Source organism: Streptomyces sp. NPDC101191, from assembly GCF_044767915.1.
GTDB lineage: Bacteria > Actinomycetota > Actinomycetes > Streptomycetales > Streptomycetaceae > Streptomyces.
In genome coordinates this window covers 1-111,584 of record NZ_JBIWOU010000015.1, presented here as the reverse complement: position 1 = coordinate 111,584, position 111,584 = coordinate 1, and the positions used below count along the sequence as shown (strand labels likewise).

Genomic DNA, 111,584 nt, shown 5'->3' with positions numbered 1-111,584 from the left:
TACAGCGCGCCGAACAGGAAGCCGGCGAACGCCCCGAGGAACAGCACGCCCCAGCCGTACCAGCCGAGCGCCGCGCCGAGCGGGACCGCGAGCTTCACGTCGCCGAAGCCCATCCCGTTCGGGTGGAGCAGGAACAGGCCCAGATAGCCGCCGCCCAACGCGGCCGCCCCGAGCAGGGAGTGGATCCAGGACCCCGCCGCGTAGGGCAGGCTCGCGGCGACCGCGAGCAGCAGCGGCAGTGCGGCGGCGAGCGGCAGGGTCAGCCCGTCGGGCAGCCGGTGCACCCGCACGTCGACGCAGGCGAGGAGCGTGCCGAAGGGCGCGGCCAGCAGCCACACGAGCAGTTCGGGCCGGGGCCCGCCGGTGGCCGCGGCGAGCGCGGCGCAGGCGAGCGCGGTCACCAGCGGCGCCGTCAGCGGCGCGGAGCTCGTCGCACACCCGGCCCGCCCCGGACCGCCGAGCCAGCCCCGGCCGGGGCCGGCGAACGGATGCCCCGCGGGACAGGCGGCCCGCCACGGCTCCTCGGGGCTGACGGACAGCCGGTACGCGGCACGGGGGACGAGCAGGCCGGCCGCCGCTCCCCACAGGGCGGCGGCGGTGACGAGAATCGGCAACAGGGCGTCCACGGCCCGACCCTAGGGCTAGCGTCTCCCCCATGGGGAGGACTTGGCGAGACGGAACGGGCCTGCTGAAGACCCCCGGCGGGGCGGTGCCGCTCGAGATCGCGGCCTCCTACCGGGCGCGGCGGCGGGGGCTGCTCGGCCGGGACGGGATCGAGGGCGCGCTGCTCATCACCCCGACGAACAGCATCCACACCTTCGGCATGCGCTTCGCCGTCGACGTCGCCTACCTGGACCGCTCGTGGACCGTCCTGGACGTCGTCACCATGCCGCCGGGCCGCCTCGGCATGATCCGGCTCCGCGGCCGGCACGTCCTGGAGGCGGCGGGCGGCGCGATGGCGGACTGGGGGCTGCGGCGCGGCATCTCCGTCACGGTGGACCCGATCCGAGCAGGGTGAAGGCCCCGTAGGCGGCGGACGCGAGCGCGAGGGCCGCGAGCACGGGGACGGCCGTACGGGCCCGGAGCCGGGCCAGCGTCAGCGCCGGCGGCAGCAGCAGGGCGAAGGCGGGCATCATCAGGCGCGGCCGGGACCCGAAGTAGGCGGCGCCGACGAGCGAGATCACGACCACGGCCACCGTGTAGACGAGCAGCGGGAGCGGCTGCCGCTGGCGCACGCACAGCGCCACCAGCCCGCCGAGCAGCCCGAGCGCGGCGCTCAGCCCGAGCGCGGCCGGCCACGGCAGGCCCACGACGAAGCGGGCGAGGGCCGCACCGCCGTCGATGGAGTTGCCCCACGCGGCCTGGACCTCGAAGTAGGCGGTGGCGCTGCCCTGACGCAGACCGACGTAGGCGATGTACGCGAGCCAGCCGAGCGGCGCGAGGAGCGCGCCGGCGACGACGGGGGCGCGCAGCCTCCGCTCGCGTACGACGGTGACCAGGGCGGTGATCCCGATCGCGGCGATCAGCGCGGCGGCGGTCGGCCGGGTGAGACCGGCGAGCGCGCACAGGGTGCCCGCCAGGATCCAGCGTCCGCGCAGCACCGCGAGGACCGACCAGGCGGCGAGGGCCGTGAACAGGGTCTCCGTGTACGCCATCGACTGCACGAACGCCGTCGGGTACACCCCCCACAGGACCGCGAGCACCACGCCGACCCGCGGCCGGCCCGTCACGTGCGTGCCGACCGCGTGGATCCCCCACGCGGCGGCGAGCGAGGCGGCCCAGGAGACGAGCAGCCCGGCGGTCGCGGCGTCGACCGGCAGGACCGCGGACAGGCCGCGTTCGAGGGCCGGGAACAGCGGGAAGAAGGCCAGGTCCGCGTGGACGCCGCCGTCGGGCAGGGTGACCTCGTGGCCGTAGCCGTGCTCGGCGATCCGCGTGTACCAGACCGCGTCCCAGCGCCCCATGAGCCGGTGCAGCCCGTCCTTGCCGGTGGCCGCCGCGGCGGCGGCGAGCACGACGAGGCCGAGGACACGGGTGGCCGCGTAGCCGCCGAGGGCGGCCCAGGGCGGGGCGGCCGGCGGCGGGGCGGCCCGGGTGGGGACGGCCTCTGGCGGAGCGAGGGTGGTGCGGGACATGCGGTCGATTATCAGCCGCCCGGTCGGATGCGCAGGAATCTGGCCGCCAGGACCGGGCCCAGCTGACCCACGATCTCGTACCCGGGCTCGTGCGGGCCGGGCAGGTCATTGAGGAAGGAGGTGACGATCACCTCGTCGACGCCCAGGACGCCCCGGCGGCTCTGCTCCTCCAGGAAGTCGAGGGTGCACCGCCAGTCGACGCCGTTCCCGTCCTCGCCGAGGAAGGAGCCGACGGTCCCCTGCACGACGTTCCAGAAGAAGACGTGCGGCAGGACACCGCCCTGGTGGAAGACGTGCGTGTCGTACGCGTCACGGAACGCGGGAACACGGGCGACGAGATCGCTGACGAGCTGGACGCTGCTCGGGGCCGTGGTCGTCATGGGCTGCCCACTCCGAAGCACTCTGCACTTGTGCCTCGTCGAGAGGCCTGGAGACCAGGATGCTCCTCCTGAAGTGCCCCGTCCCGTCGCTTTTGCGCTTTCCTGACGACGTCTTATGCCGGGTTTTCCCCGGGTTTTCCACAGGGGATGCGAAGTGTCCCCCGTCCGTGGATCGTTGCGCGTATGTACGAGTTGACGAGACTCGCCAGGGGCGGGGTGCTGCTCACCGCGTGGGCGCTCGCCGCGGGTTGGCCGCGCGGACGGCTGGGCCGGCGGCTGCAGGGGGACGGCTGGCAGCGGATCTGCCGGGGCGCGTGGGCGGTCCCGGGAAAGGAGGTGGACTGGCGGGTGCGGGCCAGGGCGCTCCAGCTGCTCCGCCCGGACCTCGTGTGCAGCCACGGCACGGCGGCGGCGCTGCACCGCATCGAACTGCTCACGGAGCACGGGACCGACGGCCCCGGGGGCGGGCCGGAGGACGGACCGGGGAACGGGGAGGTCCTCGAGTTCACGTCCCACGCGGCGGTCGGACCCCGTGCGCCTCACCAGCGCCGGCCCGCCCCTGGCCGGATATCGCCGCACGTGCGGACCCGGGTCCGGACGACGTCGGTGCTGGCCGACCGGGACTGCTCGCTGCGGCACGGGCTGCGGGTGACGAACCCGGCGCGGACGGCCGGCGACCTGATACGGACGGCCGGCAGCCGGGAGGCCGCCGTGGTCGTGGCGGACTCGGCGCTCTCCCGGCGCCTCGTCGGCGGCCTGCGGCGCGGCCCGCTCGTCCGGTCCGAGGAGCTGGCGGCCGAACTCGCCGTGCCCCGCCGCGCGGGCGGCCCGGCCGCGCGCCGCTGGCTGCCGCTCGCCGTCCCGGGCTCGGGCTCGCCCGCCGAGACGGTCGCACGGCTGCGGATGCGGGACGCGGACCTGCACCCGGAGGTCCAGCCGACCCTGCGCACCCGGGCGGGCCGCCCGCTCCACCCCGACTTCCTCTTCCGCGCCGCCGGACTGGTCGTCGAGATCGAGGGCTTCGCGTACCACGGGACCCGCGAGGCCCACGCTCGCGACGTCCACCGGTTCAACGAGCTCCAGAGCTGCCCGGGCGTCCGTCGCGTGCTGCGCTTCACGGCCCGCGAGGTCTTCGCCCGCCCGGACCGTATGACGGCCACGATCCGGGCGGCGCTGGCCGACTGCTCCGGTCCGGACCCGGCCGGTCCTCACGCCCCGCGGGCGTGACGCCCGCGCGGCCGGGACCGGGCGCGGGAACGGGAACCGGAGAGCCGGGTGGCGAGAAGGGGCCAGGCGGCGAGGGACGCGACGAGGACGGTGCCGGTGGAGATGCCCGCGATGCCCACGGCGCGCAGCACGGGATCCGGGCCGGGGGCGGCGGCGTCACCGCGGGCGGAACGGGAGCCGGGACCGGATCCGGAGGCGGAATCGGATCCGGAGACGGGCCCGGATCCGCGGGCAGGACCGGCATCCTCCTGCCCGGCCCAGGCGGCGGACACCGAGGGCAGGGCCAGGTCGAGGGCGAGGGGAACGGCCGTCGGCGCCTGTCGGTCGAGGCTGACCTGAAGGTAGTAGCTTCCCGCGAAGCGCATCGCGCTGACGGCGTCCGTCGCGCCCTCGCTGCGGTTGGCGTACGCGGCGGGGGCGGTGGCGAGCAAAAGCGTGGCGGGGTCACCGGTGTACAGGCCCTTGCGCTCGTCGACGGCGCCGCGCGCCGGGTTGTACAGCGCGAGTCGCAGGCCGTCCGGGAGCGCCGAACGCCCGGGCGGGGCGGTCGCGTTGCCGAACCGCGCACGGGCGAAGAGCTGCTGCCCCCAGGCAACGGGTACCCGGTAGAACCGGCTCTCCCCCGGCTGCAGCTCGTCCCGCCAGGTCCCCGCGCCGGCCAGCGGCGCGGCGTCGTTGAAGCCGGTGCCGCCGTGCGCCGCCCGGCCGGATCCGGCGGACCCCTCGCCGAACGAGGCCGGCGGTTCGGTGCTCCAGACGGTCGGGGCGGGCGGTGGCCCGTCGCCGGGGCCGGGCGCGGGCTCCACCACGTAGCCGAGTTCCAGGTCCCAGCGCCAGGGCCCCCGCCGCCCGTCGTCACCGCCCCTGCCCACGCCCTCGACGACGAGGTCGTACTCCCCCGCCTCCTGGCAGTCCCGGCCCGCTTCCAGGCGCCGGCTGACGTAGTCGGCGACGGGGCGGGGGGTGTCGCCGTAGAGACGTATGTCGGTGCGCATGCCGCACAGCAGGCCGGAGGCGGTGCGCAGCGACAGCGAGACACCGTCCACGACGTCGACGGCGGAGCCGGGCGCCGGGGCGAGGACGGCGGAGAGGAAGACGTTCGAGGAACCGTCGAGGCGCACCCGGTACGTGCGGGTCTCCCCGCGCGCGATGCTGTCGGTGTACGTACCGGGGCCCGGCAGCACCGCACCCGCCCGGACCGGCCGGGCGTCCGGCGCACTGCGGTACCCCGCCGGCCGAGGGGGCGCGGTGGGAGTGGCGGGGGCGGCGGGGGCGGCGGGGGCGGCAGGCGTGCCGAGGACCCCGAGGACGAGCGCGGCGACCGTGACCCTGCGCATCGCCCCGCTACCCGCCGGAGGTGCGGGGGAAGGAGACCTCGACGCGGCGGTTCTTCTTCCGGCCCTCCTCGGTGGAGTTGTCGGCGATCGGGTAGTCCTCGCTGTAGCCGCGGATGTCGAAGGTGGTCCCCGGGTTCAGGTTCTTCGCCAGCTCCTGCTGCACGGCGTCGGCCCGCTCCTTGGAGAGCTTCAGACCGTGCTCGTAGGTCCCCAGGTCGTCGGTGAACCCGAACACCCGGACACGGCTCGCCCCCTGCTTGTTGACCTCCGCGGCGATGGCGGCGATGCGGGCGGTGGCGGCGGGTCCGAGCTTCGCACTGTCCTTGGGGAACAGCACCTCGGCCTGCAGCGCGAACGTCACGTCGACGTTGGTGTCCTCGCGACGCTGCTCGCCGCCCTCCTCCTCGACGATCTGCTTGATGTCGAGCACCTTGGCGGGGGCGAGGGTGGCGCCGTCGGGGAGCATCAGGGCGGGCGAGGTGGCGTCGATGGCGGGGGGCGGGGAGCCGCTGGAGGTGGAGTTGGGGGGATCGTCGGCGCGCGCGTTGCCGACGGTGCCGCCCAGGAGCAGGGCGGTGACGGTGAGGGCGGCGATGCGGCGAGGTGTCGACGTCGTCTTCATGGCTGCGCCCTCAGGAGAGCTTGATGGTGGCGGGGGTGAAGGTGGGCAGCTGGAGCGAGACCTCGCCTGTGGAGGAGGGCGGGGCGGGGAACTGCATGAACACGTTGGTCTTGGCCCCGGGCGCCAGGCTGGACAGGTCGGTCGTGGTGAGCGGACGGCCGTCCGTGTCGCGGAGGACGTAATAACGCTTCTTGCCGACGGAATCGACAAGGGTGGCACCGCCGAGCGAGTTGCTGTGCTGAATGATCTCCGTCTCGTCTCCGCTGAGGCGGGAGGAGATCGCGACGGCGTCGTCCGAGGTGTTCTTCAGCTGGCCGCTGACCGTGACGAACCCACCGGCGTCGCGCTCGACCGAGGTGACCGTCAGCTCCAGTCCCTGTGGGCCTTTGAGTGAACCGAGAACCTCGGTGGGCTCGGCCGACTGCGAGGCCTTGCCGTCCTGACCGCTCGCCTTGGGGGCTGCCGAGCTCGCGACCGGCTGCTCCCTCTTCGGCTGCTCTTCGCTGCCGCACCCCGTCACGACGAGAGCCAGTCCAGCCGCAAGGGCCACGGCCGCCGCCCCTCTGCGGGCCTTCCTCGCGTACCGAACGTTCATGAATCAAGGTCCTTCGCTCATCAGTCGGCAAGTCGAACAGTGAAGAGGTCCGCGGCGTCTGGCAGCCTCGGGTGATCCGGATCGATGACCCACTCGACGCCGCCGCACACCAGACCGGTGATCGGTTCCGGCTCCGGACTCGGTGTCGGCGTCGGCGTCGGCGTGGACGAGCCCGTCGGCTCGGGAGTGGACGGGGGTGTCGGCTCCGGCGGGTCGACGAAGCAGCGCGGCTCCAGAACGGCCGTCGCGGACGCGACCGCGTGCTGCTTCTCCGTACCCGGGACCAACGATTCACCGACAGCGTCGAGAGTGCGGATCCGGACGCGGAAGCCCTTCTCGCCCTCGCGGAGGGGAGTGCAATCGCCCGCCATGACCTCCGCGTTGTTCTTCGCGGCGTATTCCTCCGCCCGCATACACGCCTGATCGGCGAAGTAGTCGTCGCCCTTCAGATAGCCGTCCCACGCATCGGGGTCCAGGATCACGTCGAGCCACCCGTCCCGCAGCTGCTCCCGGGCGTCCTGGGCAGCGGCGAGAGCGGCGGCGTCGGCCGCCGTCTGGCCTCCGTTACGTGTGACCGCCGCTTGCGCCACGGCGAAGTAGACGAAGCCGAGAAACAGCAGACCCGCGATCACCGTGACATAGACGGGGAAAGCCTGGCCCGCGTCGCCCCGCCGGCGGCCTACCTGCCGCCCCCGGATCCGCCGCCGGTCAGACTGGTGATCTTCTGGCTGATCGCATCCCTGATGCTCTGGCCGATGCTGGTGCCCGAGATCGCGACGACGATCGCCACCACGACCACGATGATCCCCAGGTACTCGACCGCGGTCTGCCCTCGGTCGCCCCTGTTCCTGGACCAACTCCCCGCGTGCACCCTGGCCTTGGTCAGGGCCTTCAGCAGCGCGTCGTTCATCGTGTTCCCCTCCGAGTCCGGCGACTCGGGCAGGGTACGCCCGGAAGGCGGGCTGTTCACAGGGTCCGTAGGCCCAATCACGGTGTGTAGTCGGCTTCATGAGGCGGTCCTCGTGCCGAGCCAGGAGGCGATGGCTTCGCCGCGGGTGGTGCTGTGGAGCTTGGCGAAGATGCGGTTGATGTGGTTCTTGACGGTCTTCTCGGAGATGGAGCAGGTGACGGCGATCCGCTGGTTGGTCATGCCGGACGCGATCAGGTCCATCACCTCCACCTCCCTGGCACTCAATCCGAACCGTTGCACCTGCGAAGCTGGATTTCTGAACCGCAGTATATTGGAGACAGTTGAAGGTCCGCCAGCATGTGCAGTCGCACGCACCGCGCGCAGCAGCTCCGCCTCGTCGTAGGCGCCGTGGACGAGGTGCCCGGCCGCGCCCGTGGCCCGCCCCGGGGTGTGGGTGAGGAGCAGTACGGGGGCCGTGGGGCTCAAGTGCCGTACGGAGTCCGCGTGTCCGTCGAGGACGAAGAGGGCGGGGGTGCCGGCCCGGACCGCCGCGAGGGCCGTGGCCGGGTCCGGCGCGGTCGCCGTCACCTCGACGTCCCCGTGCGCCGCGAGCAGCACCGCCAGGCCCACCCGCACCACGGGGTTCTCCGCCACCACCACGACTCTCAGCATGCGCCGCGTCCTCATTCGCCCGTGATCGAGCCGAAGTCGGTGCCCGTGCCGAGGAACAGGCCCGCGCCCAGCAGGATCATCGTGGCCGGGACCATCAGGGTCGTGATGACCATCGTCGCCTTGGGGACGGCCTTCGCGGCCTTGCGGCGGGCGTTCTGCGCGTCCGTGCGGCGCATGTCGTTGGCGATCTGGATCAGGGTGTCGACGATCGGAGCGCCCAGCTCCTCGCCCTGCTGGAGCGCGGTGACGAACTGGGCGACCTGCTCGGAGTCGTTGCGGCGGCGCAGTTCGTCGAAGGCCTCGCGCCGGCTGACGCCCATGTCCATCTGGCGCAGGGTGATGCGCAGTTCGTCGGCCCACGGCCCCTCGTACTTGTCCGCGACCCGCTCCAGGGCCTGGCGGAAGCCGAGACCGGCCGAGACGACCACGGCCAGGACGTCCAGGAAGTCCGGCAGGGTGCGTTCGATCTGGTCCTTGCGGATGCGGACCGCCGACCAGATTCCGACCTCCGTCCAGACCGCGCCGAAGGCGAACAGCAGCACCGCCACCAGGATCGAGCCCCTGCTCACCATGAGCAGGCCGCCGAAGCCGCCCAGGACGCCGTACACGGCCCGCCGCGCCCCGTACCGGTCGATGGTGAGCCCGCCGGGGTTTCCGGCGAGGTCGATGCGGCGGCGGACGGCGTTGACCCGCTTGGGGCCCATCAGGCGCAGCACGGCCGGCGACCAGCGCATGCCGAGGCGGTCGACGACCGAGTCGACGGCGCCGGTGCGCGTGGAGCCGACCTCCAGGGCGAGCTGGAGGTCGCCGGGCAGTTTGGCGTCGGCGCGGTAGAGGCGGATGCCGTAGAAGATGCCGGCGACGGCGAGGCCGGCGAGCAGGGCGAGCAGCAGGTCCACGGTTCCGGGTCCCTTACACGTCGATCTTCGCGAGGCGGCGGATCACCATGAAGCCGACTCCGTACAGTCCGAAAGCGAGGACGACCGCCAGCTGGCCGAGGCCCGAGCCGGTCATCCGGTCCAGGGCGCCGGGCTGCATGTTGTCGATCAGCAGCAGCGAACCGACGCCGATGACCGGGACGGCGTACGCCGTCATGCTCACCTGCGACAGCTGCGTACGGACCTCGCGCCTGGTCTCCTTGCGTTCCTCCAGCGTCTCGGTGAGGTTGCGCAGTGAGGAGACGACGGTGCCGCCGGCCCGGTTGGCGAGGACCAGGGTCGTGACGAGGACGACGAGTTCGCGGGACGGGAGGCGTTCGGCGAGTTCGCCGAGCGCGTCGTCGAGCGAGGTGCCGACGGCGAGCTGCTGGGCGACCCTCTCCAGCTCGTCGCCGGCCGGGGCCTCCAGTTCGTCGGCGGCGAGCGACAGGGCCATGCGCAGCGCGAGACCGGCCTGGGTGGCGTTGGCGAGGATGCGGGAGAGCTCGGGGAGCTGGTTGATGAACTTCTCGATGCGCTTCTGGCGCTGCCAGTTGAGGAATCCCATCGCGACCCACACCCCGAGGAAGCCGCAGATCGGCCCGAAGAACGGGGACAGCAGCGCCTGCCCGGCGATCCACAGGGCGCCCACCGTGACCGCCATGGAGACGACGAACTCCCCGGGGGTGAGGTCCAGTCCCGTCGCGGAGATACGGAGTTCCAGCCTGCGTCCGAACCTCGTGCGCCGCACCCGCCGGTCGATGCCCCGGAAGGGGCGCCTGCGGCGGCCCGTGCCGTCGCCCCCCTCGCCCGCGGTCTGCGAGAGGCGGGCGATCAGGGCGGACCGCTGCGCGGAGCCGCTCGCGTAGAACTGGATGCCGGTCACGGCCAGGACGCCGGCGATCAGCGCCACGCCCACGGTCAGCAGTGTCGGGTTCACGGTCGTTCCTCCCCCTACTTCGCTTCCCGCGTGGCGAGGTGCTCGTCAGTCGCGGCCACGCCGAAGGCCTGCGGGATGGGCTGGCCCGCCATGTACAGCCGTTCGGCGACCCGGCGCGGCAGCGGGTGGTAGGCGAACTCGCCGTACACCCGCCCGTCGGCGGCGAGCGGCCGGGCGTCGAAGCGGCACACGGTGGCGAGCAGGTAGCGCTCGCGGCCGCTGGAGGCGAGGATCGCGATCTCGGTGACCCGGCGGGTGCCGTCGGGGTGCCGGGTGAGCTGGACGAGGACGTCGACGGCGCTGTTGATCTGGTCGCGCAGGGCATCGAAGGGGACCTTGACCTCCGACATGGAGGCGAGGGTCTGGAGGCGCATGAGCGCGTCCTCGGCGGAGTTGGCGTGGACGGTGGCGAGCGAGCCGTCGTGGCCGGTGGACATCGCCTGGAGCATGTCGAGGGTCTCGCCGCCGCGGACCTCGCCGACGACGATGCGGTCGGGCCGCATCCGCAGGGAGTTGCGGACGAGGTCGCGGATGGAGACCTGGCCGCGGCCCTCGATGTTGGGCGGCCGCGCCTCCAGGCGGATCACGTGGGACTGCTGGAGCTGGAGCTCGGCGGAGTCCTCGATGGTGATGATCCGCTCGCCCTCGGGGATGAGACCGGAGAGGGCGTTGAGGAGCGTCGTCTTCCCGGTGCCGGTGGCGCCGGACACGATGACGTTGAACTTGGCCTGCACGAGCCCGGACAGCAGGAGCAGCATCTGCTCGTCGATCGAGCCGAGGCCGAGCATCTCGTGCAGGGTGTAGGCGCGGGGGAAGCGGCGGATGGTCAGCGTCGCCCCGGTGAGCGACAGCGGCGGGATGATGACGTTGACGCGCTCGCCGGACGGGAGCCGGGCGTCGACCATCGGATTCGACTCGTCGACGCGCCGGTTGACGGTTGACACGATCCGCTCGATGGTCTGCATCAGCTGCTCGTGCGAGGCGAACCGCAGCGGCAGCAGCTCCACCCGACCGGCCCGTTCGATGTAGATCTGGTCGGGTCCGTTCACCATGATCTCGGTGATGGAGGCGTCCTCGAGGAGCGGTTCGAGCACGCCGAGCCCGAGTGCCTCGTCGACCACCCGGCGGATCAGCTGGGCGCGTTCCGCGGTGGAGAGCACCGGGCCCTCGCGGCTGATGATGTGCCCGAGGACGCGCTCCAGGCGGGCCCTGCGCTCGGCGGCGGCGAGCGCGGACATCTCGGTGAGGTCGATCTCCTCCAGGAGCTTGGCGCGGAAGGACGCGACGAGGTGGCCGTCCTCCCGTCCGCCGCCCGCCCGGTTCTCCTCGGGGGTGCTGATGCGGGACCGCAGGCTCATCGCCGGTCCTCCTCGGGCGCGGAATCGGGGACGGGCATGGTGGCGGTCCTCTTCACGTCGTCGAAGGTCCAGAAGGGGATGAGGGAGGGGATCCGCACGGTGACGGTGGCCGTGCCGCCGCCTTCCTCGACGCGGCTGCGGCGCGCGATCCAGTCGCTCATCGCCGCCTTCCCGGCCGCCTCGGGGCCCGGTACGGAGTCGGGGTCGTCCACGCTCGACGCCCGCGCCGCCGCCCGCGCTCCGGTGCCGGCCTGCTGGGCGGCGTATCCGATGATGCCGAGCTGGACGCCGGCGAGGCCGACGAGCAGCAGGATCGGCAGGAAGCCCAGGTACTCGACCGCCACTTGGCCGCGGTCCCGCGCCCGGACGCGGGCCCGGACGCGGGCCCGGGCCCGGATCCCGGTCCGGATGCGGATCCCGGCCCGAATGCGGATCCCGGCCCGGGTCCATGTCCCGGCACGGCTCCGGACACCGGCCCCGCCCCGGATGCCCGCCCTGCTCCGGACCCCCGCCCGCGTCGCGACCCCGACCGGGATCCCAGCCGGGGCCCAAGCCCCCGCCCGGCCCCGGATTCCCGCCCGGCTCCTGACCCCCGCCCGCGTCGCGGCCCCGACCGGGAGTCCGGCCCCCGTCACGGCCCCGGCCCGGGTCCCGGACCCGCTCCGGCCCTCGCGCCCGTTCCCGAATCGCCTCATCGCTCGTCCCCCTCCCACACCGCCGCCGCCTCGCCGTCCACCGTGAAGGGGAAGTTGATCGCCCCCGGGAACAGCACGGGCACGCGGATGCTCACCCGGGCGTACGCCATGCCGTCCGCGCGGCGGCAGTCCGGGGCGGCGCCGGACCGCCAGGCGCCGTCCAGGTTGCGCAGTGCCGCCTCCTGGCAGCTGTCGCCGACGGCGTAGGCGCGGGCGGCCTCGTCCGCCGCGTTGCCGGCGAGGGTGTACGTGTAGCCGATCAGGACGCACTGCCAGAGCAGCACCAGGGTGAGCAGGATGAGCGGCAGCATGCCGACGAACTCGACCGCCACCTGCCCCCGCTCGTCCCGCCACGGCCCGCGCACGTCTATCGCCCTGCCCCGCGCCGCCGCAGCCCGAGGGTGCCCCGGTCCCCGCCGCGTACGAGTTCCCTGCCCGGGGTGTCCGCGGCGGCCTTGACCAGGCCGAGCTCTCCGGCGAGCGCCCACAGGGCCTGCTTGACGGTGGACCGGGCGTCCAGGTCGTGCAGCCGGCCGGCGTCGACGACGGCCGCGAGTTCCTTGAAGTGGGCGGGGACGGAGACGCCGGCGATCCGGGTGCCGGTGATCTTCTGGACGAGCGCCGGCTGGATCTCGGTGGAGCGGTGGTGGCGGTTGACCAGGACGGTGGTCTCCTCCGGCTTGCGGACCTGCAGGCGGTCCCACATGCGGACGACCCGCTTGGCGGCGCGTACGGCGACGACGTCGGGGGTCGTGACGAGCAGCGCGGCGTCCGCCATCTCGACGGCGGCGGCGCCCGCGGCGTCGAGGTGGGTGCCGCAGTCGACGACGACGACCTCGTGGCGGCCGCGCAGGGCGCTGACGATCTGGCGGGCGGAACGGTCGGTGACCTCCTCGCCGCGCTCGCCCTCGCCTGGCGCGAGGAGCAGGGAGAGGCCGGTCTCGTGGACGTAGACGGCGTCCTGCAGCACCCGCGGCGTGATGTCGTTGATGGCGGCGAGGTCGGCGAGCGAGCGGCGGAACTGCACGTCGAGGTAGGAGGCGATGTCGCCGCCCTGGAGGTCCATGTCGACGAGGGCGACGGTGCGGCCGGAGGCACGGGCGGCGAGGGCGAGGTGGACCGCGGTGACGGTGGTGCCGACGCCGCCCTTGGCGCCGCTGACGGTGACGACGGTGCCGCCGGGCCCGGTGGGGGCCTCGGCACCCGCGCCGAGGTGGCGGCGGACGCCGGCGGACCACTGGGCGGCGGCCTGGACGCGGCTGGCGAGTTCCTCGTAGCCCAGCGGGAGGGTGACGAGGCCGCGGGCGCCGGAGTCCATGGCGGCGGAGAACAGCACGGGGCTGGCGTCGGCGGTGATGAGGACGACGCCGACGGCGGGGAAGCGGAGGGCGACCTCACGGACGAGTTCGAGGGCCGGTACGGGGCCGATCCGCTCGTGGACGAGGACGACCTCGGGCAGCTCGTCGAGGGACTCGGCGGCGAGCCGCGCGAGGGTGTCGACGAGCTGCGTGGAGTCGGTGACGGGCCCGGCGGGTTCGGCGTCGGGCAGCTGGCCGATGAGGGTGGTGACGGCGCGGGCCGCGTCCGGGTCGCCGACCGCCGGCAGGATCCTCGTGGTCATTCGGCCTCACTTGTCCTTGTCGAGCGTGTAGGTGCGGTCGCGCGGGTCGGGCGGGGTGGTACTGCCGGGGGCGACGAGGGCGAGGCGCACGTGCTCGGCGAAGGACTCGGCGTAGGCGACGCGCTGGGCGTCGGCCGTGGACAGGGCGAAGGTGATCGGGACGGCCTCGGTGGCGCGGCTGCTGCGCTCCTCGCGGCCGGCGCCGATGGGGGTGAGGGGGCCGACGTCGAGGACGCGGGCGCCGGCGACGATCAGCTTGGACTGGGCGGCCCGGCCGCCGCGTTCGCCGGCGAAGGTGGCGTAGATGTTGACGCTGGAACCGGGGGTGATCTTGCCGGCCACGCCGGTGGCGGCGTCGATCATGATGGCGATCTCCTGCTGTCCGGCGGCGAGCGCGGGCCGGTCGACGATCATGTCCTTCTGCAGGAGCGAACCCTTCTTCAGGGTGGTGACCGCGATCTTGCCCTCCGTCTGGGCGAGGTCGGTGACGGCGGTGGCCGGGAGCCAGCGCTCGGGCATCGTGACCTTCTCGAACTGGTCCGGGCCCAGACCCTTGTAGGGCGCGACGTCCTCCTTGACCCGGTACGCCGTCACCTCGGGCCCGACCTTGGAGTTCACGTCACTGATCACCGAGAGGACGCCGGCGAAGGCGCCGAGGGCGCACAGGACGGAGAGCAGCAGCAGGATGACGCCACGGCGCTGGCGGGAGTTCATGGCCGTACTACCTCGATCGTGGACGGGTGACGCGACGGACGGGGCGGGGCGGTCGGGACGGGGCGGTCGGGACGGAGCGGACGGTCGTGACGGGGGGACGGGCGGGGCGGGCGGGACGGGCAGGACGGGGGGACGGGCCGGACGGTCGGGCCGGGCGGCGCTAGCCGGCCGCGGTGGCGGGCCGGGCCGTGGGCAGGGGCGCGGCACAGAAGCCGCAGCGGTCGCCGATGAGCTCCATCCGGCACCAGTGGCAGGTCTCGCGCCGCACGGAGGCGACCAGTTGGTGCAGGACGGGCAGGTCCGGCAGGTACGCGGCGAACTCGACGAGCCTGCCGGTGCCCCACCAGCGCGCCGACGCCTCGGGCAGGGCGGCCTCCTGGACGGCGCGCACCTGCCAGCGGGGCGCGAGGACGGCGGTCGGCCAGTCGGTCTGGAGCTGGCCGCGGGCGAGCACGAGGTCGGTGCCGAAATCGGGCCCGGCGAGCTCCCCGGACCCGCCGGACCCGCCCGACCCGAGCCGTACGAGCTGGGGCGCGGGTCCCGCGAGCACGGCGAAGTGGGCGCCGGGCAGCCAGCCCTTGACGTGGGAGGTGAGTCCGACCGGGACGTGGTCGAGCCTGGCCACCGAGCCGAGGACGGCCCCGGCGTACACGTAGTGGGTGAGCAGCCGGGCGGCGGAGGCGAGGACTCCGGGGCTGAAGTCGCAGGCGGAGAGCTGGCGCAGCTGCCGGACGAGTACGGCGGCGCCGAGCGGCGGCAGGGCGGTCCTGACGATCGCGATCCGGTCGGACTCGAGCAGGGACCGTACGGCGTGCAGCCGTTGGGCGGTGGCGGGCGGTACGGAGACCGGGCAGACGACGACCAGGTGCCCCTGCTGGTCGAGCAGGCGGCGTACGTCGGCGAGGGCCGCGTCGAGCGGCCGGGCGTCGGGGCCGGGCAGCACGGCGGCGGGGGGCGTCTGCGGGTCGGTCGGCGGCAGCACCAGGTCGGCGCTGGTGACCGCAATCGCTGTCGGCACGTCGGGCTCCCCCGATCCCTCACTGATCACTAGCTGCGTTCGCAGCGTTACCGCGACTGCACCTTATCCAGGCCACTGGAGTGGTGAACACACAATCCTTCAAGCTCCGTCATATTCGTGACGGACCCGGTCGGCTCTGAACTGCGGTTCCTGCCAGAGGCCTTGACAACGCAATTGGTCTGGACCAACTTGTTCCCCCAGCGGTGGCCCCCGCCCTTCCCCCTCCGCATCCCCATCCCCGTACGAAGGCGCACCCCCGTACGAAGGCGTACGGCCTCCCCTTCCCCCACTCCTCCCGGAGGCACCACGTGGACCGCACCACCACCAGAGCCGCGGCCGCCAGGACGGCGCTCGCGCTCGCCCTGAGCACCGGGCTCGCCCTCGTCGGCGGCGCCGGCACCGCCCAGGCCGCCGACGTCAACGTCGCCAAGAACGCGGGCTTCGAGAACGGCCTCGCCAACTGGGCCTGTTCCGCCGGCAGCGGCGCCGTCGTCTCCTCGCCGGTACGCACCGGGGCGGGCGCCCTGCGGGCCACCCCGGCCGGCCTCGACAACGCCAAGTGCGTGCAGACCGTGGCCGTGAAGCCGAGTTCCACCTACACCCTGAGCGCCTGGGTGCAGGGCGGCTACGCGTACCTCGGCGCTAGCGGCACCGGCACCACCGACGTCTCCACCTGGACGCCGGACAGCGCGGGCTGGAAGCAGCTGACGACCACCTTCACCACCGGCGCCGGCACCACCTCCGTGCAGGTCTACACACACGGCTGGTACGGCACGGCCGCGTACTCCGTCGACGACGTGAGCGTCTTCGGCCCCGACGGGGGCGGCGGCACCGACCCGGCCCCGACGGTCCCCGCCGCACCGGCCGGTCTCGCCGCGGGCTCCGTCACCTCGTCCTCGGTCTCCCTCAGCTGGGGCGCGGTCTCCAACGCGACCGGCTACAAGGTCTACCGGGACGGTGCGCTCGCCGCCACGGTCAGCGGCACCTCGGCCACCGTCACCGGGCTCGCCGCGAACACCACCTACCAGTTCCAGGTCGCGGCGACCAACGCCGCCGGCGAGTCCGCCAAGTCGGCGGCCGTCCCCGCGAAGACCTCCGAGGTCACCAACCCGGGCCCCGGCCCGGCCGTGCCCAAGCACGCGCTGACCGGCTACTGGCAGAACTTCGACAACGGGGCCACCGTCCAGAAGCTGCGGGACGTGCAGGCGCAGTACGACATCATCGCCGTCTCCTTCGCGGACGCCACCACCACGCCCGGCCAGATCACCTTCACCCTCGACCCGGCCGTCGGCTACGCCTCCACCGCCGACTTCAAGTCCGACGTCGCGGCCAAGAAGGCGGCCGGCAAGTCCGTGATCCTCTCGGTCGGCGGCGAGAAGGGGAACGTCACGATCAACAGCGACGCCTCCGCCACCGCCTTCGCCGACAGCGCGTACGCCCTGATGCGGGAGTACGGCTTCAACGGCGTGGACATCGACCTGGAGCACGGCATCAACTCCACGTACCTGACCAAGGCGCTGCGTCAGCTCTCCGCCAAGGCCGGTTCGTCGCTGGTGCTCACGATGGCCCCGCAGACCATCGACATGCAGTCCACCGGGACCGAGTACTTCAAGACCGCGCTCGCCGTGAAGGACATCCTCACGGTCGTCAACATGCAGTACTACAACAGCGGTTCCATGCTCGGCTGCGACGGCAAGGTCTACAGCCAGGGTTCCGTGGACTTCCTCACCGCGCTCGCCTGCATCCAGCTCCAGGGCGGCCTCGACGCCTCCCAGATCGGCCTGGGCGTGCCCGCCTCGACGCGCGGAGCCGGCAGCGGCTACGTCGACCCGCAGATCGTGAGGAACGCGCTCGACTGCCTCGCCAAGGGCACCGGCTGCGGCACCTTCAAGCCCGCGCAGACCTACCCGAACATCCGCGGCGCGATGACCTGGTCGACCAACTGGGACGCCACGGCCGGCAACGCCTGGTCCAACGCGGTCGGCCCGCACGTCCACAACCTGCCGTAACTGAGCCCTTCGGGGGAATCCGTCCGCAGCGCCGCCGCTCCCCCGGCGGCGCTGCGCCGTTTCCGGGGAGCGGGGGCGGAAGAATATGGCCGAACTTGCCTGCTTGACCCGTTCATGTCACACCCCCACCATGTCACCACCGTACGACGTCCGACGTCCGCTTTCCGACGAACGACCGTCTGTCGCACTCCCCACACTCCCCACCCAGGAGACAGCATGCGACTTCGTACCCGAGGTACCCCCGGATCCCCGGGATCACCCGCACCGGCCGGACGCCGCGGCTCCCGCGGCCGGAGGTCCGCCGCCCTGGCGGCCCTCCTGGCGCTCGCCCTCGCGGCCCCGGTCACCGCCCTCACCACACCCGCCGGGGCCGACCCGGCGCCGACCGCCGCCGCCGACGAGGTGATCCGGCAGTACGAGATCGCCGGGCCCGCCACCGCCGCCGAACGCTCGGCCCTGACCGCCATCGGCGTCTCCATCGACGAGGTCGACGCCCGTTCGGTGGTCGTCAGCGCCAACGCGACCCAGCTCCAGCACCTCAAGGCGCTCGGGTACAAGGCCGCCGCCCTCCCCGGCCCGCCGCAGCGCAACACCCCCGGCCTCGCCGCCCGCCCGCTCGACTTCCCCTCCGCCGACGCGAAGTACCACAACCACGCGGAGATGAACGCCGAGATCGACCAGCGCCTCGCCGCCTACCCGTCCCTCATGAGCAAGCGGGTCATCGGCAAGACGTACCAGGGCCGCGACATCGTCGCGATCAAGGTCAGCGACAACGTCGGCACCGACGAGAACGAGCCCGAGGTCCTCTTCACCCACCACCAGCACGCCCGCGAGCACCTCACCGTCGAGATGGCGCTCTACCTGCTGCGCGAGCTCGGCGCCGGCTACGGCACGGACTCCCGGATCACCGACATGGTGAACAACCGCGAGATCTGGATCGTGCCGGACCTGAACCCGGACGGCGGCGAGTACGACATCGCCAGCGGCTCGTACCGCAGCTGGCGCAAGAACCGGCAGCCCAACTCCGGTTCCTCGTACGTGGGCACCGACCTCAACCGCAACTGGGACTACAAGTGGGGCTGCTGCGGCGGCTCCTCCGGCTCCAAGAGCTCCGAGACCTACCGCGGCACGGCCGCCGAGTCCGCCCCCGAGGTGAAGGTCGTCGCCGACTTCGTCCGCTCCCGCGTGGTGGGCGGCAAGCAGCAGATCAAGGCGGCGATCGACTTCCACACGTACAGCGAACTGGTCCTGTGGCCCTTCGGCTGGACCAATGCCGACACCGCCCCCGGCATGACCCAGGACGACCGTGACGCCTTCGCCACCATCGGGAAGAAGATGGCCACGAGCAACGGCTACACGCCCGAGCAGTCCAGCGACCTCTACATCACCGACGGGTCGATCGACGACTACCTCTGGGGCAGCCAGAAGATCTTCGCGTACACCTTCGAGATGTACCCGACGTCGTCCTGGAACGGCGGCTTCTACCCGCCCGACGAGGTGATCGAGCGGGAGACCGCCCGCAACCGGGACGCCGTCCTCCAACTCCTGGAGAACGCGGACTGCATGTACCGCTCGATCGGCAAGGCCGCCCAGTACTGCTAGGGGCGCTAGGCGTTCTCGTCGAAGTACGCGTCCAGCACCGCGTCCAGGCCCGACTCCCACTCCTGGACGCGGCCCCTGGCCGGCGCCTCGATCTCGATCGGGTACCAGCGCCGGTCAGGGGTGTGCACGACCACCCTGAACCGCTTGCCGAAACGCGGCGAGGCGATCTCCACCGCGCCGATCTCGTCCCAGCGGAACTCGCAGTTCTCCTCGTCGAGGCTCAGCCGCACCCCCGCCGCGTCGGCCACGATCCGGGCCCGCCGGTCGGCGGCCTCGAAGGCGGGACCGCCGGGGGCCGCGTCCTGGTCGCCGTCCTCCCCGGAGGCGGCGTCCCCGGGTACGGCGTCCTCGGGTACGGCGTCCCCGGGGTCCGCGTCCCCCACGACGGCGTCGACGACGGCCCGTTCGGCCGCCGGGGTCCCGTCGGCCGTGTCGACGACGGCCGCCTCCGGCGCCGCCGACTTCTCCTCCGGTCCGTCAGGAACGGGGCCGGTGATGCCCGGGACGGACGCCGGGTCGGTCGCGACACCGGGCACGGTCTGGATGCTGGGTCCTGTGCGCTGCTCCACACGGCGAGTATGGCCGACGATCCTGTGAGGAGGGCAGCCGCCCCGGCCTTCCGGCACGGCGGCCGCTAGGCCGTTTCTTTCGGATCAGGCCGGATCAGGGAGCGGGGTCTGGTGCGTGCGATCGCAAGGCGGAGGAGGGAGGCAACGCGGAGCGTTGGGACCGACGACAACGCGGCGAGCGTGCGTGCCAGACCCCGCGAGCCCGGCAAGATCCGAAAGAGACGGCCTAGGCCGGACGGTCACACCGCCAGGCTCAGCAGCGCCGCCACCGCGAACCCGGCGAGGGAGAGCACCGACTCCAGCACCGTCCAGGACTTGAGGGTGTCCCGCTCGGAGATGCCGAAGTACTTGCTGACGATCCAGAAGCCTCCGTCGTTGACGTGCGAGGCGAAGATCGAGCCCGCCGAGACGGCCATGATGACGAGCGCCAGGAAGGCCTGGGAGTGCCCGCCGCCCTCGACGAGCGGGAGGACGATGCCGGCCGTGGTGACGATGGCGACCGTCGCCGAGCCCTGGGCGACGCGCAGCACCAGCGAGATCAGGTAGGCGAGCACGATCACCGGCAGACCGACGTCGCGGAAGGTGTCCGAGAGCGCCTGGGCCACGCCGCTCGCCTTGAGGATCGCGCCGAAGACGCCGCCCGCGCCGACCACCAGCAGGATGTTGCCGACCGGCTTGAGGGAGGAGGTGGACACCTGCTCCAGCGAGGTACGGCTCCAGCCGCGGCGGATGCCGAGCAGGTAGTACGCGAGGACGAGGGCGATGGTCAGCGCCACGAACGGGTTGCCGAAGAACTCGATCACCGAGCGCGGGGTGGACTCGTCCAGCCCGATCGAGGAGAAGGTCGCGGCGAGGATGAGGACCAGCGGCGTCCCGATGACGAGCAGGACCGTGCCGAGCCCGACCGGCGCCTCCGAGCCGCCGGCGCGCTCCGCGGCCACCTGGCGCCTGGCGTCCTCGGCCGCCTCCGCCATGTCCTGCGGCACCTCGACGAAGATCCGCCGGCCGATCCAGGCGGCGTACGCCCAGGCGGCGAGCACGGCCGGGAGGCCGACGAGGAGGCCCATGAGGAGGACCCAGCCGAGCGACACGTGCAGCAGACCGGCCGCGGCGACGGGCCCGGGGTGCGGCGGCAGGAAGGCGTGGGTCATCGACAGGCCCGCGAGCAGCGGCATGGCGTAGAGCAGGATCGATTTTCCGGACCGCTTGGCGGCGGCGTAGACGAGCGGCGCGAGGACGAAGATGCCGACGTCGAAGAAGACCGGGATGCCGAAGAGGAGTCCGGTGAGCCCCATCGCGAGCGGGGCGCGCTTCTCCCCGAAGAGCCGCAGCAGCCGGCCGCTGAGCACCTCGGCCCCGCCGGAGACCTCGAGGATCGCGCCGAGCATGGTGCCGAGGCCGATGATGACGGCGACATGGCCGAGGATGCCGCCCATGCCGGTCTCGATGACGGAGGTGGCGGCGGACTTCTGGACGGTGCCGAAGAGTTCGGTGACCGAGAGGCCGGCGGCGAGGCCGACGGCGATGGAGACGGCCAGCAGGGCGACGAAGGGCTGCAGCCTGACCTTGATGATCAGCAGGAGCAGCAGGGCGATGCCGAGCGCCGCGACGGTCAGCAGGCCGGCGGTGCCGGGTATGAGCAGCAGGAGACCGCCGGTGTGGGGAGGCGCGGGCGGAGCTGGTGGGGTGGGGGCGGCCGCGGCGAGGATCACGGAATGCATGACGGGGGACCTCGTTGGGGGTAGGGGGGAGCGCGGCACGGCGTCCGGGGGACGAACGCCGTGCCGTGCGGCGGCAGGTGGTGCGCGGGGATCGGGGTCACTCGGTCCGGGTTCAGCCCAGGACGGCGAGGGCGTCGATCTCGATGAGGAGCCCCTGGGGCAGGCCGACGTAGACCGTCGTACGGGCCGAGGCGGGCGCCTTGAGGCCCTGCTCCTCGAAGTACGCGTTGTAGATCTCGTTCATCTCGGCGAAGTGGGCGACGTCGGTGAGGTAGACGCGCATCATCATCACGTCGTCCCAGGTGGCGCCACCCTCCTCCAGGATCGCCTTGACGTTGGCGAAGGTCTGGAGGGTCTGCTCGCGCAGGGTCGGGCCGGCCGGCGTCGGGGCCTGGCCCTCGACGGCGGGCAGGAAGCCGACCTGGCCGGCGACCTGGAGGATGTTGCCCTTCTTCACGCCGTGGGAGAAGCGCGCGGGCGGGGCGGTGTGGGTGGCGGGGGTGAGGGCGGTCTTCTCGGTCATGTGCGGTCCTGGTCCTTCGTGTTCGTGGGAGTGCCGGCGGAACCGGAGTATTCACGGCTGATGTCGTCGGCCGTGCGACGCACCAGCGGGAGCAGGCCGAGGAGTTCCTCGGCGGAGACGACGACGTTGGGCGCGGACACCGACATGGCGGCGACGACCCGGCCGTCGGCGCCGCGGATGGGCGCGGCGACGCAGTTGATGGACTCCTCGTGGCCGCCGAGGTCGGTGGCCCACCCCTGTTCGCGCACGGTCGCCAGCTCCTTGAGGAAGGCGGCGGCGTTCGGGGTCGAACGGGGCGTGTACATCGGGTAGTCGAGCTTGGCGGCGAGGGTGCGGCGCTCGGACTCGGGCAGGTCGGCGAGCAGCAGCTTGGCGACGGCGGCGACGGTGATCGCGACGGGCTTGCCGATGCGGGAGTACATGCGGACGGGGTAGCGGCTCTCCATCTTGTCGATGTAGAGCACCTCCCCCTCCTCGTGCACGGCGAGGTGGACGGTGTGGCCGATCCGCTCGTTGAGGGCGGCGAGGTGGGGGTGGGCGATCTCGCGGACGTCGAGGTTCTCGACGGCCTCCTGCGCGAGGGCGAAGAGGCGGGCGCCCAGGCGGTAGCGCTGGTCCTGCTGGCGGTAGACGAGACCGTGCTCGTGGAGCGTACGCAGCAGGCGCAGGGCGGTGGACTTGTGCACGCCGAGCCGGTCGGCGACCTGCCCGAGGTCGGCGGGGCCCTGTGCGAGCAGCGGCAGGATGCTGAGCGCACGGTCGACGGTCTGACTCATGGCGTACGTACCTCCTGGTCGTCCCCCGTCCAGCCGGGGCCGAGGTGAAGTGTCCCCCAGGCCTCGTCGTCCAGGGCGACGAGCCGGTCGGCGCGGGCGCGTCCCACCGGCACGGCGAGGTCCCCGGGCACGGTCAGCGCGGCGGCCGCCGTCAGATGCCCGTGCCGCGCCCGCGCCGCGACGCCGAGCCCGCGCAGGGTCCCGGCGAGGAACCCGGCGGCGAAGGCGTCACCGGCACCGACGGCGGCGACGACGTCGACGCGGGGGGCGGGGACGTGCGTGACAGTGTCCCGGGGCGCCAGGCCGCCGCGGGTGGGCGCGACGGTGTCCCGGGGCGCGAGGCCGCCGCGGGCGGGCGCGACGCTGTCCCGAGGCGCGAGGCCGCCGCGGGCGGGCGCGACGGCGCCGCGCGGCACGGGCCCTTCGCCGACCGCGGCACCCGCGTCGTCCGTGCCGTCTCCGCTGCCCGGAGCACCCGTGGCGACCGCGGCACCCGCGCCGGCCGCGCCGCCGCCCGGGCCCGCGATGCCGCGCTCGAAGACCGTCGCGCCCTCGCCGCCCCGCTTCACCACCAGCACCGCCGGCTCCGGCAGGGCCGCCCGGATCGCGTGCGGATCGCCGACCCCCCACGCGGTCTCCGCCTCGTCCGCGCCGACGAAGACGAGGTCCGCGCCCCGGGCGAGCTCCAGCAGGACCTCGCCGCCGGCCGCGGCGTCCGGCCACAGCCCGGGGCGGAAGTTGACGTCGAACGAGACCAGCGGCCGGCCGGCCGGGCCGGGCCATCCGTCCCGCGCGGTGAGGGCGCGCACGAGGGCCAGGCAGGAGTCGGAGAGGGCGGCGGTGATGCCGGACAGATGGAGGACGCGGGCGTCGGCGAGCATCCCGTACGGCACGGTCCCGGGCGACATCGCCGAGGCCGCCGAACCCGCCCGGTAGTACACGACCTCGTGTCCGTCGGCGGCCCGGTCCGCCGCGGTGCGGAAGTAGACGCCGGTCGGCCGCGCCGGGTCGCGGACGACGGCGGACACGTCGACGCCGTGGGCCCCGATCGCCTCCGTCAGATGGTCCCCGAAACCGTCGCACCCGACCCGCCCCACCCACTTCGTCCGGTACCCCGCCGCGGCGAGCGCGCACGCGACGTTGGACTCGGCGCCGCCGATGGCACGGTCGAAGGAGGGGACGTCGGCGAGGCGGCCCGGCCGGGTGGGCAGGAAGGTGACCATGGACTCGCCGAGGCAGACGACGTCCGGCGGGGTACCGGTCACCTTCGGGCTCCTTCGCAGCGTCGCGGTACACGGGTCCATTGACCCGGCGTTGGCCCGGATGTTAGACAGCCGTAAGCGTTATACGCAATGACCGTTGCGCATGTTGCAACAGCTACCCGGAGCTCATTGCGACACCTCGACGAGGAGGAAGCATGTCCGCCGCCCCCGGCACCACCCCCGACCTGGCCCACGAGCGCGTCGACCATCGTTTCAAGGCCCTCCCCCCGGACGCCGAGGGCCTGACCGTCGGCGAGCTCGCCGCCCAGCGCCGCAACCTCTTCACCGGCGGCTTCACCACCCCCGTCCTCGCCCTCTCCGCCGAGTCCGTCGAGCACAACCTCCGGCTCCTGGAGACCTACGCCGAGCGGCACGGCCTCGCCTTCGCCCCGCACGGCAAGACCTCCATGGCCCCGCAGCTCTTCGACCGCCAGATCGAGCACGGCGCCTGGGGCATCACCGCCGCCGTCCCGCATCAGGCCCGCGTCTACCGCGCCCACGGCATCGCCCGGATCTTCCTCGCCAACGAACTCGTCGACGCCGTCGCGCTGCGCTGGCTCGCCGCCGAGCTCGACGCCGACCCGGACTTCCGCTTCGTCTGCTACGTCGACTCCGTCCGCGGCGTCGAGCTCATGGACGCGGCCCTCACCGGGGCCGGCGCCCGCCGGGCGGTCGACGTCGTCGTCGAGCTCGGCGCCGGCGACGGCGCGCGCACCGGGGCCCGTACGGAGGCCGACTGCGCCGCAGTGGCCGACGCCGTCGCCGCCACCCGCACGCTCCGGCTCGTCGGCGTCGCCGGCTACGAGGGCGAGGTCCCGCAGGCGGACGAGGAGAGGGTCCGGGCCTGGCTGCGCCGGCTCACCGCCCTCGCCGCCGAGTTCGACAAGGAGGGCCGCTTCGACCCGGCCGCCGGCGAGATCGTCGTGAGCGCGGGCGGCAGTGCCTGGTTCGACACCGTCGCCGAGGTCTTCGCCGAGATCCCCGAGTTCTCCCTGCCCGTCCTGAAGCTGCTCCGCTCCGGCGCGTACGTGTCCCACGACAGCGGCCACTACCGCACGCTGACGCCCTTCAACCGGATCCCCGAGGAGGGCGCCCTGGAGCCCGCGTTCCGGCTCTGGACGCAGGTCGTCTCCCGCCCCACCGCCGAACAGGCCTTCACCAACGCCGGCAAGCGCGACGCCGCCCACGACCTCCACCTCCCCGAGGCCCAGGTCGTCCGCGACGCCCGCACCGGCGAGATCCGCCCCGCCGACGGGATCCGCGTCACCGGCCTGTCCGACCAGCACGCCTGGGTACGCACCGAGGAGGGCGCCGACCTGGAGGTCGGCGACTGGCTCGGCATGGGCCTGTCCCACCCGTGCACGTCGTTCGACAAGTGGCAGCTGATCCCGCTGGTCGAGGCGGACGGAACGGTCGTCGACTACATCCGCACCTTCTTCTAGAGGCAGGCAGCAGCCATGGACCTGGTCTTCCGCGACGCCGAGGTCGTCGACGGCAGCGGCGGCCCCTCCTACCGGGCCGACGTCGCCGTCGAGGGCGGACGGATCGCCGCGATCGTCAGGGAGGGCGCGGCGGCCGGCTGCCAGCGCCCGACCGCCCGCCGGATCGTGGACGCCGAGGGCCTCGCCCTGTCCCCCGGCTTCATCGACATGCACGCCCACAGCGATCTCGCGCTGCTCCGGGACCCGGACCACAGTGCGAAGGCCGCGCAGGGGGTCACGCTCGAAGTGCTGGGCCAGGACGGCCTGTCGTACGCGCCGGTCGACGACCGCACCCTCGACGAGGTGCGCCGGGCGATCACCGGCTGGAACGGCGACGGCTCCGACCTGGACCTCGACTGGCGGACGGTCGGCGAGTACCTGGACCGCCTGGACGGCGCGCACGGCGGCCGCGGCATCGCGGTCAACGCGGCGTACCTCGTCCCCCAGGGCACCGTCCGGATGTACGCGATGGGCTGGGAGGACCGCCCCGCGACGGAGGCCGAGCTCGACCGTATGCGGCAGCTCGTCGCGGAGGGCCTCGAACAGGGCGCGGTCGGCATGTCGTCGGGCCTGACCTACACCCCCGGGATGTACGCGCACGACGCCGAGCTCACCGAGCTGTGCCGGGTGGTGGCGCGCCACGGCGGCTACTACTGCCCGCACCACCGCTCGTACGGAGCGGGGGCGCTGGAGGCGTACGCGGAGATGGTCGGGCTCACCCGGGACGCGGGCTGCGCGCTGCACCTCGCCCACGCGACGATGAACTTCGGCGTGAACCGGGGAAGGGCGCCGGAGCTCCTGTCCCTGCTGGACGAGGCCCTGGCCGCCGGCTCCGACATCACCCTGGACACCTACCCCTACACCCCCGGGTGCACGACCCTCGCCGCCGTGCTGCCGAGCTGGGCGCACGAGGGCGGCCCGGAGGCGCTGTCGGCCCGGCTGCGGGACGAGGAGACGGCGGAGCGGATCCGGCACCAGCTGGAGGAGCTCGGCTCGGACGGCTGCCACGGGGTGCCGGTCGAGTGGGACACGATCGAGATCTCGGGCGTGACGGATCCGGCGCTCGCGTCCTGGGTGGGCCGCCGTGTCCCCGACTGGCCGGCCGCCCGCCGACTGCTGCTGGAGGACCGGCTGGGGTCGACCATCCTCCAGCACGTCGGACACGAGGAGAACGTCCGCGCGATCATGCGGCACCCGGTCCACACGGGCGGTTCGGACGGCATCCTGCAGGGTGCGAAGCCGCATCCGCGGGCGTACGGGACGTTCCCGGAGTACCTGGGCCGCTACGTCCGCGAGGAGGCCGTCCTGACGCTGGAGGAATGCGTCGCCCACCTCACCTCCCGCCCCGCCCGCCGCCTGCGCCTGCCGGACCGGGGCCTGATCCGCGAGGGCCATGTGGCGGACCTGGTGCTCTTCGACCCGGCGACGGTGGCGTCGGGGGCGACGTACGAGGCTCCGCGCACCCTCCCCGTGGGCATCCCCCACGTCCTGGTCGACGGCCGGTTCGTCATCGAGGACGGCCGGCGCACCCAGGCCCTCCCCGGCCGCTCCGTCCGCCGGATCCCGACCTGACCGTCCGGATCCCGACCTGACCGTCCGGATCCCGACTTGACCGTCCGGGGCGACGCCGCCCGCCCCGCTCCGTGCGGCGGGATCGAGGACCGGCCCCTCAGGCCGTGCGGCGCCCTCGGGCCTCCAGGGGTGGGCGTGCGGCGCCGGGCAGGGCCGGAGCGCCCCGCGGCGGCCAGGACTCGCGGCGCAGCCACAGCGCGCCCGCGCCCAGGGCCACGCCCATCAGGGCGAAGCCGTACCAGGGCGTGTGCCCGGAAGGGGCCGTCTCGTAGGTCAGGGCGGCGCAGAGCACCGCGAGGTACTGGCCCAGGCGCGTGTCCCACGCGACCGCGGCCACCGCACACGTCCCCCACAGCAGGTACCAGGGCTGCACCATCGGCGAGAGCGCCACCAGCGCGAGCAGCGAGAGCCCCAGGGCGAGGACCACGTCCGTGCGCCCCTGCCAGGCCCGCCGGGCCAGCAGCGCGATGAGCGCGAGCGCCGCCAGGAGGCCGAGCTTCTGGACCGCGCCCTTCACGGGCTCCGGGTCGTCCCCCACCAGCAGGCCGAGTCCCAGCCCCAGGTCGCTCGTGAGCGACAGCGCCGTGTGGATGGTCCCCGCCACGCTCTGGGTGCGGAGCCAGCCGAAACCCGTGCCCGCGACGAGCGTCGCGCCCGCCGCGACGGCCGCCGCGACGGCCCCCGGCAGCAGGCCCTTGAGGAGACCGCGGGCCCCGCCCGTACGCCGGGCGACCAGGACGCCGACGAAGAGCAGCGCCACCGCCGCCGGCGACTTGACCATGACCGCGAGGCCGATGAGGACGCTCCCGGCCACCCACCGCCCGCGCACGGCGAGCAGCACGCCCGCGAGCAGCAGGCCGGTCATGAGGCCGTCGTTGTGCATGCCGCCGACGACGTGGACGAGCAGCAGGGGGTTGAGCGCCGCGAGCCACAGCGCCCCGGGCCGCCGGTCGCCGCCGAGGCCGCGTACCGCCCACACGGTCAGCGCGAGCGCGGCGAGCGCGAGCAGGCGCATGCCGAGGACGGCGGGGATCACCGCGCCCCCGGTGAGCTTGACGACCGCCTGGGCCAGGACGAGGAAGGCGGGTCCGTACGGGGCGGGGGTGTGCGTCCAGTGCCCGCCGACGCTCGCGGCCGCGTCGCCCCCGAGGTCGCCGGGGCCGAGGACGGCGGGCCCGGCCCCGTAGACGTCGTGGCCTTCGAGGACCATCGCGCCCTGCGCGATGTAGCTGTAGACGTCGGCGCTGTACAGGGGCGGGGCCAGGACGAGGGGGGCCGCCCACCAGCCGAGCGTGGTCCCGACCCGGTCCGCCGCGCCGGCGGCCAGCAGCCGCCCGTACTGCCACCACGCCGCGATCAGCAGGGTCAGGCCGAGGTACGCGAGCACCGTCCCGGCGACCGTCACGCCCGAGCCGTGCGGCTCCCACAGGCCCCGACCGCCGCGCACGGGCAGGGTCCCGGCGGCCCAGCCGCCGAGGGTGACGGCGAGCGATCCGACCGCGCCGAGCCACCGGCATCCGGCGGTGCTGAAAACCCACATGACGGGACAACCTATCCTGCGGCCCCGCCGCGGCCCCTCGCCGCTTACCTCGGCTTCTTCTTGGCGCCCGGCGCCGATCCCGACTTCCCGGGGTACTGCTGCCGGGTCGGGGTGGTGGTGGGCGCGGGCCCGCCGGACGCGGCGGTCGACGGGGCCGGTGCCGTGGGGACCGGGGCGGTGCTCGCGGCTCCCGAGGGCCGGGCCGGGTGGGCCGGGACCGCCGGCGGGGCGGACTCCGCGTGCCCGTCCGCCGCCCTCTCGTCCCGCTGGATCAGCGACGGCATGCCCGGATGCCCGTCGTCCACGGCGGGGGCCCGCCCGGCCGGTCCGGAGTCGAGGGACGTCACCGCGGCGAGGACGCCGACGACCACCACGGCACCGCTGCCGATCATCCAGAGCGGGCCGGGGCCGCGCCGCTTCGACGCGTGCCGGCGGCGGGATCTCGGAGGCTCGGCGCCCCCCGTGTCGTACTGGCTCACGAACCGTGATTGTAGGGAGCACGACAGCCGGTCGGCGACGTGGGTCACACCCGGCGGGATGCCCGACGTGTCCCAAAACACGAAGCGTCCGGCGCGGCACGGCCGTAAGCTCTCGTCATGCAGGTGATCCAGTCCACGAAGCTCGCCAACGTCTGTTACGAAATCCGGGGTCCGGTGCTCGAGGAGGCGATGCGGCTGGAGGCTGCCGGTCACCGCATCCTCAAGCTCAACACCGGCAACCCGGCCGCCTTCGGCTTCGAGTGTCCGCCGGCCATCCTCGAGGACATGCTGCGCAATCTCGCCGAGGCGCACGGCTACGGCGACGCGAAGGGCCTGCTGTCGGCCCGGCGTGCGGTGATGAGCCACTACGAGACCAAGGGCATCCATCTGTCGGTCGAGGACATCTACCTCGGCAACGGCGTCTCCGAGCTCATCCAGATGGCGATGCAGGCGCTGCTCGACGACGGCGACGAGGTCCTCGTGCCCGCCCCCGACTATCCGCTGTGGACGGCGTCGGTGTCGCTGGCGGGCGGCACGGCCGTGCACTACCGCTGCGACGAGCAGGCGGACTGGATGCCGGACCTGGCCGACATCGAGCGGAAGATCACCGATCGGACCAAGGCGATCGTGATCATCAACCCGAACAACCCGACCGGCGCCGTCTACGACGACGAGATGCTGCGCGGGCTGACGGAGATCGCCCGCCGGCACAATCTGGTGGTCTGCTCGGACGAGATCTACGACAAGATCCTCTACGACGGCGCGACCCACACCCCCACCGCCGCCATCGCCCCCGACCTGCTCGTGCTCACCTTCAACGGGATGAGCAAGAACTACCGGGTCGCCGGCTTCCGCTCCGGCTGGCTGGCCGTCTGCGGTCCGAAGGCGCACGCCTCCTCGTACATCGAGGGCCTCACGATCCTGGCCAACATGCGCCTGTGCGCCAACATGCCGGCCCAGCACGCGGTGGCCGCGGCCCTGCAGGGGCGCCAGTCGATCGAGGACCTGGTGCTCCCGGGAGGCCGGCTCCTGGAGCAGCGGGACGTGGCGTACGACCTGCTGACCCAGATCCCGGGCGTGACCTGCGTGAAGCCGAAGGGGGCGCTGTACCTCTTCCCGCGGCTCGACCCGAGCGTCTACAAGATCAAGGACGACCGGCAGATGGTCCTGGACCTGCTGCGGGCCGAGAAGATCATGGTCGTCCACGGGACGGGCTTCAACTGGCACGAGCCGGACCACTTCCGGATCGTGACCCTGCCCAACGCCCTGGACCTGGCGGAGGCCGTGACCCGGATCGGGAACTTCCTGGACGGCTACAGCCAGCACTGAGGTGGCCGGCCCCCACCCCGGAGGACACGGAGGACCCGTGAGGGCCGCCCTTCGGCGGTCCATGGCCGCGACCCTTCGAACGCATTCTTGACCCGCTCTTTTCAGACGTGGCACAAATTTAGATTGAATCCAAGCTAGGATGCCTCCAGAGCTATCCCAGGAGGCCGTCCCCATGTACGAACCGATCCGCACCAAGTCGGTCCACCGGATGGCCGACGACGTCCGGGACACGTTCCCGCACCGCTCCCGTGAGGAAGAGCTGGACATCCAGCTCGCCGGCCACCTCGCCGCCCTGCTCGCCGTCACCGACGAGCTCGGGGACACCGAGGCCGGCGAGCTCATCGCCGGGCAGGTCGCCCGGCTGCGCGGTGCACCGCCGGCCCGCCACGCGGGACTGAGCGGCTCCTCCGCCGAGGCGCTGCACCAGCGGGCACACGCCCTCGCGGGCCGCGCCCTGGTCGTCGCCGCCTCCCGGGCCGACACGGCCGCCGCGATCCTCGCCGCCGAGCGCATGGACGCACACACGGCGGCCCTCGCCGACGACTCACTGGTCGGCACCCCCTGACGGCCCCGGTCCGCGCGGCCACGACACCGCGCGGACCGGGCGCCACCCACCCTGGCCCCACGGCGCCGCCGTCGCGCGCGGCCCCGTCCCGCGAGCGCGCGCCGCCGGCCCGAACCGGTCGCGGTACCGCCCGCTCCGGTTCCCTACCGGGATCGTCGCTTCACCCTCCGTACACCCGTCTCCCCCTGGAATGTGGGTTTCCGCGAGCACTCTGCCCGCGTGAGACGCATTCTGGGAATCGTCCTCGCCGTCCTGCTCCTGGGCGGCGTGGCCGCCGCCCTGATGGTGGGCGGCGACAAGGACGACAGCGGCACGGCAACGAAGACCGTGCGAGGAGTGATCGGGTCGGAGAAGGCGGAGTTCTTCGCCGATCCCGAGGTCGTGAAGGCCCTGGCAGCCAGGGGCCTCACCGTACGGACGGAGACCTCCGGGTCCTGGGACATGGAGGAACTGCCCCTCAAGGGCTACGACTTCGCGTTCCCGTCCGCCAAGGCGCCCGCCGACGAGCTGAAGGCGAAGACGAAGGTGACGGCCGCCCCGCTGCGGCCCTTCTACTCGCCGCTCGTGGTCGTCGCGCACAGCGCCGCCGCCAAGGTGCTCGCCGACAACGACCTGGCCACGCTCGGCGCCGGCGGCCACACCGGCACCCTGCGCATGGGGGCCTATCTGGCGGCCGCCCGCGACGACCGGACCTGGCAACAGCTCAAGGGCTCGGCGGGCCACGCCGAGCTGAGCGGAACCCTCTTCGTCACCTCGACCGACCCCGTCGCCTCGAACTCCGGCGCGCTCTACCTCGCCGCCGCGAGCTACGTCGCCGACGGCGGCCGGGTCGCCGGCGACCAGGCGGCCGTGGACCGCACCGCACCGCTGCTGCGCAAGCTCATCCAGGTGCAGGGCGCCCAGCAGTCCAGCTCGGACGCCCCCTTCCGGGACTTCGTCAGCGGCGTCGGCAACCCGCTGGTCCTGGTGTACGAGTCGCAGGTGGCGTCCCAGCTCCTCACCGGGCAGTCCTCCGGCTGGACCGGAGACCTGGTGGTCCTCTACCCGGACACCACCGTCAGCAGCGACCACACCCTCGTGCCGCTGACCGAGGCGGGCCGCACCCTCGGCGAACTCCTGTCCTCCGACCCGGAGCTGCGCAGGCTCGCGGTCCGGCACGGCTTCCGCCCGCAGGGCGCCGCGGCCGAGTTCACCGCCGCCACCGCCGGCCAGACCGGCTACCTCAACCAGACGCTCGGCGGGATCCGCCAGGCGCCCGTGCCCACCTCGAAGGTGCTGCACTCCATGGCGCTGAAGGCCCGCGACCAGGGGGGCACCGCATGACCACACCCACCGACGGCACGAGCGGCCAGGACGGCGCGCTCGTCCTGACCCCGCCCGAGCCGGTCGTCCTGACCCCGCCCGAGCCGGTCGTGCCGATCCGCGCGGAGCAGGCCGCCACGCTCGTTCCGCTCGACGAAGCGGTCCGCACGGAGATGTCCCGGCGCGCGGTCGAGTACGTCGGCGCGCTCGCCGGACTCGACGCCCGCTCACCGGAGTTCACCGGGCGGATCGGCGAGATCACCTCGCTCGGCGAGGGCGAGATGCGCACCGCCGCCCAGCAGTCCAACCGGATGCTGGACCGCACCGTCCGCTCGCTCGGAGACGCGGCCGGCGACGCGCCGACCCGGGTCGGCAGCTCGCTCGTCGAGCTGCGCCGCACGGTCGAGGACCTCGACCCGCGCGACACTCCCGCCAAGGGCATGCGCGGCCTGCTGTCGAAGCTGCCGGGCTGCAACAGGCTGCGCGACCACATCGCGAGGTACGCCTCCGCGCAGGACACCGTCAACCGGATCCTCGACTCGCTGCGCGGCGGCCAGGACGAACTGCGCCGCGACAACGCCGCGCTGCAGACCGAGCGGGCCCGGCTGTGGGACACCATGGGCAAGCTCCAGGAGTACGCCGTGCTGGCCGAGGCCCTCGACGCCGCCGTCGAGGAGCGGCTGGCCGGCACCCCTGACCCGGTGCAGGCCGACGCGCTGCGCGCGGACGTGCTCTTCCCGGTCCGGCAGAAGCACCAGGACCTGCTGACCCAGCTCGCCGTGTGCGCACAGGGCTACCTGGCGATGGACGTGGTGCGCCGGAACAACGACGAACTGATCAAGGGCGTCGACCGGGCCGCCACGACCACCGTCACCGCGCTGCGGATCGCGGTGATGCTCGCCTCCGCGCTCGACCACCAGAAGAAGGTCGTCGAGCAGGTCAACGCGCTGCGCGGGACGACCGAGACCCTGATCCAGGGCAACGCGGCCGCTCTCGCCGGCCAGTCCGGGGACATCCAGCGGATCGCCGCGGAGCCCGCGGTGGGCCTGGAGACCGTGCGCACCGCCTTCCGGCAGATCTACACGACGCTCGACGCGATCGACACGTACAAGATCCGCGCGACCGAGTCGATGGCGCAGACCGTCGACTCCCTGACCGCCGAACTGCGCACCGCGGGCACCTACCTGGAGCGCACCCGCGAGGACCGCGGCGGCAGCGGCAGCGGCGGCACGGCCGGACGCGGCATCCTCGAAGGGGGCCGCGGATGAGATCCGCACGCGGCACCCGGTCCGTCCGCGCCCTCCTCGCCACTACCGCCGTCGCCGTGCTGATCGCCCTCACCGGCACGGCCTGCGACGGCTCCGGCGACGGGGGCGGCAGCGGCGGCGAGAGCACGCGGGGCCGGGAGTACCGCCCCGGTACCCTGCGGGTCCTCGCCTCCTCCGAGCTCGCCGACATGGCGCCCGTCCTGGAGGAGGCCCGCAAGGCGACCGGTGTCACCGTGTCGCCGACCTACGCGGGGACCCTGGACGCCGTCGAGCGGATCGCCTCGGGCGAGGCCGACCGGCAGTTCGACGCGGTCTGGCTGTCGTCCAACGACTACCTGCGGCTGCGCCCGGACACCGCCCGGAAGATCACCGGCGAGACCCCGATCATGACCTCGCCGGTCGCGTTCGGCGTCCGGCCCGCCGTCGTGGGCGCGCTGGGCTGGGATCCGAAGAAGGTCACCTGGGCGCAGATCCACCGGGCCGTCGCGTCGAAGCGGCTGACGTACGGGATGACGGACCCGCTGCGCTCCAACTCCGGCTTCTCCGCGCTGGTCTCGGTCGCCTCGGGCCTCTCGGGGGCGCAGTCCGCGCTCACCGACCAGGACGTGCGGGCCGCGACCCCGAAGCTGAAGGAGTTCTTCGCCGGGCAGACGCTGACCTCCGGCTCCTCGGGCTGGCTGGCCACCGCGTTCTCGCGCCGCTCCGAGGTCGACGCGCTCGTCAACTACGAGTCGGTGCTGCTGTCCGTGCCGGGCGAGCTCACCGTGATCCGGCCGGCCGACGGGGTGGTCACCGCGGACTATCCGCTGACCTCGCTGACCGCCGCCCGCCCGGAGGCGAAGGACGCGGCCCGCCGGCTCGCCGCCCATCTGCGCACCCCGGACGCGCAGCGCCGCATCACCGACACGACGCTGCGCCGCCCGGTCGTCCCGGGGGTCGCCCCGGCGGCCCGCCTCGCCACGGACCAGCGGCGCGAACTGCCGTTCCCCGGCAGCCGCTCCGTGGCCGACGGGCTGCTCGACGCGTACGACAACAGCCTGCGCCGTCCGTCCCGCACGGTCTACGTCCTGGACACCTCCGGCTCGATGGGGGGCGAGCGGCTCGACCGGCTGAAGTCGGCCCTGGTCCAGCTGACCGGGGACTTCCGGGACCGCGAGGAGGTGACGCTGATGCCGTTCGGCTCCTCGGTGAAGAGCGGCGAGGTGCGCACCCACACCGTCGACCCGGCTTCGCCGAAGGCCGCGCTGGACGCGATCCGGACCGACGCCGGCCGGCTCTCGGCCTCCGGCGGCACCGCGATCTACTCCAGCCTCGAGGAGGCGTACGCACGCCTCGGTGACGTCACCTCGGACACGGCCTTCACGTCGATCGTCCTGATGACGGACGGCGCGAACACCGACGGCGACCCGGCCTCCGCGTTCGACGCCTTCCACGCGCGGTCGCTGACGCCGGCCCAGCGGCGCGTCCCGGTCTTCCCGATCCTGTTCGGGGACTCCGACCGGGCAGCCCTCGACCACATCGCCCAGCTCACCGGCGGGCGCCTGTTCGACGCGACCCGGGGCTCGCTGGACGGGGCCTTCGAGGAGATCCGTGGCTACCAGTAACCCGGTCCTGGGATACCTCGAGTCCCGCAAGAACCTCGCGGGCTGCGCCTGCGGCCTCGCCGGGGTGGGGCTCACCCTGACCGGCGCCGCGGGCTCCCTGTGGCCGGTCGTCGTCGCGGGGCTGTACGGGGCGGGGGCGCTGATCGCCCCGCCGGAGCGCACCCCGCCCCCGCCCTTCCCGGACCCGGCCGGGCAGCTGGACGCGCTGCGGGCCGACCTGGCGACCCTGCGCGCCTATCTCGCCGAGGTGGAGCTGCCGCCGGCCGCACAGGGCCGGCTGACGGAGCTGGACAGCCTGCTGGAGGCGCTGCTCGAACCGGGCTGGGTGAGCGACCCGGAACAGCTGCGGGTGCTCGCGCGGGCGGTGCGTCAGGACGTCCCGGAGGCGGTCGACGCGTTCGTACGGAGCCGCTGGTGGACCCGTGTGGTGCCGGGCTCGGAGCCGCCGGAACGCCACCTGGAGCGCCAGTTGGCGGCGTTGCACGGGGAGGCGGCGGCGATCGCGGACACGCTGCGGGAGGCCGAGGTGCGCCGCCAGGAGACCCACACCCGCTACCTGGAGGACCGGGGGCGCTGAGGGGGCTCGGAGGCGGCAAAAGGAAGCTCGGACTCCACCACCATGATCAGTTACGTTCCGTCCATGACATCAGACAAGCCCTCCGCCTCCCGTCGCACCGTTCTCACCGCCCTGGCCGCCGCGGCCACGGCCGGCCCGCTGCTCGGCCAGCTCGCCTCCGCGACACCGGCCTTCGCGGAGACGACGGACCCGACGGAGTACCCCTCCAACACGAGGATGTACCAGGAGCTCGCCGGCCAGGAGGGCACCTCCTTCAGCCGCCGCTACCGCCGGCACGAGAAGTTCGACCTCAAGATGAGCGAGAAGTACGACTTCCCGCGCACCGCGATCCTCGCCCTGCACGGCGGTGGCATCGAGATCGGCACCACCGAGCTCTGTCTCGGCATCGCCGGATACAGCCCGGCCGACTCCGACGGGCCCCCTGTGCTGCCGACCACGCACGACTACTTCATGTTCGAGGGCCTGCTGTCCTCCGGCAACCGGGCCCTGCACGTCACCTCGAAGAACTGTGACGACCACGTCGCCCTGTCCCTCGCGGCGAGCCACCTCAACGTCCTGTCCCTGCACGGCTGCCAGTACGACCAGTTGGCGCTGCCGGCCACCGCGGACTACCCGCCGGGCAACGACCGCCGGCTCGCCGTGGTCGGCGGTCTCAACCCGGTCTTCCGCGCCGCGCTGGTGAAGGAGCTGAGGCTGGCCGGCTTCCCCGCGGTCGACTCCCTGTCCCCCGAATACGCCCCCCTGCTCAAGAACTTCAACGGTGACCACGTCGACAACCCCTGCAACCGCACCATGCTCCGCATGGGCGCCCAGCTGGAGCTGACCACGGAGCTGCGCGAGAGCCTCTTCGACAACCCCACCTCCCGGGGCAACCGCGCGACGACCTGGAACGGCGAGTTCGTGAAGTTCCGCGACGCCTGCCGCCGGGCCGTCGCCACCGTCGAGGCGGGGCAGCCGATCCTCTGACACACGGGTCCGGTCCGCGGCCGGACGTGCGCCGGCCCCCGGAGCCGTGAGGGGGCTCCGGGGGCCGGATGCGTCGTGACGGGCCGTCGTGACCCCAGCTGGTCAGGGCGGAAATCGGGGCAACCCGCCACGAGTTCGTGGTGCCGTCAGGGGATCAGCCCAGGCGCTCGACCAGCGCGCGGTACTCGTCCCACAGCTCCTTCGGGGTGTGCTCGCCGAAGGTCTCCAGGTGCGCGGGGACCAGGGCGGCCTCCTCGCGCCAGACGTCCTTGTCGACGGTGAGGAGGAAGTCCAGGTCCGCGTCGGCCAGTTCCAGGCCGTCCGTGTCCAGGGCCTCCTTCTTCGGAAGGACACCGATGGGGGTCTCGACGCCCTCGGCCTTGCCGTCGAGGCGCTCGACGATCCACTTCAGGACGCGGCTGTTCTCGCCGAAGCCGGGCCAGACGAACTTGCCGGCGTCGTTCTTGCGGAACCAGTTCACGTAGTAGATCTTCGGCAGCTTCGCCTGGTCCGCGCCGGCGCCGACCTTGACCCAGTGGGCCATGTAGTCGCCCATGTTGTAGCCGCAGAACGGCAGCATGGCGAACGGGTCGCGGCGCAGCTCGCCGACCTTGCCCTCGGCGGCGGCGGTCTTCTCGGAGGCGACGTTCGCACCGAGGAAGACACCGTGGTTCCAGTCGAAGGACTCGGTGACCAGCGGGACGGCGGAGGCGCGGCGGCCGCCGAAGAGGATCGCGGAGATCGGGACGCCCTTGGGGTCCTCCCACTCGGGGGCGATCGTCGGGCACTGGCCGGCCGGGACGGTGAAGCGGGCGTTCGGGTGGGCGGCCGGGGTCTCGGACTCCGGAGTCCAGTCGTTGCCCTTCCAGTCCGTGAGGTGGGCCGGGGGCTCCTCGGTCATGCCCTCCCACCACACGTCGCCGTCGTCGGTGAGCGCGACGTTGGTGAAGACGGAGTTGCCCCAGAGGGTCTTCATGGCGTTGGCGTTGGTGTGCTCGCCGGTGCCGGGCGCGACGCCGAAGAAGCCGGCCTCGGGGTTGATCGCGTAGAGGCGGCCGTCCTCGCCGAAGCGCATCCAGGCGATGTCGTCGCCGATGGTCTCGACCGTCCAGCCGGAGATCGTGGGCTCCAGCATCGCGAGGTTGGTCTTGCCACAGGCGGACGGGAAGGCGGCGGCGACGTACTTGGCCTCGCCCTGCGGCGGGGTCAGCTTGAGGATGAGCATGTGCTCGGCCAGCCAGCCCTCGTCACGCGCCATGACGGACGCGATGCGCAGGGCGTAGCACTTCTTGCCGAGCAGGGCGTTGCCGCCGTAGCCGGAGCCGTAGGACCAGATCTCGCGGGTCTCGGGGAAGTGCGAGATGTACTTGGTGGAGTTGCACGGCCACGGTACGTCCTCCTCGCCCTCCGCCAGGGGGGCGCCGAGGGTGTGGACGGCCTTGACGAAGAAGCCGTCGGTGCCGAGCTCGTCGAGGACGGCCTGTCCCATGCGGGTCATGGTGCGCATGGAGACGGCGACGTACGCGGAGTCGGTGATCTCGACGCCGATGGCGGAGAGGGGGGAGCCGACCGGGCCCATGCAGAAGGGCACCACGTACATGGTGCGGCCCTTCATGGAGCCGCGGAAGATGCCCTTCTCGCCGGCGAAGATCTCCTTCATCTCCGCGGGGGCCTTCCAGTGGTTGGTCGGGCCCGCGTCCTCCTCCTTCTCGGAGCAGATGAAGGTCCGGTCCTCGACGCGCGCGACGTCGGTCGGGTCGGAGGCGGCGTAGTACGAGTTCGGGCGCTTGACCGGGTCGAGCTTCTTGAAGGTCCCCTTGGCGACGAGTTCCTCGCTGAGGCGCTCGTATTCGGCCTCGGACCCGTCGCACCACACGATGCTGTCGGGCTGGGTGATCTCGGCGATCTCGTTGACCCAGGACACGAGTTCCTGGTGCTGGGTGGGGACGGTGGAGGGAGCCGCGTTGTCGCGCGCCACGATTGCTCCTTGAAGAGGGGTTTTTAGATGTATGCCCCTTGGGGGCTGCGACCCGGATGCGTCGTAGGCGCTCATCCGGTGCCGACCGCACTCATTTGATCATCCGATGCTACCGCCCATATGTCCAGAGGGCCTCACACGTGAGCATCGCCACTCATATCCGGTGCTTACGATCGGTAGGTAGCATGCGGGTCCATGACTGCAGCCACGCCGGACCTCCCCGCGACGGATCAGCGCCCGACGCTGCCACTCCCCGTGAAGCCCCGGCTCAGAGGCTGGCTGCATGCCGGTATGTTCCCCGCGGTGACGGTCGCGGGGTTCGTTCTGGTCGCGCTCTCGGACACGCCCCGGGCCCGGATCGCCTGCGGGATCTACGTCCTCACCGCCTGCCTGCTCTTCGGCATCAGCGCCCTGTACCACCGCGGCAACTGGGGGCCGCGCGGGGAGGCGGTGCTGCGGCGCCTCGACCACGCCAACATCTTCCTGATCATCGCCGGCACCTACACCCCGCTGACCCTGCTGCTCCTGCCCGACTCCACGGGCCGGCCGCTCATGTGGGCGGTGTGGGTGGCGGCCGCCGCGGGCATCGCCTTCCGGGTCTTCTGGGTCGGCGCCCCTCGCTGGCTGTACACGCCCTGCTACATCGCGATGGGCTGGGCGGCCGTCTTCTTCCTGCCCGACTTCATGCGGGCCGGCGGCGTCGCCGTCCTCGTCCTGGTGATCGTCGGCGGACTGCTCTACAGCGCGGGCGGGGTCATCTACGGCATCAAGCGCCCCAACCCCTCACCCCGCTGGTTCGGCTTCCACGAGGTCTTCCACTCCCTCACCCTCGCCGCCTTCATCGTCCACTACGTCGGCATCTCGATCGTCGCGTACCAGCACGCCTGAGCCTGCCTGACCAGGCACAATGACGGCCATGCCCGTCTCCCCCGAGCGCCCCGGCCTGCGCGAGCGCAAGAAGCTCAAGACACGCGCCGCGATCCGGAAGGCCACCTACCGGCTCGTGGCCGAGCAGGGTTACGACGCGACCACGATCGAGCAGATCGCCGCCGCGGCCGAGGTCTCCCCGTCCACCGTGGTGCGCTACTTCCCGGCCAAGGAGGACATCCTCCTCACCGACGACCAGGACGAGCTCATGCTCGCCCGGCTGCGCGCCCGCCCCGCCGGCGAGGAGCCGCTGGAATCGCTGCGGGCCGTCGTCCTCGACGCGGTCACCGCAGCCCTCGCCCGCGAGCCGGAGGAGACCCGGCTGCGCGCCCGGCTCGTCGTGGAGACCCCCGCCGTCCGGGCCCGGCTCACCGAGACCACGGCGGAGACCGGCCGGCTGCTCTCCGCCGCCGTCGCCGAGCGCACCGGCCGCTCCCCCGACGACCTGGAGGTGCGGGTGTTCACCGCCGCGGTCCTCGGCGCGCTGCGCGAGGCCACCGTGTACTGGGCCGAACACGGCGGCCGCGACGCCGACCTCGTACCGCTCCTCGACCGGACCGTCGACACCCTCAAGACCGGTCTGACGCTCCGCTCCCCCGGCCGAGCGCGCCCCTGACCACCTCGCCCGACAGCGGATTCTCCGCACACCCCCACACCCCGTGCGGGCAGTAGTCGGTGAAGGTCTGGTACACCGGCCGGTGCCGCGCGAACCAGTCCAGCATGCCCCGCACGTACGCCGGGTTGTCCCCGTTGCGGAACAGTCCCCACTCCGGGAACGACACCGGCTTGCCGTGCTCCGCCGCGAACCGGACGTGGAAGGCGAGCCCGTAGTCCTCCGTCAGCTGCTCCTCGAACGAGACGTCGGCCGGCTGGTCGTAGGCGTCCAGGCCGATGATGTCCACCACGTCGTCGCCCGGGTAGCAGCGCGGCCAGGGGACCGCGTCGAGCCCGCGGCTCGGCGTGAAGTCGAAGCGGAAGCGCTGCCCCGGCACCGCCCGCAGCACCGACACCACCCGCCGCCAGTACGTCTTCCAGCTCTCCGGGTCCGGCCCGCAGCGATGGCTGTACGTGGTGCCGTTCATCTCCCAGCCGAGCACCAGGACGGCGTCCGCGAGCCGGTGCTCCACGAGCCGCTCGCCCAGCGTCCGGAAGTGCCGGTCGTACTCCCCGGCCGCCCCGCCGCGCAGTCCCGACCGGACCCGGGCGTCGTCGAGGCCCTCCTCGTTGCGGTCGAGCAGCGGCACGTTCAGGACGAACAGGCGCCCCGGCCGCTCCTCCTTCCACCGCGCCCACGGCTCGAACAGCGCCGGGTGCCCCTCGATGTTCGACCAGCGGTCGCCCGGCAGATAGGTGTGCCCGACGGTCAGCGGCTCCCCGCCGAGCCACTTCTCCACCTCGGCGATCCGCCGCACCCCGGCCTCGTCGGAACCGGTGAAGAACCCCGACGCCACGCCCGGCAGCGGAAAGGGCTCGGGCACGGTCCGCTCCCCGCTCCCCCGGCCGCCCGGCGCGAACCGCTCGTACGCCAGCACGCACACGAGGACGGCCGCGAGCAGCACGGCCAGTGCCACCCGCGGCCAGGTCAGGAAGGAGCGCACGTCAGCTGGTCCAGAACTCCCACCACCGGGTGAGGATCAGCATGCCGATGATCCCGATGTGCAGCACCGGCAGCGCGAACGTGAAGTCGCCGAGGAAGGTCCGCACGCCGGCCGGCGCGGGCAGCAGCCCGTGGCGCACGTTGTGGGCGGTCACGTACCAGAACATCGTGATCGTGGCGCACCAGGCCAGACAGCACCACAGGCACAGCGCGTTGATCTCGTACAGCGACTGCTGCATCAACCAGGTGCAGAAACCCACGCCGAAGAGCATTCCCGCGTTGAGCCCGAGCCAGAACCAGCCGCGGTAGCGCGCTCCGGACAGGATCCCCGCACCCACGGCGACGACGACGGCGTACGTCACGAGACCGAGCATCGGGTTCGGGAAGCCGAACACGGCGGCCTGCTCGCTCTTCATGATGTTGCCGCAGGACACCACCGGGTTGAGGCTGCACCCCGGCTGGAAACCCGGGTCCTCCAGCAGCTTGAACTTGTCGATCGTGATGACCCAGCCGGCCAGCACACCGGCCGCGCCCGTCACGACCAGCATCCAGGCGAAGGCCCGGCTCGCGCCGATCCCCGCTCCGCCCGCACGCCCGTCCTCCTGCTGCCGCTGACCCGGCACTCCGCCCCGTACGTTCACCGTCGCCATGAGGCCACCCCTGCCCGTCAGCCCTGGATCCGGCTCACCGGCACCGCGATGTGGCCCGAGTTCCGCACGACCTCGTCGGCGGAGATGAACGCCTTGAGGCGGTCCTCGGCGACCGGCACGCCCGGCGCCGCGTCCGGCCACGGCACGACCGGGATCTTCACGATGACGTGGCCGGTCTCGTACGCCGCCTGCTGCCACTCCACGGGCACCTGGCACTGCGCGTTCAGGAACGGCAGGGTGAGCACGGCCCGCTCCGCCTCGACGAGCAGGTGCGCGCCGATCCCGCGGTCCTGGCCCGCGTCGACGACGATGCCGCCGATCGGCACGCCCATGCCCTCCAGGGTCTCCCGGAGCTCCGCCTCGCCCGCCTCGGGGCCGTGGAGGCCGTCCCCGATCGAATACACCATCAGGAAGGGCGTGGCAGGCATGTCGTCGGTGGGCCCGAGGGTCCACGAAATGACGGTGAGCGTGCCCATCGAATGCGCGCTGTGCGCCGGTGACGCGACGTTGGAAGTGGTCATGGGTCCGGATGCTAGGGGACGAACACCCGCCGCCCTTCGCCGAATTCACTCATTCGGCCGACATTCCGTCCCGCGGCATTTCCGCCGCAACGAACCGGGGTTTTCCTCGTTGTGCCCAGAGGGCATCAGTCGACCCCAGGAGATCACTCATGATCGTCCCTCGCCGTGCGGCCTTGCGTTCCCTTTTCGCCGCGGTCGTCACCGTCTTCACCGGCGGTGCGCTGACCAGGATCGCGGCCGCGCCGTCGCCCCCGGAGGACCTGCTCGTCTTCGACGAGATGTACGGCGGGCGGCATCTCCGCGGACTGCGCGGACCGGCCGGCGAGCCCGTGGTGCTCGTCGACGGCCGGCCCCTGCACCTGATGCGCTGCGCCGACGGCGGCTGGGTCAGCCCGATCGACCACTACGAGTCCTGTCCGGCGCCGCTGGCGGCCACCCGCGCGGCCGTGGAAGGGCTGGGGCCCGCCCCGCTGAGCCGCTTCGCCGCCGGCCACGGCGTCCACCCGGGAGGGAGCCCGCGTGGCGTACACGCGTAAGAACCAGCGCGATCTGACGAGTGCGGAGCGGAGGCGTTTCGTCTCCGCCGTCCTCGAACTCAAACGGAGGGGCACGTACGACGAGTTCGTCCGCACCCACATCGACTACTACACCGCCGACGGCGAGGGCAAGCTGCGGGTCGCCCACATGTGTCCCGGCTTCCTGCCCTGGCACCGCAAGTTCCTGCTGGAGTTCGAGCGGGCCCTGCGCCGGGTCGACCCGTCGGTGACCGTGCCGTACTGGGACTGGACCCGGGACAACACCCCGGCCGCCTCCCTGTGGGGCGAGGACTTCATGGGCGGCAACGGCCGCCGCGGCGACCTCCAGGTCATGACCGGGCCGTTCGCCTATGCCGGCGGCCGGTGGACCGTGCGCTACGGCATGACCGAACAACGCTTCCTGAGCCGGGACTTCGGCCGCCCGCGCGATCCGATCGGACTGCCGACGGCCGCCCACGTCGACGAGGCGCTGCGGGAACGGGTCTACGACACGGCGCCGTGGAACTCCACCAGCCGCTCCGGCTTCCGCAACCGTCTGGAGGGCTGGGCGCAGGGCCAGGGCAACGCCCGCTTCCAGCTGCACAACCGGGTGCACCGCTGGGTCGGCGGGCTGATGCTCGGCGGCGGCTCGGTCAACGACCCCGTCTTCTGGCTGCACCACGCCTACATCGACCTGCTGTGGTCGCGCTGGCAGGCGCGGAACCCGGGCGCCGGCTACCTCCCCAAGGACCCGCCGCCGCTCGGTGATCCGCAGTACCGCAAGGTCACCGCGCTGCACGAGCGGATGGGCCCCTGGAACCTGACCCCGGCGGAGCTGCTCGACCACGGCGCCGTCTACCGCTACGCATGACAGCGTCCCCCCGGCCCACACGGGCCGGGGGGACGCTCGTACGGCGAGGAGCCGAGGATCAGCCGCCGTAGCCGCCGTCGTCGTGGCCGCCGTCGACGTTCGCGCACTGGTTGCCGAAGGCCGGGTTGATCAGGCCGATGACGTTGACGGTGTTGCCGCAGAGGTTGACCGGCACGTGGACCGGGACCTGCACGACGTTGCCGGAACCGACGCCGGGCGAGTGGGCGGCGACGGCCTCGGCGCCCGAGTCGGCGACGGCCAGGCCGGCTCCGCTGAGGGCAACGGCACCGGTGCCGGCGATGACAGCGGCAGCCTTCGCGATGCGAGACATCAGGAACTCCTTGAACGTGGAAAGCGACCGCGAGAATCACGGCCACATATGTCCTTCAACGGCGCTACGGCCCAGGGGTCACGGCCATTGCGCCGAACGGGACGGAAGAGAGGGAAAATCCGGTGAGATGGCCCGCGGATCACCGTTCCACCCGCCGTCGGATACGACGGAGTGTTCCGGGACCCGCGGGCCGCGGCCATGCGACAAGCCTCCTGTTGCAACGAGCATCGACCCCGCGAGTATGGGGAAGAATCGTGTCTTCACCCGCCGGATCAACAGTCGTACAAAAGGCCGTGCCTTACGGGGCCAGGCCCAGCTGGGGGTCGAGCGCGCCGTTCAGCGCGGGAGTGAGGACACCGACCTCCGGCACGCCCAGCCCGGGAAGACCGAACGTGTCGGCCTGGGGGGTGTGCAGCGCGTTGCCCACGGTGGCGCCCGGGGTGACGGCCTTCATCTCGGAACGCGGGCTGGTGAACTCGGCCGTGCCGGGCTCGCTGCCCTTGAGGAGCTCGGGCAGCGGGGCCGCGATGTCGGTCTCCGACAGCGTGCTGTCGAGCGGGATCCGGGGCAGGGTGAGGTCGGACAGCGCGCCGACGCCCTCGTGGAAGCCGGTGGGCGCGCCGGGGATCGGCGTGGGGACGCCGGTCTCGATCGACGGGGCGTCCATCGGGAGGACCGGCTCGAGACCCTGCAGCGGAACGACCACCGGGGCGTCCGCGGAGGCGACGGGCGCCAGGGCCGCGGAGGCGAGGGCGGCGGCAAGGAGTCCCAGGCCGGCGTGAGATCGCAGATTCATGTCCTGCGAACGAGTTGCGGCCCGGTTTCGTGACGGCATTCCCCTGAGTGCACCAATACGAGGCCCCCACCGGTGAGGGCGGGGGCCTCGGTTGACGGGACGTCGGTGCGGCGCGTCAGTGACGGCCGGCGCGGGCCGCCCTCCCGCAGCGCCGGTACAGCACCGTGCCGCCGGCGAGGAGCGCGGCGCTGAGCGCCGCGGCTCCGACGAGGGTGGCGGGGTCGCCGCCCGTGTCGGGGAGCTGGGGGCGGTCACCCGGGTGGGAGGGCTGCCCGGGCGGGGTCTCCTCGCCCGGCCGGCACGGGTGACCGGAACCGCCCTCCTCGCACCCGGGCCCGCCCGGGTGCGAGGGCGGCGGCTCCTCGCCCGGCCCGCAGTCATGGCCGGGACCACCCTCCGCACAGCCGGGCCCGCCCGGGTGGCCGGGCGGCGGCGTCGGGTGGCCGGGCGGGGTGGTGTGGTCCCCGGGCGGAGTGGTCGGCGGCGTCGGGTGGCCGGGCGGGGTGCTCGGGTGGCCCCCCGGCGGGGTCGTCGGCGGCGTCGAATGACCGGGCGGGCTCGTCGGGTGATCGCCGGGCGGGGTGGTCGGCGGCGTCGAGTGGCCCGGCGGGGTGGTGGGGTGGTCCCCCGGCGGAGTGGTCGGGTGACCGCCCGGCGGGGTCGTCGGGTGCCCTCCCGGCGGAGTGGTCGGGTGCCCGCCCGGCGGGGTCGTCGGGTGCCCGCCCGGCGGGGTCGTCGGGTGCCCGCCCGGCGGGGTTCCGCCCTCGTCGCCGTAACCGCCGGGCTCGTCGTCGCCGTAACCGCCCGGCTGGTCGTCCCCGTATCCGCCGGGCCCGTCCTCCGCGCCGCCGACGGCGGACCGCACCGCGCGGTGGCAGAGGTCGGCGACGGCGACGGCGACGGGGTCCCCGGGCCGCCCCTGGCTCCCGCACACGTTGCCCGGCATCGGCACCTGCCGGTGCTGCGCACCGCCACTTCCGGGCGAACCCCCTGCGGCCGCGACGGAGTTCCCGGTCGCGGCGAAGCCGCCGGTGAGCGACAGGATGCCGGTCGCCGCGGCGGTGGTGAGCACTTTCCTGCTGATGATGGATCGCATACCGCTCTTCCTCTGGGACAGGGAGCGACCGGCGAGGATCCCCCCTCGCTCCGACGACCGGCCCGTTCTCCCCGCACGCCCTTCCGAGTGCGCGGGGATGGCGTGAGCGTAGGGAGACGGACGGGGCGGAGGGCCGGGACAACACGGCAGACAATCCGAAAATCATTCCATCGGACGTTGGTGAAGGGCAGAAGTGTGGCCCTGGCAAAGGGACGATCCACCAGGGCCTGTCACCGCAGGTTGCTTGAGCAGCCGTCAGCCGCCCAGCGGACCGGCCCCGAGCGGGAGGCCTCCGAGGAGCGCGCCCCCCTTGGTGGTCTCGTTCAGCTGGGTCGCGGTGTCGGTGACGGTCTTGACGGGCGAACCGTCGGTGGTGCTGCTGAGCGCTTCCGTCGTCAGCCCGCCGCTGGTGAGCGCGCCGAGTCCACCGTCCAGGCTGGTGGGCAGCATCGATCCGGCGGCCATGGCGGGCGTGGCGACGCCCAGGGCCATCACAGAACCGGCGAGGGCCGCGGCAACCTTGGTGGGCTTCATGAAGAGATTCCTTCCATCGGAGTGCAAGTCACGTGTCATACAGGGGTGTTGGGGATTCCCCGTACGCCGTTCCACTTTCTGTAACGAGACGCGTCCTCCCCGGAAACTCCGGGAGCGGGGATTTCTCGACACTGCACCCGAACGATGAGGACCGGTGCTATTTGCCGATCACCTGCACGGAAGGAGCGCACAGGGGGCGCGAAAGGGGTCGCGCCCGTCCAGGAGTCCTGGACGGGCGCGACCCGTAAGGCGGTCGGCTAGCGGACCGGTGACGACGTCACGGCAGGGCGCCCGCGGAGACGGGCGGTGCGGCCGGGAGGCCGTCCGTCGACGGCAGCGTGACCGGGAGATCCGGCGCGGCCGGCAGCTCCGGCACCGCCGGCGGGTTCGGCACGGCCGGCAGGTCCGGCGTCGCCGGGAGGCCGGAGAGGGAGGGCAGCCCCGGGAGGTCCGGGACCGCCGATCCACTGCCGAGCGCGGTGGCCACGACCTGGTCGACCAGCGAGGTCACGGTCGAGGCGACCTGGGGGACGATGCCGGTCACATTGCCGGAGGAGACGGCGGCGAGCAGATCGGCGACCGCCTTCTGCACGGTGGCGAGCAGGTCGTCTCCTATGTCCGCGGGCGCGGACGCCGGGGACTGGGCGGCCGACGACTGGGCGGCGCCCAGGGTGGCCGCGCCCTTGGCCCCGTCGACGGCGGTCGCGATCTGGGCCTTGAGCGCGGCGGCGGCGTCCTTGAGGGCGGTCGCGTCGGGCAGGGGTGCTCGGGTGCCGGCGTGGGTGGCCGGGCGGGACGGTCGGTGCTCGTCGGCGAAGGCGGTTCCCGCCGTACCGAGGGTGACGGCGGCGGTTATCGCCAGGACGGTGAGGCGGCGTGATGCCAGGGGACGCATACGTGTTCCTTTTCCTTATGCGTCGGACAACTTCTCCGCCACCGTGCCTGCGCTTATAGCGCTCCGCAACCGGAAAACTACCGAGCGCCACGACCCCGTTCGGGTGAATCCTCCCCTCTGACCTGCTCCTCCGAGGGGCGTACGCCGTTGCACGGGACGGCGCACGGGGGTGCGCCCGAACGAGTCAGACAGCGAGCAGACGGCGAAGGCCGGCGCGACGACCCCTGCGGGGCGCCGCGCCGGCCTCGGAAGGACCACGATCCGGCGTGCGAGATCAGGCGTTGACGCAGGTGTTGCCGAAGGTCGGGTTCAGCGCGCCGATGACGCTGACGGTGTTGCCGCAGACGTTGACCGGGACGTGCACCGGCACCTGCACGACGTTGCCGGACAGGACACCGGGGGAGTGCACGGCCGCTCCCTCGGCGCCGGCGTCGGCGGCGGCGACACCGGCGGCACCGGCGACAGTGGCGGCGGCACCGACGGACAGAGCGACGGCCTTGGCGATACGGGACATGGAGAACGTCTCCTCGATCGATTTACTGCGCGGACGGTTTCGTCCGGCTCCTTCAACAACGCCCAGGGATTTCATCGGTTGCTCTCCCGAACGGGTGACGTTCAACCGATCTTTGGGCCATAAGAGGGTCATTCGAGTGACCGGGCCCAGAAAAGCGCAACACGCTCAACGAGGAACCCGCGCCCCGGGCACGGAAGTTAGCGTAGGCGAGCATCTCATGCTTACTATCGCCCGCCGTGGGGGTTATAACGTTCCCGAACGTTGCTTCCGTCCCCGTCGCGCGTTCATCCATTTCGCGCGGACGACTCCTTCCTCGCCCCCGGTCTCCACGGGTCTTCCTCTCCTTCTCTCATCAAAGCGGAGAACCTGTATGCGGAATTCAGCGGTTGATGCCGTTCATGCCGTACGTCGGGGCCTCGTGCGTGCCGTGTCGTGCGCGGCGCCGTCCGCCGGGGCCCGGGCCGTCCGGCCCCGCCTGTACCCGGGCCGGAACCGCCGGCCGGGACTCGTCGCCCACGACGGCGACGGGGGGACTTCCGGGGATTTCCGCGCCGGGGAAACCGGCCCGGCGAAGGGCGGCACGCGCAGCGTGCTCTCCGGTCCGGCGAATTCCGCGGACGACGTGATGAACTCCAGCATCACGGCTGCGGGAGCAAGTCGGATGAAGCGACTGCCCGTTCATCAGAACACCCTGGGGTACTCCGACGTCTTTGATCTGCGGGGGGCGCTGCACCATGGGGCCGATCGATTCCACACACGCCTCGGAAGCGGGAAGGACGCCGTCCGGCCCGGCGCGGTCTTCCTCCGGGCGGACGTCGTCCGACGGGCGGACGCCCAGGGCTGAGGGGCGCCCGGACGTGCTGCACGCGGTCCAGCCGGGTGACGGCGGGGTCGCCCGGGTCGTCACCGACCTGGTCCGCGCACAGCTCGCGGCCGGACTGCGGGTGGCCGTGGCCTGCCCGCCCGACACCGGCCTCGCCTCGGCGGCGAGGGCGGAGGGCGCCGACACGTACGCCTGGCGGGCCGGCCGCGAGCCGGGCCCGCGCCTGTTCCGCGAGACCCGCGAACTCGCCCGGCTGATCCGCTCGGCGGGCCCGGCCCTGGTGCACGCGCACAGCGCCAAGGCCGGGCTCTGCGCCCGTCTCGCGCTGCGCGGCCGGATCCCGACGGTGTACCAGCCGCACGCCTGGTCCTTCGAAGCGGTCGAGGGCACGACGGCCGCCCTCGCCCGCCGGTGGGAGCGCACGGCCGCCCGCTGGACGGCCCGGGTCGTCTGCGTCAGCGAGGCGGAACGGCTCACCGGCGAGCGGGCCGGGGTCCGGGCGCCCTGGTCGGTGATCCACAACGGTGTGGACACGACCCGCTTCACCCCGGTGCCGGGGACGGCCGACGTCCCCGCGCCGGGCGGCGACCCGGCCGGCCCGGAGGCCGTTGCCGGCGCCGCGGGCCCGGCGGCCTCCGCACCTCGCGGCCCCGTCGTCGTCTGCGTCGGGCGGCTCTGCCGGCAGAAGGGGCAGGACGTGCTGCTCGCCGCCTGGCCCGAGGTTCTCGCACGGGTGCCGGGGGCACGGCTCGTCCTCGTCGGGGACGGGCCCGACGCGGAGCGGCTGCGGGCCGTCGGCGGGGGTTCGGTGACGTTCACCGGGGCGGTGGCCGACACCGCGCCCTGGTACCGGGCCGCCGACGTCGTCGTCCTCCCCTCCCGCTGGGAGGGCATGGCGCTCGCGCCGCTGGAGGCGATGGCGAGCGGCCGGCCGGTGGTCGTCGGCGACGTGGACGGGGCGCGCGAGAGCCTCGCGCCCGGCCACGAGGGACTGTGCCTGGTCCCGTCCGGGGACCCGGCCGCACTCGCCGCAGCGCTGGGCCGCCTTCTGGCCCGGCCGGCACTGCGGCACTCGCTGGGCCGGGAGGCCCGCGAGCACGTACTCAGCAGATTCGATGTGCGGCGCACCGGCGCGGCCGTCGCGGAGCTCTACCGCGAACTGGCCGGAGTGCGGTGCACGGAGCACAGAGAGCCGATCGCACAGTGACTACGGAAAGCACCAGCATCCCTCCCGCGCCGGGCCCCTGGCCCGCCGCGGGCCCCCTCCAGGGTCTTGCCTCCCTCACCTCGCCGCGCGGCGACTCCGACCGTCTCGCGCTGCCGCCCCGCCGGCCCGGCCGGCCGCGGCCGACCGCGCTGCCGCTGGTGGTGGCCGACGCGCTCGCCGTACTGCTCGCCTTCGGTCTGCTGGCCGAGGCGCACCGGCGCTGGGAGCCCGCGCTGTTCGTCACGGCCCTCGTCGTGCTGCTCGACGGCCGGGCCGGTCTGTACCGGACCACCGGGGTGCCCGCGGGCGTCCTGGACGAACTGCCCGCGCTCGCCGCCCGCGCCGGCGTCGCCTGGTGCGTGACGGCCGCCGCGGTCGCCGCGGTGGCGCCGGCGCTCGTGATCGGACCACTGCGGCTGAGCCTCGCCTACGCGGCGCACGTCGTCGCGGTGACCGTGCTGCGCGGACTCGTGCACGGGCGGCGGCGCCGCGCCGCGCGGGCGCACCCCCGGTCCGCTCTGGTGGTCGGGCCGCCGGGCCCGGCGCGCCGACTCGCGGCCGCGCTCTCGCAGCGCCCGGAGTACGGCATCCGGCCGGTCGGCGTCGTCGGCGCGCGCCCGGACGGCGAGCCGGGGCTCCCGGTCCTGACCAGCACGGAGGAGATCCACCGGGCGGTCATCCAGAACACGGTGCGCGACGCGATCTTCCTGACCGAGGACGCGGGACTCGTGACCCTCTTTCAGCACTACGGCTGCACGACCTGGCGGATCGGCGGCGAGGCCACCGACGGGCCGATGGGCGATCACCTGTGGGGCTACCGCTGCCGGCGCCTGGTGCCGGTCGGCGAGCGGCGCGGCCTGACCGCGAAGCGGGTGCTCGACGTGGTCCTCTCCGCGCCGGCGCTGGCGTGCGCGCTGCCGGTGCTGCTGCTGTGCGCGCTGGCCGTGCGGATCTCGGACGGCCCCGGGGTGCTCTTCCGGCAGGAGCGCGTGGGGCAGAACGGGCGCCTGTTCACGCTCCTCAAGTTCCGTACGCTCAAGCCGGTCGACGAGACCGAGTCGGCGACCCGGTGGAGCGTCGCCCACGACCACCGGATGAGCGCCGCCGGGCACTTCCTGCGGAAGACGTCGCTGGACGAGCTGCCGCAGTTGTGGAACGTGCTGCGCGGCGACATGAGCCTGGTCGGCCCCCGACCGGAACGCCCCTACTTCGTGGCCCAGTTCAGCCGGGTGCACGCCGGTTACGCGGCGCGGCACCGGATGCCGGTGGGACTCACCGGACTCGCCCAGGTGCACGGCCTGCGCGGTGACACCTCGATCGAGGACCGCTGCCGCTTCGACAACCACTACATCGACCACTGGTCGCTCTGGCAGGACGTCTGCATCCTGCTGCGCACGGCGGCCGGCCTCGTGCGACCGACAGGAAGCTGACGATGGCGACCATGACGACGGCGGTGGCGGCCGTACCGGGCGCCGGCCCGGAGGTGCGGGGACTGGCGCGCAGGGTGGGGGCCCTCTCTCCGGTCCTCGCCGTGATCGCGCTGCTGCTCGTGCCGGGCGGCGGGGGCGGCGCGCAGGGCGGCACGGGCGGCACGGGCACGGTCGCCGACGCCGCGTCAGGCCTGTTGGTCCTGGTCTGCCTGGTGCGGGTGGTACGGAGCGGGGCCCGTCCGCTGACCCGTACGGCGGCGGTCGTGCTGGGCCTGCCGGTGCTCGGTGTCTGCCTGGCCGCCATCACCTCGAACGACCCGGGGGCGAGCCTGCCGGGCGTCGCCCGCTACGTGCAGATCTTCGTGCTCGTCCCGGCGGCGGTGCTCCTGTCGGTCCGCGACCGGCGGGACTTCGCCGTGGTGGCCTGGGCGCTCGTCGGCCTCGGGCTGCTGCAGGGCGCGGTGGGCGTCGTGCAGTACCTGACGGGGACCGGCGCCTCGTACCAGGGTGAGGACGTCCGGGCGGTCGGCACCTTCGGGGCGACCGATGTGATGGGCATGGCGACGGTCGTCGCGTACGGCCTCGTCATCGCGACCGGTCTGGCGCTCGGCGGGACCGCTGGGCGTACCAGGACCGTCGCGCTGGCCTGCGCCGGCGCGCTGTTCGTCCCCCTGGTGCTGTCCTTCAGCCGGGGGGCGTGGATCGCCACGATCCTCACCTGTGCGCTCCAGCTCCTCCTCTCCGGTCTGCGCCGGGCCGGCCGGGTGGCGCTCGTCGCGGCGGCGCTCGGGGTCGTCCTGGTCGGCGGCCTGGGCATCGGCTCGGACATGGTGAAGGAACGCGTCACCAGCATCACGCAGGTCACCGCCGCGCCCGACCAGTCCGTCACGGACCGGTACACGTTGTGGGCGGCGGCGGGCCGCATGTGGCGCGGCGAGCCGCTGACGGGTGTGGGCCTGAAGGGCTTCCCCGCGTACCGCGACTCCCACGCCTCGCTGGCGCTGTCCTCGGGCAGCGACACGGCCGGCGCGGGCGCGGCCTTCGCGCGGCAGCCGCTGCTCTCCCCGCACAACATGTACCTCCTCGTCCTCAGCGAGCAGGGCCTCGTCGGCCTCCTCGCGCTCGCCGGCGGCTGGGCCGCCCTCCTGGTCGCCGCCGTGCGCCGGCGCCGGCTCGGCGCGGACTGCGCACTGGTCGCGATCGGCCTGCTGACCTGGCAGCTCGTCGACTTCTTCTACGCGGACATCGGCGGCCCGTCGACGGTCCTGATGTCCGTCGTCCTCGGCCTGGCGGCCTGGTGGTCGCTGGCGGAGGTGCGGCGTGCGTGACCCCTGGTCCCCCCTCCAGCCCCCGACGGACGCCACCGGTCCGCCGGGGGCGCCGGCCGAACGCGTCGCGGCGCAGGGCGGGCAGCGCGAGGCCGGGACGGACGCCGGTGCCGTCGCGCCTCCGAGCGTGCGCACCGACCACGGGCGGCTCGTCCGTGACGTCCCGCCGGACGGGGGGTGGACGGCCCGGGGCCGCGGCACCCCGCCGCTCGACCCGCCGGTCCCGCACACCCCGTGGGCGCCGTCGTCGCCCTCCCCCGCCGACGGCGCCGTCCCCTTCGCCCCCGGCGGGCCCCCGGCGTCCGGCCGGCGGACGCCTTACGCGCCGTTCCCCGGCACCGACGGAGGGCACGGATTCACCGGCCCGTCGGCGGCGACCCCTCCCGCGGGCCCCGGAGACCCGTGGTCGGCCCTCCCGCCCGCGGACGCCCTCTGCGGCCTTCCGCCGCGGAGCGACCCCCACCCCCTGCCGCCGGGGGAGCCGGCCGACCGCCCGGCGCACGGCGGCGCACCCCACCCGACCGGCCCGGCGGACCCCTGGTCGTCGACACCTCCGGCGGACGCCCTGTGCGGGCTGCCGCCGGCCGGGGCGGGGGCGCGGATCGAGGGGCCCGGGACCGCGCACGCCGCCTCCCTCGCCGCCGACCCCTGGGCGGGCGTCGTCACCGCCGGCGTACGCCACGAAGGACACGGCGGGTTCGGACCCGCCGACGTGCCCGTGGACCTGCTCCTCGCCGATCCGTGGGCGGGCTTCCTGCCGACCGACACGCGGTGCGACGGCGGCGGGCCCGGCGCACGGCGGGCCACGCGGGCGCCCGGCCGGGGCGGCCGCCCGCCCGCCGGCGCCCGGCCCGTGCGGCGGGTCGCGCGCGAACGGGCGGCACGCCTCGACGATCCCGAGACGCGCGCGCTGCTCGACGCGCCCCGGCCGCCGCTGCTCGGCGGCCGGCCGCTGGGGCTGGGCGCCCGGCCCGTCGCGGGCGGTGACCTCCGGCCGCCGCTGCTCGGGACCCGGAGCGCGCCGCAGGGCACGCGGACGCGGACGGCCGGCGACACCGCGGTCGGACGGGGGCGGCACGCCCGCCGCAAGGGGGGACGGTCGCCGTCGGGACGGTTCCTGCTGCGGGCCGCCGTGGTGACGGCGGGGCTGACGGCCGTCGGGGCGGTGCTCGGGCTCGTACGGGACCAGATCCTCGCCGGGTACTTCGGGGCGGGCGCCGAGACCGACGCGTTCCTGGTGGCGTGGACGGTCCCGGAGTTCGCGTCGACGCTGCTGATCGAGGACGCGATGGCGCTGATCCTCGTACCGGCCTTCTCGCGGGCGCTGGCGCGCCGTACCGGGACGCTGTTCGGGGACCCGGTCCGGGCACTCGTGCGGACCACGCTGCCCCGGCTGGTGCTCACGGTCGCCGCCGTCTCCGCGCTGCTCGTCGTCCTCGCGCCGCTCCTGGTGTCCGCGCTCGCGCCCGGCCTGCCCGATCCGCAGCTCGCGGTGGACTGCACCCGGCTCACGGCCACGTGCGTGCTGTCGTTCGCGCTCGCCGGGTACTGCTCGGCGGCGCTGCGCGCGCACGGCTCGTTCCTGCCACCGGCCGCGATCTACGTGGCCTACAACGTCGGCATCATCGGCACGACCCTGGTGCTGCGCGAACCCCTCGGGGTGCGGTCCGCAGCGGCCGGGGTGGCCGTCGGCGGGGTGCTGATGGTGCTCGTCCAAGCACCCTCGCTGTTGCGGGAGTTGCGGACCCGGCCCACCCGGGGGCAGGAGCCGCGGCCCGCGCCGCAGGGCGACGGGCGGCTGCTCGTCCTCGGGATGATCGCACCGGTCGTCGTGTTCGCGCTGTCGCGGCAGTCGCAGATCCTCATCGAGCGCTTCCTCGCCTCGCCGCTGCCGGCGGGCGCCATCTCGCATCTGAACTACGCGCAGAAGGTCGCGCAGATGCCGATGATCCTCTCCCTGATGCTGTGCACCGTCAGCTTCCCGGTCGTCGCCCGCGCGCTGGCGGCCGGCGAGGCGGAGGAGGCCCGCCGCCGGGTGGAGCGGGACCTGCTGCTGGCGGCGGTCGTGGTCCTGATCGGCGCGTCGACGGTGGTCGCCACCGCCCCGCAGATCGTGGAGATCCTCTTCCAGCGCGGCGCGTTCGACCGCTCCGACACCGCCGCGACCGCCGCCGTCATGCGGGTGTACGCGCTCGGGCTGCTCGGCCAGACGATGGTGGGCGCCCTGGTCCGCTGCTACTTCTCCGCCGCCCGCCCGCTCTGGTACCCGGCTGCCGCGATGGGCGCCGGGCTCGCCGCGACCGCCGTCACGGGGGTGGTCGCCGCCCACCTGTGGGGAGCCGCCGGCATCGCGGGCGCCAACGCCTTCGGCATCACCCTGACCGCCGTGATGCTGCTGGCGGGAGCCCACCGCCAGTCCGTCCCGGTCGACGTGCGCCGGCTCGGCGAGGGCCTGCTGCGGCTGGCCCTCGCCGGCGTGTGGGCCGCCGGCGCGGGGTGGCTGTGCGCCGCCGTCACCGGCCCGCCCGTGCTCGCCGTAGCCGTCGCCGCCGCGGTGGTGACCGGCGTGTTCCTGCTGTTCGTCGCGTGCGCCGCCAAGGCGCCCGCGATTCCGCCCCTGCCCCGCTTCCCCCGTGGGAGGACTCCCCATGCCCGCACCGGCCGTGCTGCGTCGTCTGCTGCCGAAGCCTCCCCTGTGGGTGGCGATGTACCACTCGGTCGCGGACGTCGCCGATGACCCGTACAAGGTGACCGTCTCCCCCGTGCGCTTCGCCCGGCAGCTGCACTGGCTGGGCGACCGCGGGCTGCGCGCGGTGTCCGTACGGGAGCTGCTGGCGGCGGCCGCCGCGGGGCGGGAGCGCGGTCTGGTCGGGCTGACCTTCGACGACGGGTACGCCGACTTCCTGGAGTCGGCGGTGCCGCTGCTGCGCCGGCACGGCTTCACGGCCACGGTCTACGTGCTGCCCGGGCGCCTCGGCGGCGCCAACTCCTGGGACCCGCACGGCCCGCGCAAGGAACTCCTCGACGAGGACGGCATCCGCCGGGCCGCCGCCGCCGGCATGGAGATCGGCTCGCACGGCCTGCACCACGTCTCCCTCACCGACGCCGACGACGCCACGCTCGCCACCGAGACCCGGGAGAGCCGGGAGCTGATCGAGGACATCACCGGCGACCCGGTGGACGGCTTCTGCTACCCGTACGGGGCGGTGGACGCGCGGACCGTACGGGCCGTCCGCAAGGCCGGCTACGCGTACGCCTGCGCGATCGACCCGGGCCCGATGTCCGGCACGTACGCGCTGCCCCGCATCCACATCGGCGAGGCGGACACCTCCTGGCGGCTCACCGCGAAGCGGACGCTGCATCCGCTGCGGCGCCGGCACCCCGCCGATCTCGTCCCCGCGCGGAGCGGCCCGGCCCGGTCGGTCCTGTCGTGAAGGTGCTGCACGTCATCACCGGGCTCGGGATCGGCGGCGCCGAGCAGCAGCTGCGGCTGCTGCTGCGGCATCTGCCGGTGCGCAGCGACGTGGTGACCCTGACCAACCCGGGCGCGGTCGCCGACGGCATCGCGGCGGACGGCACCCCGGTCACCCACCTCGGCATGACCGGGAACCGGGACGTGGGCGCGCTGCCCCGGCTCACCCGGCTGATCCGGCAGGGCGGGTACGACCTGGTCCACACCCACCTGTACCGGGCCTGCGTCTACGGCAGGCCCGCCGCCCGGCTCGCCGGCGTGCGGTCCGTCATCGCGACCGAGCACTCCCTCGGCGACGTCCAGATCGAGGGCCGGCCGCTGTCGGCGGGCACCCGGGCGCTGTACCTGGCGACCGAGCGCCTCGGCACCTCCACGGTGGCCGTGTCGCCGAGCGTGGCGCGCCGGCTCGCGGACTGGGGCGTCGCCCCGTCCCGTATCCGGGTGGTGCCGAACGGCATCGAGACGGACCGCTTCGCCTTCGACCCGCGTGCCCGCGCGATGACCCGGGCCGTGCTCGGGCTGCCCGCGGACGCCTTCGTGGTCGGCGGGGTGGGGCGGCTCACGGCCGGGAAGCGCTTCGACCGGCTGGTCCGGGCGGTGGCGTCGGTCCCGGAGGCGCGGCTGCTGCTCGTCGGCGAGGGCGACCGGCGGGCGGAGCTGCTGCGGCTGGCCGAGGAGTGCGGGGCGGCCGGCCGGGTGCTGCTCGCGGGGGCGTTCCCGGACCCGCCGACGGGCCCGGCGGGCGGGCGGCTCGATCTGCCGTCGCTGCTCGCCGCGATGGACGTCTTCGTGTCCACCTCCCCCGACGAGACCTTCGGTCTCGCGGTCGTCGAGGCGCTGGCCGCGGGCCTGCCGGCGCTGTACGTGGCCTGCCCCGCGATCGACGACCTGCCGGCCGGCGCGGCACCGGGCGCGCGGCGCATCGGCCAGGCCGTGCCCGAGCTGGCCGACGCCCTGCGCGCACTGCTCGCGGCGCGCGGCGCCCGCGACGCCGGGAACCCCGCCCCGCCGGACCGGCTGCCGCCGCCCGAGGCCGTCCGCCGCTACGACATCGCGCACAGCGCCCGGCAGTTGCTGACCCTCTACCACCAGGCCGTCCACGGCCCCCACCCTTCCGTGAAGTGAGAGCTGCACCATGAGTCCTTTCCCCCTCGCCCCCGCCCGCTGGATGGTGCTGCCCGCCGCCGTGCTGGCCGGCGCGGCCCTCGGCGGCGGCTACGGCGCCGTGAAGACCCCGCAGTACGCGGCGACCAGCTACGTCATCGTCGTGCCGGCCGAGAAGTCCGACCCGTCGGCCGCGCTCGGCTTCGCCCAGGCTTACGGCCGGGTGGCCACGGACATCGCGGTCACCGGTGACGCCCAGGTGTGGGCCGGGGTCTCGGCGGCCACTCTGCGTTCCGGCGTGCAGGCCGCGACCTCGCCGGACGCGCCGATGATCTCGATCACCGCGCGGTCGGCGAAACCGTCGACGGCCGTGTCGATGGCCGACGCGGTGGCCCGCGCGCTCATCACCGACAGCTCGCACGTCGCCGCGAACACGGGCGTGAAGGTCGTCCAGTTCTCGCGGGCGACCAAGCCGGTCGCCCCGGTCTCGCCCTCGGCGGCCCTGTCGGCGCTGGTCGGCGCGTGCGGCGGCGGGCTGCTCGGCGGGCTCGCGCTGCTCGTCCGGCCGAAGCGGGCCACGCGCGCCGAGGCCCGGCACTCCCGACAGGCGACGGTGCCGGGTCCGTCGACGGCCGTCCAGCCGGCACCGGAGGCGGTGTGACCGGCAAACCGGCGCTCAGCGGAACGGCGCCCGCACTGCGCACCGAGGTGTGCCGGGAGGACGCGGAGTTCGGACGGCTCGGCGCCGAGTGGACGGAGCTGTACGCCCGGTGCACCACGGCGACGCCGTTCCAGTCCCACGCGTGGCTGCACTCGTGGTGGCTGTCGTACGGACGCCCGGGCGCCCTGCGGGTGGTGCTCGTACGGCGGGCGGACGGCACGCTCGTCGCGGCCGCGCCGCTGATGCGGGCCCCCGGCCCGCTGCCGGTGCTGACCCAGCTCGGCGGCGCCATCACCGACTTCACCGACGTGCTGCTCGACGACGCCTGTCCCGGGGCGGCGCCCGCGCTCGCCGCGGCCCTGGCCCGGGCGGCGCGCGGCACGGTGGTCGATCTGCGCGAGGTACGGCCCGGGGCGGCCCTCGAGCGCGTCTACGAGGCCTGGCGCGGCCCGCGGCGGCGGCTCGCGGACTCGCTGTGCCTGGAGCTGCCCGCCGTCCCGATGGAGGCACTGCTCGCCCGCATCCCCTCGGGCAAGGCCCAGCGGGTCCGGGCGAAGCTGCGCAAGCTCGACGCGCTCGGCATCGACGAGCGCGTCGTCACCGGGCCCGAGGTGCCGGCCGCCCTGGAACGCCTGCTCGCGCTCCACCAACTGCAGTGGCGGGGCCGGGGCGTGACCGCCGAGCACACCAGCGAGCGGTTCGCCCAGCACCTGACCCGGGCGGTACGGCCGATGGTCGAGCGCGGCGACGCGATGGTCACCGAGTTCCGCCTGGACGGCGACGTGGTGTGCGCGGACCTCACGCTGATGTCGCCGCGGCTCGCGGGCGGCTACCTCTACGGCGCCGATCCGGCGCTGCGGGCCCGCAAGGTGGACGTGGCGGCGATGCTGCTGCGCCACGGGGCGCGCGAGACCAGCGGGAGCGGCCGGGCCACGCTGAGCATGCTGCGCGGCAGCGAACCGTACAAGCACCACTGGCGGCCCGAGACGGTGCCGAACCAGCGCCTGATGCTCGCGGGACCGGCCACCGCCCCGCTGCTGTGGCTGCGGGCGGGCGCGGCGGAGGGGCGGCGCCTGCTGGCCCGGCAGGCGCGGGAGCGGCCATGGCTGGGCCGGGCGCTCGGCCGGCGGCGGCCGGAGACGCCGAACGGCGGCGGAGGGTGAGTCCCTCCGCCGCCATGGGGGGCCGTCAGGGATGGGTCAGAAGGGCCAGACCCCGTTCAGCGCGCCCTTCCAGTCGAGGTCCGGTACGTCCTGCGGGCTGCCGCCGGGCGTCGCCGTGGCGGGTTCCTTCACCGGCGGCTTCACCGGCAGCTTCACCGGCTCCTTCACGGGTGCCTTGACCGGCCCCGTCACGGGGTCCTTCCAGAATTCCTTCCAGGAGTCGTCCTTGGGGACGCAGATCGGAGCGCCCAGCCAGTTCTCGATCCATGAACCGAGGTTCAGGGCCCAGCAGGCGGGCTCGGGTTCCGGCTTGGGCTCGGGCTTGGGTTCCGGCTTCGGTTCGGGCTTGGGCTCCGGCTTCGGCTCCGGCTTGGGCTCGGGCTTGGGCTCGGGCTTCGGTTCCGGCTTCGGTTCGGGCTTGGGCTCCGGCTCTGGTTCCGGCTTGGGCTCGGGCTTCGGTTCGGGCTTCGGCTCGGGCTTGGGCTCGGGCTTCGGCTCCGGCTTCGGTTCGGGCTTCGGCTCCGGCTTCGGCTCCGGCTTCGGCTCGGGCTTCGGCTCCGGCTTCGGCTCCGGCTTCGGCTCCGGCTTCGGCTCCGGGACCGTCGGGTCCACCGGATCGGTCGGACCGGTCGGGTCCGTCGGATCCGTCGGGTCCACCGGGTCCGTCGGGTCCACCGGGTCCGTCGGGTCCACCGGGTCCGTCGGGACCACCGGGTCGGTCGGGACCTGCGGCTCCGCGCCGTACAGCATCTGGCGGAAGACCTCCGACGACTGCGGGTTGTCGTCGCACTGCCAGACGCCGTGCGGGCAGTAGTCGGTGATCGTGTGGTAGAGCGGCCGGTGCTCCTTCATCCATGCGAGCATCCGCCGCATGTACTCCGGGTTGTCGCCGTTCCGGAAGAGGCCCCATTCCGGATAGGAGATCTGCTTCCTGTGCGCGGAGGCGAAATCGACCTGGGCCTGCAACCCGTACGGCTCGCGTACGTGTTCCTCGAAGCTGGATCCCGGCGGCTGGTCGTACGAATCCATCCCGATGATGTCGACGACGTCGTCCCCGGGATAGCACTCCGTCCACGGAATGGCGTCCCGGCCCCGGCTCGGATTGAAGTCGAAACGGAATTCCTGCCCCGGCACGGACCGCATCGCGGTCACGATGCGCGTCCAGTAGCTCTTCCAGGCCGTCGGGTCCGGCGCACACCGGTGGGTGTACGTCGTGCCGTTCATCTCCCAGCCGAGGTCGATCACCGTGTCGGCGGCGCCCAGGTCGACCAGCCGCTGGGCGAGCCGCTGGAAGTGGTGGTCGTAGTGGCCCGCGGCGCCCAGCCGGAGCTGGCGGCGCACCTCGTGGTCGGAGACACCCGCCTCGTTCCGCTCCAGCATCGGCACGTTCAGGACGAACATGCGGTCGGCGCGCTCGTTCCGCCAGTCCGCCCAGGCGTCCAGGAAGCCGGGCGGGCCCTCGATGTTCGACCAGAGGTCGCCGGGCAGGTACGTGTGACCGACCCGCAGCTCGTGACCGCCGAGCCACCGCTCCAGCTGGCTGATCCGGGCCACCCCGACGGGTCCTGACTCCAGGAAGGCTCCCATGGCGCCCGACAGAGTCGGTTCGGGGTCCCGGGTCGTTACGGATTCCGGTGCGGCAGCGGCGCGAGCGTGAGCGGGGGACGACAACACGACAGAACCTGACGCGAGGAGACCGGCGGTGAACACCCCCAGCCATGCCCTGGAGATTCTTCGCTTTCGGATGACCATGGCAGGTCCTTCTCTCTCTCACGCCACTTGACGGCCCGTCAATCTGATGTTCCGAAAGTATTTCTAATGAGCTGACCGAGAACCCGGCCTGGACCTGATCAATAGTCCATTAGAGGATTTCTTCGCCCAGTTGGGGCACCCGAGACGAAGGACATGCCGTGCCGAGTTTTGACACCCGCGTCCCCGCGGTCCTCGTGCGACTCGACGACAACCCCTGGCACCACGGCACGCTGGGCGCCGTACGGTCCCTCGGGCGGGCGGGCATCGCGGTGCACGCGGTGGGCGAGTCACCCGCAGGCCCCGTCACGCGCTCCCGCTACCTCCACCGCGCCCACCCGCGCCCCACGCCGCCCTCGCCGGCCGAGCTCACCCGGCTGCTGCTGCGGGTCGCCGAGGAGCTGTCCGGCACCACGTCACGTCCCGCGCTGCTCGTGCCCCTCGACGACATCACCGCCGTGTCCCTCGCCGAGTGCCGGCCCGAGCTCGCCGGACGCTTCCTGCTGCCCGACCAGTCCCCCGAGCAGCTCGCGCGCGTCGCCGACAAGGTCCAGCTGGCCCGGACCTGCCGGAGCCTGGGCCTGCCCCACCCCCGTACCGAGGTCCCCACCAGCACCGACGAGGCCGCCGCGATGGCCTGGGCGCTCGGCCTCCCGGTGATCGCCAAGTGGAGCCGCCCCTGGCTGCTCCCGGCCGGCGGCGCGCTGCGCAGCACCGCGATCCTCGGCTCGCTCGCCGAGGTCCGCGCGCTGTACGCCCGCACCCCGCAGGCCGGCAGCCGGCTGCTGCTCCAGGAGCTGCTGCCCGCCGGGCGGGGGCTCGACTGGTTCTTCCACGGGTACGTGGACTCCGCCGGCCGCTGCTCGACCGGGGCCACCGGCCGCAAGGAGCGCTGCTGGCCCGACGGGGCCGGACTCACCGTGGTGGGCCGCTGGGCGGCCAACCCCGCCGTGGACGCACTGGCCCGGGAGCTGCTCGCGGCGCTCGGCTACCGGGGTGCGTGCGACCTGGACTTCCGGCTCGACCGGGCCACCGGCGCCTACCACCTGCTCGACTTCAGCCCCCGCCCCGGCGCCCAGTTCCGGCTCTTCGCCGACCGGAACGGGCTGGACGTGGTCCGGGCCATGCACCTGGACCTCACCGGCCGTCCGGTGCCCGCGTACCGCCCCGCCCACGGACGCCGCTTCGTCGTGGAGAACTACGCGCTCCTGTCGTACCTCTCCTCGCCGCGCCGCCGGTGCGCCGCGGAGCGGGGCGGCGGCGAGACGGCCTGGTTCGCGGTCGACGACCTCGGCCCCGCCCTCGCGATGCTGCGCTTCTGGTGCGCCCACGCCCTGCGCAGAGGACTGCCGGCCCTCCGTCGGGCGCTCCGTGCCTGGCGCGCCTCGCGCCGGCCCGACGGCTCGGCGACGTCACGGGCCGCCCGCACCTCCCGCGACCGCACGACCCGTCGATGAACCCCGGGCCCCGCCGGTCGCCGCCCGCGGCCGGGCCGGGCGCGGCTGCCGGCCGGGGCCTCCAGACATGCCGGAGGCCGGCCCCGGGAAGCGTGGTGGACACCTCCCGGGGCCGGCCCCTTCCGGCGGATGCCGGAGCAGCGCTGCGTCAGGCGTTGACGCAGGTGTTGAACGCCGCCGGGTTGAGCAGACCGATGATGTTCACGCTGTTGCCGCAGACGTTGATCGGGGCGTGGATCGGGACCTGGACCACGTTGCCGGACAGGACGCCCGGAGAGCCGACGGCCACGCCCTCGGCGTACGAGTCGGCCATCGCGGGAGCGGCGGCACCCAGGGCCATGAGCAGACCGGCGACGGCGACCGCAGCCTTCTTGCACTTCATTTCGTCTGGATCCTTTCTGCGGCGGAAGAGAATTCACGGCTTTCGTGATGTGCGGGTACGCAAGCGCCCCCGCCTTCCACTGCACAGTTCACAACGACCCTGCCACGAAAAAGAAACCGCCTGCCGTCGCGAACTGCGTCGTTCACTCCATTGGATTGCCCGATGCCGGTCAATGCGGCCAGATAGGTGTTCTCATCAGCCGCTCCCACTCGCGGTCCGGCATGCCGGGCACGGTCCGACCGGCCAGCATCCACTGGTGCGCCAGCAGGGAATAGACCGGGAACGGTTCCCTGTCGGCGGGCGGCGGGTCGGGCACATATCGGCTCTTCGGAATGAAGGCCATCCGCTCCCATTTCCCGGGATCGGGTGCCATATTCGCTCCTTCCTCTGGGGTTCCGGCATCATGGCACAGCACCAGCAGGAGAGTGATTCGACCTGTCCATGTCGCGTCGCGTACCTGTGTGCGAGATGGCCCGAATTAACGTTCCGGCATGAATTCCCCGCACGCCCGCCCGCGCGTCCGCCGCCGCGGCCGCCGACTGCTGCTCCTGACCACCGCGCTCGTCGCCCTCGGCTCCGGCGCGCTCGCCGCGGCACCCGCTCCGTTGCCGTCCCCCGCGAAGGGCCTCAACATCCTGCTCGTCGGCATCGACTCCCGGGCCGGGGTGACGCCCGGGGAACGTGAGAAGTACCGCCTGGGGGGCAAGGCCTGCGGATGCACGGACGTGATGATGCTGGTGCACGTCTCCGCCGCGTACGACCGGGTCAGCGTGGTGAGTCTGCCCCGTGACTCGCTCAGCGACTTCCCCGAGCACGTCGACCGGCGCACCGGCAAGGTGCACGCCCCGCACCGGGCGAAGCTCAACGCGGCCTGGCGGGAGGGCGGGCCCTCCTTCGCCATCGAGATGGTGCAGGCGAGAACCGGGCTCCGGGTCCACCGCTACCTCGAGGTCGACTTCCGTCGGTTCATGGACGCGGTGAACGTCCTCGACGACGTGCCGATCTGCACGCAGACGCCTCTGAAGGACCCGAGCACCGGGCTCGACCTCGCACCCGGCACCCGACGGGTCCACGGCGGCGAGGCACTCCAGTACGTCCGCTCCCGCAAGGCGGACGGCCAGGCGGACTTCGGGCGGATCAGGAAGCAGCAACGGTTCGTCGTCAACACGCTGCGCGAGCTCCGCACCGACCTCCACCAGGGGACGGACACGCTGCGCAGGTTCGTCGAGACCCTGCGCGGGGCGCCGGAGACCGAGCGGCAGATGAGCACGGTGGAACTGCTGGGGCTCGCGGCACGGCTGCGGAACCTCGCTCCCGGACGAACGGAGTTCGCCACCGTGCCGATCAAGAACATCAATCCGCTCATCCCCGGCATCGGCGCGACGGTCTCCTGGGACGTCGAGTACGCCGACGAGGTGTTCTCGCGGCTGGGCGCGGACAAGGGCCTGCCGAAGGCGCGGCCCGTACCGCAGAGCAGTGCCCGGTGGGGCGAGTACACGCCGTTCGGAGGGGCGTCGGCCCTCTGCCCGTAGCCCCTTCCCGTCCCCGCCGGTCAGCGGCCGAGCTTGCGGGCGAGCAGTTCGGGATCCGTCGTCGGCGCGTCGCACACGAAGTGCCGGCAGACGTAGGCGGTCGCCATGCCGTCGACCAGCGGGCGGTCCCGGAGCAGCGGGAACTCCTCGCCGTCGGGCAGTCCGGCGGCGAGGACCGCGCCGGGGCTGCCGGCCCGCAGGGCGGTACGGCGCAGGGACCGGAAGCCCTCGTCGTCGGGGGCGCCGACCACCGCGATCTCGCGCGGCCCGTCGAGCAGGGCCTCGGCGACCGCGAGGCCCCAGCCGATGAAGCGGGGCGCACGCGGCCCGAGCGCCTTGACGACGCCGAGGGCGGCCTCGGCGGCGTTCCGGTGGGCTTCGGAACCGGTGTGCGCCGCGTAGGAGAGGAGCGCGCCGGCGGCGGCGGTCCAGCCGGAGGGGGTGGCGTTGTCGGTCGGGTCCTGGGGGCGGCGGATCAGCGGCTCGGCGTCGTGGGCGGTGTCGTAGAGCGCGCCGCCCTCGGCCGTGAACTGGTCGAGGACGATGTCGAGGAGGAAGCCGGCGAACTCCAGCCACACCCCTTCGCCGGTGACGGACGCGAGGGCGAGGAGTCCCTCGGCGACGTCGGCGTAGTCCTCCAGGACCCCGGCGTTGGTGCCGGCGTGGCCGTCCTTCGAGGTGCGGGCGAGCCGTGCGGAGTCGTCGAGGTGGATCCGGACGAGCAGGTCGGCGGCCTCGGTGGCGCGGTCGACGAGGTCGGGGCGGTCGAGGAGGGCGCCCGTCTCGGCGAGGGCGGCGATCGCGAGGCCGTTCCAGGCGGCGACGATCTTGTCGTCGCGGCCGGGCCGCGGACGCTCCTCCCGGGCGGCCAGCAGGCGCCGCCGGATCGAGACGATCCGCTCGGCGTCGGCGACCCCGGCGTCCTGCGGCAGCTGGAGCACGGAGGAGCCCTCCTCGAAGGTGCCCTCCTCGGTGACGCCGAAGTACCGGGCGGCGTAGCGGGCGTCGTCCTCGCCGAGGACGGCGGCCAGCTGCCCGGGGGTCCACACGTAGTAGGCGCCCTCGACGTGCCGGCCGCTGCCGTCGTCGCTGTCCGCGTCGAGGGCCGAGGCGAACCCGCCTTCGGGGGTGCGCAGTTCGCGGACCATGAAGTCGGCGGTCTCCAGGGCGACCCGGCGGGCCAGGTCGCTGCCGGTGGCCCGCCACAGGTGCGCGTACACCCGGCACAGCAGCGCGTTGTCGTACAGCATCTTCTCGAAGTGGGGGACGACCCACGCGCGGTCCACGGCGTAGCGGGCGAAGCCGCCGCCGAGCTGGTCGTAGATGCCGCCGCGGGCCATCGCCTCGCAGGTGTCGGCGGCCATCTGGAGCGCGCCCTCCGCCCCCGTACGGGCATGGTGGCGCAGCAGGAACTCCAGCGCCATCGACGGCGGGAACTTGGGCGCGCCGCCGAAGCCGCCGTCGGTGGCGTCGTAGTCGCGGGTGAGGCCGAGCAGGGCCTGGGAGAGCTCGGACTCGCCCGGCACGCCGTCGCCGCCGTACGCGAGGGAGCGGGCCGACAGGTCCTTGACGATCTTCCCGGCGACCTCGCCGACCTCGTCGCGGCGCTCGGTCCAGGCCCGGGAGACCCCGTCGAGGACGTCCGAGAAGGACGGCATGCCGTGCCGCGCCTCGGGCGGGAAGTAGGTGCCGAAGTAGAAGGGTTCGGCGTCCGGGGTGAGGAAGACGGTCATCGGCCAGCCACCCTGGCCGGTCGCGGCCTGCACGGCCTCCATGTACACGGCGTCGACGTCGGGGCGCTCCTCGCGGTCCACCTTGACCGCGACGAAGTGCTCGTTGACCAGGGCGGCGGTGGACTCGTCCTCGAAGGACTCGTGGGCCATCACATGGCACCAGTGGCACGAGCTGTAGCCGACGCTGAGCAGCACCGGGACGTCACGCCGCCGGGCCTCCTCGAACGCCTCGGCCGACCAGGGCCACCAGTCGACCGGGTTGTCGGCGTGCTGGAGGAGGTAGGGGGAGGTCTCATGGGCCAGTCTGTTCGGCATGCCTCCATCCTCGCGCACGCGGGAAGCTCGCGGCCGGGGGAAACACCGCCCGTACGCCACGGGTGGACCGAGCGTGAACGGGGCACGGATACGGGGAAGGCCCCGTTCCTCGCACTGGCTCTGCGAGGAACGGGGCCGCCCGACGGCGCCGCGGAGATCAGCCGCCGACGTTGCCGTTCTGGGAGAGGACCTCGCCCAGGATGTGCGACAGGGCGTCGTCGCCCTTCTGCTGCACGGAGTTCTGGGTGCAGGTCTGGTTCGACATCGGGTTGCCGAGGACGTCCTGGACGGCGATCGGGACACCGATGAGGGCGCCGATCGGAACCTGGGCCTCGACCTTCTGGACGTCGAAGCAGTGCAGGACGCCACCGTTGACGAGACCGAAGTTCGGGCTCATGTAGCCACCGGTGGAGTTGCTGCCGATGGACTGCTTCGACTGGTTGCCGATGATGTTGGCGCTGCCGCCGTCGTTGCCGGCCGCCATCGCCGTGGTCGCGGACATGCCGGCGACGGTGGCCGCAACAGCAGCGGTAGCAAGAACCTTCTTGATCACGAGTCTTCCTTCTTGAGCTCGATGGCCCGGAACTGCTCCGTTGACCGAAGCGTCCTGATCAACTGCCCGGGGAAGGATTGGTTCCGGGGCGTCACCCGGACGCGGTATTCAGCACATGAACGCCATCGGACGGGAGGTCGACGGGCAGTCGTTCGGAGCGTTGCCCGGTCGGGCGGGATCCCTTGGGATCACTGGCCCGTGGTGCCGATCCCTCGCGCCGGCGCGCGTCGCGCAGCACACTTGGGGCCGGACTGTTCGAGCCGGGAGCGAACCCGGGCGCGCCGCGGGCGCGTTGCGGGGGCGGACCGGCGGGCGGAGGGGGAACGCGGATGCGGGACAGCCACCGGGCCGAGGCCGAGCGGCTGTTGGCACGGGCCGTCGAGGAAGAGGTACGGCGCTCGGGGGCGCGGCCGGACGCGGCGGTGCTGCTGTCGCGCGGCCGGGCCGCGCTCGACACGATCGCGGAATCGGCGGCGGAGGAGTACGCGGCCTATCTGCGGGCGGTGGAGGCGGCCGAGGCCGGCCCGGCCGCGCCCGCCGACCTGACGACGCCCGCCGTGGTGACGGCCGTCGCGGCCGCGGCGGCGGTGGGCGGCGACCTGGCCCTCGGTACGGGGGCGGGCACGGCGTTCGGCGCCGGCGCCGTGGTCGCGGTGGCCGGCGCGGCGGCGGCCGCGCTGAAGGCCGGGGCGGGGCGACGGGTGGCCGCGCACCGCAGGGCCGGGGCAGCCGGCCGGCCTGGCGGCGTAGAGCAGTTGCGGCTGCGCTGGCTGACGGCCCTGGAGGTGCGCGGCGTGCGCCCGTTCCTGGAGCAGCAGCGGGTGCTGCTCGGTACGGCGGGGCAGTCGCCGAAGAAGGCGGTGGAGCGGCTGCGGGGCACGGACCGCAGCGCGGCGGCCCGGCGGCGTACGGTCCTGGAGCAGTCCTTCGGGCATCTGCCGGAGCCGGACGGCCCGTTCTCGGGGCGGCGGGCGGAGCTGGCGCAGATCACCCAGTGGGTGCAGGCGGGCCGGGCGGCGACGACGACCCGGCCGACGGTGGTCGTGCTGTCCGGGGCGTCCGGCTCGGGCCGTACGACGCTGGCGGTGCGGGCGGCCCACGCGCTGCGGGACCAGTTCCGCGGGGCCTGTGTGGTGGACCTGCGGGGCGGTGCGACGCGCGGCGAGAAGCCGCTGACGACGCGGGAGGCGCTGCTGCACCTGCTGAACCGGCTGGGCGCGCCGCGCGACCAGCTGCTGTTCCGGGAGCGGGCGTCGGCGGAGCAGCAGGTGCGGCGGCTCGCCGAGCTGTACCACCGGCATCTGACGGGGCTTCCGGTGACGCTGATCCTGGACGACGCGGTGGACGCGGAGCAGGTGCGGACGCTGCTGCCGGAACGTTCCGACAGTCTGGTGCTGGTGACCTGCCGGGAGCCGCTCGACCTGGGCGCGGACGTGCCCGCCTCGGTGCACGTGCTGCCGGTGACGGCGCTGGACGCGGCGGGCGCGGGGGAACTGCTCGGCGCGGGGGGCGGCGAAGGGCCGCCCGGCGACGCGGGGCTCGACCGGGTGCGGGAGCTTTGCGGGGGTCTGCCGCTGGCGCTGCGGGTGGCGGCGGCGGTGCTCGACGGGCGGACCGCGGCGGACGTCGGCGCGTTCCTGGACGCGGCCGGCGCGGAGGCCGGCCCGGTGGAGCGGGCGCTCGCGGTGGGATACGAGCAGGTGCTGGACGAGGACGGGCGGCGGCTGCTGCGCCGGCTCGCCCTCGCCGGGCGGGCCTCGCTGGGCGCGGCCGCGGCGGCGGCGCTGCTCGGCGGCACGGGCGCGGAGGGCGCTCGGCTGTTGGAGGAGCTGGCCCGCGCGGGGCTGCTCGACCATGTGCGCGGACGGCGCTACCGGCTGCACGACGCGGTGCGCGGCTTCGCGGCGGCGCGGCTGGCCGAGGAGGAGGACACGGCCGAGGTCGCCGCGGCGCAGGAGCGCCTGATCCGGAACTACGCGGAGTTGGCGGACGCGGTGATCCGGATGGTCGACGGGAAGATGTCCACCCGCGCCGACCGGTTCGGCGGGCACGGTTTCGGTTCGCTGGAGGCGGCGCTGCGCTGGCTCGACGAGGAGTCGAGCTTCATCACGGCGGCGCTGCGGCACGCGGAGGGCGTGGACCAGCAGACGGTGCTCGATCTGCTGGGCGCGCTCTGCGACTACTGCCTGCTGCGCGGCGACCTCTACCGGCTGGGCGAGATCAACGAGCTGACGGACGCGGTGGGGCAGGGTCTGCTGTCCCGGTCCGTGCAGTGGCGGACGGGTATCGCGGCCCGGCAGCTGGGCGAGCTGGACAAGGCGCGGACGACCCTGACCTCGGTGGTCTCGCTCTACCAGGAGGCCCACCAGGACGCGGGTGCGGCGCTCGCGCTCTGCTCGCTCGGGATCACCCTGCACCACCAGGGAAATCTGGTGGAGGCGGCGGCCCGGTTGCGGGAGGCGCTGGCGCTCCAGGAGCCGGCGTCGCTGGCCGCCGACCGCGGCTGGACCCTGCACGCGCTGGCGGCCGTCGAGCGGGACCGGTCGAATCTGGCGGAGGCCCTCACGCTGCTCGACGGGGCGCTCGCGCTGCACCGGGAGCACGAGTCGCTGCACGGCGAGGCCTGGGCGCACTTCCAGCGGGGCCAGGTGTCGCTGCGCACGGGTGAGGTGGCACGGGCGGAGGAGGACCTGCGGCTGGCGCTCGACCAGTACGGGCGCACGCACGACGGCCGCGGCGAGGCGTGGGCGCTGACCCAGCTGGCCAGGGCCCGGCTGGTCGACGGGGACGCGGCCGCGGCGGTGGACGGGCTGCGCCAGGCGCTGTCCCGGCACCGGGAGCAGGAGGACGCGCGGGGCGAGGCGTGGACCCTGTACTACCTGGGGCACGCCCTGGAGGAGCGGGGCGACCGGGACCAGGCGGTGCGGGAGCTGGAGCGGGCGCGGAGCATGTTCTCGCGGATGCGCGACGTCTACGGCTTGGCATGCGCCCGCCATCATGCGGGCCGGGTCACCCGCGACCAGCGGGCCGCCCGGACCGGCAACCTGCGCAACTCCGGCTTCGCCCGTCAGCTCCTGATGGACGCGCGGGCCGACTTCCGCCGCATCGGGGTGGCCCACGGCGAGGCCTGGACCTGCCTGGAGCTGGCGATCGTCGACGCCGGCAACGGCCGCGGCGCCCAGGCCCTCGCACTCTGTGAGGAGGCGGACCGGCTCTTCGGCTCGTACGGCGACCGCCGGGGCGCCGACTGGGCCCGCTTCCTGCGCTGCACGCTGCTGCCCGACCCGGTCGCCGCCCGTGAGGAGCTCGCGGCCCTGGCCGGGTCGCGGCATCCGGCCCGCGACCCGCGTCTGGAGGACTGCGCCGAGGCCTGGGCCCTGGTTCTGGAGCGCGGGGCCCCGCCGGACGGTGGCTGGCAGGCCTGGTCCCTGGGCATGGTGCCGGGACGGCAGGCCTGGGAGGTGCTGGGCGCTCCGGTGGAGGCGGCGTAGGGCGCCGGTGGAGGCGGCGGCGTAGGGCGTACCCCTTCGACCACCAGGGCGTGACCCCCCTTGGGTGAGCGCGTGCACCCCTGAGGCAGGGCACGCCCCGTGGACCAGGGCGTGTCCTTGGGGCAGGGCGTGTCCCTGGGATCAGAGCGCGCCCCTGGGATCAGAGCGCGCCCCTGGGATCAGGCCGGGCCGCGAGCCCCGCCTGATCCCGAAGCCGCACCCCGGGCGCGGACCGGTCCCGGACAGCGCTCGTACGGGCCCCGGGGGTCCCGGGGCCCGTACGCGTGCCTGCCGCTACTTCTGGGCGCTCTCGGAAGCCGCGCCGGCGGTGGCCGGGTCCGGGGCCTCCGCGAAGTCGATCTTGTGCATGTGGCGGTTCATCGACTTCATCAGGCCCCAGACGGCCAGGGCCAGGACGGCGAAGACGACGAACCCGAGGACGCCGGGGGTCACCTTGTTCTCGTCCAGCTCCTTGGCGGCGAGCGGGGCGAGCTGGGTCAGTGCGAGGTGTGCGCTCATGCTAGGCATTGTCCCGGATGCCCGCGAAGAGGTCGCTCTCGGGGATGCTGCTGGCGACGAGGGACTTGCTGAGCTCGTACTCCTCGGTCGGCCAGACCTCCCTCTGGATGTCCATGGGAACGCGGAACCAGCCGCCGTCGGGGTCGATCTGGGTGCGGTGGGCGATCAGCGCCTTGTCGCGGATCTCGAAGAACTCCGAGCAGGGCACGAAGGTCGTGAGCGTGCGCTCCTTGCGCTCGAACTCGTCCCAGCGCTTCAGCCAGTCCCCGTAGGGGGACTCCAGGCCACGCTCGAGCAGGGCCTGGTGCAGGGCCTCGGTGCGGGGGCGGTTGAAGCCCTGGTTGTAGTAGAGCTTCTGCGGCTGGAAGGCCGGGCCGAACTCGGCCTCCGGGTACTTCTCGGTGTCGGCCGCGCCGTCGAAGGCCACCATCGTGATCTTGTGGGTCATGATGTGGTCGGGGTGCGGATAGCCGCCGTTCTCGTCGTAGGTCGTGACGACCTGGGGACGGAACGCGCGGATCTTGCGGACCAGCTCGCCGGCGGCGGCGTCGACGTCCTCCAGGGCGAAACAGCCCTCGGGAAGCGGCGGCAGCGGGTCGCCCTCGGGCAGGCCCGAGTCGACGAAGCCCAGCCACTCCTGCCGGACGCCGAGGATCTCGCGGGCCTCGTCCATCTCCTTGCGGCGCACCTCGTGGATGTTCGCCTCGATGTACGGGTCGCCCTGGAGCTTCGGGTTGAGGATGGAGCCGCGTTCGCCGCCCGTGCAGGTCACGACCAGGACCTCCACCCCCTCGGACACATACTTGGCCATCGTCGCCGCGCCCTTGCTCGACTCGTCGTCGGGGTGGGCGTGAACGGCCATCAGTCGCAGCTGCTCAGTCAAGACTCATCCTCAGTGATTCGTCGCCTAGGGAGGTCTCTATAGTGACGGAATCGGGGGTGGGAAAATTCCGGCACCCCTGCGGCGAGAGGAACGATCATGAGCGCGGTGCGCGAGGGCCTGCCCGAGGGGCGCTACGGGCGCTCCGCGGACGAGCGCGCGGATCGCACGCTGAAGATCGCCGGTGCCGTGCTCGGCGCGGTCCTCCTCGTCGTGATGGGCTGGTTCGGCTGGTACTACGTGGTCGACAACAAGATCAGCGCCGAGCTGATCAAGTTCGACGTCGTGAGCGCCGGCGAGGTCCAGGTCCATCTGGAGATCCGCAAGGACACCGACGCCAAGGGCGTCTGCACGCTGCGCTCGCGCTCCGAGGACGGGGCCGAGGTGGGCCGCAAGGACGTCCGGATCGACGAGGCGGGCGACCGCCTGGACCGGGTCTACTCGATCCGCACCACGGCGAAGGCCACCAGCGCCGAACTCATCGGGTGTACGGCCCGGTAGCGGTGGGTAGGGAGCCGGGGACGAGCCCCGGCGGGTCACCTCGGTGACCTGGGGTGACGCGAATCCCGTGGTTTATGTCCTCCCGCTTTTCGCCACTCATTGTTAGGCTCGTGGTTTCGCCCGCTCGAAAGGCGCATGCTGAAGAGGCAGCTTTTCGTGCAGGGCGAGCTTTGTATTCCCAGTACCTACGAGGAGCACCTGTGACCCAGACCAGCGACAACGTCACCTGGCTCACCCAGGAGGCGTACAACAAGCTCAAGGACGAGCTTGAGTACCTGTCTGGTCCCGCGCGTACCGAGATCGCCGCCAAGATCGCCGCGGCGCGCGAGGAGGGCGACCTGCGGGAGAACGGCGGGTACCACGCGGCCAAGGAGGAGCAGGGCAAGCAGGAGCTCCGGGTCCGCCAGCTCACGCAGCTCCTGCAGAACGCCAAGGTCGGCGAGGCACCGGCGGACGACGGCGTCGTCGAGCCCGGCATGGTCGTGACGATCGCCTTCGACGGCGACGAGGACGACACGATGACCTTCCTGCTCGCCTCCCGCGAGTACGCGAGCGGTGACATCGAGACCTACTCCCCGCAGTCCCCGCTGGGCGTCGGCGTCAACGGCAAGAAGGCCGGTGACGACGCGGAGTACGAGCTGCCGAACGGCAAGATGGCCATGGTGAAGATCCTCAGCGCCAAGCCGTACACCGGCTGAGCCTCTTCCACAGGTTCTGACGCGAAGGGCCGGACCCCGGAGATGGGGCCGGCCCTTCGTCATGCCCATGCAATGATCTTCGCCATCGGCCGGTGAAGGGGGACGGGGCAGATGCTGGGACCGCTGCGTGAGGGAACGCCACGAAGGATCGGACCCTACGAAGTCCTGGCCCGGCTCGGCGCCGGCGGCATGGGCGAGGTCTACCTGGCCCGGCGGGACGCCTCCGGCGAGTTCTTCGCCGTCAAGACCGTACGGCGCGACGTCGCGGGCGAACCCGCCTTCCGTGACCGCTTCCGCCGCGAGATCAAGATCGCCGGCCTGGTCGACAGCGCCTACGCGGCCGCGCCCGTGGGCGGGGACGCCGACGCCGAGCCGCCCTGGCTGGCCACCGCGTACGTTCCCGGCCCCAGCCTCTCCCAGGCCGTCCGGCGCGGCGGCCCGCTGCCCGTCGCGACGGTCCGGGCGCTCGGCGCGCGCATCGCCCGCGCCCTCGCCGACCTGCACACGGCCGGCGTCCTGCACCGCGACCTCAAGCCCGGCAACGTCATGCTCGCCGCCGACGGACCGCGCCTGATCGACTTCGGCATCGCGCGGGCGAGCGGCGCCACGACGATGACGGCGACCGGCCTCATGGTGGGCACCCCGTCCTTCATGTCACCCGAGCACGTGGCGGGCGCGCGGAAGGTCACCGGCGCGTCGGACGTCTTCTGTCTGGGCTCCCTCCTCTGTTACGCGGCGACCGGCGAGGACCCCTTCGGTGACGGCCCCGTGGCGGCCGTCCTCTACCGCGTCTCGCAGGCGGAGGCGGACCTGGAGCGGGTGCCGGAGGAGCTGCGCCCGGTCGTGTCCGCGTGCCTGTCCCGCGACCCGGACGTCCGCCCCGCCCCGGAAGCCCTGGTGACCCTCCTCGGCGGCACCGACGGGCGCCTCCCGGCCTGGCCGGAGACGGTCCGCGAGCACATCGGCGAGTACGGCCGGGAGCTGGCCCAGCTCGTCGCGGCGGGCGGCCCGCTCCTGGAGGTCCCGGCCGCCTCCGCCCCGGTGGTCACGTCCGGCCCGGCGGGCCTGCACTTCGCCCCGACCCTCGCGCCGGCCGCGCCCCCGGCAGCCGCACCGAGGCGCCGGCGCCGGGCCCTGATCGCCGCGACCGCGGCCCTCGCGGTCCTGGGCGGCGCCCTCGGCGCGTACCTGCTGTGGCCCGGGTCCGCCGCCCCGGAGAAGCCGGTGACGGCCGCCCCGCCCGCCGGCCCCCGCATCCCGGGCGTCGACGACCGCGGCCTCGCCGACGCCTCCGGTGTCGTCCCCCAGAACGCCGCCCAGCGGCCGGCGGGCTGGAAGCCGTGGCAGGCGAAGCTGTCGGCGCCGGCGCTCGGCTGCTCGGCGAACGAGAAGGCGTTGGTGTGCCGGCGGACGGACGGGTGGTACGAGGCGGTCGACCCGGCGAACGGGAAGCGGCTGTGGCAGGCCGGCCTGAAGGGCGGCAAGCCGGGCGGCGAGAGCGCCATCCAGGGTCACGGGCGCCCGTGGATCGTGGACAAGGCCACCCGGCCCACCGTCCACGACACGGTGGTCGTGCTGGCCGGGGAGGAGAAGCTCCAGGTGCGGGACCTCCGCAGCGGAGCGGTCCGCTGGGAGAAGAGCGACGGACCCTGGGGAACCCAGGACCGGCCCTCGCGGCCGATCGTCGCCGACGGCATGGTCTTCGCGGCGACGAAGATCACCGATGACGCGACCATCAACCGCATCGGCATGACCGCCTACGCGCTCGCCGACGGCCGCAAGCTGTGGTCGAAGACGCTCACCGGCAACGACATCCCCCTCTCCGACAGCCGCGGCTTCGAGCCGATCGCCTACGCGAAGGGGCTGGTGTACGCGCTCGGCGACGGCGGGATCGTCGCGTACGACGCGAAGACCGGAGCCCTTCGGGGGCAGGTGGACCGGGAGGCGCGCGACTGCGAGACGATCAAGGTGCTCGGCGCCTCGGCGTACTGCGCGACCGTCCCGCACACGAACGACGTACGGCCACGGCTGCAGGTCCTGGACGCGACCACCCTCGCGTCGAAGGGCAGCCTGACCGTACCGGCCGGCACGCTCGCCCCCGACGTGATCACCCCGAAAGCGGTCATCGGCTTCGGGGAGGGGCAGGCCGCCACGCCGGCGAGCGGCGGGGCGGCCGACGGCGCCGTTCCCACGCTGAAGGTCAGCGACCCCGACGACGGGCACGAGCTGGCCTCGTACCCGTCGAAGGCCACGCCGTCCGGCCTGGTGCAGAAGTGGTCGACCCCGCTGCTCGCCGGCGACCAGGTGCTGTACGCCGACTTCGCGTCCCTCTACACCGTGCGGCTCGGTGCCGACGGCAGGCCCGGCGGCCTGAAGGTGACGCCGGTCCCGGGCGCGCCGGGTCCGCGGGTCGCCGAGGACGCCTCGGATCCGGACGCCTGGGGGATCATCGTCTCCAAGCTGGTGCGTGAGCCGGAGGTGCTGCCGGTCGGCGGCATCGCGTACCTCGTCTACGACAAGGGTGCCGTCGTCTCCGTAGAGCTGCCGAAGTAGCCCTCCCAGAAAGGCGCAACGACCGTGCTGGAAGCTCTGCCCGCCGGGCCCCCGCGGCTCGTCGGTCCCTACCGGCTGCTCGCCCGGCTCGGCGCGGGCGGCATGGGCGAGGTCCATCTGGCCTGCCGGGCGGACGCGCCGACGGCGGATCCGTACCGGATGGTCGCCGTGAAGACCGTGCGCGAGGACCTGGAGGTCGACGGGGACTTCCGGACCCGCTTCCGGCGCGAGATCACGGCGGCCCGCGCGGTCCGCAGCCCCTATGCGGCGGAGCTCGTCGACGCGGACGCCGACGCGGTGTCGCCGTGGCTGGCGACCGAGTACGTGCCGGGTCCGTCCCTGGCCGAGGCGGTCGTACGGGCCGGGGCGCTGCCGGTCGGGGCGGTGCGGGCCCTCGGGGCCACGCTGGCACGCGCGTTGGAGGCGGTGCACCGGGCGGAGGTGCTCCACCGGGACCTGAAGCCGGCGAACGTGCTGCTGGGCGCGGACGGGCCGAAGCTGATCGACTTCGGCATCGCGCAGGCCTTCGAGGCTACGGCCCTGACCTCGACGGGGCTGGTGGTCGGCTCGCCCGGCTTCATGTCGCCGGAGCACCTGGCCGGCAGCCGGGCGGTCGTGCCGGCCTCCGACGTCTTCTGTCTGGGCGCGGTGCTCGCGTTCGCGGCGAGCGGGCAGGGGCCGTTCCACGACGACGAGATGGCGGCGGTGATCTACCGGATCAGTCGCGCCGAGGCCGAACTCTCCGGTGTGCCTGTGGAGTTGCGGGCGGTGGTCGAGCGGTGCCTGCGGCTCGACCCGGCGGAGCGGCCGTCCGCGGCGGAGCTGGTGGAGCTGCTGGGTGACGGCGAGGAGCCGGCGGCCTTCCCCTGGCCGGGGGGCGTGCTGTCACTGCTCGCCGGATACGGGGAGGCGGCGCGCCGGATCGGTGAGGCGGCGGCGTCGGGCGCGGGTGTGGCGGATCTGCCGACGCTCGCGCCGGTGGTGCCGTACTCCCCCACGGCGGCGGGCTACCGGCCCGCCGAGCCCTCGGCGCCCGGTCCGCGGCGCCGCCCGTGGGGGCGGGTCGTCGCCGCCGTCGCGGCGGTGGCGGTCGTGGCGACGGTGGGCGTGGTGGTGCTCGACCGGCAGGACGGGCAGGGCGGTTCGACGGGACAGGGTCCGTCGCGCGGCCCTTCCGCCTCGTCGTCCGGACCGGCCGCTCCGAAGACGCTGAGCCAGGTCGTCCTGCCGTACGGCGGCGAGGGCCATTCCGGCGACTTCGGGAAGGCGGGCACGGACCGCACCTCCCGTCCGGCGGGCTGGTCGCCCTGGACGACGAGGATCGCGAAGGGCATGGAGGCCTGTTCGCTCGCCCCCACCGTGCTCGTGTGCGCAGGGAGCGGGGGCGCGGCGGTGGGCCTGAAGGCGGCGGACGGCACGCAGCTGTGGTCGGTGCCGGGCCGGGAGGCGGCCGGGGGCTTCGGCGTGCTCTCGTCCGCCGGGCACCCGGCCGTCGTCGGCGACACCGCGTACGTCACCGGTCCTGCGGGGGTCACCGCGTACGGGATCGAGGACGGCAGGCAGCGCGGGAAGATCCCCGCGCCGGGTGGCGACTGGGCGGTGAAGGGGTCCGACCTGCGGGGCGACGTCCTCTACTCCACCTACGTCAACCTGCTGGACGACGCCAAGGGGCTCGTCACCGCGGTCGAGCTCGACGGCAGGGGCGGGGGCCGGCAGCTGTGGAGGAGCGAACTCGGCGGCATCCCCGAACAGCCGGTCGCCGCCGGCGGCCGGGTGTACGTCCCGATCGGCGTGGCCACCCCGGTCGCGCTCGACGCCGCGACGGGCGAGGAGACCGCACGGGGGCCGGCCGGCCTCGTGTGCGGCGACATGGTGGTGCACGGCGGTTCCGTGCTCTGCTCGGCCTCCCAGGACAGCGGCGTTCCCGTGCTCGACGCCCGGACCCTGAAGCGGAAGCGCACCCTGGGCGCGGGTCTGTGGATCACGGGCGGCCCGGCGGTGAGCGCGGACGGGACCGTGGCCGTGGTGGGGGGCCGGCCCGCCCGTGAGGTGGTCACCTACGACCTGGAGAGCGGGCGGGAACGCTGGCGGACGCAGGTCATGTTCCACCGCAACGAGCTGAGCCGGGCCTACTTCGCCGGCGACCGGGTGGTGGTCGGCGGCCGGTACGAGGTGAGCACCGTTCCCGTGGCGGGGCCGCCGGACCGCGCGCAGGACATCGAGGTGCTCCAGGCCGACCTGCCCGAAGGCGTCGACGCCGGCTCGCTGACCGCGTCCGAGGCACTGGCCGCCGGAGGCGCGGTGTTCCTGCCCTTCTCCGACGGCCTGGTGGTATCCGGCTACCTGCCCTGAGCCGTCACCCCGCCGCCCGGCGGTACTTCCGCACCGACAGCGTCCGGAAGATGACGACGATCAGGATCGAGTAGATCAGCGACGCCCACACCGGATACCGCATCGGCCAGGCGTCGGACGGGGACAGGCCCGGGTCGCCGAAGAGTTTGCGACAGGCCTGCACGGTGGCACTGAACGGGTTCCACTCGGCGACGGGCTGGAGCCAGCCGGGCAGGTTGCTGGAGTCCACGAACGCGTTCGAGATGAACGTGACCGGGAACAGCCAGATCAGTCCGCCCGAGGTGGCCGCCTCCGGGGTGCGCACGGACAGGCCGATGAGCGCACCGATCCAGGTGAAGGCGTAGCCGAGGAGGAGGAGCAGACCGAAGCCGGCCATGATCTTGGCGAAGTTGGTCGGCGCCGCGTAGCCGGGACGCCAGCCGACGAGCAGCGCGACGAGCGCGAGGACGGTCAGCGTCAGCGCGGTCTGCACGAGGTCGGCGAGGGTGCGCCCGGTCAGGACCGCGCCGCGGGCCATGGGGAGCGAGCGGAAGCGGTCGATGAGGCCCTTGTGCATGTCGTCGGCGATGCCCGCACCCGCGCCGGCCGTGGCGAAGGTGACCGTCTGGGCGAAGATGCCGGCCATCAGGAAGTTCTTGTAGACGTCCGGGTCGGTGGAGTCGCCGATCTGCATGGACCCGCCGAAGACGTACGTGAAGAGGATCACGAACATCACCGGCTGGATGAGCCCGAAGATGACCATCTCCGGGATGCGGGTCATCCGGATGAGGTTGCGCTTGGTGACGACCAGCGAGTCGGCGATCGACTGGGCGATGGCGCCGCGCCTCCGGGGTTGCGGGGCGGCGTCGGTCAGGGTGGTCACTTCGCCGCCTCCTTGGCCTGCTCCTGCTCCTGGGACCGCGCCGGATCCGGGGTGTCCTGCCCCTTCGCCCTGGCGCGCCTGCCGCGCGGGCCCTGTGCGCCCTCGCCGTTCTCGCCGTTCTCGTCCTCGGCCCGCTCGGCCGTGTGGCCCGTGAGCGAGAGGAAGACGTCGTCGAGGGTCGGGCGGCGCAGGCCGATGTCGTCGATCTCGACGCCCACGGCGTCCAGGTCGCGGATGACCTCGGCGAGGAGCTTGGCGCCTCCGGTGACCGGGACGGTCAGCTTGCGGGTGTGGTCCTCGACGGTGATCTCGCCCTGGCCGGGCATTCCGTAGCGCTGCAGGACCTCACGGGCGGGCGGGATCATCTCGCGCGCGTGGACGACGACTTCGACGCGCTCGCCGCCGGTCTGGGCCTTGAGCTGGTCGGAGGTGCCGCGGGCGATGACCTTGCCGTGGTCGATGACGCAGATGTCGTGCGCCAGGTGGTCGGCCTCCTCCAGGTACTGCGTGGTGAGGAGGAGGGTGGTGCCGCGGGCGACGAGTTCCTGGATGACCTCCCACAGGGCCTGGCGGTTGCGGGGGTCGAGGCCGGTGGTCGGCTCGTCCATGAACATGACCGGCGGCGAGACCACGAGGGCCGCGGCGAGGTCGAGGCGGCGGCGCATGCCGCCGGAGTAGGTCTTGGCCGTGCGGTCGGCGGCGTCCGCCAGGCCGAACCGCTCCAGGAGCTCGCTCGCGCGGGCCTTCGCGGAGCGGGCGTCCATCTGGTAGAGCCGGCCGACCATCTGCAGGTTCTCGCGGCCGGTCAGATACTCGTCGACGGCGGCGAACTGGCCGGACAGACCGATGGACCGGCGCACCTCGTCGGGGTGCGCGAGCACGTCCACCCCCGCCACCGTGGCGCGGCCGCTGTCGGGTGTGAGGAGGGTGGTGAGCACGCGGACCGCGGTGGTCTTCCCGGCGCCGTTCGGGCCGAGGAGGCCCAGGACGGTGCCCTCGGGAACGTCGAGGTCCACGCCGTCCAGAGCTCGTACGTCGCCGAAGGTCTTCACCAGACCCTCGGCGTGGATCGCGCCTGGCATGTGGGTTCTCCCAGCAGGTTCGGGCGTTTCCTGACAAGTCACACAAGTCTAGGGACGCCGGGCGCACCTCGCCCGGCGTTCTGTGACTCCGGCCACACGCTAACGCGATACATCGCGTCTCGCCATCGTTGTGCGCCGCCCGACGCCGGCGACTTTCAGCCCAGCACCGTGTACCCCGCGTCCCGCAGTGCCTCGGCGACCTCCTCGCAGTGCTCCGGGCCCTTCGTCTCCAGGTGCAGCTCGACCTCCGCCTCCGTCAGGCCCAGCCGCGGGTCGGTCCGCACGTGGCTCACGTCGAGCACGTTCGCGTCCACCACCGTCAGCACCGCGAGCAGCGTCGCGAGCGTGCCCGGCCGGTCCGTGACCTTCAGCCGCAGGCTCAGGTAGCGCCCGGCGGCCGCCATGCCGTGCCGCAGGACCCGCTGCATCAGGAGCGGGTCGACGTTCCCGCCGGACAGCACCGCCACCACGGGCCCCCGGCCTCGGAACGCCTCCGGGTCCGAGAGCAGGGCGGCGACGGGACTCGCGCCGGCCGGCTCCACCACCAGCTTCGCCCGCTCCAGGCACAGCAGCAGCGCCGAGGACAGCGCGTCCTCCGAGACGGTGCGGACCTCGTCCACGTACTCCCGGACGATCCCGAACGGCACGTCGCCCGGCCGCCCCACCTTGATCCCGTCCGCCATCGTCACCGGCGAGTCGATCGCCACCGGATGCCCCGCGGCCAGCGAGGGCGGATACGCGGCGGCGCCCTCCGCCTGCACGCCGATCACCCGCACGTCGGGCCGCACCGACTTCACCGCGAGGCCGATCCCCGCGACCAGCCCGCCCCCGCCGACCCCCACCAGGATCGTCCGCACCTCCGGGCACTGTTCCAGGATCTCCAGGCCGACGGTGCCCTGCCCGGCGATGACGTCCAGGTGGTCGAAGGGGTGGATGAACACCGCCCCGGTCTCCCGCGCGTACTCCTCGGCCGCCGCGAGCGTCTCGTCCACGACGTGCCCGTGCAGCCGCACCTCCGCCCCGTACTCGCGGGTCGCCGCGACCTTCGGCAGCGGGGCGCCCACCGGCATGAAGACCGTCGCGTGCACCCCGAGCAGGGCCGAGGCCAGCGCCACGCCCTGCGCGTGGTTGCCCGCCGAGGCCGCGACCACACCGGCCGCGCGCTGCTCGGGCCGCAGCCCCGCGATCCGCACGTACGCGCCGCGCAGCTTGAACGAGCCGGTCCGCTGCAGGTTCTCGCACTTGAGGTGCACCGGCGCCCCCACGAGCGAGGACAGGTGCCGGCTGCCCTCCATCGGGGTCACCCGGGCCACCCCGGCGAGCATCTTCTGCGCTCCGCGCACGTCGTCGAGCATGAGGCGGTGCAAGGGGTCTGGCGTACGGAAGCTCATGACAGCAAGTCTTGCAGCTCACAGGGGCCGCGGCCGCCGGACGCACGGTGCGCGGCCCGGACCGCGCCCCGTCGCTCCCGGGTTCGTACCGGGTTCGCGCAGCGCCGGTACGGACCCGGGCCGGTCCGCGTACTCTGTCCCCCACCAATTGCCCACCGCACGAGAGAGCCACCACAGCCATGCCCACATCTCAGGACATGACGACTGAGCTTGACCCCGGACTCCTCGACGCCCTCCAGCACCAGGTGGCCGTCTTCGCGAGACGGGCCGAGCAGACCCGGCTCGGCGGCACCGGGCAGCTCCGCAACTCCATGGACCGCGCCGCGTACCTGCTGCTCAACCGGCTGGACCAGGAAGGCCCGATGGGCGTGAAGGCGCTCGCCGCCGGCATGGGCATCGACTCCTCCACGGTCACCCGCCAGGTCGCCCCGCTCGTCGACACCGGCCTGGTCAAGCGCACCTCGCACCCCGAGGACGGCCGGGCCGTCGTGCTGCAGCTCTCCCCGCGCGGCCAGGCCCGCCTGGAGGAGGTCCGCGCCTCGCGCCGGCAGCTGATGGCGGAGGTCACCGACGGCTGGACGCCCGCCGAGCGCGAGTCCTTCTGCACCCTGCTCACCCGCTTCAACTCCGCGCTCTCGGCACGCCAGTCGGGGCTTCCCGCGGTCCCGGGCGAGGCCGCGCCCAAGTCGTGACCCGGGGCCTTCGGCACGGGTCTTGACCGGCGGCGCGCACTGTCCTCATATGAGGAGGTGCGCGAGTCGAATCATGGCCACCATGGCGAAAACAACGCTCGCACCCGGGAGTTCCACGCGTTCGCGGCCGGGGCGTCGGGCCGGTTGCTGCATGCGGCGACCCTGCTCACCACCGAGCCCACGCACCGCAACCCGCTCGCCGAGGCCCTGCTGACGGCCGCCCTCGCCCACACCTACGCCCACTGGGACCGGCTGCGCGGCGAGGACCCCTACGAGGTCACCCGCGCGGACCTCGCCACCCGCTTCGCCCGCACCGCCTGGCGCTACCACCGCGGCCGCGGCGGCGTGCTGTCCGCCCTCACCCCGCAGGAGCGGCTCGTCGTCGTCCTCCGGCTCTACGAGGGGGTGGCCGAGGAGCAGACCGGCGCCCTGCTCGGTCTGCCCGAGGAGCGGATCCGGGCCGTCTGCGCCCGCTCGGTGAGCGCCCTGCGAGTGGCCTCGTGAACCGCCACGAGCACAAGGAGGACGAGGTCCGCCGGATGATGGACACCGCCCACCCGCACGTCCCCGGCGACCTCGCCGCACGGGCCGTCGCCCGCGGCACCCGGCTGCTGCACCGGGACCGGGTGGTGCGGCGGATCGGCTGGGCGCTGCTCGCCCTCGCGGTCGCCGCGTTCGTCGTCTGGGCCTCGGTCGCGCGGCCCTGGGAGGTCCCGCCCGCGGGGACGACACCGCCCCTCGAAGGCTGGTGAGCCGGGCCCGCGGAGGCTCGGCGACGCCGCTCGGAAGCCGGTGGGGCCGGGCCCTCGCGAGGAGGACCCGGCCCCGGAGGCCTGACGGCTTGGCGGGTCGGCCGGGCCGGTCGGCCGGCCGGCCCGGCGGACCGGCCGGCCCAGGGGGCTGGCCGGCCCAGGGGGCTGGCCGGCCCGGCGGACCGGCTGGCCCAGGGGCCCAGGGGACCGGCTGGCTCGGCGGCCTGCTAGCCCAGCGCCTCGCGCAGGTCCGCGAGCAGGTCGTCGACGTTCTCGATGCCGACGGAGAGGCGGACCAGGTCGGCCGGGACCTCCAGCAGCGAACCGGCGACGCTCGCGTGCGTCATCCGGCCCGGGTGCTCGATCAGCGACTCGACGCCGCCCAGGGACTCGCCCAGGGTGAAGAGCTTGGCGCGGTTGCAGACCTCGACGGCCGCCTCCTCGCCGCCCTCCACGCGGAACGAGATCATGCCGCCGAAGGAACGCATCTGCTTGGCCGCGATCTCGTGACCCGGGTGCTCCGGCAGGCCCGGGTAGAGGACCTGGGTGACCTTCGGGTGCTGGGTCAGCATCTCGACGATCTTGCCGGCGTTCTCGCTGTGCCGGTCCATGCGGACGGCGAGCGTCTTGATGCCGCGCAGCACGATCCAGGAGTCGAAGGGGCCGGCGACGGCGCCCATCGCGTTCTGGTGGTACGCCAGTTCCTCGCCGAGCTCCGCGTCGGCCGTCACCAGGGCGCCGCCGACGACGTCGGAGTGGCCGCCCATGTACTTGGTGAGCGAGTGCACGACCACGTCCGCGCCGAGCGACAGGGGCTGCTGGAGGTACGGCGAGGCGAAGGTGTTGTCGACGACCAGCTTCACGCCGGCCTGGCGGGCGACGCCCGCGACGGCCTCGATGTCGGTGATGCCGAGCAGCGGGTTCGACGGGGTCTCGACCCAGATCAGCTTGGTGCGGTCGTTGATCGCGCCGCGCACCGACTCGATGTCGGACGTGTCCGCGACGGAGAAGTCCACGCCCCAGCGCTCGACGACCTTCGCGAAGAGCCGGAAGGTGCCGCCGTAGGCGTCGTTGGGGATGACGACGTGGTCGCCGGGGGCCAGGAGGGTGCGCAGCAGGCAGTCCTCGGCGGCGAGGCCGGAGGCGAACGCGAGGCCGCGGCGGCCGCCCTCCAGGGCCGCGAGGTTCTCCTCCAGCGCGGTCCGGGTGGGGTTGGCGCTGCGGCTGTACTCGTAGCCGCCGCGGAGCCCGCCCACGCCGTCCTGCTTGTAGGTGGACACCTGGTAGATGGGCGGGACGACCGCGCCGGTCAGCGGGTCTGCGGTGTTGCCCGCGTGGATGGCGCGGGTCTCGAAGCTCTGGTGGGTGTGCTGGTCGCTCATGAGGCAGGAGCGTAGTCCCGTGGGGGCCCGGTCGCCGCCTCACGTCTCAGCAGGTGTTCGCCGGCGTCCTGGACAATGGACACATGGAGATTCTCTGGTTCCTGATCGCGCTCGGGCTGATCTTCGGCGTCCTGGGCCCCTTCGTGTTCCGCCGGCGCGGCGGCGGCATCCGGCAGGTGGCCCCCGGCGCCCCGGACGCGGCGGACCCCGAGGCCTACGGATTCCTGCGCCAGGAGGAGCAGGACGTGCGGCTCCCGGGGCCGGACCGGGATCTGCTCGACGTGCTCGACGTCGTGCAGGCGACCCAGTACTGGCGGGCCGCCTCGCAGCTGCTGAAGGGCACCGACAAGGAGGGCGAGACCCGCTGGCAGCGGGTCCAGGCCTTCGCGGGCGCCGCCTCCCTGGAACTGGCCGAGCGGCCGGGCGTGGGCGGCGCGTGGCTGCGCGCGTGGAAGGCCGACGCCCCGAAGGACGCGGGCGGCGCGCAGGTGTACGCGGAGTTCCTGGTGCAGCAGGCGTGGCGGTCCTCGACGGCCGGGAGTGACGACTTCCGGGTGATCCTCGAGGAGGCGCGCAAGGCGTGCCAGGAGGCGGCGCTCCTCGCGCCGGGCGACCCCGTGCCGTACATCTCCGAGCTGGCCGTGGCGCGTGGACTCGGTGACGCGCACGAGGAGTTCGACCTGCTGTGGGCGAAGGTGATCGACCGTGCGCCCACGCACATGGGGGCGCACCTGGCGGCCCTGCACTACTGGTGCGGGAAGTGGCACGGCTCGCGCGAGGAGGCCGACCACTTCGCGACGACGGCCGCGGCCCGCGCCCCGCGGGGTTCGCTGCTCGCCGCGCTGCCCCTGTTCGCGGTCTTCGAGAACCGCCCGGAATTCGTCGTCGGCGTGGACTTCCACCGCACGGCCGTCGTCACCAAGGCCGTGTCGGGCGCCCTGTACGCGGTGCACTCGGCGCGGCCCGACGACCCGATGCTCGCGCACGTACGCCATCTGCTGGTGTCCTTCCTGATCGGGGCGGAGCGCTGGAGCGAGGCGATGGCGCTGCTCGTGAAGGTGGACGGCTATGTGGGCGCGCTGCCGTGGACGCTGGACGCGGACCCGGCGGCCGCGTACACGGCGTGCCGGAACATCGCGGTGGCCGGCTACGAGTCGGCCGGCGGCAGCCCGGCGACGCTGCCGCGGTAGGGGAATCCCCGGGGGGCGGGGAGCGTTGTGCCGAGAGCCGACCGTCGAGGAGAGATGCAGCATGTTCCTGTCCCGCACCCCCGTCCTCCCCACTCCCGACCAGGCCCTGCGCGGGCGCCCCGAGCCCGAGTTCGCGGTTCCCGAGCGCCACACGGTGCTCGGCACGCCGCTGCTCGGCCCGTACCCGGAGGGCCTGGAGGTCGCGGACTTCGCCCTGGGCTGTTTCTGGGGCGCCGAGCGCAAGTTCTGGCAGACCGAGGGCGTGTACACGACCCTCGTGGGCTACCAGGGCGGCTTCACGCAGAACCCGCACTACGAGGAGGTCTGCTCGGGCCTCACCGGCCACACGGAGGTCGTCCGCGTGGTCTTCGACCCCTCGAAGGTCTCGTACGAGCGCCTGCTGAAGCTCTTCTGGGAGTCCCACGACCCCACTCAGGGCTTCCGCCAGGGCAACGACGTCGGCACCCAGTACCGCTCGGCCGTCTACACCCACTCCCCCGAGCAGGCCGCGACGGCCGAGACCTCCCGTGAGTCCTACCAGCGGGTCCTGACCGGCTCCGGCTACGGCACGATCACCACCGAGATCCTCCCGGCCGAGGACCGCGTCTTCTACCCGGCCGAGGCCTACCACCAGCAGTACCTGGACAAGAACCCGGCGGGCTACTGCGGCATCGGCGGGACGGGCGTCTCGTGCCCGATCGGCGTGGCGAAGGCGGAGTAGGGCGGCCCGGCAGGGGCGCGGCCCCGCTCACCGCGCGGTCCGCTCCCCGGTGGGGTCCTTCCGGACCGGAAGGCGCCGCTTGCTGTGATCATGGTGGCGGAGGGGCGCGGCCGCTCCGGCGCCGAGGCCAGGTGGGGTCGGGCCGTCGGGCGTGCCGTCCGGCGTGATGGCGGGGATGCGAGGAGGAGCCGGCGTGAGCGGGATCGACATGGGCAGGACCGAGGAGTTCCAGGAGCTGCGGCCGCTGCTGTTCTCGATCGCGTACCGGATCCTCGGCAGCGTCGGGGAGGCCGAGGACGCGGTCCAGGAGAGCTGGCTGCGCTACGCGGCCTCGGCGACCCGCCCGGACTCGCCGAAGGCCTTCCTCTCGACCACCGTCACCCGGATCTCCATCGACGTGCTGCGCTCGGCGCGGGTGCGACGCGAGCAGTACGTCGGGCAGTGGCTGCCCGAGCCGCTGCTCTCCGACCCGTACGAGGACCCGGAGCGCGCGGCGGAGCTGGCGGACTCGGTGTCGACGGCCGCCCTGCTGCTGCTCGAACGCCTCAGCCCGCTGGAGCGCGCCGTGTTCGTGCTGCGGGAGGTGTTCGCGTTCGGCTTCCCCGACGTCGCCGAGGCGGTCGGGCGTTCGGAGGCGGCCTGCCGCCAGCTCGCCGTCCGGGCGCGCAAGCACATGCAGGAGGGCCGCCCCCGCTACGAGGCCGCCCGCGAGGAGCGGGAGGAGCTCGCGGCGCGCTTCTTCCAGGCGCTGCGCGAGGGCGAGGTCGAGGAACTGCGGGCTCTGCTGTCGGCCGACGCCCAGCTGGTCGGGGACGGCGGCGGCAAGGCACCGCAGCTGGCCCGCGTCATCGTCGGCGCCGACCACGTGTCCCGCCTGCTGGCCTCCTACTTCGCCGTGCTCGACAGCGTCGCGGTGACGCTGGAGACCCACGAGGTGAACGGCCGGCCGGGCGCCGTCTTCCGCGACCGCGACGGCCGCGTGCTCACCACCTGGGCGCTCGACATGACCGACGGGCACGTGCGGTCCATCCACAGCGTGGTCAACCCGGAGAAGCTCGGGCACCTGGGGCCGGTGGCGGACGGCTGGGCGATCGCCGAAGAGGTGAAGCGGGCGCGCAGGGCGGCGCGCGGCTGACAGGGCGGCGCGCGGCTGAGAGGGCGGCGCGCGACCGGCCGGGCGCCCGACGGGACGTCACTTCCCGGTCGGGGTCGTCACTGCCGGGCCGCGCGCAGGGCCGCCGCCGTGCCGGCCGCCGTGTATCCCTCGGGGACCCCGTCGATCAGCAGGACGTCGCCGTCCATGTGCCGGGTGCGCAGCGGGATCAGGGCCCGGTAGGCCGCGGAGTCGTACCAGCCGCGGGCGTCCTCGTACGTCGGGAAGCCGATGATCACGAGGGCGCCGGGCCAGGTGCCCTCGCGGACCTCACGGGCGGGGGCGCCGTGGACCAGGAACCGGCCGCCGAAGGGGTCGAGGGTCTCCTGGATGCGCTCCATGTAGTCGAAGACCTCCTCGTCGAGGACGGGCTTCGGGTGCAGGTTTCCGATGGCGTATGCGGTCATGGGAACAGCGTGCCGGGGCATGCCGTGCGGGTCGATTACCCCGCACGTCATGCCCCGGCGGACCTGCCGTCGGCGTCGGCGACCGGCGCCCCCGCATCGGAGCGCGAGCACCGCGCCCCGGCGCGGCCGCGGTCAGATCGTCGACGCGTCGATCACGAAGCGGTAGCGCACGTCGGACGCCTCGACCCGCGCGTAGGCCTCGTTGACCTGGTCGGCGGTGATCAGCTCGATCTCGGCGCCCAGGCCGTGCGCGGCACAGAAGTCCAGCATGTCCTGGGTCTCCTTGATGCCGCCGATCATCGAGCCGGCCAGCGTCTTGCGGCCGCCGATGAGGGAGAACAGGCCGACCTTGACCGGCTCCTCCGGGGCGCCCACGTTCACCAGCGCGCCGTCGGTCTTCACCAGGCTCAGGTAGGCGTCGAAGTCCAGCGGCGCGGAGACCGTGGAGATCACCAGGTCGAAGCTGCCACGGAGGGCCGCGAAGGTCTCCGGGTCGCTGGTGGCGTAGTAGTGGTCGGCGCCCAGCTTGAGGGCGTCCTCCTGCTTCTTCAGGGACTGGCTGAGCACGGTCACCTCGGCGCCGAGCGCGTGGGCGATCTTGACGCCCATGTGGCCGAGGCCGCCGAGGCCGACGATCGCGACCTTCTTGCCCGGGCCGGCCTGCCAGTGGGCGAGCGGCGAGTAGAGGGTGATGCCGGCGCACAGCAGCGGGGCGGCGACGTCGAGCGAGACGCCCTCGGGGATGCGCAGGGTGTAGTTCTCGTCGACGACGATGTGGGTGGAGTAGCCGCCGTAGGTCGGCTCCCCGTTCTTGTCCAGGGCGTTGTAGGTGCCGGTCATGCCCTTGACGCAGTACTGCTCCAGGCCCTGCCGGCAGTACTCGCACTCCCGGCAGGAGTCGACGAAGCAGCCGACGCCGACGCGGTCGCCGACCCGGTGCCTCGTGACACCGGGGCCGACCTCGGTGACGATTCCGGCGATCTCGTGACCGGGGACCATGGGGAAGATGCCCTCGCCCCAGCCGTTGTGGGCCTGGTGGATGTCGGAGTGGCAGATGCCGGCGTACTTGATCTCGATGAGGACGTCGTGCTCGCCGACGGCCCGGCGCGGGATCGTGGTCCGCGCCAGCGGGGCGTCGGGGGCGGGTGCGGCGATGGCGGAAACGGTCGTGGTCATGGCCCCCAGCCTGCCGGACGGATCCGCTCCCACCCAGCCCACTGTTCTGCCTACGACCGCCGTGCCTACCACTGGCAGGGTCAGGAACGTACGTCCGGTACCGCGCCGGACCGGGAATACTGGGGAGGTATGGACCTCAGTGCCGAACTCAGCGAATTCCTGCGCACCCGGCGGGCCCGCCTGAAGCCGCAGGACGTGGGCCTGCCCGAGTTCGGGCGGCACCGCCGGGTGCCGGGGCTGCGCCGTGAGGAGCTCGCGCAGCTGGCCGGCGTTTCCGTGGCGTACTACACGCGGCTCGAACAGGGCAACGGCAAGAACGTGTCCACGGAGGTCCTGGACTCGATCGCGCGGGCGCTGCGGCTCAGCGACACCGAGCGGGCGCATCTGACGCACCTGGCGAAGCCGACCGTGAAGAAGCGGCAGCGGGCGGCGATCAGCCGCCCGCAGAAGGTGCGGCCCGCCCTCGCGCACCTCCTCGACTCCATGGAGGGGGTGCCGGCCTTCGTCCTGGGGCGGCGCGGCGACATCCTGGCCTGGAACCGGATGGCGCGCGCCCTGCTCGGCGACTTCGCCGCCTGGGAGCCGCGGGAGCGGAACATGGCGCGGATGGTCTTCCTCGACCCCAACGCGCGTGATCTGTACGTCGACTGGGAGTGCAAGGCGATCGAGGTCGTGAGCGTGCTGCGGCTGTACGCCGGCATGTACCCGGACGACCAGGAGTTGCTGTCGCTGGTGGGCGAACTGTCGGTCAGGAGCGAGGAGTTCCGCTCGCTGTGGGCGGCGCACACGGTGACCGACAAGGGCCACGGCACGAAGCGGATGCGGCATCCGCTGGTGGGCGAGATGACGCTGGCGTACGAGTCCCTGAAGGTGTCCGGCGACGATCCGGACCTGGTGCTCGTGACCTACCACGCGGAGCCGGGCTCGCCGGCGGCGGACGCGCTGCGCCTGCTCGCGCAGTGGGGCGTGGACGAGCCCGCGGACGTACGGAAGTAGCTGCGCGGACGTATGGAAGCAGCCGCACGGTGTACCGAAGCAGAGCTGCACGGCGTACCGAAGCGGCTCCGCGAACACGGGTGCCGGACCCGCCCTCGGTTCCCGTCGTCCGAAGCGAAACGGCCCCCACGCCCTGGGGCGTGGGGGCCGTTTCGCACGGTGCGGGCCGGTCAGACGGCGGAGCCGGCCTTCCACGCCGACCAGCTCATGTTCCAGCCGTTGAGGCCGTTGTCGGGAGCGATCGTCTTGTCCTTGGAGTTCTTGACGATCACGACGTCACCGATGATCGAGTGGTCGTAGAACCAGGCGGCCTGCTGGTTGGGGTCGCCGGCGCCCTTGACGTCGGCGAGGCCCACGCAGCCGTGGCTGGTGTTGACGTTGCCGAAGATGGAGCGCGAGCCCCAGTAGTTGCCGTGGATGAAGGTGCCCGAGGTGGACAGGCGCATGGCGTGCGGCACGTCCTTGATGTCGTACTCGCCCTTGCCGTCGGAGTCGGTGAAGCCGACGGTGGCGCCGTTCATCCGGGTCTCCTTGAACTTCTCGGAGATCACCATCTCGCCGTTGTAGGTGGTGTTGTCCGGGGAGCCCGCCGAGATCGGGATGGTCTTGATCGTGACGCCGTCCTGCTTGACCGTCATGGTCTTGGCGGACGCGTCGACGACGGAGACCTGGTTGCGGCCGATCTTGAAGGTGACCGTCTTCTTCTGGACGCCGAAGACGCCGTTGGCGCCCTCGACCCCGTCCAGGTTCAGCTTCAGGGTGACGGTCGAGCCCTCGGTCCAGTACTTCTCGGGGCGGAAGTCGAGCCGCTGCGAGTTGAACCAGTGGCCGACGACCTCCTGACCGGAGCTGGAGGTGACGGAGATGCCGCCCTGGACGGCCTTCTTGTCGGTGATCGACTTGTTGAAGGTGACCGAGACGGGCATGCCGACGCCGACCGTCGAGCCGTCCTCCGGCGTGTAGTTGCCGATGAAGCTGTTGGCCTTCGAGACGGTGGTGAAGGAGGAGTTCTCGTGCGCCTCCAGGCCGTCGGCGTCCTTCGCGGTCGCTGCGATCTTGTAGACGGTGCCGCGCTTGAGCTGGCCGCCCGGCTTCCAGCTCAGACCGTCCGCCGATATCTCGCCCTTGACGGTGTCGCCCTCGGCGGAGGTCATGGTGACCTCGGTGAGCTTGCCCTCGGCGACGGTGACCTTGGTGCCGTCGTTGATCGAGGCGTTCTGGGAGCCGTTCTTCGGCGAGATGGTGATCTGCGCCTTGGAGGTCTTCTGCGCGGCGGCCTCGTCGACCTGAGCCTGTGACTGCTGCGAGGCGTCGGCGGCGCCGCCCTTGTCGCTGTCGTTGCAGGCCGAGAGCACCAGTACGCCGCCGAGCACCGCCGCGGCCGCGGCCAGGCCCTTACGGCGCTTGCCGTACGTCATCACACGCTTCTCCATCGTCGCCGATTACCTGCCACTTCCCACTGAAACACTCATCAGAACCCGTCCGGTTCCGTAACCGGGGGGTATGTGGGGAACACCACTGATCGACACGCACCGGCGGAACGATCGGTTCCCCAGATCCTCTCCCGGTAGGGGAGAGGGCCCCGGGACGACGCCGTCCCGGGGTCCTCCCGACGCCCTCCCGATGGGGGCTCGTCGGACTCAGGTGCGCTCTACCTCGTCGTCTTCCCGCCCACCATCTTCGTCCTCGAGGTCCCACTCCATCGCATCGGGGTCGTACTCGATCTCCTCGCTGCTCCAGGAGGCCTGCACCATCTCGACGCCGGGGACGGTGGTGACCAGGTCGAAGGGCTCGACGAGGTACGCCAGGGCCTCCGCACTGTCCTCGGCGACCGCGGCGCGCGCGTGCACCCGCTCCTCCTCCGGCATGAACTCGTCGGCGTCGATCCGGCCGACGGCGGCCTCGGCGAGCGCGGCGGGCCCGTCGACCTCCAGGACCAGATCGACCCGAAGGCGTACATAGCGTGATGTCTCGGATGTGCTCATGGGCGGAGCGTAGAGGGCCCGGAGGCTTCGGCTTTGCCATGACCCTCTGCTTTCCCGGACTCGTCCTGAGACACCCCCCGCGGCCCCGTGCGGGAGCACGGTTCCGTGCCGGGACCTGCGGGGACCTCCGGGCGGACGCCTGCCACGCGGCGGAAGACCTCGCGACAGGGCACCGTGAGCCCCCTCGTTCGCACGAGAGGGAAGAAGCCAATAGCATCGCCCCACCTACCAGTTCGCGGTTTCCGCAAGGGGGATCAGAAACACGTGTCCGTCGCCCGACGCCCGCTGCTCACCGCCACCACCGCGGGGACCCTGCTCTTCGCGCTGTGGTTCGTGCCGTCCGCGAACGCCACCGGCGACCAGGGCAGAGCGGATCAATCGCCGTCGATCGTGACGGAGCCCCGGGACGACGGGCGGCTCGCGGAGACCGGCGGTGTCGACACCACGCCGTACCTGCTCGGCGGGACGCTGTTCCTCGGGGTCGGCGCGGGTTTCGTGACCCTGGCGATGCGCCGCGGGGGCCGGGCCTCCTGACGCCCGCGGAACGTACGCGGAAGGGCCGCCCCCGGAGTCCCGGAGCGGCCCTTCGCGGTGCCGGGGTTACGCCAGCGGGCCGGTGACCGGCTCGACGGCCGCGACCAGCCGACCCTCGCGCACGAAGGCGTCGGCGGCCGCCAGGTCGGGAGCGAGGAAACGATCCGGCCCGGGACCCTCGACGCCGGCGGCGCGCAGGGCCGCGATGGCGGCGGCGGAGGCGGGCGCCGGGCTCAGGCCGTGGCGGAGCTCGATGCCGCGGGTGGCGGCGTAGAGCTCGACGGCGATGATCCGGTTGAGGTTGTCGATCGCGGTGCGCAGCTTGCGGGCCGCGGACCAGCCCATGGAGACGTGGTCCTCCTGCATGGCCGAGGACGGGATGGAGTCGGCGGAGGCCGGGACGGCCAGCCGCTTCATCTCGCTGACCAGGGCGGCCTGCGTGTACTGGGCGATCATCAGGCCGGAGTCGACGCCGGCGTCGTCGGCGAGGAACGGCGGGAGGCCGTGCGAGCGGTTCTTGTCGAGGAGCCGGTCGGTGCGGCGCTCGGCGATGGAGCCGAGGTCGGCGGCGGCGATGGCGAGGAAGTCGAGGACGTACGCGACGGGGGCGCCGTGGAAGTTGCCGTTGGAGCGGACCGTGCCGTCGCCGAGGACGACCGGGTTGTCGACGGCGGCGGCGAGCTCGCGCTCGGCGACGGTGCGGGCGTGGGCCATGGTGTCGCGGCCGGCGCCGGCCACCTGCGGGGCACAGCGCACCGAGTAGGCGTCCTGGACGCGCGGGGCCTCGCCGCTCTGGTAGTGGCCGGTGAGCTCGGAGCCCTTGAGGACGGCCAGCATGTTGGCGGCGGAGGCGGCCTGGCCCGGGTGCGGGCGGATGGCGTGCAGCTCGGGCTCCAGGACCTTCTCGGTCCCGAGGAGGGCCTCGAGGGAGAGCGCGGCGGTGACGTCGGCCGACTTGTAGAGGTTGTCGAGGTCGGCGAGCGCCATGATCAGCATGCCGAGCATGCCGTCGGTGCCGTTGAGGAGGGCGAGACCCTCCTTCTCGCGGAGCTCGACGGGCTCGATGCCGGCGGCGGCGAGCAGCTCACCGGCCGGCTTGAGCTCGCCGTCGGGGCCCTCGGCGTCGCCCTCACCCATGAGCGCCAGGGCACAGTGGGAGAGCGGGGCGAGGTCGCCGGAGCAGCCGAGCGAGCCGTACTCGTGGACGACGGGGGTGATCCCCGCGTTGAGCAGGTCGGCCATGGTCTGGGCGACCTCGGGGCGGACACCGGTGTGGCCGGAGCACACGGTCTTGAGCCGCAGGAACATCAGCGCGCGCACGACCTCGCGCTCGACGCGCGGGCCCATGCCGGCGGCGTGCGAGCGCACGATGTTGCGCTGGAGCTGGGCGCGCAGCTCGTGCCCGATGTGCCGGGTGGCGAGGGCGCCGAAGCCGGTGGAGACGCCGTAGACGGGCTCCGGCTTGGCGGCGAGCGCGTCCACGGTGGCGCGGGCGGCCGCCAGCGCCTGGACGGCCTCGGATGACAGCTCGACGCGCGCGCCGTGGCGGGCGACGTCGATGACGTCCTGCGGGGTGGTGCCGGACGTCCCAAGGACGACAGTCTGCATATCCATATTCAGCACCCTACGGACTGAAGAGCGTCATGTCACTAGATGGCCGGAGTGAGGCTCTCGTTCTCAGTCTGCGCGAGCAGCCCGGCCCAGTCCTGGGCGGCGGCCCAGTCGGCGAAGGAGTGCCAGCCGACCTCGGGATACGCGCGGCGCAGCCCGGCGACGTCGACGCCGAGGCCGTGCTCGGCGAAGTACGCGAACATCGCGGCGAGGTCGGTGGAGTGCCGGCGCACCTGGTCGAGCGGCACCTCGGCGTGGGTGACGGGGCGCCCGGCGGCGGCGGTGAGGATCGCGGCCATCTCGGCGGGCGTGCGCTCGTCGGAGGCGATGTCGACCCGGAGACCGGTGAAGTCCGCGGGCCGCCGCAGGGCGAGCGCGGCGAAGGCGCCGATGTCGGTGGCGGGAATCAGGGTGAGCGGCGTGCCGCCCGCCATCGGCCAGGCGAAGGAGCCTTCGCGCAGGCCGTCGAGGGTCCACCCGTCGGCGTAGTTGTCCATGAAGGCGGCGGGACCGATGACGGTCCAGTCGAGCCCGGACGCGTACAGGTGCTGCTCGACGGCCCACTTGCTCTCGTAGTGCGGGACGCCGGTCCCGCGGTCGGCATGGGCGGCGGAGGTGAGCACGACGTGCCCGGTGCGGGCGGCCTTGGCGGCGTCGACGAGGGCCTTGCCCTGGCGGACCTCGGTGTCGGTGTCGGTGCCGAAGGGGGTGGTGACGGCGAAGAGCGAGTCGGCTCCGGCGAGGGCGGCGTCGAGCGAGGCGCGGTCGTCGAAGTCGGCGCGGCGCACGTCGGCGCCGAGCACGGCCAGCGCGCGGGCGGCGGGCGCACCGGGGTCACGGGTGAGCGCGCGTACGTGGTGGCCCGCGGCGAGCAGGGCGCGGGCGGTGGCTCCGCCCTGGGCGCCGGTGGCTCCGGTGACGGCGACGGTGAGCATGGCGACTCCTGAGGGTCGATCGATAACTTCTGCGCGCCGCAATCTTTGCGACACGCAGACAATAACCCGCTTCTCTGCGCCGCGCAGCTTTATTCCTGGGGAACGCCCGGGTCGGCGGGCCCGGGAACGCGAATGTGGGGCCGGGGAACGCGAACGGGGGGCCGGGGAACGCGAACGAGGGCAGGTGAACGCGAACGAGGGCAGGTGAACGCGAACGGGCGCCGGGAACGCGAACGGGGCGGGCGCCGCGCGCCCGCCCCGTCACCCGGCCCCGCTCAGCGGCGGCGGCCGGTCGCCGTCACTGACCGACCCGACCGTCCACGCACTCCCGCAGCAGGTCGGCGTGGCCGCAGTGGCGGGCGTACTCCTCGACGCGGTGCACGAGGAGTTCGCGGATCGCGATCCCGTCCTTGCCCACACGCTCGCCCAGGTCCTCGTAAGCGGCCAGGGCGGCGTCGGTCGCCGCCTGTTCGCGCTCCAGATCGGCGTACGCGCCGTCGACCACGGCCTGTTCGGCGACGGCACCGTGGAAGTCCGTGTCCTTCGGGCCGTACAGCTTGGGCAGCGGGTCGGCGTCGGTGATCCAGTTGCGCCAGTCCCGTTCCACCTCGGCGAGATGGCGCAGCAGGCCGAGCAGGGACATCGTCGACGGCGGGACCGACCGCCGGGCCAGCTGCTCCGGGTCGAGGCCCTCGCACTTCATGAGCAGGGTCCTGCGGTAGTCCGTCAGGAAGTCCACCAGCGTGGCGAGTTCGCCGTCAGGGCTCGCCCCGTCCCGGTTGCGGGGGTCGTCGTCCGGGTCGGCCCACATGTCGGGATAGACGGTCGCCTGGGTCCATCGCGCGGGCTGCTCTTCAGTCATGCGGGCCATCGTCGGCCGCCGGCGAGCCCGTACGCCACCGTAATTCGGCGCCCGCCCGGGCCGGACCCTCCACGCGCCACCCGGCGGGCCCGGATCGGGAACCGGCGGTCCGCCGATCACGAGTCACCCACCAGGGATCGCGGTCCACCCGGCCGACGTCGCACCACGCGCGCCACCCGCCGGACCGGGAGCACGAGCGCCCTCCGCACCTCACACCGGCGGCGCGTCCCGGAAGCGGCGGCGGTCGCGGGCGCCGGGAGGAGCGTCGGCGAGGCGGATGACCGCGCCGTCCCGGCCCGCCACCACGGGCTTGGCGGAGCGGGCGGCCTTGGCCTGGTACTGGGCCGCGTCGGCGAGGCGGAAGAGGCGGCGGGCCGACTTCAGCGTGCCGATCGGGTCACCGGTCGAGGCGACCCCGCACGCGACGCCCTCGCCGAGCTCGAGTTCCGCGGCCCGTACGCACAGCTCCTCCGCGACCGCCACCACCTCGTCGGCGGTGGGACCGACCGAGAGCAGACAGAACTCGTCACCGCCGAGCCGGGCCGCGAGCGCGCCGGGCAGCATCGCCCCGCACCGTGACAGAACGGAGCCGAACCGTTCCAGCAACCGGTCGCCGACCGCGTGGCCATGGGTGTCGTTGACCCGCTTCAGGCCGTTCAGGTCGCACACCATCAGGCTCACCACGGAGCCGTCGACCCGGTAGCGCTCGATCGCCTGGTCGAGCCGGGTGTCGACGGCGCGGCGGTTGGCGAGCCCGGTGAGCGGGTCGGTGAAGGCGAGCTTGCGGACCTCCTCCAGGCGCTCGGCCTGGGCGATGCCCGCGGCGACGACCGCCGCGAGCACGGTGGCGAAGTCGGAGTCGTCCCGGCCGAAGGGCACCGCCCCGGCCGGCCTGGCCACGTAGAGCTCGCCCCAGGCACGCCCGTGCAGCACGATCGGCGCGACCACGCAGCAGCCGCGGCCGCGCCGCCGCAGGCCGGTGACGCGCCCGGTCGGAACCCGGTCGTCGGCGGTCTCCACCCAGGCGTCCGGCTCGCCGCCGCCCGCCCACTGCTCGTGCAGGAACTCGGTGATCTCGGGAAACTGATGGACCGGGTACGTCTCGGAGTCCGGGAACTCCTCCTCCCCCACGGCCCGCTGCCCGGCGTTCACCAGGACCTTGAGCCGGCCGTGGTCCCGCTCCCAGACGGAGAGAGCCGCGAAACTGCCGCCGAGCGCCTCGCAGGCCCCCAGCGCCGCGGCCCGCCAGAACTCGCGCGGGGTGTGCGCCGCCGCCATCCCCTGCGCCAGCGCCACTACGGCCCGCAACCGCACGTCCTCACCCATTCCTCCAGCTTAGGGAGGTTTGATCAGTTTTCCCCTTCGGGACGTCACGGAAAGTTACATATAGTGAGAAACGGTGCAATTCGGATCGGGCGCTCCGTCACTCGCCCGGCCACTCCGGCTTCCGCTTCTCGTTGAACGCCGCCACACCCTCCGCGCGGTCGCCCGAGAAGGCCACCGAACGCCAGGCCGCGTCCTCGACCTCCAGGCCCGCCCGCAGGTCCAGGCCCTGGCCGAGCCGCATGGCCTTCTTGGCGGCGCGCAGGCCGACCGGCGAGTTGGCGGCGATCCGGCCGGCCAGCTCCAGGGCGGCCGTCCGGGCGTCGTCCTCCAGGAGGTCGACCAGACCGAGCTCGCGGGCCTCGACGGCCTCCACCCGGCGGGCCGTGAAGACCAGCTCGGCGGCGCGCGCCGCGCCCACGCGGCGCGGCAGCAGCTGCGTACCGCCGCCGCCGGGGATCACGCCCACGGAGACCTCCGGCAGCCCGACCACGGCGGTCGCGTCGGCCACGATGACGTCACAGGCCAGGGCCAGCTCGAAGCCGCCGCCGAGGGCGAAGCCGTGCACGGCGGCCACAGTCGGCATGGGCAGCTCCAGGACGCCGGTGTACGCGGCGCGGGCGACCGGCCGCTGCCGGACCAGCTCGGCGTCGGTGAAGGAATTGCGCTCCTTGAGGTCGGCACCGACGCAGAAGGCGCGGTCGTGGGAGGAGGTCAGCACCGTGACCCGCACGGAGGGGTCGGCGGCGAGCGCGTCACAGGCGGCACCCAGGGAGCGGGCCATCTCCGAGGAGACCGCGTTCATCGCCTTGGGCCGGTCGAGCACCAGCTCGGCGACATGCCCGGCGCCCTCCTTGCGGACCACCACGAACTCACCAAAACGCTGCTCGGACATGCTGAGGGCCCTCCCGGTCGACGCCTGTTAACGGGTGTTAACGGCTGTTCACCGGAGATCCTAGGGGGTCCCTCGCCGATCGGGCAGGGTCAGGGAGCCGGCGTCCGGTGCGTGCGGCCGCGAGGCGGCGAAGCGTCGTGCGGAGCCATGGCGACCGACGACGAGGCGGCAGGCGCCGTGCGGAGCCATGGCGACCGACGACGGGTCGGCAGCCGCGCGTGCCGGCACCCGACGGACACCCGCCCGTCAGCCGTGTCGACGACGCCGCGGGTCCGTCCGCCTAGGTCGGGCGACGGCTCAGCAGCCAGGGCTCCACGACACCGAGTCCACGGACCGGGCGCTGCCACATCGGCTGGAGCGCGAAGCGGTACGTGGGCGGCTGCTCGCCCTCCTTCTCGGCGCGGGCGGCCTCCTCGGCCGCCTTCGTCTCGGAGACGGGCGCCTCGCCGGTCCTGATGAGCTCCTCGGCGAGGGCGCTGTCGACCAGGACGGCGTCCTTGGGCGCTATCGACGTGAGCCGGCTGGCCAGGTTGACGGTGGTGCCGAAGACATCGCCCATCCGGGTCGTGACGGTGCCGAAGGAGAGGCCGACCCGCAGGGCCGGCATCGTCTCGTCGTGGCTGAGGGTCTCGATGAGGCGCAGACCGATCTCGGCGGCGGTGCCGGCGTCGTCGGCCGCGTACAGGACCTCGTCGCCGAGGGTCTTGATGAGTCGGCCGCCGTGCGCGGCGACCAGGTCGGCGCAGGTGGTCTCGAAGGCCTCGACGAGCTCGCCGAGCTCCTCCTCCTCCAGGCGCCGGGTGAGCCGCGTGAAGCCGACGAGGTCCGCGAAGCCCACCGCGAGGCGCCGGTCGACCATCTCCTCGTCGTCGGCCGCCTGCACGACCCGGCCGGTGGCGGCGGCGAGCTGGCGGCGCCACACGTAGATCAGGAACTCCTCCAGCTCGGGCAGCAGCAGCTCGACCAGGGGATAGGTGACCTCGGTGCGGGTCATGCCGGGCTCGGGCGGCTCGGTGAGGCCCTCCAGGAAGGAGTCGATCTGCCATTCGGCCAGCCGGGCGGTGGTCTGCCCGGTGGAACGGGCGACCTGCACCGCCATCGGCTCGCTGAGCAGTCCGGCCTCGACCAGGCCGGCGAGGCGGCGCAGGGCGAGCACGTCGGCCTCGGTGAGGGCCTTGGCCTGGCCGATGTCGGCGAAGCCCATGGCGCGCCAGAAACGGGAGGCGAGCTCCATGGAGACGCCGGCGGTGCGGGCCGCCTGGAAGGGGGTGTACCGGCGGTCGGCGCCCAGGATGAGCTGTTCGAGGCGGATCGCCAGGGGGTCGTCGGTCGGCTCCGCCGTGTGGTCGACGACATGGTGGGGCGTGGGATAGGTGGGGTTGGCGGCTGGTTCTTCGGCCCCGGCGCCGTTGTTCGCGTCGTCGACGGTCACCGGCCGCCTCCTGCCCGTTCCCTGCCCACTGTCCTGCCGATCTGTCGCGTGGATGACCCTTCACGCGTCGCGCTCCACGAATCGCGCTCCACGATACGACAGGTGTGTGCTGGCTCACGCCCGAACCGGTCGCGCGCGCGACCGGCGACCGGTTCGGACGCTTCCGACCGGATCAGTCCGCCGCCCGCAGGTGGACGATGTCGCCGGCCGCCACGGCCTCGGTGCCACCGCCCTCCGTCGCGACGACGAGCCGTCCGTCACCGTCGATCCCGACGGCGTCCCCTTCGAGCATGCGCTCGCCCGGCAGGTCGGCGCGGACCCGGCGGCCGAGCGTGGCGCAGCCGGCCGCGTAGGCCTCCTGGAGCCCGGACGCGACCGGGTCGCCGTCGGCGCGCACCCAGTCGCCGTACCACTGCTCCAGGGAGCGCAGGACGGCCCGCAGGAGCGTGTCGCGGTCGGTGGAGACGGCGTCGGCGAGCAACAGGGACCCGGCCGCGGGGACCGGGAGCTCCTCCTCGCGGAGGGTGACGTTGATGCCGAGGCCGACCACGACTCCGTCCGCTCCGGCGCGCTCGGCGAGGATGCCGCCGGTCTTGCGCTCCTCGCCGGCGACGCGCACGAGCAGGTCGTTCGGCCATTTGAGGGAGAGGTCGGCGCCCGCGGCCTTGGAGAGCCCGCCGACGGCGGCGACGCCGGTGAGCAGCGGCAGCCAGCCCCAGCGGTGCACGGGCACGGCGGGCTTCAGGAGGACGGAGACGAAGATGCCGGAGCGCGCCGGGGCGGTCCAGGTGCGGTCGAGGCGGCCGCGCCCGGAGCTCTGCTCCTCGGCGACGAGGACCGCTCCTTCGGGGAGTTCGTCGGCGCGGGCGGCGAGGTCGGAGTTGGTGGAGCCGGTGGACTCGACCACGTCGAGGGAGGTCCACAGTCCGTCGGGGAGCACGAGCGCGTGGCGCAGCGCGGGAGCGTTGAGGGGTGGCCGGTCGAGGTCCGACCAGCGTCCCGCTGAGCCTTGGGAGGACGTCATGCAAGCCAGCGTAGGTGTGGCAAACGCCGCACTGCCGAACCGTATCGACGCCGATACGCTACGGGTCAGTAGCCAAGGGCTAGCCCATTCGTAGTCAACGAACCCCCCGTGACCAGGCAGGGAGCCGCATCCCGATGTCCGAGCCGGCAGAGCACAACGAGATCGACATTCACACGACCGCGGGCAAGATCGCGGACCTGCAGCGCCGGATCGGCGAGGCCACGCACGCCGGTTCCGCACGGGCGGTCGAGAAGCAGCATGCCAAGGGCAAGCTGACCGCGCGCGAACGGATCGCACTGCTGCTCGACGAAGGTTCGTTCGTGGAACTGGACGAGTTGGCCCGGCACCGGTCCACCAATTTCGGCCTGGAGAAGAACCGCCCGTACGGGGACGGCGTCGTGACCGGCTACGGCACGGTCGACGGCCGCCCGGTCGCGGTCTTCTCGCAGGACTTCACCGTCTTCGGCGGCGCCCTGGGCGAGGTCTACGGCCAGAAGATCATCAAGGTGATGGACTTCGCCCTGAAGACCGGCTGCCCCGTCGTCGGCATCAACGACTCCGGCGGCGCCCGCATCCAGGAGGGCGTGAGCGCCCTCGGCATGTACGGCGAGATCTTCCGCCGCAACACCCACGCGTCCGGCGTGATCCCGCAGATCTCGCTGGTCGTCGGCCCGTGCGCGGGCGGTGCGGTGTACTCGCCCGCGATCACCGACTTCACGGTGATGGTGGACCAGACCTCGCACATGTTCATCACCGGTCCGGACGTCATCAAGACGGTGACCGGCGAGGACGTCGGGTTCGAGGAGCTCGGCGGCGCCCGCACCCACAACGCGACCTCGGGTGTGGCCCACCACATGGCGGGCGACGAGAAGGACGCGATCGAGTACGTCAAGTCCCTTCTGTCCTACCTTCCTTCGAACAACCTCTCCGAGCCGCCGGCCTTCCCGGAGGTCGCCGATACCGAGGCGACGGACGAGGACCGCGAGCTGGACACGCTGATCCCCGATTCGGCGAACCAGCCGTACGACATGCACACCGTGATCGAGCACGTCCTCGACGACGGCGAATTCCTGGAGACCCAGGCCCTGTTCGCGCCGAACATCCTCACCGGCTTCGGCCGCGTCGAGGGCTTCCCGGTCGGCGTGGTCGCCAACCAGCCCATGCAGTTCGCCGGTTGCCTCGACATCGACGCCTCGGAGAAGGCGGCGCGGTTCGTGCGCACCTGCGACGCGTTCAACATCCCGGTGCTGACCTTCGTCGACGTCCCCGGCTTCCTCCCGGGCGTCGGCCAGGAGCACGAGGGCATCATCCGGCGCGGCGCGAAGCTCATCTACGCGTACGCCGAGGCGACCGTCCCCCTGATCACGGTGATCACCCGCAAGGCCTTCGGCGGCGCGTACGACGTCATGGGCTCCAAGCACCTGGGCGCCGACCTCAACCTGGCCTGGCCGACGGCGCAGATCGCGGTCATGGGCGCGCAGGGCGCGGTCAACATCCTTCACCGCCGGACCATCGCCGAGGCCGAGGCGAACGGCGAGGACCTGGAGGCGGTGCGCGCACGGCTGATCCAGGAGTACGAGGACACGCTGCTCAACCCGTACATCGCCGCCGAGCGCGGCTACATCGACGGGGTGATCCTGCCGTCCGACACGCGCTCGCAGATCGTGAAGGGTCTGCGTCAGCTGCGGACGAAGCGGGAATCCCTGCCTCCGAAGAAGCACGGCAACATCCCGCTCTAGCCCTCGGGAGGGACAGCACGATGATCAAGGTCGTACGAGGGAACCCGACCCCGGAGGAGCTGGCCGCCGCACTGGCGGTGGTCCAGGCCCGGGCCGCGGCGACGGCGGCGGCAGCCGCCGAGAGCGGCGGCCCGGGGGCGCCCGAGGGCTGGTCGGACCCGGCACGCATCGCCCGCAGTGTCCGCCAGCGCCCGGGCCCGCGCTCCTGGGCGCGTTCCTACTGGCCCGTCTAGACACGTCCGGAGACGTCCGTCCGTACGGTGAAGGCCGGATCCCTTGTGCGGGGGATCCGGCCTTTGCTCGTTCCCGGGCCCGCCCGGTCCCGGCACCGCCCGTCCCGGCACCGCCCGGTCCCGGCACCGCCCGTTCCCGGCACCGCTCGTGCCGGGCCCGGTCCCGCCCGTACCCCCTCGGTCCGTCCCCGCCGCGCCGTCCCCCCTCGGTCCCTCCCCGCCGTGCCGTCCCGGCCCTGCCCGACGCGGCCGAAAGACGCCTGGCACCGCGGGAGTCGGGGACCTAGCCTCGGGGAGCCCTGCGGCGACGGAGGTCACGTGAGAATCACCCTTCAGGTCACCGGCTCCGGCGACGCCGCTCTCGACCTCCGGGAGTGGCTGCGCGACGAGCCGGGTCTGCGCGAGCGGGTCGGCCGCGGTCCCTCGCCCGAACCGGAGCCCGGGACGATGGGGTCCCTCGGCGAGATCGTCCCCCTCCTGCTCGAACCGGGCGGCCTGACCGTCACCCTCGCCGCCTCGATCGTCGCCTGGCTCCAGACCCGGCGCGGCACCCAGTCCGTGACCATCACCAAGCCCGACGGCACCCAGGTCGTCGTCACCTCCGAGGGAGTCCGCGGCCTCACCCCGGAGACCACCGGCGACCTGGCCCGGCGCGTGGCCCGGGCTCTCGACGAGCCGAGAACGCCGGATCCGGACGCCGGACCGGTCGGCGAACCGGGCCCCTCCGGACCCGCCGGACCCGGACCCGCAGAGCCGGGCCCCTCCGGACCCGCCGCCCCCGGACCCGCCGCCCCCGGACCCGCAGAGCCGGGCCGAGGGCCGGACGCCCCCGGACCCTCCGGATCCGGACCCGCAGAGCCGGGCCGAGGGCCGGGCCCCTCCGGACCCGCGGAGCCGGGCCGGGGGCCGGACGGCGACACCGGCCCGGGGCCCGGCGGCTGGGAAGGCTGAGCCGTGCCACAGGAGTGGGGGGACCTCGGCGGCGCGGACTGCCATGCCGTCGTGGTCGGGACCGGGCGGCAGGGCACGGCCGGGGACGGGGCGGGGCTGGCCGATCTGCCGGGGGCCGCGCGATCCGCGCGGGAGCTGGCCCGGCTGTTGCGCGAGCGGGCCGGGATGGCCGGGCGGGTCACCGAGGTCATCGACCCGGAGAGCCCGACGGAGGTGCTGGTCGCCCTGCGGACCGCCGTCGACCGCTCGCAGGGCGGCGCGGTGCTGTTCTGCTTCGTCGGCCACGGGCTGCTCGGTCCGCGCCGGCAGCTCTATCTGGCCACGACGAGCACCGCCACGCCCGACGACACCGTCACCGCCGTGCCGTACGCCGAGATCCGCAACCTGCTCGCCGAGGCGCCCGCCCGCACCGTCGTCGTCCTGGACTGCTGTTTCTCCGGCCGGGCGGAGGCCGCGCCGAGCGACGCCCATCGCGACCCGTACGCCTCCGCCCGCCCGGCCGGAAGCTTCCTGCTCGCCTCGGCGACCCACTACGCCGCCTCGTTCGCACCGGTCGGCCAGGACCACACCCTCTTCGCCGGCGAGCTGATCCGGCTCCTCGACGAGGGCGATCCGAGCGGCCCGCAGTGGCTCACCCTCATCGACCTCTACCGGATCCTCGACCACCGTTTCCAGGGCGGCCCGGCCCGCCCGTACGCCGACGGCGTCGGCCGCGCCGGCGATCTGGTCGTCGCCCGCAACGCCGGATATCCCGCCGCGGACCCGGCCGGCCCGGACGACGGCATCACGGGGGAAGCCCCTTCCGGCGGCCCGTGCCCGTACCCCGGCATGCGGCCGTTCCTGCCCGAGCAGCGCCATCTCTTCTTCGGCCGCGAGGAGTTGGCCGGTGCGCTCATGGAGCGGGTCGAGCACGGGCAGGGACCCGTGGTGCTCGTGGGCGCGTCCGGCGCCGGCAAGTCGTCCCTGCTGCGGGCCGGCCTGGTGGCAGGCCTGGAGGAGCGCGGGGCGGGCTCGGTGCTGCTGGTACCGGGGCCGGGCTCCCGGCCGTTCCGGACCCTCGTCGAGCACTGGGCCCGGGCGGTGGGCAGACCGTTCGCGGAGGTCGAACGGGAGCTGGGGGCAGGCCGGTTCGGCGGTGGAGGGCCCGCCGTCCTCGTCGTCGACCAGCTGGAGGAGCTCTTCGCCGACTGCGACGACCCCGAGGAGCGCGAGCTGTTCGTCCGCGCCGTGGCCGACGCGGATCCGGCGACGGCCCCGCGCATGGTGCTCGGACTGCGGGCCGACTTCTACGCCCTGTGCCTGCGCGACCCGCGTCTCGCCCGAATCGTGCAGGCGGGCCAGTTCACCGTGCCGGCGATGTCGGACGAGGAGCTGCGCGCCGCGATCGAGCGGCCGGCCGACCACGCCGGACTGCGCCTGGAGGACGGCCTGGCCGCCCACCTGCTGCACGAGCTGCGCCGGGAGACCGCCGGGGACGCCGAGGCCGGCGCGCTGCCCTTCCTGGCCCATGCCCTGCAGCAGACGTGGACCAGGCGACGTGGCACCCTGCTCACCTTCACCGGCTACGCGTCCTCCGGCGGGATCCGGCGCTCCGTGGCCCGCGTCGCCGACGAGATCCACGACGCCCTCGACCCTGCCGGGCGCGAGCGCCTGCGGGTCCTGCTGCTGCGCATGGTGACCCTGGTGGACGCGGAGGGGCGTGCGGTGCGCCGCCGCGTGCCCGTCCCGGAGGCGGCGGGGGACGCGGACCGGGAGCTGCTCGACCGGCTCGCCGACGCCCGGCTCGTCGTCCTCGACCGGGGCGAGGCGCAGCTGTGCCACGACTCGCTGCTGTACGGATGGCCGCTGCTGCGGGACTGGATCCGCGACGACCGGGTCCGGCTGCTCGTACGGCGTCGGGTCGGCGACGCGGCCGACAGCTGGCACGAGGCCGGGCGCCCGAACAGCGGGCTCTACCGCGGGGACCAGTTGGCGGCCGCCCGCTCCGTCCTGCAGGAACCGTCGTCCGGCGACCTCGCCACGCCCCCGGCGCCCTTACGGCCCGTGGAGCGGGACTTCCTCCGGGCGGGCGCGCGGGCCGAGCTCCTCTCGCGCCGGATCCGCACCGCCGCCGTGGCCGTCGTGGCCGTCCTCGCGGTCCTGGCCGGCACCCTCGCCGTCGTCGCCCGCGGCGCCCAGCGGGACGCCGAGGCCCGCGAGGCCGTCGCCGTGGCCAACCAGCTGGCCGCACAGGCGGACACCATGCGCGAGCGCGACCCGCAGACCGCGCTGCGGCTCAGCCTCGCCGCGTACCGCACCGCCGAGACCAGCGAGACCCGCTCCAGCCTCTACGCCTCGTACCTCTCCCGGGCCCAGGTGGACCTCCCGGGTGACGTGCGCCAGCCCGTCGTCAACCTGGCCTACGGCCCGGGCGGGAAGGTCCTGGCCGTCAGCCGTCGCACGGGCCGGATCCGGCTGTGGGACCTCTCCCGGCCGAACGTGCCCGTCCGGCGCGCCGAGCTCCGCCTGCACGGGACGGCGCCGATCGCCTTCCGCCCGAACGCCCCGCTGCTCGCCGCGCTGAGCACGGACGCCCTGACGCTGTACGACGTGACCGACGCCGCGCACCCGAGGAAGGTCGGGGAGCAGCGGCTCGCCGCCTCGCAGTCGTACAGCCTCGCCTTCAGCCCCGACGGTCGGACGCTCGCGGCGGGCGGGGCGAACGGGCGACTGCGGCTGTGGGACGTGTCCACGCCGTCCCTGCCGCGCCCGCTGCTCGACCGAACCGTCGCCCCCACCGACCTCATGGCGGTGACGTTCAACCGCGACGGGCGCTTCCTGGCCACGGGCAACGGCGTGAGCAAGGACGGCGCCGGGCGGGACCGGCCCGCCGAGGTACGCCTCTGGGACGTCCGCGATCCGGCCCGCACCACCCTGCTGACCACCGCCACCACCACGTCCGTGATGGCGGTGGCGTTCCATCCGGAGCGCGACCTGCTGGTGGCGACCGGCGGGGAGGGCGCGATGGCCTGGTGGACGGTCGCCCAGCAGGGGCGGCGCCTCGCCCGGGTCCCGGCGAAGGACTCCTACCAGGAATCCTGGGGCTACGGCAGCAGCCTGCCGTCCCTGAGCTTCCGCCCCGACGGCGGGATGCTCGCCGCCGCGAAGGCCGGCAGCCCGGGCGGGGCCCTGGTCCGGGCGGTCGACGACGGCGACGGCCCGGACGAGCTGCTGTCCTCCCTCGCCGAGCGCGGCACCGTGCCGAGCGGAGAAGCCGCCCAGACGGTGGCCTACAGCCCCGACGGCGGGTATCTCGCGACGGGCGACGTGGGCGGCAACGTGCGGCTGTGGCCCGACCGCGCCCTCGCCCCGGCCCTGCTGGGCTCCCCGACCCGTGGGACGCCGGGGACGCTGCCGCACAGCCGCGACGGCCGGTTCGTCCTCACCGACGAGAGCGCCGTGTCGTTCCTGGGCGGCGTGGTCCGCGTCTGGGACCTGAGCACGGCGGACACCGGGGAGGGGCGTCCGCCGCGGGTGCGGTTCACGTTGCCCCGCGGGTGGGAGGCGCGGTTCTTCCTCCCCGGCCGCGACCGCCCGATGCTGCTCGCACACCGGTGGACGGAGGCCACCGACGAGCACGTGTTCCGGATGTGGGACCTCGGCGGTGACGGACCGCCCGTGCCCGGCGCCGAGATGCACGTGCGGGCGGCCGACGTGCGGACCGCCGTGTCCCCCGACGGCGAGCTTCTGGTGATCGGCTCGTCCCGGGAGCCCACGGCCGCGGTCTGGGACATCCGCGATCCCCACCGGCCGGTGCGCCGTGCCGTGATCGCGGTGACGCCGTCGATCGAGGACGAGAGCATGTTCTTCATGGGCCCGCGCGGCCTCGCCACCGTGGAGGGCGACGGCAGGAGCCGCGGCCTGAACCTGCGCCTGTGGGACCTCAAGGACCCCGCACGGCCCTTCCGGGTCCCCGAGCCGATGCGGGACGCGGCCCTCAGCCGGGCGCTCTACGTCCACTCCCTGCGGATGCTGCTCGTCGACGGCCCCGACCGGAACGCCAGGCTGTGGGACATGGCGGACATCCGGCACCCGAAGCCCGCCGGCAGGCTCCCGGCGGCCCCGGGCGGCTACCACCCGGTCGGCGGGAACCTGATCGCCACGATGCTCGAGGACGGCACCGTGCGGCTCTTCGACATCCGCCACCCGAAGACCCCCGTACGCACCATGCGCTTCGACCGCGAGATCACCGAGGTCGAACGGGACCCGGACGGCGGCCGGGTCCTGACCGGCTCCCCGTACCGCATCTGGGACGTCGCCCCGGACGGCGGCTGGCGCATGCCCGCGGTCGCCACCCTGGACGACGTCAGGACCGTCGTCCTGCTGCCCAAGGGGGTGCCGTACGTGCTCGCGGTGCCGGAGGGGAGCCTCCACGACGGACCGCAGGTCACCTATCTCCTCGACCGCGACACCGACAAGGTCTACGAGCGGATGTGCGCGACCCATCCGCTCGGCGTCGAGCGCGACCAGTGGAAGGCCCTGTTCCCGCAGCTCGGCTACCGCCCGTCCTGCTGAGGCCCCCTGCGCAGGAACAGCGCCGAGGCGAGGGCGGCGGCGAGGACGAGGGCCGCGTTGACGAGGACGGCGCGGCCGATGCCGCCCGGAAGCGTGGTGGCGGTGACGACCACCGCGCTCATCACCGGGGCGCCCAGCGTGATGCCGACCTGCTGGGTCATGGTGGCGATGCCGGTGGCCATGCCCTGCTCGCTGTCGGGGAGGCCCGAGGTGGCGGTGACCATGAAGCCGACGATGGCGAGCATGTTGCCGACGCCGCCGGCGAAGGTGCCGGCCAGCAGCAGCCCGTACATGCTCCGCTCGTCGCCCAGGGCCGTGAGGGAGAGCGTGGCGACGGCCTGCAGCGCGCCGCCCGCCACGAGGGCGGTACGGGCCGAGAAGCGCCCGATGAAGCGCGGGGCGAACAGTCCGCCGAGGACCGTGCCGGCGCCCAGGACGCCGAAGGAGAGACCGGCGGCGAGCGGGGAGAAGCCGAGCACGTCCTGGAGGTGCAGGGTCATCAGGAAGACCAGCGAGGTCTCGGTGGCGAAGGCCACGAGTCCGGCGAGGTTACCCCAGACGACCGTACGGCGCCGGAGCACCCGGACCGGTACGAGCGGGGCGGACGAGCGGCGCTCGACGAACGGGAAGGCGGTCAGCAGGACCGCGGCCGCGGCGAGGGCCACCAGGACGGCGGGGGCGGTCCAGCCGTCCTCACCGGCCGCGGTGAGGCCGTAGACGAGGGCGAGCAGGCCGCCGGTGACCGTGACGGCTCCGGGCACGTCGAGCCGGGGCCGGACGGCCGGGCGGCTCTCCTTGATGACGGCGGGCGCGACGAGCAGCACGGCGAGGGCGACGGGCACGTTGACGAAGAACGCCCACCGCCAGGAGAGCAGGTCGGTCAGCACCCCGCCAAGCACGGCGCCGGTGGTGAACCCGGCGGACATCAGCGCGCCGTTGAGGCCGAGCGCCCGGTCCCGCAGCGGGCCCTCCGGGAAGGCGGAGGTGAGCAGCGAGAGCCCGGCCGGGGTGACGGCGGCCGTCGCGAGGCCCTGGGCGACCCGGGCGCCCATCAGCATCTCGGGCCCGGTGGCGAGCCCGCCGGCCAGCGAGGCGACGCCGAGGACCGCCATGCCGCCGAGGAAGATCCGGCGGCGGCCGACGAGGTCGGCGACACGCCCGAAGAGCAGGGTGAATCCGGCGGCCGCGAGGGCGAAGGCGGTGCCGATCCACTGGAGGCCGCCGAGGGTGAAGCCGAGTCCCTCGCCGATGACGGGCAGGGCGACGTTCAGGATCGAGAAGTCGACGGCCAGCATGAACTGGGCGACGAGGAGGACGACGAGGACGAGCCGCATGCGTCCGTCCATGCGTCCGTCCTCGCGGGCGTCCTTGCGGGCGGGCCCCGGTGCGGGCTCCGTGCCGGACGGTGCGGGAGAGACATCGAGCGCCACCATGACGGGGCTCCTTAATGGGAGGCTGGTTCCGTTAAGATGTCCGAGACGGTAGCAGACCGAGCAGCGTTAATGGAACAGGAGACCCGTTTGAGTGAGAGCCCGTCGGCCGTGCCCGGCACCGTGCGCCCCGGAGGCCGTACCGCGAAGGTGCGCCGGGCGGTCCTCGACGCCACCGAGGACGCCCTCGCCACGGCCGCCTTCCACACCCTGAACATGGACCAGATCGCCGCGAGCGCGGGCGTCGGCAAGACCACCGTCTACCGCCGCTGGGGCTCGCCCACCGGCCTGGTCGCCGACCTCCTGCACGACATGGCCGAGCAGTCCCTGCCCGCCGCCGACACCGGCAGCCTCCCCGGCGACCTGCGGGCCAACGCCGCCCTGGTCCACCGCACGCTCACCGACCCGCGGATGGGCGCGGTCTTCCGTGCCGTGATCGCCGCGGCGGCCTGCGACGAGGAGTGCGCCCGCGCCCTCAACGGCTTCTACCGCACCCGCCTGGCCGAATGGGCCCCCGTGGTGACCCGGGCGGCGGCCCGCGGCGAGGTGCCCGCCGGCACCGACGCGCTCGAACTGCTGCGCGCGGTCTCGGCGCCGCTCTACTACCGCTTCGCGATCACCCGCGAGGAGCTGACGGAGGCGGACGCGGAACGCGCCGTCACCGCCGCCCTGGCGGCCGCGAGCGCGGGTGCCTTCACAGGGAGGCCCGGCGCGGAATAGTCCCCCGGTACGGGGCGCCTGAGTACCCGTACTCAGGCGCTCACCCCGGTCCGGCCTCCAGCATCGGAACCATGCTGTGGTCCGACCCCGAGAACGAGCCGCCCGAGGAACTGCGCGACATGCAGGCGATGGTGCGGCGGGCGGGCGTCGTGCTCGCGGTGGCCATGGTGGTCCTCATGTTCGTCGTCGGCGCACGCTGACGGGCTGAGGAGCGGAGCCGGGGTCGATACGCTTCCCCCATGACTGCTGATCGCCGCCGTGTCGTGCTCGCCTCCGCCTCCCCCGCCCGGCTCGGACTGCTCCGGCAGGCCGGCCTCGCCCCGGAGGTCATCGTGAGCGGCGTCGACGAGGACAAGATGCACGCCCCGACCCCCGCCGAGCTGGCCCTCGCCCTCGCCGAGGCCAAGGCCGCCCACGTCGCCGCCCGGCCGGAGGCCTTCGGCGCGCTCGTCATCGGCTGCGACTCGGTCCTGGAGCTCGACAAGCAGGCCCTCGGCAAGCCCGCCGACGCCGAGGAGGCCACGGCCCGCTGGAAGGCGATGCGCGGCCGCGTCGGCATCCTGCAGACGGGCCACTGCGTGTACGACACGACCGCCAAGCGCTACGAGTCGGCCACCGCCTCCACCGTCGTGCGCTTCGGCGAGCCGACCGACGCCGAGATCGCCGCCTACGTCGCCAGCGGCGAACCCCTCCACGTGGCGGGCGCGTTCACCCTCGACGGGCGCTCGGCCCCCTTCATCGAGGGCATCGACGGCGACCCGGGCAACGTCATCGGCCTGTCCCTGCCCCTGCTGCGCACCCTGCTCGGCAAGCTCGGGGTCTCGATCACCGACCTCTGGGCCTGACCCCCGGAAGCGGGCGGCCGCCCTGGCCTCCCCGCGATCCCCGGCTCAGGCCGTGGCCGGCGCCTCCGGGCCTGCCGGACTCGGGCGGCGGCCTGGCCCCTGGGGCGTCCCGGGATCAGGCCGTGGCCGGCGCCTCCGGGGCGCCGGCCCGGGTCTCCCCGTACGCCACGAGGGTGAGCACGATCAGCCCGAGGACCACCATCATGAACGCGAAGGCGCCCCAGCCGAGCAGACCGACCGTCACCGCGCCGAGGATGCCGTGGACGACCGCGCAGCCGATCAGCAGCGCCCGACCGGCGCGCCCCGGGCGGCGGTCGCGTATCGCGGCGACGAGCGGGACCAGCCCGCACAGGAGCAGCAGGGCGCCGGAGGCGAGCCCGAGGGCCCAGGTGCCGGTGTACATGGCGTCGGGGTCGAGTCCGTCCAGGGACATCGACTGCGCCTTCACGAACCGGGCCATGACCGCGTTGATCGCGACGATGCCGGGTGCTTCGAGGAAGAGCACCACGGCGGTCGCGAGTGCTATCGGTCTGCGGGCCACCTCGGCCACCCCCTGAATACGGCTGTTACCTCCGGTACGTACGTCAATCCGAAGGCTACTGGCCGGTAAATCTCTGGACAAGGGTTCGGGACGGGAAGGAGAAGCGGCACAGGTCGGCGGCGTGCGGGCAAAGAATCATTGAGCCATTCGTAGGGACTCCACAAAGAAACCCGTTTGGCGACTGGTCGCGCGAACAGAGACCTGCGCCACACCTCGGAGCTACTGTGCCGTAAAGAATCCCTGCGTACCGTGGTGCGACAAGGGATTTCACGGCCCGAGCAAGCCTCGAATCACGCTCCGTGTGGGCAAGCTCACCACTGGGGACGGGTCGAAAGGCCGTGTCGGTAGTCCCTAAACTCAGCTTGTTTCAAGGAGGGAGCCATCGTGCGCAAGGTGCTCATCGCCAACCGTGGCGAAATCGCTGTCCGCGTCGCCCGGGCCTGCCGGGACGCCGGGATCGCCAGCGTAGCCGTCTACGCCGATCCGGACCGGGACGCTCTGCACGTCCGCGCGGCCGACGAGGCGTTCGCCCTGGGCGGTGACACCCCGGCCACCAGTTACCTGGACATGGCCAAGGTGCTCCAGGCCGCCGAGGACTCGGGGGCGGACGCGGTCCATCCCGGTTACGGCTTCCTGTCCGAGAACGCGGAGTTCGCCCAGGCCGTGCTGGACGCCGGTCTGACCTGGATCGGCCCGCCGCCGCAGGCGATCCGTGACCTCGGCGACAAGGTCGCCGCCCGGCACATCGCCCA

105 protein-coding genes and 1 pseudogene (1 of these 106 running past the window's edge) are annotated in these 111,584 nt (G+C 73.4%); 48 read left to right on the top strand and 58 right to left on the bottom strand.

Going from position 1 to position 111,584, the window contains the following annotated elements; translation table 11 throughout:
• Positions 1 to 617 carry the 5' portion of a prepilin peptidase gene (locus ACIRQF_RS36930; protein ID WP_382484141.1) on the bottom strand. 121 nt of this gene lie to the left of the window's left edge, so 617 of the gene's 738 nt are visible here — the first part of the coding sequence; the start codon lies at positions 615 to 617; the stop codon falls past the left edge of the window.
• 38 nt (positions 618 to 655) lie between these two features.
• Between ACIRQF_RS36930 and ACIRQF_RS36925 the strand changes: the two genes are divergently transcribed.
• Positions 656 to 1,018 carry a DUF192 domain-containing protein gene (locus ACIRQF_RS36925; RefSeq protein WP_404099242.1) on the top strand — a complete coding sequence of 121 codons (363 nt, stop codon included), beginning with the start codon at positions 656 to 658 and terminating at the stop codon, positions 1,016 to 1,018.
• Here ACIRQF_RS36925 and ACIRQF_RS36920 read toward each other — a convergent pair.
• Together ACIRQF_RS36920 and ACIRQF_RS36915 are read right to left on the bottom strand one after the other, a co-directional pair.
• Entirely contained in the window at positions 990 to 2,135 is a 1,146-nt protein-coding gene (locus tag ACIRQF_RS36920; RefSeq protein ID WP_404099239.1) for a hypothetical protein, read from the bottom strand. The genes ACIRQF_RS36925 and ACIRQF_RS36920 overlap by 29 nt on opposite strands.
• An 11-nt stretch (positions 2,136 to 2,146) precedes the next feature.
• Positions 2,147 to 2,515 (bottom strand): hypothetical protein, encoded by a 369-nt coding sequence (locus ACIRQF_RS36915; RefSeq protein WP_376637799.1) that lies wholly within the window; start codon positions 2,513 to 2,515, stop codon positions 2,147 to 2,149.
• Positions 2,516 to 2,698: 183 nt separating this feature from the next.
• Here ACIRQF_RS36915 and ACIRQF_RS36910 point away from each other — a divergent pair, with 183 nt between their 5' ends.
• Entirely contained in the window at positions 2,699 to 3,742 is a 1,044-nt protein-coding gene (locus tag ACIRQF_RS36910) for an endonuclease domain-containing protein (protein WP_404099236.1), read from the top strand.
• On the opposite strand, the gene ACIRQF_RS36905 is transcribed toward ACIRQF_RS36910, so the two are convergent.
• The 14 genes from ACIRQF_RS36905 to ACIRQF_RS36840 all read right to left on the bottom strand — a co-directional run bounded on the left by ACIRQF_RS36905 (position 3,724) and on the right by ACIRQF_RS36840 (position 15,141).
• Positions 3,724 to 5,079 carry a hypothetical protein gene (locus ACIRQF_RS36905; protein WP_404099233.1) on the bottom strand — a complete coding sequence of 452 codons (1,356 nt, stop codon included), beginning with the start codon at positions 5,077 to 5,079 and terminating at the stop codon, positions 3,724 to 3,726. The two genes, ACIRQF_RS36910 and ACIRQF_RS36905, sit on opposite strands and share 19 nt — an antisense overlap.
• Before the next feature lie 7 nt (positions 5,080 to 5,086).
• Positions 5,087 to 5,701: an OmpA family protein gene (locus tag ACIRQF_RS36900; protein WP_382484101.1), complete on the bottom strand. Its 615-nt coding sequence runs from the start codon at positions 5,699 to 5,701 to the stop codon at positions 5,087 to 5,089.
• A 10-nt stretch (positions 5,702 to 5,711) separates the two neighbouring features.
• Positions 5,712 to 6,296, bottom strand: coding sequence for a hypothetical protein (locus ACIRQF_RS36895; protein ID WP_404099230.1), 585 nt, complete (start codon positions 6,294 to 6,296; stop codon positions 5,712 to 5,714).
• 20 nt (positions 6,297 to 6,316) lie between these two features.
• Positions 6,317 to 6,994 carry a pilus assembly protein TadG-related protein gene (locus ACIRQF_RS36890; protein ID WP_404099299.1) on the bottom strand — a complete coding sequence of 226 codons (678 nt, stop codon included), beginning with the start codon at positions 6,992 to 6,994 and terminating at the stop codon, positions 6,317 to 6,319.
• Positions 6,976 to 7,206, bottom strand: a complete 231-nt coding sequence (locus tag ACIRQF_RS36885) for a Flp family type IVb pilin (RefSeq protein WP_404099227.1) — start codon at positions 7,204 to 7,206, stop codon at positions 6,976 to 6,978. Before ACIRQF_RS36885 ends, ACIRQF_RS36890 begins: the two co-directional genes overlap by 19 nt.
• Positions 7,207 to 7,302: 96 nt before the next feature.
• Positions 7,303 to 7,878, bottom strand: coding sequence for a response regulator transcription factor (locus ACIRQF_RS36880; RefSeq protein ID WP_404099224.1), 576 nt, complete (start codon positions 7,876 to 7,878; stop codon positions 7,303 to 7,305).
• Between the two features lie 11 nt (positions 7,879 to 7,889).
• Entirely contained in the window at positions 7,890 to 8,777 is an 888-nt protein-coding gene (locus ACIRQF_RS36875; protein WP_404099221.1) for a DUF5936 domain-containing protein, read from the bottom strand.
• A 13-nt stretch (positions 8,778 to 8,790) separates the two neighbouring features.
• A complete protein-coding gene (locus ACIRQF_RS36870) occupies positions 8,791 to 9,735 on the bottom strand; it encodes a type II secretion system F family protein (protein WP_376637791.1) in 945 nt (314 codons plus the stop codon).
• Between the two features lie 14 nt (positions 9,736 to 9,749).
• Positions 9,750 to 11,093 (bottom strand): CpaF family protein, encoded by a 1,344-nt coding sequence (locus ACIRQF_RS36865; protein ID WP_404099218.1) that lies wholly within the window; start codon positions 11,091 to 11,093, stop codon positions 9,750 to 9,752.
• Complete coding sequence (locus tag ACIRQF_RS36860; RefSeq protein WP_404099215.1) at positions 11,090 to 11,437, bottom strand: TadE/TadG family type IV pilus assembly protein; 348 nt, start codon at positions 11,435 to 11,437, stop codon at positions 11,090 to 11,092. The genes ACIRQF_RS36865 and ACIRQF_RS36860 overlap by 4 nt, the downstream gene beginning before the upstream one ends.
• A 347-nt stretch (positions 11,438 to 11,784) precedes the next feature.
• Positions 11,785 to 12,153, bottom strand: coding sequence for a TadE/TadG family type IV pilus assembly protein (locus tag ACIRQF_RS36855; protein ID WP_404099212.1), 369 nt, complete (start codon positions 12,151 to 12,153; stop codon positions 11,785 to 11,787).
• 2 nt (positions 12,154 to 12,155) lie between these two features.
• Entirely contained in the window at positions 12,156 to 13,409 is a 1,254-nt protein-coding gene (locus ACIRQF_RS36850; RefSeq protein WP_376637787.1) for a CpaE family protein, read from the bottom strand.
• A 6-nt stretch (positions 13,410 to 13,415) separates the two neighbouring features.
• On the bottom strand, positions 13,416 to 14,123 hold the full coding sequence (cpaB, locus tag ACIRQF_RS36845; protein ID WP_376637786.1) for a Flp pilus assembly protein CpaB: 708 nt from the start codon (positions 14,121 to 14,123) through the stop codon (positions 13,416 to 13,418).
• A 160-nt stretch (positions 14,124 to 14,283) separates the two neighbouring features.
• Positions 14,284 to 15,141, bottom strand: a complete 858-nt coding sequence (locus tag ACIRQF_RS36840) for a hypothetical protein (RefSeq protein WP_404099209.1) — start codon at positions 15,139 to 15,141, stop codon at positions 14,284 to 14,286.
• 308 nt (positions 15,142 to 15,449) lie between these two features.
• Here ACIRQF_RS36840 and ACIRQF_RS36835 point away from each other — a divergent pair, with 308 nt between their 5' ends.
• Positions 15,450 to 17,150, top strand: a complete 1,701-nt coding sequence (locus ACIRQF_RS36835) for a chitinase (RefSeq protein ID WP_404099206.1) — start codon at positions 15,450 to 15,452, stop codon at positions 17,148 to 17,150.
• A 216-nt stretch (positions 17,151 to 17,366) separates the two neighbouring features.
• Complete coding sequence (locus ACIRQF_RS36830; RefSeq protein ID WP_404099204.1) at positions 17,367 to 18,752, top strand: M14 family metallopeptidase; 1,386 nt, start codon at positions 17,367 to 17,369, stop codon at positions 18,750 to 18,752.
• A 5-nt stretch (positions 18,753 to 18,757) separates the two neighbouring features.
• Here the strand turns inward: ACIRQF_RS36830 and ACIRQF_RS36825 are convergent, their stop codons facing one another.
• From ACIRQF_RS36825 to ACIRQF_RS36805, 5 genes are all read right to left on the bottom strand, one after another.
• Positions 18,758 to 19,321: a hypothetical protein gene (locus ACIRQF_RS36825; protein ID WP_404099201.1), complete on the bottom strand. Its 564-nt coding sequence runs from the start codon at positions 19,319 to 19,321 to the stop codon at positions 18,758 to 18,760.
• Positions 19,322 to 19,560: 239 nt separating this feature from the next.
• Complete coding sequence (locus tag ACIRQF_RS36820) at positions 19,561 to 21,042, bottom strand: GntP family permease (RefSeq protein ID WP_404099198.1); 1,482 nt, start codon at positions 21,040 to 21,042, stop codon at positions 19,561 to 19,563.
• Positions 21,043 to 21,154: 112 nt separating this feature from the next.
• Positions 21,155 to 21,565: a RidA family protein gene (locus ACIRQF_RS36815; RefSeq protein WP_376638351.1), complete on the bottom strand. Its 411-nt coding sequence runs from the start codon at positions 21,563 to 21,565 to the stop codon at positions 21,155 to 21,157.
• A complete protein-coding gene (locus ACIRQF_RS36810; protein WP_404099194.1) occupies positions 21,562 to 22,341 on the bottom strand; it encodes an IclR family transcriptional regulator in 780 nt (259 codons plus the stop codon). Before ACIRQF_RS36810 ends, ACIRQF_RS36815 begins: the two co-directional genes overlap by 4 nt.
• Complete coding sequence (locus ACIRQF_RS36805; RefSeq protein ID WP_404099191.1) at positions 22,338 to 23,645, bottom strand: sugar kinase; 1,308 nt, start codon at positions 23,643 to 23,645, stop codon at positions 22,338 to 22,340. Before ACIRQF_RS36805 ends, ACIRQF_RS36810 begins: the two co-directional genes overlap by 4 nt.
• Positions 23,646 to 23,758: 113 nt before the next feature.
• Between ACIRQF_RS36805 and ACIRQF_RS36800 the strand changes: the two genes are divergently transcribed.
• Both ACIRQF_RS36800 and ACIRQF_RS36795 read left to right on the top strand, forming a co-directional pair.
• Positions 23,759 to 25,045, top strand: coding sequence for an alanine racemase (locus ACIRQF_RS36800; RefSeq protein WP_376638348.1), 1,287 nt, complete (start codon positions 23,759 to 23,761; stop codon positions 25,043 to 25,045).
• 15 nt (positions 25,046 to 25,060) lie between these two features.
• On the top strand, positions 25,061 to 26,656 hold the full coding sequence (locus tag ACIRQF_RS36795; RefSeq protein ID WP_404099188.1) for an amidohydrolase family protein: 1,596 nt from the start codon (positions 25,061 to 25,063) through the stop codon (positions 26,654 to 26,656).
• A gap of 97 nt (positions 26,657 to 26,753) precedes the next feature.
• On the opposite strand, the gene mptB is transcribed toward ACIRQF_RS36795, so the two are convergent.
• Together mptB and ACIRQF_RS36785 are read right to left on the bottom strand one after the other, a co-directional pair.
• On the bottom strand, positions 26,754 to 28,196 hold the full coding sequence (gene mptB, locus ACIRQF_RS36790; protein ID WP_404099185.1) for a polyprenol phosphomannose-dependent alpha 1,6 mannosyltransferase MptB: 1,443 nt from the start codon (positions 28,194 to 28,196) through the stop codon (positions 26,754 to 26,756).
• A gap of 44 nt (positions 28,197 to 28,240) precedes the next feature.
• Positions 28,241 to 28,675, bottom strand: a complete 435-nt coding sequence (locus ACIRQF_RS36785; protein ID WP_382484061.1) for a hypothetical protein — start codon at positions 28,673 to 28,675, stop codon at positions 28,241 to 28,243.
• Between the two features lie 117 nt (positions 28,676 to 28,792).
• Between ACIRQF_RS36785 and ACIRQF_RS36780 the strand changes: the two genes are divergently transcribed.
• The 7 genes from ACIRQF_RS36780 to ACIRQF_RS36750 all read left to right on the top strand — a co-directional run bounded on the left by ACIRQF_RS36780 (position 28,793) and on the right by ACIRQF_RS36750 (position 36,286).
• The gene (locus tag ACIRQF_RS36780) at positions 28,793 to 30,004 is read left to right on the top strand and encodes a pyridoxal phosphate-dependent aminotransferase (protein ID WP_382484059.1); all 1,212 of its coding nucleotides are present in this window, start codon (positions 28,793 to 28,795) and stop codon (positions 30,002 to 30,004) included.
• Between the two features lie 172 nt (positions 30,005 to 30,176).
• The gene (locus tag ACIRQF_RS36775) at positions 30,177 to 30,569 is read left to right on the top strand and encodes a hypothetical protein (RefSeq protein ID WP_382484057.1); all 393 of its coding nucleotides are present in this window, start codon (positions 30,177 to 30,179) and stop codon (positions 30,567 to 30,569) included.
• A gap of 192 nt (positions 30,570 to 30,761) precedes the next feature.
• Entirely contained in the window at positions 30,762 to 31,892 is a 1,131-nt protein-coding gene (locus tag ACIRQF_RS36770; protein WP_404099180.1) for a hypothetical protein, read from the top strand.
• The gene (locus tag ACIRQF_RS36765) at positions 31,889 to 33,139 is read left to right on the top strand and encodes a toxic anion resistance protein (RefSeq protein ID WP_404099178.1); all 1,251 of its coding nucleotides are present in this window, start codon (positions 31,889 to 31,891) and stop codon (positions 33,137 to 33,139) included. The genes ACIRQF_RS36770 and ACIRQF_RS36765 overlap by 4 nt, the downstream gene beginning before the upstream one ends.
• Positions 33,136 to 34,743, top strand: coding sequence for a substrate-binding domain-containing protein (locus tag ACIRQF_RS36760; RefSeq protein WP_404099175.1), 1,608 nt, complete (start codon positions 33,136 to 33,138; stop codon positions 34,741 to 34,743). The genes ACIRQF_RS36765 and ACIRQF_RS36760 overlap by 4 nt, the downstream gene beginning before the upstream one ends.
• A complete protein-coding gene (locus ACIRQF_RS36755) occupies positions 34,730 to 35,320 on the top strand; it encodes a hypothetical protein (protein WP_382484050.1) in 591 nt (196 codons plus the stop codon). The genes ACIRQF_RS36760 and ACIRQF_RS36755 overlap by 14 nt, the downstream gene beginning before the upstream one ends.
• Before the next feature lie 63 nt (positions 35,321 to 35,383).
• Positions 35,384 to 36,286 (top strand): poly-gamma-glutamate hydrolase family protein, encoded by a 903-nt coding sequence (locus ACIRQF_RS36750; RefSeq protein ID WP_382484048.1) that lies wholly within the window; start codon positions 35,384 to 35,386, stop codon positions 36,284 to 36,286.
• Between the two features lie 154 nt (positions 36,287 to 36,440).
• Here ACIRQF_RS36750 and ACIRQF_RS36745 read toward each other — a convergent pair whose 3' ends face one another.
• Positions 36,441 to 38,264 (bottom strand): phosphoenolpyruvate carboxykinase (GTP), encoded by a 1,824-nt coding sequence (locus ACIRQF_RS36745; protein WP_404099172.1) that lies wholly within the window; start codon positions 38,262 to 38,264, stop codon positions 36,441 to 36,443.
• 195 nt (positions 38,265 to 38,459) lie between these two features.
• On the opposite strand from ACIRQF_RS36745, the gene ACIRQF_RS36740 reads away from it, so the two are divergent.
• Positions 38,460 to 39,152: a hemolysin III family protein gene (locus ACIRQF_RS36740; RefSeq protein WP_382484043.1), complete on the top strand. Its 693-nt coding sequence runs from the start codon at positions 38,460 to 38,462 to the stop codon at positions 39,150 to 39,152.
• Positions 39,153 to 39,171: 19 nt separating this feature from the next.
• Positions 39,172 to 39,807 carry a TetR/AcrR family transcriptional regulator gene (locus ACIRQF_RS36735; RefSeq protein ID WP_376638335.1) on the top strand — a complete coding sequence of 212 codons (636 nt, stop codon included), beginning with the start codon at positions 39,172 to 39,174 and terminating at the stop codon, positions 39,805 to 39,807.
• Here the strand turns inward: ACIRQF_RS36735 and ACIRQF_RS36730 are convergent.
• From ACIRQF_RS36730 to ACIRQF_RS36720, 3 genes are read right to left on the bottom strand one after another with little or no spacing between them, the layout of a single operon-like run.
• Entirely contained in the window at positions 39,761 to 40,789 is a 1,029-nt protein-coding gene (locus ACIRQF_RS36730) for a glycoside hydrolase family 26 protein (RefSeq protein WP_404099168.1), read from the bottom strand. The two genes, ACIRQF_RS36735 and ACIRQF_RS36730, sit on opposite strands and share 47 nt — an antisense overlap.
• A gap of 1 nt (position 40,790) precedes the next feature.
• On the bottom strand, positions 40,791 to 41,438 hold the full coding sequence (locus tag ACIRQF_RS36725; protein ID WP_376638333.1) for a vitamin K epoxide reductase family protein: 648 nt from the start codon (positions 41,436 to 41,438) through the stop codon (positions 40,791 to 40,793).
• Positions 41,439 to 41,455: 17 nt separating this feature from the next.
• Positions 41,456 to 41,959: a DUF5949 family protein gene (locus tag ACIRQF_RS36720; protein ID WP_376638332.1), complete on the bottom strand. Its 504-nt coding sequence runs from the start codon at positions 41,957 to 41,959 to the stop codon at positions 41,456 to 41,458.
• 149 nt (positions 41,960 to 42,108) lie between these two features.
• On the opposite strand from ACIRQF_RS36720, the gene ACIRQF_RS36715 reads away from it, so the two are divergent.
• Both ACIRQF_RS36715 and ACIRQF_RS36710 read left to right on the top strand, forming a co-directional pair.
• A complete protein-coding gene (locus tag ACIRQF_RS36715; RefSeq protein WP_404099164.1) occupies positions 42,109 to 42,495 on the top strand; it encodes a tyrosinase family oxidase copper chaperone in 387 nt (128 codons plus the stop codon).
• Entirely contained in the window at positions 42,479 to 43,345 is an 867-nt protein-coding gene (locus ACIRQF_RS36710; protein ID WP_382484037.1) for a tyrosinase family protein, read from the top strand. Before ACIRQF_RS36715 ends, ACIRQF_RS36710 begins: the two co-directional genes overlap by 17 nt.
• A gap of 58 nt (positions 43,346 to 43,403) precedes the next feature.
• Here ACIRQF_RS36710 and ACIRQF_RS36705 read toward each other — a convergent pair whose 3' ends face one another.
• The 6 genes from ACIRQF_RS36705 to ACIRQF_RS36680 form a co-directional block, all read right to left on the bottom strand.
• The gene (locus ACIRQF_RS36705; RefSeq protein ID WP_376638329.1) at positions 43,404 to 43,676 is read right to left on the bottom strand and encodes a chaplin; all 273 of its coding nucleotides are present in this window, start codon (positions 43,674 to 43,676) and stop codon (positions 43,404 to 43,406) included.
• A gap of 298 nt (positions 43,677 to 43,974) precedes the next feature.
• Positions 43,975 to 44,472, bottom strand: a complete 498-nt coding sequence (locus ACIRQF_RS36700) for a hypothetical protein (RefSeq protein ID WP_404099160.1) — start codon at positions 44,470 to 44,472, stop codon at positions 43,975 to 43,977.
• Between the two features lie 115 nt (positions 44,473 to 44,587).
• Complete coding sequence (locus ACIRQF_RS36695) at positions 44,588 to 45,568, bottom strand: LPXTG cell wall anchor domain-containing protein (RefSeq protein ID WP_404099158.1); 981 nt, start codon at positions 45,566 to 45,568, stop codon at positions 44,588 to 44,590.
• Positions 45,569 to 45,823: 255 nt separating this feature from the next.
• Entirely contained in the window at positions 45,824 to 46,102 is a 279-nt protein-coding gene (locus ACIRQF_RS36690) for a hypothetical protein (RefSeq protein ID WP_404099155.1), read from the bottom strand.
• Between the two features lie 277 nt (positions 46,103 to 46,379).
• The gene (locus ACIRQF_RS36685) at positions 46,380 to 46,997 is read right to left on the bottom strand and encodes a hypothetical protein (RefSeq protein WP_404099152.1); all 618 of its coding nucleotides are present in this window, start codon (positions 46,995 to 46,997) and stop codon (positions 46,380 to 46,382) included.
• 274 nt (positions 46,998 to 47,271) lie between these two features.
• A complete protein-coding gene (locus ACIRQF_RS36680; protein ID WP_376638324.1) occupies positions 47,272 to 47,511 on the bottom strand; it encodes a chaplin in 240 nt (79 codons plus the stop codon).
• Between the two features lie 734 nt (positions 47,512 to 48,245).
• On the opposite strand from ACIRQF_RS36680, the gene ACIRQF_RS36675 reads away from it, so the two are divergent.
• The 8 genes from ACIRQF_RS36675 (at position 48,246) to ACIRQF_RS36640 (ending at position 58,699) form a co-directional block, all read left to right on the top strand.
• On the top strand, positions 48,246 to 49,541 hold the full coding sequence (locus ACIRQF_RS36675; protein WP_404099149.1) for a glycosyltransferase: 1,296 nt from the start codon (positions 48,246 to 48,248) through the stop codon (positions 49,539 to 49,541).
• Positions 49,538 to 50,971, top strand: coding sequence for a sugar transferase (locus ACIRQF_RS36670; RefSeq protein WP_404099146.1), 1,434 nt, complete (start codon positions 49,538 to 49,540; stop codon positions 50,969 to 50,971). The genes ACIRQF_RS36675 and ACIRQF_RS36670 overlap by 4 nt, the downstream gene beginning before the upstream one ends.
• Positions 50,972 to 50,973: 2 nt before the next feature.
• Positions 50,974 to 52,299, top strand: a complete 1,326-nt coding sequence (locus ACIRQF_RS36665) for an O-antigen ligase family protein (RefSeq protein WP_404099143.1) — start codon at positions 50,974 to 50,976, stop codon at positions 52,297 to 52,299.
• Between the two features lie 1,000 nt (positions 52,300 to 53,299).
• On the top strand, positions 53,300 to 55,036 hold the full coding sequence (gene murJ, locus ACIRQF_RS36660; RefSeq protein ID WP_376637987.1) for a murein biosynthesis integral membrane protein MurJ: 1,737 nt from the start codon (positions 53,300 to 53,302) through the stop codon (positions 55,034 to 55,036).
• Complete coding sequence (locus ACIRQF_RS36655; RefSeq protein ID WP_382484716.1) at positions 54,948 to 55,733, top strand: polysaccharide deacetylase family protein; 786 nt, start codon at positions 54,948 to 54,950, stop codon at positions 55,731 to 55,733. Before murJ ends, ACIRQF_RS36655 begins: the two co-directional genes overlap by 89 nt.
• Positions 55,730 to 56,896 (top strand): glycosyltransferase, encoded by a 1,167-nt coding sequence (locus ACIRQF_RS36650; protein WP_404099140.1) that lies wholly within the window; start codon positions 55,730 to 55,732, stop codon positions 56,894 to 56,896. The genes ACIRQF_RS36655 and ACIRQF_RS36650 overlap by 4 nt, the downstream gene beginning before the upstream one ends.
• Before the next feature lie 10 nt (positions 56,897 to 56,906).
• Entirely contained in the window at positions 56,907 to 57,536 is a 630-nt protein-coding gene (locus ACIRQF_RS36645; protein WP_382484721.1) for a lipopolysaccharide biosynthesis protein, read from the top strand.
• Positions 57,533 to 58,699, top strand: a complete 1,167-nt coding sequence (locus ACIRQF_RS36640) for a GNAT family N-acetyltransferase (RefSeq protein ID WP_404099137.1) — start codon at positions 57,533 to 57,535, stop codon at positions 58,697 to 58,699. Before ACIRQF_RS36645 ends, ACIRQF_RS36640 begins: the two co-directional genes overlap by 4 nt.
• Positions 58,700 to 59,227: 528 nt before the next feature.
• Here ACIRQF_RS36640 and ACIRQF_RS36635 read toward each other — a convergent pair.
• Positions 59,228 to 60,451: pseudogene (locus ACIRQF_RS36635) on the bottom strand (glycosyl hydrolase); the annotation flags it as partial.
• A 158-nt stretch (positions 60,452 to 60,609) separates the two neighbouring features.
• On the opposite strand from ACIRQF_RS36635, the gene ACIRQF_RS36630 reads away from it, so the two are divergent.
• Entirely contained in the window at positions 60,610 to 61,905 is a 1,296-nt protein-coding gene (locus ACIRQF_RS36630) for an ATP-grasp domain-containing protein (protein WP_404099134.1), read from the top strand.
• A gap of 148 nt (positions 61,906 to 62,053) precedes the next feature.
• Here ACIRQF_RS36630 and ACIRQF_RS36625 read toward each other — a convergent pair whose 3' ends face one another.
• Positions 62,054 to 62,287, bottom strand: coding sequence for a chaplin (locus ACIRQF_RS36625; RefSeq protein ID WP_376637945.1), 234 nt, complete (start codon positions 62,285 to 62,287; stop codon positions 62,054 to 62,056).
• A gap of 169 nt (positions 62,288 to 62,456) precedes the next feature.
• Positions 62,457 to 62,660, bottom strand: coding sequence for a hypothetical protein (locus ACIRQF_RS36620; RefSeq protein WP_382484728.1), 204 nt, complete (start codon positions 62,658 to 62,660; stop codon positions 62,457 to 62,459).
• A gap of 118 nt (positions 62,661 to 62,778) precedes the next feature.
• Here ACIRQF_RS36620 and ACIRQF_RS36615 point away from each other — a divergent pair, with 118 nt between their 5' ends.
• Positions 62,779 to 63,819, top strand: a complete 1,041-nt coding sequence (locus tag ACIRQF_RS36615; protein ID WP_404099130.1) for an LCP family protein — start codon at positions 62,779 to 62,781, stop codon at positions 63,817 to 63,819.
• Between the two features lie 20 nt (positions 63,820 to 63,839).
• Here the strand turns inward: ACIRQF_RS36615 and ACIRQF_RS36610 are convergent, their stop codons facing one another.
• Both ACIRQF_RS36610 and ACIRQF_RS36605 read right to left on the bottom strand, forming a co-directional pair.
• Positions 63,840 to 65,867, bottom strand: coding sequence for a thioredoxin domain-containing protein (locus ACIRQF_RS36610; RefSeq protein ID WP_404099127.1), 2,028 nt, complete (start codon positions 65,865 to 65,867; stop codon positions 63,840 to 63,842).
• A gap of 157 nt (positions 65,868 to 66,024) precedes the next feature.
• The gene (locus ACIRQF_RS36605; protein ID WP_365347908.1) at positions 66,025 to 66,420 is read right to left on the bottom strand and encodes a rodlin; all 396 of its coding nucleotides are present in this window, start codon (positions 66,418 to 66,420) and stop codon (positions 66,025 to 66,027) included.
• A 329-nt stretch (positions 66,421 to 66,749) separates the two neighbouring features.
• Here ACIRQF_RS36605 and ACIRQF_RS36600 point away from each other — a divergent pair, with 329 nt between their 5' ends.
• The gene (locus tag ACIRQF_RS36600) at positions 66,750 to 69,911 is read left to right on the top strand and encodes a tetratricopeptide repeat protein (protein ID WP_404099124.1); all 3,162 of its coding nucleotides are present in this window, start codon (positions 66,750 to 66,752) and stop codon (positions 69,909 to 69,911) included.
• Between the two features lie 294 nt (positions 69,912 to 70,205).
• Here ACIRQF_RS36600 and ACIRQF_RS36595 read toward each other — a convergent pair whose 3' ends face one another.
• Together ACIRQF_RS36595 and mca are read right to left on the bottom strand one after the other, a co-directional pair.
• Positions 70,206 to 70,439, bottom strand: coding sequence for a hypothetical protein (locus ACIRQF_RS36595; protein ID WP_376637951.1), 234 nt, complete (start codon positions 70,437 to 70,439; stop codon positions 70,206 to 70,208).
• Positions 70,432 to 71,313, bottom strand: coding sequence for a mycothiol conjugate amidase Mca (gene mca / locus ACIRQF_RS36590; protein ID WP_376637952.1), 882 nt, complete (start codon positions 71,311 to 71,313; stop codon positions 70,432 to 70,434). The genes ACIRQF_RS36595 and mca overlap by 8 nt, the downstream gene beginning before the upstream one ends.
• 96 nt (positions 71,314 to 71,409) lie before the next feature.
• On the opposite strand from mca, the gene ACIRQF_RS36585 reads away from it, so the two are divergent.
• From ACIRQF_RS36585 to ACIRQF_RS36570, 4 genes are all read left to right on the top strand, one after another.
• On the top strand, positions 71,410 to 71,811 hold the full coding sequence (locus ACIRQF_RS36585; RefSeq protein WP_404099120.1) for a DUF4307 domain-containing protein: 402 nt from the start codon (positions 71,410 to 71,412) through the stop codon (positions 71,809 to 71,811).
• Between the two features lie 200 nt (positions 71,812 to 72,011).
• A complete protein-coding gene (gene greA, locus ACIRQF_RS36580) occupies positions 72,012 to 72,509 on the top strand; it encodes a transcription elongation factor GreA (protein ID WP_365347918.1) in 498 nt (165 codons plus the stop codon).
• Between the two features lie 111 nt (positions 72,510 to 72,620).
• Positions 72,621 to 75,062 (top strand): PQQ-binding-like beta-propeller repeat protein, encoded by a 2,442-nt coding sequence (locus ACIRQF_RS36575; RefSeq protein ID WP_404099116.1) that lies wholly within the window; start codon positions 72,621 to 72,623, stop codon positions 75,060 to 75,062.
• A 24-nt stretch (positions 75,063 to 75,086) separates the two neighbouring features.
• Positions 75,087 to 77,414, top strand: coding sequence for a protein kinase (locus tag ACIRQF_RS36570; RefSeq protein ID WP_404099113.1), 2,328 nt, complete (start codon positions 75,087 to 75,089; stop codon positions 77,412 to 77,414).
• 4 nt (positions 77,415 to 77,418) lie between these two features.
• Here ACIRQF_RS36570 and ACIRQF_RS36565 read toward each other — a convergent pair whose 3' ends face one another.
• The 3 genes from ACIRQF_RS36565 to ilvA form a co-directional block, all read right to left on the bottom strand.
• Positions 77,419 to 78,276 carry an ABC transporter permease gene (locus tag ACIRQF_RS36565; RefSeq protein ID WP_404099110.1) on the bottom strand — a complete coding sequence of 286 codons (858 nt, stop codon included), beginning with the start codon at positions 78,274 to 78,276 and terminating at the stop codon, positions 77,419 to 77,421.
• The gene (locus ACIRQF_RS36560; RefSeq protein ID WP_376637957.1) at positions 78,273 to 79,358 is read right to left on the bottom strand and encodes an ATP-binding cassette domain-containing protein; all 1,086 of its coding nucleotides are present in this window, start codon (positions 79,356 to 79,358) and stop codon (positions 78,273 to 78,275) included. The genes ACIRQF_RS36565 and ACIRQF_RS36560 overlap by 4 nt, the downstream gene beginning before the upstream one ends.
• Before the next feature lie 155 nt (positions 79,359 to 79,513).
• Positions 79,514 to 80,749, bottom strand: a complete 1,236-nt coding sequence (gene ilvA / locus ACIRQF_RS36555; protein ID WP_389758616.1) for a threonine ammonia-lyase — start codon at positions 80,747 to 80,749, stop codon at positions 79,514 to 79,516.
• Between the two features lie 179 nt (positions 80,750 to 80,928).
• Between ilvA and ACIRQF_RS36550 the strand changes: the two genes are divergently transcribed.
• Genes ACIRQF_RS36550 through ACIRQF_RS36540 form a run of 3 tightly spaced genes read left to right on the top strand, consistent with a single transcriptional unit; the run spans position 80,929 to position 82,193 of the window.
• Entirely contained in the window at positions 80,929 to 81,441 is a 513-nt protein-coding gene (locus tag ACIRQF_RS36550) for a MarR family winged helix-turn-helix transcriptional regulator (protein ID WP_376637959.1), read from the top strand.
• A gap of 57 nt (positions 81,442 to 81,498) precedes the next feature.
• Positions 81,499 to 81,945 (top strand): sigma factor-like helix-turn-helix DNA-binding protein, encoded by a 447-nt coding sequence (locus ACIRQF_RS36545; protein ID WP_404099105.1) that lies wholly within the window; start codon positions 81,499 to 81,501, stop codon positions 81,943 to 81,945.
• Positions 81,942 to 82,193 (top strand): hypothetical protein, encoded by a 252-nt coding sequence (locus ACIRQF_RS36540; RefSeq protein ID WP_376637961.1) that lies wholly within the window; start codon positions 81,942 to 81,944, stop codon positions 82,191 to 82,193. Before ACIRQF_RS36545 ends, ACIRQF_RS36540 begins: the two co-directional genes overlap by 4 nt.
• A 227-nt stretch (positions 82,194 to 82,420) precedes the next feature.
• Here ACIRQF_RS36540 and ACIRQF_RS36535 read toward each other — a convergent pair whose 3' ends face one another.
• On the bottom strand, positions 82,421 to 83,575 hold the full coding sequence (locus tag ACIRQF_RS36535; protein ID WP_389758623.1) for a cystathionine gamma-synthase: 1,155 nt from the start codon (positions 83,573 to 83,575) through the stop codon (positions 82,421 to 82,423).
• An 83-nt stretch (positions 83,576 to 83,658) separates the two neighbouring features.
• Here ACIRQF_RS36535 and ACIRQF_RS36530 point away from each other — a divergent pair, with 83 nt between their 5' ends.
• The 3 genes from ACIRQF_RS36530 to ACIRQF_RS36520 all read left to right on the top strand — a co-directional run bounded on the left by ACIRQF_RS36530 (position 83,659) and on the right by ACIRQF_RS36520 (position 86,621).
• The gene (locus ACIRQF_RS36530) at positions 83,659 to 84,765 is read left to right on the top strand and encodes a hypothetical protein (protein WP_404099100.1); all 1,107 of its coding nucleotides are present in this window, start codon (positions 83,659 to 83,661) and stop codon (positions 84,763 to 84,765) included.
• 61 nt (positions 84,766 to 84,826) lie between these two features.
• Positions 84,827 to 85,486, top strand: a complete 660-nt coding sequence (gene msrA, locus ACIRQF_RS36525; RefSeq protein ID WP_376637964.1) for a peptide-methionine (S)-S-oxide reductase MsrA — start codon at positions 84,827 to 84,829, stop codon at positions 85,484 to 85,486.
• A 208-nt stretch (positions 85,487 to 85,694) separates the two neighbouring features.
• Positions 85,695 to 86,621: an RNA polymerase sigma-70 factor gene (locus ACIRQF_RS36520; protein WP_382484778.1), complete on the top strand. Its 927-nt coding sequence runs from the start codon at positions 85,695 to 85,697 to the stop codon at positions 86,619 to 86,621.
• A 77-nt stretch (positions 86,622 to 86,698) separates the two neighbouring features.
• On the opposite strand, the gene ACIRQF_RS36515 is transcribed toward ACIRQF_RS36520, so the two are convergent.
• Both ACIRQF_RS36515 and ACIRQF_RS36510 read right to left on the bottom strand, forming a co-directional pair.
• Positions 86,699 to 87,046, bottom strand: a complete 348-nt coding sequence (locus ACIRQF_RS36515) for a DUF1330 domain-containing protein (RefSeq protein WP_404099096.1) — start codon at positions 87,044 to 87,046, stop codon at positions 86,699 to 86,701.
• A gap of 132 nt (positions 87,047 to 87,178) precedes the next feature.
• Positions 87,179 to 88,222 (bottom strand): NAD(P)-dependent alcohol dehydrogenase, encoded by a 1,044-nt coding sequence (locus ACIRQF_RS36510; protein ID WP_404099093.1) that lies wholly within the window; start codon positions 88,220 to 88,222, stop codon positions 87,179 to 87,181.
• 129 nt (positions 88,223 to 88,351) lie between these two features.
• Here ACIRQF_RS36510 and ACIRQF_RS36505 point away from each other — a divergent pair, with 129 nt between their 5' ends.
• On the top strand, positions 88,352 to 89,218 hold the full coding sequence (locus ACIRQF_RS36505) for a helix-turn-helix transcriptional regulator (RefSeq protein ID WP_376637967.1): 867 nt from the start codon (positions 88,352 to 88,354) through the stop codon (positions 89,216 to 89,218).
• A gap of 170 nt (positions 89,219 to 89,388) precedes the next feature.
• Here ACIRQF_RS36505 and ACIRQF_RS36500 read toward each other — a convergent pair whose 3' ends face one another.
• Together ACIRQF_RS36500 and ACIRQF_RS36495 are read right to left on the bottom strand one after the other, a co-directional pair.
• Positions 89,389 to 90,651, bottom strand: a complete 1,263-nt coding sequence (locus ACIRQF_RS36500) for an Ig-like domain-containing protein (RefSeq protein ID WP_376637968.1) — start codon at positions 90,649 to 90,651, stop codon at positions 89,389 to 89,391.
• A gap of 207 nt (positions 90,652 to 90,858) precedes the next feature.
• Positions 90,859 to 91,203, bottom strand: coding sequence for a hypothetical protein (locus ACIRQF_RS36495; RefSeq protein ID WP_376637969.1), 345 nt, complete (start codon positions 91,201 to 91,203; stop codon positions 90,859 to 90,861).
• Positions 91,204 to 91,467: 264 nt separating this feature from the next.
• Between ACIRQF_RS36495 and ACIRQF_RS36490 the strand changes: the two genes are divergently transcribed.
• A complete protein-coding gene (locus ACIRQF_RS36490; protein WP_376637970.1) occupies positions 91,468 to 91,737 on the top strand; it encodes a hypothetical protein in 270 nt (89 codons plus the stop codon).
• A 66-nt stretch (positions 91,738 to 91,803) separates the two neighbouring features.
• On the opposite strand, the gene hutH is transcribed toward ACIRQF_RS36490, so the two are convergent.
• The 7 genes from hutH to ACIRQF_RS36455 form a co-directional block, all read right to left on the bottom strand.
• Positions 91,804 to 93,345, bottom strand: coding sequence for a histidine ammonia-lyase (gene hutH, locus ACIRQF_RS36485; RefSeq protein ID WP_404099296.1), 1,542 nt, complete (start codon positions 93,343 to 93,345; stop codon positions 91,804 to 91,806).
• A 41-nt stretch (positions 93,346 to 93,386) separates the two neighbouring features.
• Positions 93,387 to 94,283 (bottom strand): NmrA/HSCARG family protein, encoded by an 897-nt coding sequence (locus tag ACIRQF_RS36480; protein WP_404099088.1) that lies wholly within the window; start codon positions 94,281 to 94,283, stop codon positions 93,387 to 93,389.
• A 298-nt stretch (positions 94,284 to 94,581) separates the two neighbouring features.
• Positions 94,582 to 95,154, bottom strand: coding sequence for a DinB family protein (locus ACIRQF_RS36475; protein ID WP_404099085.1), 573 nt, complete (start codon positions 95,152 to 95,154; stop codon positions 94,582 to 94,584).
• Between the two features lie 201 nt (positions 95,155 to 95,355).
• Positions 95,356 to 96,471 carry a diguanylate cyclase domain-containing protein gene (locus ACIRQF_RS36470; protein WP_376637973.1) on the bottom strand — a complete coding sequence of 372 codons (1,116 nt, stop codon included), beginning with the start codon at positions 96,469 to 96,471 and terminating at the stop codon, positions 95,356 to 95,358.
• Positions 96,472 to 96,568: 97 nt separating this feature from the next.
• Positions 96,569 to 97,363 carry an enoyl-CoA hydratase/isomerase family protein gene (locus tag ACIRQF_RS36465; RefSeq protein WP_404099082.1) on the bottom strand — a complete coding sequence of 265 codons (795 nt, stop codon included), beginning with the start codon at positions 97,361 to 97,363 and terminating at the stop codon, positions 96,569 to 96,571.
• A 280-nt stretch (positions 97,364 to 97,643) separates the two neighbouring features.
• Entirely contained in the window at positions 97,644 to 98,795 is a 1,152-nt protein-coding gene (locus tag ACIRQF_RS36460; protein ID WP_376637975.1) for an adenylate/guanylate cyclase domain-containing protein, read from the bottom strand.
• 172 nt (positions 98,796 to 98,967) lie between these two features.
• Entirely contained in the window at positions 98,968 to 99,819 is an 852-nt protein-coding gene (locus ACIRQF_RS36455; protein ID WP_404099079.1) for a biotin--[acetyl-CoA-carboxylase] ligase, read from the bottom strand.
• Positions 99,820 to 99,953: 134 nt separating this feature from the next.
• Between ACIRQF_RS36455 and ACIRQF_RS36450 the strand changes: the two genes are divergently transcribed.
• From ACIRQF_RS36450 to ACIRQF_RS36435, 4 genes are all read left to right on the top strand, one after another.
• Complete coding sequence (locus ACIRQF_RS36450) at positions 99,954 to 101,558, top strand: acyl-CoA carboxylase subunit beta (protein WP_376637977.1); 1,605 nt, start codon at positions 99,954 to 99,956, stop codon at positions 101,556 to 101,558.
• Between the two features lie 20 nt (positions 101,559 to 101,578).
• Positions 101,579 to 101,791 carry an acyl-CoA carboxylase epsilon subunit gene (locus tag ACIRQF_RS36445; protein ID WP_376637978.1) on the top strand — a complete coding sequence of 71 codons (213 nt, stop codon included), beginning with the start codon at positions 101,579 to 101,581 and terminating at the stop codon, positions 101,789 to 101,791.
• A gap of 318 nt (positions 101,792 to 102,109) precedes the next feature.
• Positions 102,110 to 102,742, top strand: a complete 633-nt coding sequence (locus ACIRQF_RS36440; RefSeq protein ID WP_404099076.1) for a hypothetical protein — start codon at positions 102,110 to 102,112, stop codon at positions 102,740 to 102,742.
• A 3-nt stretch (positions 102,743 to 102,745) separates the two neighbouring features.
• Positions 102,746 to 107,296: a caspase family protein gene (locus tag ACIRQF_RS36435; protein ID WP_404099074.1), complete on the top strand. Its 4,551-nt coding sequence runs from the start codon at positions 102,746 to 102,748 to the stop codon at positions 107,294 to 107,296.
• On the opposite strand, the gene ACIRQF_RS36430 is transcribed toward ACIRQF_RS36435, so the two are convergent.
• Positions 107,278 to 108,729, bottom strand: a complete 1,452-nt coding sequence (locus ACIRQF_RS36430; RefSeq protein ID WP_389758647.1) for an MFS transporter — start codon at positions 108,727 to 108,729, stop codon at positions 107,278 to 107,280. The genes ACIRQF_RS36435 and ACIRQF_RS36430 overlap by 19 nt on opposite strands.
• 36 nt (positions 108,730 to 108,765) lie before the next feature.
• Here ACIRQF_RS36430 and ACIRQF_RS36425 point away from each other — a divergent pair, with 36 nt between their 5' ends.
• The 3 genes from ACIRQF_RS36425 to ACIRQF_RS36415 all read left to right on the top strand — a co-directional run bounded on the left by ACIRQF_RS36425 (position 108,766) and on the right by ACIRQF_RS36415 (position 110,291).
• Positions 108,766 to 109,446, top strand: a complete 681-nt coding sequence (locus ACIRQF_RS36425) for a TetR/AcrR family transcriptional regulator (RefSeq protein ID WP_404099070.1) — start codon at positions 108,766 to 108,768, stop codon at positions 109,444 to 109,446.
• A 71-nt stretch (positions 109,447 to 109,517) separates the two neighbouring features.
• Positions 109,518 to 109,646, top strand: a complete 129-nt coding sequence (mmpB, locus tag ACIRQF_RS36420; RefSeq protein ID WP_376637983.1) for a morphogenic membrane protein MmpB — start codon at positions 109,518 to 109,520, stop codon at positions 109,644 to 109,646.
• A gap of 39 nt (positions 109,647 to 109,685) precedes the next feature.
• Positions 109,686 to 110,291 (top strand): nucleoside triphosphate pyrophosphatase, encoded by a 606-nt coding sequence (locus tag ACIRQF_RS36415; protein ID WP_376637984.1) that lies wholly within the window; start codon positions 109,686 to 109,688, stop codon positions 110,289 to 110,291.
• Positions 110,292 to 110,406: 115 nt separating this feature from the next.
• Here ACIRQF_RS36415 and ACIRQF_RS36410 read toward each other — a convergent pair whose 3' ends face one another.
• Positions 110,407 to 110,832, bottom strand: a complete 426-nt coding sequence (locus ACIRQF_RS36410) for a hypothetical protein (RefSeq protein ID WP_376637985.1) — start codon at positions 110,830 to 110,832, stop codon at positions 110,407 to 110,409.
• Positions 110,833 to 111,216: 384 nt separating this feature from the next.
• Between ACIRQF_RS36410 and ACIRQF_RS36405 the strand changes: the two genes are divergently transcribed.
• Positions 111,217 to 111,584 (top strand): biotin carboxylase N-terminal domain-containing protein (locus tag ACIRQF_RS36405; RefSeq protein WP_389758652.1); only part of this gene is annotated, 368 nt, incomplete at its 3' end.

What these genes read in the sequence shown, in the direction of transcription:
- ACIRQF_RS36925 (WP_404099242.1), top strand. Translation starts at nt 656, where the DNA reads ATGGGGAGGACTTGGCGAGACGGAACGGGCCTGCTGAAGACCCCCGGC.
- ACIRQF_RS36920 (WP_404099239.1), bottom strand. Translation starts at nt 2,135, where the DNA reads ATGTCCCGCACCACCCTCGCTCCGCCAGAGGCCGTCCCCACCCGGGCC.
- ACIRQF_RS36915 (WP_376637799.1), bottom strand. Translation starts at nt 2,515, where the DNA reads ATGACGACCACGGCCCCGAGCAGCGTCCAGCTCGTCAGCGATCTCGTC.
- ACIRQF_RS36910 (WP_404099236.1), top strand. Translation starts at nt 2,699, where the DNA reads ATGTACGAGTTGACGAGACTCGCCAGGGGCGGGGTGCTGCTCACCGCG.
- ACIRQF_RS36905 (WP_404099233.1), bottom strand. Translation starts at nt 5,079, where the DNA reads ATGCGCAGGGTCACGGTCGCCGCGCTCGTCCTCGGGGTCCTCGGCACG.
- ACIRQF_RS36900 (WP_382484101.1), bottom strand. Translation starts at nt 5,701, where the DNA reads ATGAAGACGACGTCGACACCTCGCCGCATCGCCGCCCTCACCGTCACC.
- ACIRQF_RS36895 (WP_404099230.1), bottom strand. Translation starts at nt 6,296, where the DNA reads ATGAACGTTCGGTACGCGAGGAAGGCCCGCAGAGGGGCGGCGGCCGTG.
- ACIRQF_RS36885 (WP_404099227.1), bottom strand. Translation starts at nt 7,206, where the DNA reads ATGAACGACGCGCTGCTGAAGGCCCTGACCAAGGCCAGGGTGCACGCG.
- ACIRQF_RS36880 (WP_404099224.1), bottom strand. Translation starts at nt 7,878, where the DNA reads ATGCTGAGAGTCGTGGTGGTGGCGGAGAACCCCGTGGTGCGGGTGGGC.
- ACIRQF_RS36865 (WP_404099218.1), bottom strand. Translation starts at nt 11,093, where the DNA reads ATGAGCCTGCGGTCCCGCATCAGCACCCCCGAGGAGAACCGGGCGGGC.
- ACIRQF_RS36850 (WP_376637787.1), bottom strand. Translation starts at nt 13,409, where the DNA reads ATGACCACGAGGATCCTGCCGGCGGTCGGCGACCCGGACGCGGCCCGC.
- cpaB (WP_376637786.1), bottom strand. Translation starts at nt 14,123, where the DNA reads ATGAACTCCCGCCAGCGCCGTGGCGTCATCCTGCTGCTGCTCTCCGTC.
- ACIRQF_RS36830 (WP_404099204.1), top strand. Translation starts at nt 17,367, where the DNA reads ATGCGACTTCGTACCCGAGGTACCCCCGGATCCCCGGGATCACCCGCA.
- ACIRQF_RS36820 (WP_404099198.1), bottom strand. Translation starts at nt 21,042, where the DNA reads ATGCATTCCGTGATCCTCGCCGCGGCCGCCCCCACCCCACCAGCTCCG.
- ACIRQF_RS36815 (WP_376638351.1), bottom strand. Translation starts at nt 21,565, where the DNA reads ATGACCGAGAAGACCGCCCTCACCCCCGCCACCCACACCGCCCCGCCC.
- ACIRQF_RS36810 (WP_404099194.1), bottom strand. Translation starts at nt 22,341, where the DNA reads ATGAGTCAGACCGTCGACCGTGCGCTCAGCATCCTGCCGCTGCTCGCA.
- ACIRQF_RS36805 (WP_404099191.1), bottom strand. Translation starts at nt 23,645, where the DNA reads ATGGACCCGTGTACCGCGACGCTGCGAAGGAGCCCGAAGGTGACCGGT.
- ACIRQF_RS36800 (WP_376638348.1), top strand. Translation starts at nt 23,759, where the DNA reads ATGTCCGCCGCCCCCGGCACCACCCCCGACCTGGCCCACGAGCGCGTC.
- ACIRQF_RS36795 (WP_404099188.1), top strand. Translation starts at nt 25,061, where the DNA reads ATGGACCTGGTCTTCCGCGACGCCGAGGTCGTCGACGGCAGCGGCGGC.
- mptB (WP_404099185.1), bottom strand. Translation starts at nt 28,196, where the DNA reads ATGTGGGTTTTCAGCACCGCCGGATGCCGGTGGCTCGGCGCGGTCGGA.
- ACIRQF_RS36780 (WP_382484059.1), top strand. Translation starts at nt 28,793, where the DNA reads ATGCAGGTGATCCAGTCCACGAAGCTCGCCAACGTCTGTTACGAAATC.
- ACIRQF_RS36775 (WP_382484057.1), top strand. Translation starts at nt 30,177, where the DNA reads ATGTACGAACCGATCCGCACCAAGTCGGTCCACCGGATGGCCGACGAC.
- ACIRQF_RS36765 (WP_404099178.1), top strand. Translation starts at nt 31,889, where the DNA reads ATGACCACACCCACCGACGGCACGAGCGGCCAGGACGGCGCGCTCGTC.
- ACIRQF_RS36760 (WP_404099175.1), top strand. Translation starts at nt 33,136, where the DNA reads ATGAGATCCGCACGCGGCACCCGGTCCGTCCGCGCCCTCCTCGCCACT.
- ACIRQF_RS36750 (WP_382484048.1), top strand. Translation starts at nt 35,384, where the DNA reads ATGACATCAGACAAGCCCTCCGCCTCCCGTCGCACCGTTCTCACCGCC.
- ACIRQF_RS36740 (WP_382484043.1), top strand. Translation starts at nt 38,460, where the DNA reads ATGACTGCAGCCACGCCGGACCTCCCCGCGACGGATCAGCGCCCGACG.
- ACIRQF_RS36735 (WP_376638335.1), top strand. Translation starts at nt 39,172, where the DNA reads ATGACGGCCATGCCCGTCTCCCCCGAGCGCCCCGGCCTGCGCGAGCGC.
- ACIRQF_RS36725 (WP_376638333.1), bottom strand. Translation starts at nt 41,438, where the DNA reads ATGGCGACGGTGAACGTACGGGGCGGAGTGCCGGGTCAGCGGCAGCAG.
- ACIRQF_RS36720 (WP_376638332.1), bottom strand. Translation starts at nt 41,959, where the DNA reads ATGACCACTTCCAACGTCGCGTCACCGGCGCACAGCGCGCATTCGATG.
- ACIRQF_RS36715 (WP_404099164.1), top strand. Translation starts at nt 42,109, where the DNA reads ATGATCGTCCCTCGCCGTGCGGCCTTGCGTTCCCTTTTCGCCGCGGTC.
- ACIRQF_RS36705 (WP_376638329.1), bottom strand. Translation starts at nt 43,676, where the DNA reads ATGTCTCGCATCGCGAAGGCTGCCGCTGTCATCGCCGGCACCGGTGCC.
- ACIRQF_RS36700 (WP_404099160.1), bottom strand. Translation starts at nt 44,472, where the DNA reads ATGAATCTGCGATCTCACGCCGGCCTGGGACTCCTTGCCGCCGCCCTC.
- ACIRQF_RS36695 (WP_404099158.1), bottom strand. Translation starts at nt 45,568, where the DNA reads ATGCGATCCATCATCAGCAGGAAAGTGCTCACCACCGCCGCGGCGACC.
- ACIRQF_RS36690 (WP_404099155.1), bottom strand. Translation starts at nt 46,102, where the DNA reads ATGAAGCCCACCAAGGTTGCCGCGGCCCTCGCCGGTTCTGTGATGGCC.
- ACIRQF_RS36685 (WP_404099152.1), bottom strand. Translation starts at nt 46,997, where the DNA reads ATGCGTCCCCTGGCATCACGCCGCCTCACCGTCCTGGCGATAACCGCC.
- ACIRQF_RS36680 (WP_376638324.1), bottom strand. Translation starts at nt 47,511, where the DNA reads ATGTCCCGTATCGCCAAGGCCGTCGCTCTGTCCGTCGGTGCCGCCGCC.
- ACIRQF_RS36675 (WP_404099149.1), top strand. Translation starts at nt 48,246, where the DNA reads ATGGGGCCGATCGATTCCACACACGCCTCGGAAGCGGGAAGGACGCCG.
- ACIRQF_RS36665 (WP_404099143.1), top strand. Translation starts at nt 50,974, where the DNA reads ATGGCGACCATGACGACGGCGGTGGCGGCCGTACCGGGCGCCGGCCCG.
- ACIRQF_RS36655 (WP_382484716.1), top strand. Translation starts at nt 54,948, where the DNA reads ATGCCCGCACCGGCCGTGCTGCGTCGTCTGCTGCCGAAGCCTCCCCTG.
- ACIRQF_RS36645 (WP_382484721.1), top strand. Translation starts at nt 56,907, where the DNA reads ATGAGTCCTTTCCCCCTCGCCCCCGCCCGCTGGATGGTGCTGCCCGCC.
- ACIRQF_RS36625 (WP_376637945.1), bottom strand. Translation starts at nt 62,287, where the DNA reads ATGAAGTGCAAGAAGGCTGCGGTCGCCGTCGCCGGTCTGCTCATGGCC.
- ACIRQF_RS36620 (WP_382484728.1), bottom strand. Translation starts at nt 62,660, where the DNA reads ATGGCACCCGATCCCGGGAAATGGGAGCGGATGGCCTTCATTCCGAAG.
- ACIRQF_RS36615 (WP_404099130.1), top strand. Translation starts at nt 62,779, where the DNA reads ATGAATTCCCCGCACGCCCGCCCGCGCGTCCGCCGCCGCGGCCGCCGA.
- ACIRQF_RS36610 (WP_404099127.1), bottom strand. Translation starts at nt 65,867, where the DNA reads ATGCCGAACAGACTGGCCCATGAGACCTCCCCCTACCTCCTCCAGCAC.
- ACIRQF_RS36600 (WP_404099124.1), top strand. Translation starts at nt 66,750, where the DNA reads ATGCGGGACAGCCACCGGGCCGAGGCCGAGCGGCTGTTGGCACGGGCC.
- ACIRQF_RS36595 (WP_376637951.1), bottom strand. Translation starts at nt 70,439, where the DNA reads ATGCCTAGCATGAGCGCACACCTCGCACTGACCCAGCTCGCCCCGCTC.
- ACIRQF_RS36585 (WP_404099120.1), top strand. Translation starts at nt 71,410, where the DNA reads ATGAGCGCGGTGCGCGAGGGCCTGCCCGAGGGGCGCTACGGGCGCTCC.
- ACIRQF_RS36575 (WP_404099116.1), top strand. Translation starts at nt 72,621, where the DNA reads ATGCTGGGACCGCTGCGTGAGGGAACGCCACGAAGGATCGGACCCTAC.
- ACIRQF_RS36560 (WP_376637957.1), bottom strand. Translation starts at nt 79,358, where the DNA reads ATGCCAGGCGCGATCCACGCCGAGGGTCTGGTGAAGACCTTCGGCGAC.
- ilvA (WP_389758616.1), bottom strand. Translation starts at nt 80,749, where the DNA reads ATGAGCTTCCGTACGCCAGACCCCTTGCACCGCCTCATGCTCGACGAC.
- ACIRQF_RS36550 (WP_376637959.1), top strand. Translation starts at nt 80,929, where the DNA reads ATGCCCACATCTCAGGACATGACGACTGAGCTTGACCCCGGACTCCTC.
- ACIRQF_RS36535 (WP_389758623.1), bottom strand. Translation starts at nt 83,575, where the DNA reads ATGAGCGACCAGCACACCCACCAGAGCTTCGAGACCCGCGCCATCCAC.
- ACIRQF_RS36530 (WP_404099100.1), top strand. Translation starts at nt 83,659, where the DNA reads ATGGAGATTCTCTGGTTCCTGATCGCGCTCGGGCTGATCTTCGGCGTC.
- msrA (WP_376637964.1), top strand. Translation starts at nt 84,827, where the DNA reads ATGTTCCTGTCCCGCACCCCCGTCCTCCCCACTCCCGACCAGGCCCTG.
- ACIRQF_RS36520 (WP_382484778.1), top strand. Translation starts at nt 85,695, where the DNA reads ATGGGCAGGACCGAGGAGTTCCAGGAGCTGCGGCCGCTGCTGTTCTCG.
- ACIRQF_RS36515 (WP_404099096.1), bottom strand. Translation starts at nt 87,046, where the DNA reads ATGACCGCATACGCCATCGGAAACCTGCACCCGAAGCCCGTCCTCGAC.
- ACIRQF_RS36510 (WP_404099093.1), bottom strand. Translation starts at nt 88,222, where the DNA reads ATGACCACGACCGTTTCCGCCATCGCCGCACCCGCCCCCGACGCCCCG.
- ACIRQF_RS36505 (WP_376637967.1), top strand. Translation starts at nt 88,352, where the DNA reads ATGGACCTCAGTGCCGAACTCAGCGAATTCCTGCGCACCCGGCGGGCC.
- ACIRQF_RS36500 (WP_376637968.1), bottom strand. Translation starts at nt 90,651, where the DNA reads ATGGAGAAGCGTGTGATGACGTACGGCAAGCGCCGTAAGGGCCTGGCC.
- ACIRQF_RS36495 (WP_376637969.1), bottom strand. Translation starts at nt 91,203, where the DNA reads ATGAGCACATCCGAGACATCACGCTATGTACGCCTTCGGGTCGATCTG.
- hutH (WP_404099296.1), bottom strand. Translation starts at nt 93,345, where the DNA reads ATGCAGACTGTCGTCCTTGGGACGTCCGGCACCACCCCGCAGGACGTC.
- ACIRQF_RS36480 (WP_404099088.1), bottom strand. Translation starts at nt 94,283, where the DNA reads ATGCTCACCGTCGCCGTCACCGGAGCCACCGGCGCCCAGGGCGGAGCC.
- ACIRQF_RS36475 (WP_404099085.1), bottom strand. Translation starts at nt 95,154, where the DNA reads ATGGCCCGCATGACTGAAGAGCAGCCCGCGCGATGGACCCAGGCGACC.
- ACIRQF_RS36470 (WP_376637973.1), bottom strand. Translation starts at nt 96,471, where the DNA reads ATGGGTGAGGACGTGCGGTTGCGGGCCGTAGTGGCGCTGGCGCAGGGG.
- ACIRQF_RS36465 (WP_404099082.1), bottom strand. Translation starts at nt 97,363, where the DNA reads ATGTCCGAGCAGCGTTTTGGTGAGTTCGTGGTGGTCCGCAAGGAGGGC.
- ACIRQF_RS36455 (WP_404099079.1), bottom strand. Translation starts at nt 99,819, where the DNA reads ATGACGTCCTCCCAAGGCTCAGCGGGACGCTGGTCGGACCTCGACCGG.
- ACIRQF_RS36450 (WP_376637977.1), top strand. Translation starts at nt 99,954, where the DNA reads ATGTCCGAGCCGGCAGAGCACAACGAGATCGACATTCACACGACCGCG.
- ACIRQF_RS36445 (WP_376637978.1), top strand. Translation starts at nt 101,579, where the DNA reads ATGATCAAGGTCGTACGAGGGAACCCGACCCCGGAGGAGCTGGCCGCC.
- ACIRQF_RS36430 (WP_389758647.1), bottom strand. Translation starts at nt 108,729, where the DNA reads ATGGTGGCGCTCGATGTCTCTCCCGCACCGTCCGGCACGGAGCCCGCA.
- ACIRQF_RS36425 (WP_404099070.1), top strand. Translation starts at nt 108,766, where the DNA reads ATGTCCGAGACGGTAGCAGACCGAGCAGCGTTAATGGAACAGGAGACC.
- mmpB (WP_376637983.1), top strand. Translation starts at nt 109,518, where the DNA reads ATGCTGTGGTCCGACCCCGAGAACGAGCCGCCCGAGGAACTGCGCGAC.
- ACIRQF_RS36415 (WP_376637984.1), top strand. Translation starts at nt 109,686, where the DNA reads ATGACTGCTGATCGCCGCCGTGTCGTGCTCGCCTCCGCCTCCCCCGCC.